The following is a 115,343-nucleotide window of genomic DNA, read 5'->3' on the forward strand; positions in this document are numbered from 1 at the left end:
GTAAGCACTCTAAAAATACACCGCGGGATGGAGCAGTAGGTAGCTCGTCGGGCTCATAACCCGAAGGTCATCGGTTCGAGTCCGGTTCCCGCTACTAAGCCAGTGCTTTCGGTAAGCACTCTAAAAATACACCGCGGGATGGAGCAGTAGGTAGCTCGTCGGGCTCATAACCCGAAGGTCATCGGTTCGAGTCCGGTTCCCGCTACTAAGCCAGTGCTTTCGGTAAGCACTCTAAAAATACACCGCGGGATGGAGCAGTAGGTAGCTCGTCGGGCTCATAACCCGAAGGTCATCGGTTCGAGTCCGGTTCCCGCTACTAAGCCAGTGCTTTCGGTAAGCACTCTAAAAATACACCGCGGGATGGAGCAGTAGGTAGCTCGTCGGGCTCATAACCCGAAGGTCATCGGTTCGAGTCCGGTTCCCGCTACTAAGCCAGTGCTTTCGGTAAGCACTCTAAAAATACACCGCGGGATGGAGCAGTAGGTAGCTCGTCGGGCTCATAACCCGAAGGTCATCGGTTCGAGTCCGGTTCCCGGTACTAAGCCAGGGTTTTCGGTAAGGACTCTAAAAATCCAACCGGGGATGGAGCCGGAGGTAGGTCGTCGGGCTCATAACCCGAAGGTCATCGGTTCGAGTCCGGTTCCCGCTACTAAGTCAGTGCTTTCGGTAAGCACTTTAAAAATACACCGCGGGGTGGAGCAGTAGGTAGCTCGTCGGGCTCATAACCCGAAGGTCGCACGTTCGAGTCGTGTCCCCGCTACTAAGCCAGTGCTTCCGGTAAGCACTCTAAAAATACACCGCGGGATGGAGCAGTAGGTAGCTCGTCGGGCTCATAACCCGAAGGTCATCGGTTCGAGTCCGGTTCCCGCTACTAAGCCAGTGCTTTCGGTAAGCACTCTAAAAATACACCGCGGGATGGAGCAGTAGGTAGCTCGTCGGGCTCATAACCCGAAGGTCATCGGTTCGAGTCCGGTTCCCGCTACTAAGTCAGTGCTTTCGGTAAGCACTCTAAAAATACACCGCGGGGTGGAGCAGTAGGTAGCTCGTCGGGCTCATAACCCGAAGGTCGCACGTTCGAGTCGTGTCCCCGCTACTAAGAAGAGAAGCATAATATGTGCTTCTCTTTTTTTATTGACTAATGATAGCAGATTGTAGCGATTCACACCTTATCCGTATGTTGCTTTTTCCATATATTGTATTCTTTTTTCATGCAGTTTCCGCAGGGACGATAGTTGTTTTGCACCGCTTCTTCTGCGGAGCCAAAGAAAACCCTGTTTTCTTTCTTCATTCTTTTACCGGAAGTACAACGGAGCAATCCGTAGATCTTTAATTTTTTATTTCCCGCAAACCGGATTTCCCGGCTGTGGATTTTACTTTTTAAAGAAAAATCCGATAGTTGGGTGTGTTGTAGCATAAAAATAAATAAGATCTGGGTTAAGATATGGCATCATGGAAAATGATTCCTAATGTACAACGGGATCCCTCTTTTACTTCACTGACTCCATGCTTCACGTTTACCCTGTAATACCCTCTGAGTCCCTTTTCGGGTTTGAAATTTGTGGTAAAAATAAGGGCATCTCCTTTTTTGGGCTGTAAGACCACTGCCTTTGACTGGGCTCTTGGAATTTGTTGCGTGAGGATAAATTCTCCGCCTGCAAAATCTTTCTCCGGTTCATCCAGCATAAGTACGACCTGAATTGGAAAGTACAGATCACCATATAAATCCTGATGAAGTGTATTAAAGCCGCCTTTACCATATTTCAGGATTAAAGCGGTTGCTTTGTGCTGGCCATTATGGTGGCATTGTTTCAGGAATTCTTCATGGCGTTCCGGAAAAATTCTGTCGATCTGTAAAGCCTTAAACCAGGAGTTGGCAATAGGAACCAGATGAGGATAAATATAGGTCCTGATGGTTTGAATAAGTTCCGGCAGAGGGTAATTGAAATATTTATATTCACCTAAACCAAAACGATGGCGGGCCATCACCACTGTTTTACGGTATATGGGCTGATGGTAGCCTGATTTTAATATTTCACATTCTTTCTCCGGCAGAAAACCCGGAATATGAGCATAGCCGTTCCGGTGCATGGCTTCGGTGATCTGATGCCAGTCGATACTGTTGATCTTTTGGATAATATCTGTCATGTCATGATTTTACAGAACAAAGGTCCTGTTTTAAATGAAAATATAAAATCCGGAACATGTGATATTTTATCTGTACTGCGGGGAGAACGTATTTCTGGACCACCTCTATAAGTTATATCTGGATGATACAAACAGTATTGCTTAAAGCTAATTTTGTGGTGTTAATAAATATATATATAACGATGGAGTATACAATCAGAAAAGCAGGTCTTGAAGATCTTAACGAAACAGCCGGATTATTTAATCTTTACCGTATTTTTTACCGTCAGGAGTCAGACATGGAAAAAGGAAAAGCCTTCTTAAAAGAACGGTTTTTAAACGGAGAATCAGATATATTTCTTGCTATAGCTGATGGAAAGGCAGTAGGGTTTGTTCAGCTATATAAACTGTTTCATTATACAAAATTACAAAAACAATGGTTATTGAGTGACTTGTTTGTTCATCCTGATTATCGGAGCAAGGGCCTTTCCATAGCTCTAATAGACCGTAGTAAACAATGGTGTGAAGAAACAGGAGCTTGTGGTCTTCTGCTTGAAACAGAAAAAACAAATGAAATCGGGAATACACTCTACCCCCGGTGCGGATTTGAATATGACGGGACACATAACTACTATCACTGGTGGAAATAATACAGAAGGAAATTAAGTAGTATTATTTCTACATAATATATTATTTAATTCTACAAATATTGCTTCACAGATAAGAGATATAAACCTATTTTTGCTTTACTCTTTATCAGAATTTAGGACAGTTGATTATAGAGTGAAATGCAAAAAGATCTCCGCCTTATTTTCTACTTTTTCCCTACAGTTTAGGATTAATACCAGAAACTGCTTTTTAGGCGGAGATTTTTGCATCAAATAAAAAAGAGAACTATTTCTTAATAGTTCTCTTTTTTGTTTTTTTTATATAAGATTATATATTATTGAGCCAGTTGGTCAAAAGGAGTTAATTTATTATCATCAGACATAGTCTGATCTAAAAACTCTCTTTTCTGATTCGCTTTCATTCTTCCGGCAGCATCATTGGCGTTGAAATAGGCTTCACTTAACTTCGTTGCAATATCTGCAGGCTTGAAATCAAATTTTGTATCCCCTTCCACTCCTAAATATCCGTTTTTTCTGGTAAGGTTTGTAATGTAATTATTGTAATTGATTAATGTATTTCTCAGGTATTGGGTATGATATTCCATACATTTCTTTGATTTTTTAGAAGAGTTGTTCAGGATACAGTTTTTCATATTATTTCTGTATAAAAACCATTCAGATTCTAAAATTTTATATTCTTTACCTACTGCAATCTTTCCGTTTGTTAAAATGGTATTGTCACTTTCCTTAGTAGCAATAGCCTGAAGATGTTGAATTACTAATGGAACGGTAGCTTCAATCTTTGATTTTGTTTCCTTTAATACGCTGAGGTCAGCCGCCGGGGATTTTTTCTTTTGTGCCGTAGTAACGTTAAAAATGAGCAGCAATAGTACAATCAGTAAATTATATCTTTTCATGAGAAATTTTTAAAGCACTAAAATAAATATAATTTCCCGGTTTAAACAAATCCATTTTAATTTTATTTAATAAAAATTAACAAATCTTAAGAATTTATATAGGAAATAGCTTCTTTTTATATTGATCATACAGGTAATGAATTCTTATTGTTGATAAGTTAATATATTTTGTTTAAAATTATTTAATTGATTATCAGTTATTTATGTTTGTTTGTCTGATTATCACTAAAAAAATAGTTGTTCAGGTCAATTTTATTTCTACATTTGTATAACTAATTTCTTAGTGATATAAGATTAAAGGATTTTACGTCACCATAATAGATAAATGAAAAGGATATGAAAATTCAGACTCTAACAAAAGCAGAAGAACAGGTAATGCAGTATTTATGGAAAATAGAAAAAGGATTTCTAAAAGATATTCTGGATCTCTTTCCTGAACCTAAACCGCATACCAATACGGTTTCTACCATTTTAAAAGTGCTCAAGGATAAAGAATTTGTAAAATATGATGTACATGGCAGACAACATGAATACTACCCGTTGATTACCAAGGAGCAGTATTCAGGAAAGACTATGAAAAGTCTGGTAAAGAATTATTTCAAAGGCTCCTATAAAAGTGCTGTTTCATTCCTCGTGGAAAAAAATGAAATGACCGTACAGGATCTTGAAATGCTGTTAGATGAACTTAAAAAGAAAAACTAACATATCATGGAAGCAATACTTCTATACTTTGCAAAAGTAATTGTATGTTCAGGTGTAATGTTTTTATATTATCAGTTGTCTTTAAAAGACAAGACATTCCATCATTATAACAGATTTTATCTGTTGTCTGCGATGTTGATCTCGTTGCTGCTGCCCCTGATCAGGATTGATGACTTTACCATAGAAGTGAATAATGATGTTTTTATGCTTCTTGATAAGATTCAGAATTTTAATACAGAAAAAAAAATAGACCATGGTTACATTTATTTTAACATTGCTTTTTCAGCTCTGGGACTGGTTTCTCTCTATTTCCTAGGGAAGCTTGTCTATGGAATTTTCAAAATCCAGCAGTTTAAGAAGCAGTTTCAGAAAGAAAGTTTTGACGGGATCAATTTTTACCGTACAGACCTTAGCGAAGCTCCGTTCTCTTATTTTAAAAACCTTTTCTGGAGGAATGCTATTACCCTGCATTCTGATATCGGAAAACAGATTTTAAAGCATGAGATGGTGCATATCGAGCAGAAACATTCTTTTGATAAGATTTTTATCGAGATTATTACTTCTGTTTTATGGTTTAATCCATTTTTTCATATCATAAAAAAAGAAATTAATCTGATCCATGAATACCTGGCTGACAAAAAAGCCGTAAAACATTCGGACACCAAAGCATTTGCGCAGATGCTTTTAGCAAGCCACTTTTCCGGAACCCAGTTGCCTGCTTCCAGTCCGTTTCTAAGTTCAAACCTTAAAAAAAGACTTAAAATGTTACAAAAACCTAAAACCAAGTTCGGATATGCGCGAAGAATTTTTGCATTGCCCGTTTTATTTTCAGTAGCTTTTGCTTATATGGTAAATGCTAAGAATAAAGAAATTGAAGAAACCAACATCAATATTCAAAAAGCAGTTTCACAAATTCAGAAAGATACGGTAAGACCTGGAAAAATACAGTATGAAGAAGTTAAAAACCCAATACCAGAATTGCCTGAACTAAAAGCAAGATCGGCAGAAATTCAGAAAGAGCTCAATAAAAAAAGCAAAGAACTGAGTAAACTGAAACCTGAAACTTCAGCTTTTGATAAGAAAATAGAAGAAATAACGCTGCTTGCCTCAGAAATGGGGAAAATAGGGGATGAAACATCCAGGCTGGTAGATGGCTATTTCAAATCTCCTGACTGGAAAAATAAAATGGAAGCTCTGGACAATCTAAAAGTTGAAGTGCCTGATCTGCCTGACCTTGATCTTGATTTACCAGATCCTCCGTCACCACCGGATGCTCCGGATACTCCTCCGGGACCGCCAAAAGCACCAAGAGCAATTTATTTTAAAAATAATAACACAGTCTATTATAAGGATCTAAGTCCTAAAGAAAAAGCTGAAGTCCGCAGAGCAATGAAAAAGGCCCGAAAAGCAATGCAGGAAAGTGAAAAAGCAAGGATTGAGGGAGAAAAAGCTAGAATAGAAGGTGAAAGGGCTTTGATAGAGAGCGACAGAATCCGAAAAGAAGGCGATAGAATCAGGATTGAAGCTGAGAAAGCAAGAACAGAGGCCCGAAAAGTTGCTTTTGAAAGTATGGGGAACTTTAAAGAAATCCATTCGTTTAAACAGGGTGATGCTCCTAAGGTAATCATTATGAAAGCAGATTATATTAAAAGAGACGGACAGGGGAATCTTGCAGCCAGGGGAATTAAGCAATATAAAACAGATGGCTATGATGTGAGATACTTTATCAACGGCAGCGAAGTCTCAAAAGAAGAGATCAATACTTTTAAAGCTGAAAATATTGCAAGCATTAATGTGATCAAAGAAAATAAAATGAGAGGAATACCGCAAGCTGAAATAAGAATTCAGACAAAGAAATAAAGTTCCATTAAGCTTTGTCAATTTAATTGGCAAAGCTTTTTATAATGTTCAATATGAAAAATACAATTCTATTCTGTATGTTACTGGGGAGTGCTGTTAGTGCCCAGGTCAACAGATTTTTTTATGATTACAGGTTCATTCCTGACTCTAATAATAAGACGGAGGTAAAAACAGAAATGATGCTTCTGGATATCGATAAAAATGGTTCAAATTATTATAGCCATGATAAATTTGTTGCAGATTCTATCGGAAGGGCAGATCTTGAAAAACAGCTGAAAGCAGGCGGGGGAAGCATCAGTGTAAACAGAAGAGAGAAGCCGGGACAGGTCTCTTATAAAGTAACCAAAGAATACCCTGATTTTAAAACCTATCTTTTCAGAAATATTTCTGTAGACAAATATAAGATAAAGGAAGATAAAAAACCTGAGTGGAATATTTTACCGGATAAACAGAAAATAGGAGAATACAATGCACAGAAAGCAACCACCAGCTTCGGAGGAAGAGAATGGACCGCTTGGTTTACAACTGAGATTCCTTTTCAGGACGGACCCTATAAATTTTATGGATTACCAGGGCTGATTGTAAAGATTGAAGACGCTACAGGATCTCACAGTATGGTATTAGCAGGAAATAAAACAGTAAAAGCTACAGAGGCTGAAAAAGAGACACAGCTTCCTGAAAATGTAAAAATACTGGGTCTATTTGGTAAAGAGATAGAAGTAACAAAAGAGCAGTTCAAAAAAGCCTGGAAAGCTTATGTAAATGATCCTACCAAGAATATGAGAGAACTGATGATGAAGAATGGAGGAGATACAAACTCTAAAGTAGCATTTAAAGTGAAAACTGCAGATGGAAGGGAATTCTCAGATCCCAATCAGGTGTTCAGGGAGATGGAAAAAAGAACAAAAGAATCTCTTCAGAAAGATAATAATCCAATTGAACCGGACCTGGTAAATTAGAACTATATCAATTCATTTTATAACCAAAACAGGATGCATTTATGTATCCTGTTTTTCTTTTGTAATTTAAAATTACTGAATTTTAAATGCCGGATTGCTTACCTTTAAGTCTTAAATTCTAACACTTCGATCATTATGACAGAAAAGGAAAAATGTGCAGCAGGACTTTTATATAATGCTAACTATGATCAGGAATTAATTAATGAACGGCTTGCCTGTAAAGATTTATGCGGACAATATAATGAGCTTAAAAATTCTGACGAAGAAAAAAGGAACAGGCTGATCAGGAAAATTATAGGAAGCACAAAGGAAAATATTTGTATAGAGCCGGCATTCTGGTGTGATTACGGATATAATATTGAAGTTGGAGAACATTTTTACTCCAATCATAATCTTGTTATTCTGGATTGTGCAAAAGTGAAATTTGGAGATCATGTTTTCATCGGGCCAAACTGTAGTTTTTATACAGCGGGTCATCCGCTTGATCCAAAACAACGAAATGAAGGACTGGAATATGCTTATCCTATTACGGTAGGAGATAATGTCTGGATAGGGGGAAACGTTGTGGTCCTTCCGGGAGTTTCCATTGGAAATAATTCAGTGATAGGAGCGGGAAGTGTAGTTACCAAAAATATTCCGGATAATGTAGTGGCAGTGGGAAATCCGTGTAAAGTGGTGAAAATAATAGAATAAGATGATCGTCAGTAAATCTGAATAAAGAAGTCCCGGATTGTTCCGGGACTTATATATTTTAAAGTGCTGTCAGTTCTTATGCTAATTTCTGGGAATCTGCAATGAACTGCGCCAATCCGTTATCTGTTAATGGATGTTTTAATAAGCTAAGGATCGGAGGAAGCGGAGAAGTGATCACATCTGCTCCGATTTTTGCACAGTCAATAATATGCATTGAGTGGCGGATAGAAGCAGCAAGGATTTCCGTTTCAAACATATAGTTGTCAAAAATAAGTCTGATTTCCTGAATAAGATTTAATCCATCCGTTGAAATGTCATCTAACCTTCCAAGGAAAGGAGAAACATAGGTAGCTCCTGCTTTAGCAGCCAAAAGAGCCTGTCCTGCTGAAAAGATCAATGTACAGTTTGTTTTGATTCCTTTATCGGAAAAATATTTTAATGCTTTGATACCGTCTTTGATCATTGGGATTTTTACAACGATATTCGGGTGAATAGCAGCCAATTCTTCTCCTTCTCTGATCATTTCCTCATAAGTTGTAGAAAGAACTTCTGCCGAAATATCACCGTCTACAAGCTCGCAGATCGTTTTGTAATGGTTTTTGATTGCTTCAGCTCCCTGAATTCCTTCTTTAGCCATTAATGAAGGATTGGTAGTAACTCCGTCCAAAATACCAAGGTCTTTAGCTTCTTTGATTTGCTCTAAATTAGCTGTGTCAATAAAAAATTTCATTTCGTTAAATTAAATAGATTTATTTAAGCAAAGATAGGAGAATTAATTGAGTTATAAATGATGAAATAGAAATTATAAACTCAGAGATAAAAGAGTGGTGGGGAAGAGTTATATACAATGTCTGATATGATACAATATCTGATTCCAAGGGCTATCTGTTCATGAGCCTTTAATATCCGGATATATATATTGTATCAATACAATACAAATTATATTGTACATTTCCGGAAACAGATTACATTTGTTATTTATGAAAGAAAGAAATTTTACAGCAATATTGGAGATTATAGGAATCAATCCCTTTGTTTTTATTCCGGAAAATGTACTGGAACAGATCTTTCACGATTCGGGAAGGACGAAGAGCCCTATTCCTGTAAAAGGAACTGTAAACGGTAAAGAATTCAAACAGAACCTGATGAAATATCTGGGCGAGTGGAGGCTCTACATTAATCTGATGATGCTGGAAAAATCTCCCAGAAGAATAGGAGAAGTTATTGAAATTGTATTGGAATATGATGGTTCTGACAGGAGTATTTCCATTCATCCCAAGCTTGAACTGGCCATAAAACAAAGTTCGGTTGCCTCTGCAAATTTTGAAAAATTAATTCCTTCAAGAAAACAGGAACTGATCCGATATATCAATAATCTGAAGACTGAAGCAGCTATTGAGCGGAATATTGAAAAGATCATCCGGCATCTGCATGGTGAAGCAGATTTTTTTGGTAAGCAGATTGATTAACCGGCTGTCGTATAAAAATAAATCCGGAACATATTCCGGATTTATTTTTCTTATGAATTTAAAGTTTTGCTAAGCTTTATTGCATCCTGATTGGTTGGATCATACTGCAGAGATTTAGCAATGTGTTCTTTTGCTTTATTAGGATCGCTCTGTTGTTCTGCAAAAGCGAGATAGAAATAGGCATACGCCAGATTTTTCTTATTTTGTTCCACTTCTTCCGGTTTTACAGTAGCAATATATTTTTCATAAGCAAGTTTTGCATTGGCATCATCTTTTGCAGATTGATATGCATATGCCTGACTGTAATAAGACGGTGCCCAATCCGGTAACAGAGCTGATATTTTTTTCCAGGTATCAATAGCATTGGTCCAGTCTGAAGCTTCCTGATAAGCAGCAGCTAGTTTTGCCAATGATTCCGTATCTTTTGGATTGGCCTCAACTTGTTTTTTAAGACCTTCGATAGTGGAGTTACCTGCCTGAGCTGCAGTTGTATTAGCCGTATTAGCTGTTGCCTTGGCACTGTCTGTTTGAGTGGTTTGTGCATTTACAAAACTTGCAGTCCCTACAAGTATTAAACCTAAAAATAGATTTTTAATATTAACTTTAGCCATTTTCATAATCTTATATTTAAAAATTCTAAGTATCGAAATTCAAGAATAATTCCATAAAAAATCAAATTTTAGAAGCTTTAAGCTTTTTTAGAAAATATTAACGGATACATGAAATTTTTTATATGAATTTTTGATTCGTTCCTGTGGGGTTTTTATCTTTGCTATAACTTATAATATAATTCTTGTATGAATATCATATTGGCCTCAACATCCACATTATTCGGTGGAGAATATCTTGAATATCTTAGAGAAGAACTTATTCAGCTGTATAGCGGGATTGACGAAATTATATTTATTCCTTTTGCAAGACCCGGAGGTATTTCACATGATGAGTATACGGAAAAAGCACGTTCTTTTTTTGAAACGATCAACATCAATGTAAAAGGTCTTCATGAATTTGATAATAAAACGGAGGCATTGAATCAGGCAAAAGGCTATTTTACCGGTGGTGGAAATACTTTTTTACTGGTTAAAACTTTACATGAAGAAGGTCTTATGTCTGTTTTGAAAGAAAATGTAGCGGGAGGAAAATCATATCTGGGCTGCAGTGCAGGGAGTAATATCGGGGGGCAGAACATGAAAACTACGAATGATATGCCTATTGTTTATCCTCCGGGCTTTGACTGTATGGGGCTGGTTCCATTCAATATCAATCCGCATTATCTGGATCCAAATCCGGATCTGAAACACAACGGGGAAACCAGGGAAACCAGAATTAAAGAATTTCTGACTCAAAATGATATCAAGGTCGTAGGATTAAGAGAAGGTAACTGGATCAGAAGAAAAGGGGATATCATTACCGTTGAAGGGAGTGAACTGACAAGAATTTTTGAAAAAGATAAAGAGCCTTACGAAATAAAACCAGGAAGCGCTGTCTGACCTGTTGTTATAATACAAAGATTAAAGGCAATACGATAAGCTTTTATTTTAACTATATTTGATCTGAATTTATGACGTGTTTCAGCATTTGTCGTAACAATAAGTATTGTTATGGTAAGAAAGTGCTGAGTATGCCAGGCAATAAATCAGATCAGATCAAATAATAAACAATGAAAAAAATATTTGTGATTCTTTCCCTTTCTGTTCAGATTGTCTCTGCACAGAACATTGAACAGAAATTAGATAAAGTAACCAAAGATCTTATGGATTCTTCAGGGGCTGTTTCCTCCAGCTTATCTTTTTATGTTTCTGATGACAATGGAAATCTTATCTATGAATACCAGGGAAGCAAAGGTCTTTCAACAGCTTCCACACAAAAGATTTTTACAGCAGGAGCCGCGTTGGAAATATTAGGGAAAAGCTATACCTATACTACCACTTCCAGTTATTCCGGGAGCATATCCAATGGTATCCTGAACGGAAATCTGTTTATCAGTTCCAACGGAGATCCTACATTGGGAAGTTGGCGCTACGATGCGTACAAACCTGAAAATTTTAAAAACAAATTTATAGAAGCTGTTAAAAATTCCGGAATTACCAAAATATCCGGAGACCTGATTATTGATGATTCTTATTTTGATCACCAGACTATTCCTGGTGGCTGGCCGTGGGATGACCTGGGAAATTATTACGGAGCCGGAGTTTGGGGGATTAACTGGAGGGAAAACCAATTTGACATTAATATTAACGGGACCCAATTTAAAAGTTTTTCATATCCGTTGGAAGGGGTAAAATGGCTGAATGATCTTAAAACAGGAGGAAGCTCAGATCAAAGCCTGATTTTTACGGCTCCCCATTCTAATGTAGCCTTAATTAACGGGATGCTGCCTGGCGGAAAGACAGTAACGGTTTCGGGGGCAGTTCCTAATCCGCCTTTGCAGTTGGGGGTAGAAGCAAAACAGTGGCTGAAAGAAGCCGGAATTGATATTTCAGGAACGGTGGTAACCCAGTCACAGCTTGAAATAGAAGGAAAACAGACTTTGGAAGTTCCTGCAAATAATATCATCCTTAAATATCAGTCTCCGACTCTGGATAAAATTGTATACTGGTTTTTAAGAAAAAGTATTAACCTCTATGGGGAAACGATAATTAAAACATTGGGAAAAGAGAAAAGAGGAAATGCCAGCTTTAAAAGTGGTGTTTCTTACCTTAAAGAATTCTGGAAATCAAAAGGAATTAATCCCAATATGATCAACTTTGCAGACGGAAGCGGGCTTTCACCTCAAAACTATGCTGCAGCAAAAGCTGAGGTACAGGCATTATTATATGCCAAAAAGCAACCATGGTTTGAAGCTTATTATGATGGATTTCCGGTGCAGGAAAATGGGATGAAAATGAAAAGCGGGACCATGAGAGATACCAAATCCTTTGCAGGCTATCATACTGCGAAAGACGGTAAAAAATATGTGTTTTCAATTATTATCAACAACTATCAGGGTAGTGGAAGTGCCGAGCTGCAGAAAATTCTGAATGTTTTAAAATAAACAACTTGAGAAAGTCTATATTAACCAGACTCAATAACTGGATTATTTTTGTGGTAATGACTGCTTTGGTGGTAGGCATAGTAGTGGCTTCCACATCCTTAATCAATTTTCTCAGAAAAGAGGAAATCAAGAGGATTAATCTTCTTTCCAAAGCAATCAGGATTCAGCAGGAAGTCAAAACTCCGGATACTGACGTTCTGGATCTTTTGCCGGAAATTCTTAACATTAATAATACCATTCCTTTCATCGTCACTGATAAGTATAAAAATCCTATTCTTGATCTTGGATACTACAGGAATATTCCCGAAAGCACAATTAAGGATCCGGAGAAATTACAGGATCTGATGAGGAATATGGAGAAAAATTATGAACCCATAGAAATCAAGGTACCGGATGGGAATAATCAGTTTGTGTATTATGATAACTCCCGTTTGCTCAATAATCTCCGGTATTCTCCCTATATTTTAGGATTGTTTATCCTGTTGTATTTTGGTTTTTCTTTCTGGTTTTTCCGAACGATTAAAAAGACGGATGAGGGCTATCTCTGGGCAGGACTGGCTAAGGAAACTGCACATCAGATCGGAACACCGTTGTCTTCTATGATCGGATGGATGGAAATCATGAAACTGGATAACCCTGATTCAGATGGGGTACATGAGATTGAAAAAGATATTGAAAGACTCAGAACTATTTCAGAACGTTTTTCAAAAATAGGTTCTGTTCCGGAGCTCAATGATATGGATTTTAATGAAACCATTCAGGAGAATTATGATTATTTAAAGACAAGAATTTCCAGAAAAGTGAATTTCACTTTACATCTGCCTGCTTACAGACTTTTAGTACCTCATAATAGGATTCTGATGAGCTGGGTTATCGAAAACCTGGTGAAAAATGCTGTAGATGCGATGAAAGGAGAAGGCTCCATCACAATGTCGGTCTTTGAAAGAAATAAGAATATTCTGATTGAGGTAAAAGATACCGGAAGTGGGATGACCAAGCAACAGGCCAGAAATGCTTTTAAACCCGGATATTCTACCAAAAAACGAGGCTGGGGATTAGGCCTTTCCCTGGCAAGAAGAGTAGTGCATGAATATCATAACGGGGATATTAAAATTTCTCAGACAGAAGTCGGAAAAGGAAGCACCTTCAGAATAACCATTAAAAAAGTATGAGTCTTAACAGGGCAAACTGATATATAGAAAGCAAAAGCGGGGAAAGTTCCCCGCTTTTTATATTTATTTTTTACCAGTCAGCCACTGATTTTGCAGTTTCAGCTCTTCCGGACTAGGATTGGCTTTGTATCGGAGCATCTCCATCGTCAGCTTATCAAGTACAGCTTTTCCTTTAAGATCTATTTTCTCTTTCTTATCTCCGTTACCCCGAAGAACGGTTACGGTCACGTTTTGTCCTTCTTTGATTGTTTTTGCATAATTAATAAAAGACTGCATATCCTGAACATTGATCGTTTTACCATCTAAAGCCAGAACTTTATCCGTGATTTTAAATCCGATACTTTTTGCAAAAGGAGAAAGTGCAGAACTTTCATCAAAGACAAAGGCATTATCTTTATCATCATATCCGGTCTGATTAGGGTCTTTAATAAACCAGAAAATAGGAGGAGTTTCCTGTTTTTGTAATTCTACGCCTACCATATTCAGGTATTCGTTATAAGGAGTGGGCTGACTTCCTGCAATATATTTATTATAAAAATCTTTCACCTGAGAATACCCTGTTACTGCTACCAGTTCATCAATCAGCTTGTCATCTTTGAACGGTTTATTTTCTCCGAATCTCTGGGATAACTTTCTGATCATATCACGATATCCCATTTCCCCGTTTGATAACTTTCTTAATTCAATATCCAGACACATCGCCAGAAGAGCACCTTTTTCGTAAACATTTCTGTATTGGTCTTTATAAGGTTCCTTTAATACATTTTTACTCATTACCGTGAACGGCATGGTATCATCATAATTTTTAGAATTTGTGATCTTCTCATTGATTCTCTGCAAAAATTCTTCTTTGGTAATCAATCCTTCCTGGATCTGGAATAAATTGGCAAAATATTCGGTTCCCCCCTCATACATCCAGAGGTGCTGGGACATTTTAGGGTCTGCATAATTGAAATAGTGAATTTCTTCAGAATGTGTTTTCAGAGGATTTACAGTATGGAAAAATTCATGGGAAACTACATCTGTAATGGTTTTATCAATCGCATCTTTCGGCATCATTTCCGGAAGTACCACACTCGTTGATTCATGATGCTCAAGAGCACCGAATCCCTTGATATTTGGTCCTTCACCACCAGATAAGTAAAGCATGATGGCATATTTTTTATTGGTGTTCATGTCTCCTAGGAATTTCTTTTGAGCAATAACCATCTTTTCAAGATTGTCTTTAAAATCGGCTGCCTTATACTTTCCTGTCGGAGAATAAACTCCCAATACCAGTTCCATTCCGCCTGCATTAAACGTAATATAATCCGGTTTGGTATACATAAGAGGAGAGTCTGTTACTTTAGCATAATTCGCAAGAGTAAATGTATCAGTAGATTCCGATTTATCCTGGTCTACCAAAGCCGTTGTTCCGTAAAAGCCGGCAGGTTTCTGAATAATCAGCTGATAAGGAACATCCTGCATATTATCAATATAGCCAATGAAACCATGGGTATTGATCATGAATATTTTTCCTTGTTCAATATCTGTTCCGGAAGGAGAAAATACAGCCTTATGTTTTGAGGTGTCCATTTCCTCATCAAAGCTGTCATTTACAAGATAGGTAACTTTACTTAAATTCTGTGCATTCTTTAATGAGTAACTGTTGTCATTCACTTTGGAATAGGAGAGTTCTCTTCCTTTATTATCATAAAATTTAATGCCTTCTATAAATCTTCCGTAGTCATCCTCAGAGTAGGTACCCGGAACTGTTTTTGGAAAATGAAATTTAACATCACCGGATTTCATTTTCGGAAATTCCATGGTAACGGCTACTTTATCATCTTTTACATTGACAAGGTCAATGGTTGTTTTTATAGACTGCGCATTTGCTAAAAAAGCGGCAAAAAGGCCTAAGCTAAGTGCTGTTTTTCTCATTAGGTTTAAAATTTTATAGTTAAATAGTTGTTTTATTTCTCACTTTGTTACGGAATGATGTATTAAACTTTTCTTAAAATTTTTAATAAAAAAGATCAGAATGATGAATTTGTATTCAATGAACCTAAATAAAAAAGCAAAACCGTTTTCTTTAACGATTTTGCCTTTTCGTATGTTGTCCCTTTACTGGACGTTTTTATAATTGATATAATAGTTGTTATTGAGCTCAACCGGACTGTGTTTTTTAAGTTTTACAGTTTGCCAGTTTTCTGTTGGAGTTATTGTCTGGTCTCCGTTAATTCTGATGGGTAGCTTCAGGTTTTTAACGACATCTGTATATCTGAACTTTAACGTTTCGCCATTCTGAGAATATTCCAAAGTAGGAATTTTGGTAGTTCTTAAATATTGGTTAAATACCGTTGAAAAATCAATTCCTGATTTTGATATGATATAATTTTCAACCTGTTGAGTAGTAACAGTCTGATGATAAAAATCTTTATTCAAGCCTCTTAAAATCTGTCTGAATTTTTCATCATTATTGATTACCTGTCTTATCGTATGAAGCATATTGGCACCTTTAGGGTACATATCTCCGCTGCCTTCATTTCTCACGCCGTACTGACCAATAATAGGAATGTCATTGTCTATCAGTTTCCTGATCCCCTGAACATAGATTTCAGCAGATTTTTTGTCCATATATTTTTCCGTGAAAAGAGTCTCGGAATAATTGGTGAAACTCTCATGGATCCACATATCAGCCTGATCTTTTGCGGTAATATTATTGGCGAACCATTCGTGGCCGCTTTCATGAATAATAATGAAGTCCCAGTTTAATCCAACTCCTGTTCCGGAAAGATCTCTGCCAAGATAGCCGTTCTGATATTTGTTTCCATAGGCAACATTACTCTGATGTTCCATGCCCAGATGAGGAGACTCTACAAGTTTGTATGAATCTTCATAGAAGGGATAAGGCCCGAACCAATACTCAAATGCGGAAAGCATCGGCTTTACCTGTTGAAACTGTTTTTTTGCCTTGTCCAGGTTATAGTCAAGTACCCAGTAATCCAGATCAAGTTTTCCCTTTTCTCCCTCAAATACATCTTTAAAATTTACATATTTTCCTATACTCGGGATAATGGAGTAGGCATTGATAGGATTTTTTACTTCCCAGGTATAAGTAGTTTTACTGCCGGTAGTTTTTTTATTAATGAGCCTGCCGTTACCCACACCCACCAGATCATTAGGAGTTATAATTTTCATGATGATTCCGTTATCAGGTTCATCACTCCAGATATCTTTGGTAGGAAGCCATATGGAAGCTCCTATTCCCTCATCAGCAGCTGTCATCCATGGGTTTCCTTTTTCATCTTTAGTGAAAACCCATCCGCCATCCCAGGGTGCCTTTTTAGCAATGGTTGGATTTCCGGAATAGATAACGTTGATGGTGTATTTTTCCCCTTTTTTGAATTTTTTATTTGTTGTAATGAAAATAAAATCTCCATCCTGCTTATAACCGGCAATAGGAAAGCTACCTTCCACCTTATCAGCTTTCATAGGCTGCTGAAGGTCAATCTGAAAAACAGGATTGGTAACATCTTTTATAATCTCAAAGCTGATTGTATTATTTCCTTTGATGCTTTTCTGTTCAAAATCCGGTTCTACAGAAAGATCATATTTTTTGACATCCCAAAAATTCCGGAATTCCGTATTGGAACCTTTTAAAGTATCCTGTTTGGTAAAAACCTTCCCTTTCTCAAAGAACTGTCCAAAAACCAATCCTGATGCAAATAACAGGGTGTATGACAATTTTTTCATTTAAACTTTATTAATAATCTTTTCAAAAATAGAAAATTTAATTTACAGCAAACTTGTAAAAGAGATAAAAAATAATTAATAGACAATAGAAAAATACATGAGTCAAATTAAAAGGGGATGCATATAAATAAAAAGGTCTGTTTTCACCGGTGAAAACAGACCTTTTTATATTATTGAAATACATTTTAGTCCTGTACTACAGGAAGGTTACCGTTACTTTTCTGAACCCTTTTGTAAGTGAAAGTACACATCATAATACTGAATTCATACAGGATAATCAGAGGGAAAGCTGCCATTAGCATACTTAAAACATCAGCAGGAGTTATAATTGCTGCAACAACCATAATTAAAACAATAGCATGACGGCGATACGTTTTCATGAAGACCGGAGTCAGAATTCCTATAGTGGTCAGGAAGTAAATCAGGATAGGAAACAGGAAAATAACCCCCATTCCCAAAATCACCTGAAGAAATAATGTTGTATAGTCACTCAGATCATACAGAGGAACAATAATATCTGAAATTTTAAAAATAACCCCGAAATTTACTGCAAAAGGAAGGATTAAAAAATAACCGCACAGAATTCCTGTCATAAAAAGAATCCAGACTGCATTAATGATATATATAGAGTTTTTCCTTTCCCTTGGATGCAATGCAGGACTTATAAAACGCCATAATTCCCATACGATATAGGGGAAAGCAGCTACAATTCCTCCAAAGATAGAAACAGCCATCATGACATTAAATTGCTGATAAAGTCTTTGTACACGTACAGGAAAATCTTTCGGAAGATGAATGCTGTCTTCTCCTAAAAGCATTCTTGAAAAGTGATTAACAACCCTGAAGGTAGGAAAATCATTTCTGGTAGGACCGAAAAAGATATGGTCCATTATCCAGTTAATATTGAATCCTACTACAAAAGCAGCAATTATAATCGCAATAATTGAACGGATAAGGTGTCCTCGTAATTCTCCAATGTGCCCAAGGAAGGACATGTCTTTACCATCACTCACGGAATAAAATTTTTAAAGTGACAAATTTATGAAAAAATTGACAGAAGTGAGTTAGATTTTCCCTTAATTAAACTTTCCGTTTCAGTGGATTTCCGGCTCAGGCTCCTGTTATCAATTCCGCTTGTTAATTGATGCCTTCGTCCAGAAGTTTATGTAAATCGATAATGCCGAAATAGGTGCCATTTTCAGTAACAATAAGCTGTCCGATATTGTTGTCTTTCAATATTTTCATGGCTTCTTTAGCCAGGGCTTCCTTTTCGATGGTTTTCGGATGGGCAGACATGATATCCTTAGCAAGAACCTTGCTGATATCTTCTCCTTTCATCAGCATTCTTCTAAGGTCTCCGTCTGTAATGACCCCGATAATCTTATCTTCATTGGTGACAACTGTAATCCCGTGGCTGGATCCGCTGATGGAGATTATGACATCCCTTATTGTAGCTTCTTCTGTAACCTGCGGTTTCTGAGAGGATAGAAACTGTTCTACCTTGGCTGTCAGGTTTTTTCCCAGGCTTCCTCCCGGATGGAATTTTGCAAAGTCATTTGCTTTAAAATCATTCAGATCCATTAAAGCTACTGCCAAAGCATCACCCAATGCCATCTGAATTGTAGTAGAACTTGTAGGAGCCAGCTTATTCGGGCAGGCCTCTACATCAACATGAGTATCCAGGATTATTTCTGAGAATTCAGCAAGTTTACTGTTTTTATTTCCGGTCATTGCAATCAAAGCAGAAGAATAATCCTTTAAATAAGGAACCAGGTTAGTTATTTCCGGTGAGTTACCTGAATTGGAAATGCACAAAACCACATCTTGTTTCTGGATGACCCCGAGATCTCCGTGAATGGCTTCGGATGCGTGAAGGAATTGAGATGGAGTACCGGTAGAATTTAAAGTAGCAACAATTTTATTTCCTACATGAGCTGATTTTCCGATTCCTACTACGATCAGTTTTCCTTTTGCTGAGTGGATGATCTCCACAGCTTGTGCAAACTGGCTGTCTATTCTGTTTTTTAATTTTTCAAGTTCTGAAATTTCGATCTCTAAAGTACTTTTAGCAATTGATATAATGTTGGTTGTGTCCATTTTTCTACGATAAGGTATACAAAAAAGTTCTTAAAAAACGTTATATTTTAAAAAGAATATTTAATATAAATTTTATTTTTTATAAATTCGTTCGCTTTTATTTTAAGCAGAATTTTTATAACTTTGGGTTAGATGCAAATTTAGCAATAGAAAATTAGATGAGCGCAAAAAAAGCCAATTTATCAGGCGAATTGAAAAAGTATTTTGGGTTTTCTACATTTAAGGGACAACAGGAACAAATTATAGAAAACCTACTGGATGGGAAAGATATATTTGTTTTGATGCCTACCGGAGGTGGAAAATCATTATGTTATCAGCTTCCGGCATTGATATCGGAAGGTACGGCAATAGTCGTTTCGCCCTTAATCGCGTTAATGAAGAATCAGGTAGATGCAGTGAATGGCCTTTCATCTGATGATGGGGTGGCCCATGTATTAAATTCATCATTAAACAAGACCCAGACAAAGCAGGTATTTGACGATATTAAAAGCGGAAAGACCAAGCTTTTGTATGTAGCTCCCGAATCATTGATCAAAGATGATTATCTGGACTTTTTGAAAGAAGTTAAAATTTCTTTCTTTGCTATTGACGAGGCACACTGTATTTCAGAATGGGGACATGACTTCAGACCTGAGTACAGAAACCTGAAACAAATCATCGATAAAATTGCCAATGTACCGGTAATTGCTCTGACGGCAACAGCAACTCCTAAAGTCCAGGATGATATTCAGAAAACTTTAGGAATGACCAATGCACTGGTTTTCAAGGAAAGTTTTAACCGTCCTAATTTATATTATGAAGTATGTCCGAAAATCAATGTAGATAAGGAAATCGTTAAATTTATTAATCAACATAAAGGAAAGTCAGGAATAGTATATTGTCTTAGCAGAAGAAAAGTAGAAGAATTTGCCCAGCTTTTACAGGTTAACGGGATTAATGCACTTCCTTATCATGCAGGACTTGATCAAAAAATAAGAGTAGCAAACCAGGATAAATTCCTGATGGAAGAAGTAGATGTAATTGTTGCTACCATTGCCTTCGGTATGGGAATTGACAAACCTGATGTACGCTTTGTTATTCATTATGACTTCCCAAAATCACTGGAAAGCTATTATCAGGAAACAGGAAGAGCAGGAAGAGATGGAGGAGAAGGACACTGCCTTGCCTTCTATGATCCTAAAGATATTGAAAAGCTGGAAAAGTTCCTGGCTCAGAAACCGGTTTCTGAAAGAGAAATCGGATTACAGCTTTTGAATGAGGTAGTGGGTTATGCCGAAACATCAATGAGCAGAAGACAGTATATTTTATACTACTTTGGTGAAAGCTTTGACCCTGTAAACGGAGACGGAGCCCGGATGTGTGACAATTCATCCAATCCTCCAAAACTTAAAGATGCTACTGCCGACCTGAAAAAAGTGATAGACCTGATTAAGGATACGGGGGAGAAGTTCAAAGCCAAAGATCTTATATCGGTAATAGCAGGAAAAGAAACAGCGGTAACAAAATCCTATAAGCTTGAACAAAGTCCACATTTTGGTTTTGGAAAAGAAGAGAAGGATAATTATTGGAAGACCATTCTGAGACAAGCTACTGTTCAGAATTTTTTACAAAAGGATATTGAAACTTACGGGGTCTTAAAAATTGCTGAGAAAGGTAAAAAAGTACTGAGCGGAAAGTCCAAAGAGGTCTTTCTAATTGCAGAAGACAGGGAATTCGACCTTACTCAGGCAAAAGCAGATAGTGATCAGATACAACAACAGGCAGGAGGTGGCCTTGATCAGAATCTTTTTAACCAGCTAAAAGAACTAAGAAAAAAAGTAGCTAAGAAGCATGGAATCCCTCCATATACCGTATTTATGGATCCGAGTCTGGAAGATATGACGGTTCAGTATCCGATCACAGTAGAAGAGATTACAAAAATTTACGGCGTAGGAGAAGGAAAAGCTAAAAAGTATGGTAAAGAGTTCGCAGATTTTATAAAGACATATGTAGAAGACCATAATATTGAACGAACTCAGGATATGGTATTGAAACAAGTGGCTAATAAATCAAGCCATAAAGTTTTCATTATCCAGAGTACAGATAAAAAAATAGATCTTGAGGACATTGCAAGAGCAAAAAATCTTTCTATGAATGAATTGTTGAAAGAGATGGAAAGTATTGTCTATCAGGGTACAAAATTGAATATTGATTATTATATTGAAGACAATTTTGATGAAGATATTGTAGATGGTTTTATGGAGTTTATGAATGAGTCTGACAGTGACAGTATGAAAGTATTGCTTGATGAATTTGGTGACGAATTGTCTGATGAAGAAGTAAGAATGTTAAGGATTAAGTTCATTAGTGATGTGGCCAACTAGGATTGTGTATTTTAAAAATAATATAAAGTTCTTCTGAAAGAAGGACTTTTTTTGTGGAGTAGTATAACATATTTCCTTTTTATTTAATACAACATGCTTAATATTGTAATAAGCTGCTGACTCATTACAGAAGCTTTCCTTACAATCTTCATTACTTCAATATTTGACATGTAATAAAACTTTTTAGTAACTTTAACTGATGAAAAAAATATCTGTCATATTTATTCTGCCGGATTTAGAAACCGGGGGTGCAGAAAGAATTGTTACCACTATTGCAAATCATCTTTCCAGGGATCGGTTTGAACCTAAGATTTTGCTTTTACGTAAACAAGGCGGATACCTTAATTTTTTAAAAAAAGATGTAGAAATTATTGACATCAATACAGAGCGGATAAGACATTCGTTAAAACCTATTCTGGGAGAAATTTACAGAAGGAAACCTGATATTGTATTTTCAGGTTTTGGTGAAGTAAATGCTTACCTGTCCCTGTTTATCAAACTATTCCCAAGGACAAAGTTTATTGCCAGAGAAACAAATGTAGTCACGCAGCATGTAACCAGAAAAGAAATTAAATTCTTCTATAATTTTTACAATAATTACCAGAAGATCATTGCACAGAGCGATGATATGATGAAGGACCTGATTGATAACTTTAATATCAAGAAAAAGAAAATCGTCAAGATCAACAATCCTGTAGACTTTGATTTCATCGAAGAGAAAATGGCCCTGTCTTTAAAACCCGATTGTTTCAAATACAATTATAAAAATGTAGTGGCTATTGGTAACTTATCCTCCAGAAAAGGGTTTGATAATTTGCTGAAGGTTTTTTCAAGGCTTAAAAATGAAAATGTTCTTCTTCATATACTGGGGGATGGCAAAGACAGAGAAGTTTTGCGACAGATGAAAGAATTTCTAGGGTTAAAGAATGTCATCTTTCACGGCAGACAGGAAAATCCTTATCAGTTCTTGAAATATGCTGATCTGTTCATCCTTTCTTCAAGGTATGAAGGATTTCCTAATGTTTTACTGGAAGCAGGAGCATGCGGAACCTATTCCCTGGCGAATAATTGTCCGGGTGGTATTAATGAAATCATCCAGAACACTGTGAATGGGGAAATTTCAAATATTGAAAACTATGAAGATTTTGCTCAGCAGATTATGAGAGTACTTCAGAACAGCTATAACAGAGATGCTGTGAAAAACTCTATAAAATCCAGATTTTCAAAGAATATTATATTGGAAAAATACGAGAAAGTGCTACTGGATCTGGTAAAGTTAAAGTAAGGTGAATAGATTTGATGAACTAAAACGGAATAGATACATAAAGAAGATGCATTCAAATGCAATTGCCATGGCCACAGGTCAGGTTAAACTTCGTGAAGGATGCGTAAAAATGGAATATCTGTATGATCAGGCAGACTATATTCAGTCTTTCGATGATCTTGATATAAAAATTTTTGAAGAATTTTCTTCGGCAACCCGTTTTTTCCCTTTTACAAATGAAAGACATCTTTATAACCAGAAATATATATCAGGCTTAGACGCTCGCTTAGATATAATTGAAACTAAATATAGACCACTGCTCATAGAGAAATGTCAGGAACTTATACATAAACTCCAGTATATCAAAACGATTGCCTGATACAGATTTTATTGCGGAATCAGGTGATGTTTTTTTATTATTTTTACATTCCAAAATTAAGTAAGGATAAAAATGAAGAAAATTCCCAAATTAGGATGCGCTTGTGAAAAACCTGACTTCCATTATACAGAATTCAGAAGTTCGGAATTAGGTATAGATCATACTAACGGAAGGTACGGAGAAGTAACGATTCAGCAGTGCAAGCTGTGTCAGAGAATATGGATTCATTATCTTGTGGAATATGAGCATTATTCCAAATCGGGGAGATGGTATAAAGGAATTGTTTCCAAAAAAGACCGCCCTCATATCACTCCGGAAAATGCTGTGGAATATCTGGAAAGCCTTGAATGGTATGTTTACGGAGGATCATTTTTTGAAAGTACGGGAACTATCGGACAAGGAACGTTGAAAGTATAATTTTCTGTGCTGACTTCTTAAAATTAAATACCAGATTTATGAAGCCATTTATAATTGCTGCTGTAATGCTTAACTCTGTTGCAATGATAGCTCAGCAGAAGTCAATCTCCAGAAAAGAACTGTTAAAAACTGCTATTGGTCAGAAAGTAAAATCTACAGAGATCCAGGAAATCACAATGGCTGCAGGACAAAGAGCACCAGAACATCTGCACCCTTGTCCCGTTGTAGGGATAATCAATTCCGGTAGTGCTGTTTTTCAGATAGAAGGACAGGAAAAAGTGGTACTGAACAAAGGAGATGCATTTTATGAGCCTAAAAATGTGAAAATCCTTCATTTTGATAATGCATCTGCTGAACAACCACTTGTCTTTACCGCAATTTACCTGAAGGAGGGAAGTGAGGAAAATATAAAGTTCATAAAATAATACTTTTCATCAAACTAAAACATATAATTATCATTTTTAAAATTGATAAAACTCACTTTGGTGCTTGGTAATTTATATGTAAATTTGTGAGAATTAAGATAGATAATAATAAACAAATTCATACAATAACATGAGTCAATTCGATGTTACCGTAATAGGTTCCGGTCCCGGTGGTTATGTTGCAGCGATCCGTGCAGCACAATTAGGTTTCAAAACAGCAATTATTGAAAAATATTCAACTTTAGGCGGAACTTGTCTTAACGTTGGATGTATTCCGTCAAAAGCGCTTCTTGACAGCTCTGAGCATTTCGAAAATGCAAAACATAACTTTGCAGGTCACGGAATCATTATCAATGAGCCGCAAGCGGATATCGCCAGAATGATTGAGCGTAAAAACGAAGTGATCAAGCAAAATACAGATGGGATCAGCTATCTGATGAACAAAAATCAGATTACTGTTTTTGAAGGAGTAGGAAGCTTCGAATCTGCTACTCAGATTAAAGTGACTAAAAACGATGGTTCTTCTGAAACAATCGAGTCTAAATATACAATCATTGCAACAGGTTCTAAACCATCTACATTGCCTTTCATTACTTTAGATAAAGAAAGAGTGATTACTTCTACGGAAGCTTTGAACCTAAAAGAAATTCCTAAGCATTTAGTAGTAATCGGAGGTGGTGTTATCGGTCTTGAACTAGGTTCTGTATACCTGAGATTAGGAGCTCAGGTAACGGTTGTTGAATTTATGGATAAAATCATCCCTGGAATGGATGGAGCTTTAAGTAAAGAATTGACTAAAGTTCTTAAAAAGCAAGGAATGAAGTTTATGCTTTCTACTGCGGTTTCTGCGGTGGAAAGAAACGGAGATACTGTAAAAATTACAGCTAAAGATAAAAAAGGAGAAGAGGTAGTAGTAGAAGGAGATTACTGTTTGGTTTCTGTAGGTAGAAAACCTTACACGGACGGTCTTGGACTTGAAAAAGCAGGTGTTGAGCTTGATGAAAGAGGAAGAGTAAAGGTAAATGATCACTTACAGACTAACGTAGCCAATATCTATGCAATCGGTGACGTTATCAAAGGAGCAATGCTTGCTCATAAAGCTGAAGAAGAGGGCGTTTTTGTTGCAGAAACATTAGCAGGACAGAAGCCGCATATTAACTATAACCTGATTCCTGGTGTGGTTTATACATGGCCGGAAGTTGCGGGAGTAGGTAAAACTGAAGAGCAGCTTAAAGAAGAAGGAGTAGCTTATAAAGTAGGATCTTTCCCTATGAGAGCTTTAGGAAGAAGCCGTGCAAGTGGTGATGTAGATGGTCTCGTGAAAATCATTGCTGATGAGAAAACAGATGAGGTCTTAGGAATGCACATCGTAGGAGCAAGAGCAGCTGATCTTATTGCAGAAGGTGTAATTGCCATGGAATTCCGTGCAAGCGCTGAAGATATTGCAAGAAGTTCCCATGCTCACCCAACATATGCTGAAGCGATTAAAGAAGCAGCATTGGATGCTACCGCAAAAAGACCTATCCATATGTAATATTTGATTAACGATTAATCATTTTAATATAAAGCGGAATCAAAAATATTTTGATTCCGCTTTTTTTAGATATATAGGAGTGAGTATATCAATCATCTTCCTGATTTATGAATAAAGATAAGATCTGTTCTGACTTTACATCACTTTCATTTTATCATAAAATTTTGAACCACCTGTAGGGGCAATATTAAATTGTATTCCAAAAGTTATTCCTTTAAAGTATTTTTCTTTATGGATTGGAAAGGCATAGCCGGTATTTAAAAATATCACATTGAATAATGAAATACCAATTCTTGGCTCCAGTGAATATGGGTTTCCTGATATCCCAAAAAGCAGTCCGTTATCGATATAGTTAATATTCGCTTCCGGTATAAATTTATCCGTTTGGTTAATGCGGGTATAGAGAAGAGAAGGACCTGCAATTATCGACTTGTGGTCACTATCTCCCAGTCTGTATTCTAATCCCGCCTGAAGAACATTTTTTCCGGTATAACGGTACGAAATATTCAGTGCCGTTTTATCCAGCAACTGAGCTTGGGAAAAAAAAGCTGAAAGAAGTAGTGGGAGGAAATATTTTTTCATCATTGTTTTTGTTCAAATGTAAGTGTTTTAAAGTCTTTATAAAAATGAAAAGGAGTCTTTAAAGAATTATAATCGTATTGACTAGGATGGCATCTTCAAATTTCCGTAACTTTGTCAGCTAATTTTATCATCAATGCAACTCGGAAAAACTCAAACTTTAACAATTTCAGAAAAAATTAATTCAGGATGGATCCTCGTAGACGAATCAGGCGAGAAAGCTTTTCTGCCTAAAATTTTCATTCAGGACGAAAAAGAAACAGGTGAGGAGGTTGAAGTGTTTGTATATCAGGATGACGATAAATTAAAGGCAACAACTGAGATTCCGCTGGCGGAAGTAGGTGAATTTGCAGTAATGAGCTGTGTACAGAGTCTCCCAAGTGGAGCTTTTATGGATTGGGGAATTATTAAAGACCTCTTTATTCCTTACAAACAGCAGAAAACCAAAATTATTGAAGGAAAAAGATATCTTGTATATATATATGTAGAGGATGATTTGGGGCTGATCACCGGAACCACTAAGTTCAAAAGGAATCCGAAGTATCAGGATCTGCCTTTCAAGAAAGGAGACAAGGTAGATCTGATCATGATGAATGAAAGTGAACTCGGCTGGAATGTGGTAATCAATAAAAAATATATCGGTTTAATCTATACCTCTGATGTTTTCAAAAAACTATATCCCTTATCAGAGGAAACGGGTTATATCAAGGCCATTCGTGAAGACGGGAAAATTGATGTATCCCTTCAGCCGGAAGGATTTCAAAATATTGATGAATTTAAACAAAAGATCCTGAATAAGCTGGAAGAAAATTATGGACTTCTGTATGTTTCGGATAAATCTACTCCTGAAGAAATCAAAGAAGAACTTCAGATGAGTAAGAAGAATTTTAAAAAGGCAATCGGAGGATTGTATAAAGATAAAATCATTGATATTTCAGAAGATAAAATAAGATTGTTATAAAATAAAAAGAGCAGAATTTACTGCTCTTTTTTTGTTGTTATCTGTTTTTGATCAAAAGCCATCCATTATATATTCTTCCGTCTGAAACCTTTATCGTATACCAGTAATTTCCGGTAGCTAAAGGTTGTGAATTATATTTTCCGTCCCATTGGAAAGGTTTTTTACTGACAGTTTCTTTAAAGACTATAAAGCCTTTTCTGTCATATAGATAAACTTCAGTTCCCGGATAGTTTTCTAGTCCTGCTATTCTCCATACATCATTGGTCCCGTCACCATTGGGAGTAATTGCATTTGGGATGTTAAAAATGGAGAAATTTTTCTGTCCGATAATACAGCCTGATTTTGTTCTTACATATACCGTATAGTCTCCCATGCTTAAGCTGGTGAAAATATTAGAATCCTGCCAGGTCAAATTATCTAAAGAGTATTCATAATTTCCCGGCTGAGACATGACAACGGTTGCTGTATTATTGATCATATTCACAGATACAATTTGTGCTAAAACAGAATAGGTGATTAGTACGGAATCTGTATTTTCACAGCCGAAACTGTTTGTTACCTTTACAGAATACATTCCGGGAGCGGATACAGTAATAGTTTGTGTTGTTGCACCGGTACTCCATAAGTAGTTAAGACCCGGACCTGCATCCAGAGTAATGGATTTACCCTCACAGAAATCTGTTTTTTCAGGAAGATCAATAAAAGGTTTGGGATTGATTGTTATATTCAGCCTGACAACTGTAAAACATCCGTCAACTGTTGAAACCTTTACATGAACCAGTGTTGTTCCTGTATTCATAATATAAGCAGAGGGGTTAGAGATAACATTTCCGTTAATATCTGTATAAGTAAATATATAACCGGCGGGATTATTAATCATATTACTTTCAAATGAATGAAGGTTGACTATCATTGAGTTTCCGGTAGTATCATTACACAATATTGGTGAGTAATCGTTGGCAGGAACATTATTAGCAGAAAGTGTTACAGAAACAGCAGACTTTTCAGATTCACAGTTGTTTAATGTTTGGGTAACATAATATGTTTGTCCATGTACAAGGGGCGTATTAGCAGGTAATATACTTCCAGCAGCATTATAGAATACAAGGGATGTTCCGTTTACTGCCAGATTTGCTATTGTTGGATTTGATGAAGCACAGAAATCCTGATTCATATTGGCTGCCGGTTTGGGGGTATTGTTTATAGTGACTTGAATTGTGGTTTTATCGCTTTCGCAGCCATTGATGGTTTGAGAGGCATAATAAGATTGTCCGTTTACAAGTGGGGTGGTATCGGGCAAAATAGTTCCGGCTGCATCATACCATTGAATATTCTGACCTGAAATCTGAAGATCAGATATTTTTGGGTTGTTAACCGCACAGAAAGTTTGGTTCGGGGTTGTGGTTGCCGGTAAGGCGGGAGAGGTTATTATTACATTTTGATTCTGGGCAGCTGTATTTCCATTCCCATCATGATACGTCCAGTGAATGGTGTAATTTCCCGGTATTGGATAAGACAATGGATCTGTTGTTGTTGCGGTAAGTGTTCCGGTGCAGTTATCTGTAGCAGTAGGGAAGCTGGTAATTGTTGTATGACAGTCTCCTGTAATATCTGGCAGGCTGGTAGTATTGGGAACCGGTGCGATATTATCTGCAACAATAACATTTACGGTAAAGCTGCCATCACACATTCCTGATCCGGAAACCTGGCAAGTATATGTTCCTGCATGAGCAGCCGTTGCATTTGGAATGATTGGATTTTGCTGTGCAGAAGTGAAGCCATTAGGGCCTGTCCAGTTGTATGTCGTTCCTCCTGTAGCATTGAGCAGGATCGTACTATTGGGACATACCGGGGAATTTGAAGTAATAACTGCAGCTGAGGTACAGTCCTGGAATTTGGCAATGAAAATATCGTTCCCCCCTCCGGGTGATTGTTGAAATGTGCCTGGTGTTGCAATGCCTGATGTATTTCCACTTGACATTCCTGTCAGGTAAATCGCTCCGTCGTTATCTTTTATCACTTCCCCATGTTGTGTAGCTCCGTTCCCTTTATAGTATGTTCCCCATTGTTTTACATCATTTTGATCATATTTGATTAAAAATGTAGAAATATACATTGCGGGCATTCCCATATAGGCTCCGGGAGTAGATATATCAGGTTGGCCGCCTGAATGTAATCCTGTGAAAAAAACATTTCCGGAAGTATCAGGATACGCTAACAGCTGGGGTTCACCCGAAAAATTAAAATAATTTTTTGAAATGGCATTGGTTGCTAAATTTACCCTCCAGATGCCCGGTTGACCGGCTGGAAAATTTGCAGTAGAATATTTTCCCGGAAGAATGAGCGTGTTATTTACAATTCTGGCCTTCCATACAACTTCAGATCCCGTGTTACCATAATAACTTGACCTGAGAATACTATTTCCTGATTTGGAAAGTTTAATGTATATCCCGTCCGATTCTCCTCCTTTTACAGGTTGAAAAGCATTAACCATAGGAATTGTTGAAGATTGTGTGGCACCAATCATTTCAAGATTATCACCGGAAGAGAAAATATGAAAAATAGAAGTGGAACCGTCATTTTTTCCAAAATACGTTGCCCAGTCAACATTACCTGTTACTGAATTTAAAGATGCTAAAATACCGTCTGTATATCCCGAAGGAGTAGACTTTGTGGGCTGCATTGCATTGACAGTAGGAAAGTCAGGGCTGAAAGTATCTCCACCAATGTATACATGATTTTGATTGTAGGAAACAGTATAAAGTTTGTTATACATGCTGGAAACAAACTCTTTTTGAAAAACCAGACCACCATTCATATTAAATTTTATCAGAACAATATTTTCATTGTAGGGTCCCCTTTGAACTGTTCCTCCGGCATAGATATTAAAGCTTTCATCAAAATCAGCATCCATAAATACATCAGTTAATCCAAAACCATAATAAGTTCCCCAAAGTTTTTGGCCTGTTGTTGTTAATTTTAACAGGAATGCATCATAGGTGCCGGCAACATTTTGCTGATAAGTTCCGGAAGTAGCAAAATTAGTGGTACTATTTGTCGCTCCAAATAAATATCCGGTACTCTGTAGATCCGTTTTAATCCTTCCGTTATCTTCGCCATACCCACCTGCATAGCTTCCCCAGGCTCTTGTAGGAACGGGATCTATAACAATAGTCTTTCCGGAAGTATCCAAAGGAGCGGTAAAACCAAAAGTCTGATCACCAAGATCTGTAAATGAAACCTCAATGTTTTTCTTTATATTTCCTTCAATCCAGCTGTTAGGAATATTCTCATAGATTTCCCCGAAGCGTACATTCATGGTAAGTTTTTCGTCTTTAATGTGGGTAGGGGCACCATTAAATTTCATTTTTATATCTGAAATTTTTCCGCCTGGATTGATGATGAAATTATATTCAACCGGCTTTAGGCTGTCATTGGGCTTGAAGAAAATAAGGTCTATATGAGGATAGATGTCTTTATATCGGATTTTCTGGTAGCGGTAAACATTTGTGATTCCTCCGGGGCGGCCGGGAAGATTATAATAGTTATCATAATCCTTAGATTTTCCCTCTGCCGAAATGGTTGCTTTTTTATTGGAATTCACCAGTTCAATATCTATTCTGTGAATAAGTTTTTCGTAGCGATATTCATCAATATTGTAATGTTCCGGGCGTGGAAGGGTGGTTTCTGTGCTTTTTGGAAAATCAGGATTTATCATTTTTCTGATTTCGTAAATGTCATAAGAAAAGCCGTTAGGACGCAATTGTACATTTAATCCGTTAGCATGGAGCAGATATTTTACATTGCTGTTCTCTTTTCCTTCCTGATCAATGATCTGACCTTTATTTTCGTAAAAATAATATGAATTGTTTTCCTGGATTTTTTTTTGTGAGAGCAGAGTGATCCCACTCAATATTGAGAACAGAAATAAAAGTTTTTGCATCGGTTATTAATTTTTGCGGCAAAGATATAAAAATGAAAGCCCTTTTAAATATTAAATTACAGAAACCGGCTTCAAAAAATATGATGTAAATCATAACAATTTTGTTTAATATTTTTGTTTAACAATTTTGTCAAAAACAAAATTTGATTAATTTTGCACAAATTTGTTTAACAAAAATGTCAAATCAAGCAAAAAAAGACCAAACACAGGAATTGATCAAGGAGACAGCGAAGAATTTATTCTTTGTGAAAGGTAAATTTGATGCTACTACGCAGGAAATTGCCGATGAAGCCGGGGTAAACAGAACACTTATCAACTACTATTTTCGTTCAAGGGATAATCTGATTCAGATTATTTTCGATGAAGCCCAAAAAGTAGAGCAGGAAAAATCAAAGATTATCCAGAATTCAGACCTTGCCTTTAAAGAGAAGATCAGCAAATTTATAGAAAGCAGCCTTTCTACGAGTCTTCAGTATCCTTACCTGGAAACTTATATTGTCTCACAGATCAATAAGGGAACGTGTCATCAGAGAGAAATTGAAGAAGATATTCTGAATGATATGTACAGGGATATTGAAAAAGAAATGGAGCTGGGAAATATTGAAAAGATGGCTCCGGTTCAGTTTATTCTGAACATGGTTTCACTATTGGTTTTTCCAAGCGCTATAAGGCCTTTGTTCATGGAAAATCTGATGATCAATGATGAGGAATATGATAAGATTATTTCAGCAAGAAAAGAGATCATTATCAATATGTTATTTAAAAATTAAAAAAAACTAAAGTATTTCTTAAAATGATTCGTCATTTAGGAATAAAATGAGAGAAAACAAATAAAAAAATAAACGAAGTATAAAATTATGGAAAGAAAACGTATAACTGCTAGAAAGCTAAAAATTGGGATAGCTGCAGCATTTATGATTTTCGGTTTTTCATCGGTGTCTGCCCAACAGCAGGTTTCTCTGCAGGAGGCAATCAAACAGGCACTTCAGAATAAGGCAGAAGCTAAAAAAGCTGCTTTACAGGTTAAGAAAGCCGAATATAAGATTGATGAGGCCAGAGCCGGTGCTTTACCGCAGATAAGTGCTACGGCAGGATTAACATATAATCCTGTTATTCAGGAATCTTTGCTTGAATTTGGTGGAGAAAGGATTAAAGCACAGTTAGGACAGCCATGGAGCTCAAGTGCTGTTGTTCAACTTCAGCAGGCTATATTTGATCAGCGGGTTTTCACAGGGCTTAAGGCTGCAAAATCAACAAGAGAGTTCTATATTCTTAATGCTCAGTTAACCAATGAACAAATCATTGAAAATGTAGCAACAGCTTATTACCAGGTATTTGTGCAGGAAGAAAACCTTAAGACTGTAGAAGCAAGCTATGCAAATACTGAAAAAGTAAGAAATGTAATCAAAAGTCTGGTTGATAATGGCTTAGCAAAATCTATTGATTTGGATCGTACTAATGTACAGCTTACAAATATAGGTTCAAACAAGCAGCAGTTAATTAACTCTGTTGAACTTTCGAAAAATGCTTTGAAATTTTATATGGGAGTTCCTATCAGTACAGATATTGAGCTTGAAGAGAAAACAATAGAACCTAAACCGGAGCTTATTGCAAGTAATGTGAACTTAGAAAACCGTACAGAGCTTAAAGTATTAAATAAAAACAGAGAACTTCTGCAGTTTAACAAAAAAGCTACGGAAGCCTATCTTTATCCTACAGTGAACCTTACGGCAAATTACGGATGGGCAGGTATGGGTAAAAAGTTTCCTTTAACCAACGGACTTAATAACGGGGTTCTTTGGAGTGATTATTCCGCGATTGGATTGAATGTGAATATTCCGATTTTTACCGGAGGCGCTACAAAAGCTAAGATTCAGCAGGCGGAAATTGATATTCAGGACATAGATCAGGATATTCAAAAAACACAGCTGAGCCTGGATCTGGATTATAAAAATGCGATTACCAATATGGAAAATGCAATTATCAATATCCAGAGCATGAAAGACAATGTAGATTTAGCAGAAAGAGTACAGAAAAATACCCAGTCAAACTACCAGTATGGTCTTGCAACGCTTACGGAAGTATTGGATTCTGAAAATGCTTTAACGCAGGCAAAACAGAATTATTCAAATGCATTGCTGGATTACAAACAGGCTGAGATCAAACTAATTAAAGCTAAAGGAGAACTAAACACATTACAAAACCCATAATAAACTAAAATGAAAAAAACTTTAATATATATCATCGTAGCAGCTGTACTGGTAGGTCTGGCAGCTTACAAGATTGCAGGTAATAAAGAAAAACAGACACAGGAGGTAAAAGAAGTTGCCAAGCAGGTAGATAAAATCAACGTAAATGTTGTTACTGTAACCAGAGAAAATATTGATACAGATTATTCTGCTAACGGAACTTTTCTTTCTAAACAGGAAATGAACCAATCTTCTGAAATTTCCGGGCGTATTGTGAATGTTTTGGTGAAAGAAGGTTCAAGAGTTAATGCCGGGCAGGTGCTGGCAACCATAAAAAGAGATGCCATCGAAGTTGATGTTACACAGGCTCAGAACAACCTGCAGAATGCAATTATAGATAACCAGCGTTACGAAAACGCATATAAAACAGGGGGTGTTACCAAACAACAGCTGGATAATTCAAGATTACAGCTTAAAAATGCTCAGGCAGCTGTGAGAGCACAGGGAGTAAAAGTAAATGATACAAGTATCCGTGCAGGAATCAGTGGTATGATTAACAAGAAAATGGTAGAGCCGGGAACTGTGGTTTCTCCGGGAACATCTATGTTTGAAATTGTGAATATCAACAGCCTGAAACTTTCTGTATTGGTAGATGAAAGCCAGATCGGAAGAATTCAGTTAGGACAGGAGGTACCGATTAAGGTTAATGTTTTACCGGAAGATTCTTTCAGTGGCAGAATTACATTTATTGCTCCGAAAAGTGATGCTTCCCTGAATTTCCCTGTTGAAATTGAAGTTCAGAATAAAGGAAACTTAAAAGCCGGGATGTACGCAACGGCTACATTTAAAACAAATTATGGAGCAGAGACACAGAATATGCTGACTGTTCCTGCAGAAGCATTTGTGAATGGAGTTAGCTCCGGACAATTATTTGTTGTTCAGAATGGAGTTGCTAAGATGATTAAGGTAACTGTTGGTAAAGTTTACGGAGATAAAGTTCAGGTGCTGAGTGGGCTGAATGGTGGTGAGCAGGTAGTGACCAGCGGGCAGATTAACCTTGACAACGGTTCCAAAGTAAACATTATAAAGTAGAAGGTTTATGAAGTTAGCAGAAATATCGATTAAAAGACCCTCGCTGGTTATTGTATTATTTACAATTCTGACGTTGGGAGGTATCCTGAGTTATACACTCATGGGATACGAATTGATTCCGAAATTTGAAACCAATATGGTTACCATTTCCACGGTGTACCCGGGAGCTTCACCATCAGAGGTAGAAACGTCCGTAACCCGGAAGATTGAGGATGCCGTGGGTTCATTGGAAAATGTGAAAAAAGTAGAATCATCATCTTACGAAAGTTTATCTGTAATCATGGTTCAGCTGAATGACGGTGCAGATGTGGATTATGCTTTGAATGATGCGCAGAGAAAGGTAAATGCTATTCTGGCAGACCTTCCGGATGATGTGGATGCCCCTTCACTGAACAAGTTCTCATTGGATGATCTACCAATCATTACCATGAGTATTTCATCTGATAAACTAAACAGTAAGGACCTTTACGACTTATTGGATAAAAAGATAGAACCTATTTTCTCCCGTGTAAACGGTGTAGCACAGGTAGATCTTGTAGGTGGACAGGAAAGAGAGATCCAGGTGAATCTGGATGAGAAAAAATTACAAGGTTATGGACTTTCAATAGGAGATGTGCAGCAGGCTATTCTTTCTTCCAACCTTGATTTCCCTACAGGTAGTTTGAAAACAAGAGCTACAAAATCTACAATCAGATTGTCTGGAAAATATAAGTCTACAGAAGAAATGAACAACCTGGTAGTTTCCAATAAAAATGGAGCTCAGGTGCGTTTATCCGATATTGCAACGGTCTTTGACTCTCAGAAAGATGTTGAGAAAGTAGCAAGATTTAACCAGTTCCCAACGATTTTAATGCAGGTTAAGAAGCAATCTGATGCCAATGCGGTAGCGGTATCTGAAAGTGTTCAGAAAACCATTGAAACGGTAGAGGCAGCTTATAAAGTTCAGGGAGTGAAAGTAAAAGTTGTAAATGATACTACTGATTTTACCCTGGAATCTGCAAACCACGTTATCTTTGACTTGTTCCTTGCAATTATTCTCGTGGCAATTGTGATGTTATTATTCCTTCACAGTATCAGAAATGCATTTATTGTAATGGTTTCTATCCCGGCTTCATTAGTAGCAACATTTATTGGGATGAACCTGATGGGATATACCCTGAACCTGATGAGCTTACTGGGACTATCGCTTGTGGTAGGTATTCTTGTTGATGACGCGATTGTAGTACTGGAGAACATCTACCGCCACATGGAGATGGGTAAAAGTAAGATCAGGGCTGCCTATGACGGAGCATCAGAGATCGGGTTTACGGTTGCTGCGATTACGTTGGTAATTGTGGTGGTATTCTTACCGATTGCCATGAGTTCAGGACTTGTTGCAAATATCCTTGCTCAGTTCTGCGTCACGGTGGTTATTGCGACCATGCTATCATTGCTGGCCTCATTTACGATTATTCCATGGTTATCATCAAGATTCGGAAAACTGGAACATTTGACCGGTAAAAACTGGTTTGAGAAATTCATCCTTTGGTTTGAGGGGTTAATTGACAAGTTCACACACTGGATTACAGGTATTCTTGAATGGTGCTTAAAAACAACATTAAGAAGAATATCTACAGTTATCATAACGTTTGTAGTTCTGATCAGTTCATTCATGCTGGTAGCATTCGGATTTATCGGAGGTGAATTCTTCCCGCCGATCGACCGTGGCCAGTTCCTGGTTCAGATGGAGCTTTCAAAAGATGCAACCGTTGAAAAAACAAACCAGCTGACATTAGAAGTCGAAAAGTTCTTAAGAAATGATAAAGATGTTGTAGACCTTATTACCACCGTTGGTCAGCAGTCAACAGGTTTTGGAGGTGCTCAGGCAACGACATATCAGTCAGAGGTACAGGTTAATCTAACAGATAAATCTGAACGTTCCGAAAGTACCAATATTAAAGCTGCAAAAGTAAAAAGAGCATTAGAAGAGAAATTTACCGGAGTAGAGTTTAAAACAGCTCCAATCGGTATTATGGGAGCTGAAAATGCTCCGATCGAAATGGTGGTAACAGCTCCTGATAATGCAACTGCAGTAAAAGAAGCAACAAGAATTTTAGAATTGCTTAAAAAAGTTCCGGGAGCAGTGGATGCAGAGTTATCAACAGATACAGGTAATCCGGAAGTTCAGGTAAATATAGACAGAGATAAAATGGCTTCTTTAGGGCTGAATCTTTCAAGTGTAGGACAAACGATGCAGACGGCATTTAACGGGAATACAGACGGGAAATTCAGAGCAGGAGAATATGAATATGACATTAACATCCGTTTTGGTGATGCCAACAGACAATCTATTGATGATGTTAAAAATCTGATGTTTACAAATCCTCAGGGTCAACAGGTACGTCTAAGCCAGTTTGCTGATGTGAAAATGGGATCAGGGCCAAGTTTGCTTGAACGTAGAGACAAATCTCCTTCTGTAAAAGTAAGAGCTAAAGCAGTAGGTAGACCGGTAGGGGACGTTGCAAATGAATGGGCTAACCAGTTTATGAATAATAAAAATAAACCTATCGGAGTAGATTATATCTGGAGTGGTGATATGGAAAACCAGCAGGAGGGGTTCGGTACTTTAGGAATTGCTTTATTAGCTGCTATCGTATTGGTATATCTGGTAATGGTCTCCCTGTATGACAGTTTTGTATATCCTTTCGTAGTATTGTTCTCTATTCCGTTGGCAATGATCGGGGTAATGGTTATCCTTGCCTTAACAGCCAATTCCCTGAATATCTTTACGATGTTGGGTATGATCATGTTGATTGGTCTTGTTGCGAAGAATGCTATCCTTATCGTTGACTTTACGAATGCAAGAAAAGCAACGGGAGCCACCACTCACGATGCATTGATCCAGGCTAACCATGCGCGTCTTCGTCCGATCCTGATGACAACAATTGCGATGATCTTCGGTATGTTACCGATCGCATTGGCAACAGGTGCCGGAGCAGAAATGAACAAAGGTCTTGCATGGGTAGTAATCGGTGGTCTGACATCGTCTCTATTCCTGACATTGATTATTGTGCCGGTTGTATATTCATTGTTTGACTCTATCCTGAGAAGAATGGGTAAACATGAAAAAGTAGATTATGAAGCTGAAATGAAGGCCGATTATGTTCACAGAGAATTAAGTGAAGATGGATATACGCCTAAACACTTAGATTAATACATTAAACCTTAATTAACCAAAAGCGCCCCGGATTTTTCCGGGGCGCTTTTTAGTCGTATGGGTTATACAGATATGGTATTTCACGATACAGCTGATTTTAGCATTAGTTAAAATGGAGATAATGTTAATATGAAATCTCAAGGTATAATGAATATGGATAATAATGTTTTATGTTTTACAAATAAAAAACAGCACCAATTCGGTGCTGTATATTAAAATTAAATATTTTTAAAATAGAAAGCCTCAGAGCTCTTCACAATTTTTCTTCAGCTTTGTGAATATTTTATCAAAATCTTTATAGGCTGTTCCTTCATCATCACGCTTTTGCCTGAAGCTGCTGTTGGCACAATTGTGAAAGCTGAGGCCGATCAGATCTATCAGGGCGTAATCTTCCTTTTGAGGATCATTCATCTTGGCATCAAATCTTGCCATTACTCCTTTAGGATCTGCGTTATTTTTACTTTTCAGCTCAATATAGTTTTTCCATGCAGCAAACATTTTTTCTTTATCCGGAGAAGAAATAGCATCAATAGGCTCTTTGCAGGTACTATAAAATCTACTGGTTTTAAGTGTTGACGGATCAGAGAAAGCCATTATTTCTTCTTTGTTCAGTTCATATTCATTTTCAAAGATCTGAATGGTATTCTCATAAAGGTTTTTCCAGACCGGAAGATCAATAACTTTCAGACTGTATAATTCCTGTTTTTTTTCCTGATATTGTTTTTCCAGATTCTCCAGATGAATTTCCTTGTTTTTGCGCACTTCTTCAAGACTGGAAAGTTTAAAAACGGGATTAGTATCAAAATGAACTCCGTTAAATTTATATAAAAGTTTGTTAACGCCGTCTATTTCTTCTTTTTCATATTTTGAAGCATCATAGTATCCTTGGTTATCACAGTTGAATGTCTGATAGCTGTACAGTGTCAGATTAGTGTTTTTTATAGGCTTTTTTTGTCCCCAAACAGTAACAGATAAGGCCAGAGAAAGCCCAATCATCATTTTTTCCATGTGCATAGTTGTAGAAAGAATCCGGATTTCTAAAAATTCAGTGCAAAATTAAGGCTTTAAATTTGAAAATTAAAGAATTAGACCAATTTTATACAATCATTTTTTAAGGCTTAATGAGAATTTTAATTTTATAGTCTCAACCAGATTGGTTTTATAAAAATTAAGGTTCATCACAATCCCTTTTCAGTTTGGTAAAAATCTTTTCAAAAGTCTGAAAAAGAGCGTCATCATCAGTAGTGGGCCTGAAACTATGATTTGCACAATTATGGAAAGCATTCATAAGATCAATAAGTGCATAATCATCTTTTTGCTGGTCATTCCATTTAGCATTAAAAGTGTCTCTTGTACCAGTGCTTTGGGACTCAGCTAAACTTTTCCACACTGAATACATCTTCTGCTTATCACTGGTGGTCATTGCATCAATATATCCTGCACAGGTATTGTAAAATTTACTGTTCCGAAGTGATTGAGGGTCAGAATAGCCCATCAGAAGTTCTTTTCTAAGCTGATATTCGCTTTCCAAAAGCCTTATGGACTCTTCGTACTGTTGTTTCCAGATTGGCAGATCTATAAATTTGAGTCCGTTAAGTTCTTTCTTCCTATCCACATATTCTTTTTCAGCCTGTTGTAAAAGCTGGGTGTAATTGCTGCGGATCAGATCTAATTTTTTAGGATTAAAAACAGTAAGCGTTGAAAACGGAGATGAAGCCAAAGGATATAAAAGTTTATAAGTACCGTCTATTTCCTCTTTTTTATATTGCGCAGGATCAAAGTATCCCCGAACATCACATCCAAATGTCTGATAATCATATACCGGTTGATTTATTTTTGCAGGAGCTTTTTGAGCGGTTAAAATACATGATAAAGCCAATAAAAGTCCTGTAAATAATTTTTTCATGTTTTTTTTAATTCCGCTCAAAATTAAAATTTAAAACTTAAAATCCGGTCATAAACAACATTTATTTACTCTTGTTTTTCCTTATACATAAAGATTCTCATTTGTTTTTTATTTTGTTTTTTATATTTGCATACCTTATTAGAATCCTGTTTTGTTCTTATGCAAGCAGGAAATGTAACGATTGAATTATAGAACAAATATTAATATGTACGACAATTTAGAACAACTGTTTTATCAGGGAAACCTGGAACAGTGTATTGCAGAAGGAGAACAATACTTATTATCCCATCCGGAAGATCAGGAAGTTTTATTTTTAATGGCGGTGGCTTATCATGATCTTGTTTATTATGATGGGCATGAAGCTGTTTATGAGGCTATAAAACACCATGTAATTCCCTATTTACGCAGAATCCTGCAATTGAATCCAAACAATCAGAAAGCGCTATATAATATTTTAGATTACCCATTAGGGAATGAATATACTCTGATGCAGATAGGCATAGCTAAAAAGCATATTACCCGGGAAAATAAGGATGAGTTTACAGGATATGCGGAACGCATGCTGGAAGATCCGGATTATGCAGGACACGGTTATGATTTTTTAGTGAAAATATATGAATCTCTGAGAGAGAATAAAGCCCTTCTGAATTGTCTTGAAGCAGGAATGTATTATTTCCGGAAAGCAGATGCCGGCAACCGTGAAGTAAGGGATAAAAATATCTCCCTGTTCTGGATTAAGAAGATTTATCTGCTGGACCGTGAAAAAATGGTGTCCGGTCAGGAACTCACAGCGATGATAGAGCAGGAGTATTCTTCTTTTGTCACAAGAAACGAATATGACTTTATCAATCTTGCAGATATTGCTTATGAAAATAATGCCACTGATCTTTCTCTTAAAATGATGCTGAAGGTAATTCAAGGAGAAAATTCAGCAGCATACATCCATGAAAAGCTTGTTGAATGGCACCATCGTTTTGCAGAACTGATTGAAAACGGCTACAGCAATCCCGATGTTTTTTATTATCAGCTGATTATTGAAAGAAACTATGCTGGAATGCTGAATGTTAGTGAAGACTTTTATTATACACACGCTCTGGAAGTCATAGATACTCATCCGGAAGTTTTCTCCGGATACCATTTTGCCGGAACTTATTTATATGAAGACCAACGCTATGCCGAGGCTATCCCTTTATTGGAAAAAGCAGTGGCGCTATCATCCAATGCGACAGCCTGGAGGAGAAAAGCTGAGGCAGAATATCATTTGTATAAAACAGTATCAGCCGAAATTCCTGAATTTTATGATTACCCGACAGATATTTACAATGAAGGTGTCTATATAAACGAATTTATAGATGAGCTGGAGGATGAAAATGATAAACGTCAATGGACTGAAGCAAGCTGTGAAGTATATAAACAGGCGCATGAAGCATTCCGGAAATATTTTGAGGAAGACCAGTTTGACAGTGATTATCATAATGACCTGCATACCAGGGCAATGTGCTGCAATAATTTAGCAATTAAATATTCGTTACTGGGAGATCATCAAAAAGCGGCAGAAACGGCTTTGGAGGGGCTTAAGTATTCAGAGTTTATAGAGCTTCACCTGGTATTGATTGATGCTTTACTGGATGGAGAGAACTACGAAGAGACAGAGAAAGCCCTTGATCATTATTTCAGTCTTTACGGAGAATCCGAGGATTATTTTTATAAAAACCTGTACTATAGGGCGCGCCAGGTTCAGCTTCATGAGTTGATGGGGGACGATAATGCCTTTGAAGAGGCAGAAGAAGTCCTCACATACGCTTATCAGCATACCATGGAAAATCCCGAAATTGATGATTACGATTACAGGGATCTGGAAGCCGGTAAAAATGTACTGGAAGGTATTTTATTCCATCATCTGGACAGTAAGGACCCGGAGACAAAAAAATCTTACTATGAAGGAATGGCAGAGCGTTTCCCACAAGAGCCCAATCCTCAGTTTGCACTGATGCAGATATATAATGAACAGGAAAACTATGGAAAAGTTGCCCTGGCAGCAAAAAAATACCTTGAAAATAAAAAAGAATTCCTTCTGGATGCTTTTGATAAAGCCAAAACAATTTATATGATTGTTAAAAGTGATTTTCTTCAGGATAATTATCATGAGGCGGCATCTGTATTCAGTCAATATGATGCTGAATGCGAAGAGGCTATGGATCCTGAAGAATATGTAGTCTGGCTGAGCTATGGAGTCCGCATCTATGAAAAGCTGAATAATAAAGAGCAGACCCTAGTCTTTGCTGAAAAGTTCAATGATATCTACAATACTGAAGAATGGGGATATGATGACCTTGTTGAAAGCGTTGAACTGGCAAAAGCAGTGGTTTTATACCATGCTGGAAACTTAAAAGAAGCGCATGCCATATTGGAACAGGTGCGTTCAGTTCAGAATTATGATCCTATCGCTGATGAATACAAGACTACATGGAAAAAGCCGGGACTGTTTTCCAAATTCGGATTTTAATGCTTAAAGAATAATAATATGGCACACCGTATTTACGTATATAATGTTGATTCTAAAACCGGAGAACAATATTCACATTATCTGGGAGAATGGAATTACGAAATCCCTGAGTTATTTCTTCCCTTATTCTCGTGTAATCCAAGATCAAAAGGAAAACTGCTGTATTTTGATAAAGAAAACGGGGTTGCAAGGCTGAAATCATTCTATCAGTTGCTGGGCGAGCATTATCAATTGCTTTATAAAAAGGTATACTATGAGCCTGTCAATAAAATGTTTGAAACCTTAGACGCTCTTCCTTACGATACCTTTATGATAGATGCCTGGGATGTTTTCAATATGAATGAAGAGAAACATGCTGATCAGGCGAAAGACTGGGTACTGGAAATTAAGGAGAAAAGCAGGCTGTATGATAAAGCTATGTCCAATCAGAATCTGGGATGGCTTGAAAAGGAAATTTTTGCCGGAAGAGGATATGATACCTTTTTAAACATGCTGGAAACAGACTGGATCAATTACGGCTTGGGATATTGGAATGACGACTTGTATAAAAATCCTTCGGAAACCTTTGAAGACAATGGTTTTTGGGGCCTGAAGGACAGAAAAGGAAATGTTATAACTTTACCTGTTTATGATGAAATATTTGCCTTTAATGATGAAGGAATTGCCGTAGCACAGAAAAACGGTAAATTCGGATATCTGCGAAATGATGGTAGAGTGCTTATTGAATGTGTATATGAAGAAGCCTTTGATCCCCTGTTTATAGAAAATAAGAGTTATGGGACTATAGAAGTGGACAAAAAAGCAGGGTTAATTGATATTGCTACCGGAGAAATTGCTATCCCCTGTGAATATGATGAGTTGGAACTTTTATGGTATTCCGGGCTTTTTAATGCAAAAAAGGAAGGGAAGTATCGTGTTATTGATATATCCGGTCAACAGATTATAGCAGATTATTCAGAAGACCCTTTTGATTATGATTATTCTGAACTGCTTTATCGTAAACAGGCTGGAACTTCCAAAAGAGCATATTATACATTTGGCGGCGTTTTCCTTGGAGAATATCCGGAAGATGTACTGACGCATATTTCAGAGGGATATTATTTTGCCAAACCGAATAAGTTTCAGAAAAAAATAAATATTATAAAATCTGATGGCAGCCTGCTGGACTCTGAAGTAGACAGTATGATGGTCATGGGAGATTATGGCTATACTTCTTTTGCTTACAAAAAAGCTAAAGAATGGCATATTTATAATACAAAGTCCGGTGAGTTCAGGCTAAAAGGACACAGGATTGAAAATATTCACAGAGACTGGTACACCCAGTTCATGAGAGATATATTTTTAATTTCTGATGAAAATGGCTGGGGAGTATACAATGCTGCAGATGACCGCTGGCTGTTACCTTCCTCTGCAGAATATAAAAAAATAGAGTCCTGCAGAGAGGAAATCTTTCGTGTTATCCTATCGAAGGGAATGTTTTATTATGATCAGAAAACAGAAACCCAGAGCAGTGTCTATGATTATATTGGGGAAGGAATAGATTATCATGAACAGATGCTTTGCCTTTATAAGGGAGATGAAATGTTTATTCTGGATACCGAAAGAAAACTCCACCAGATCTCCGATCATCAATTGGGGGATTTATATGGGAAAAGATATAACCTCCGCGGAAAAGATCAAAAGTATTTTCTTGATTTTTATAAAGCATGGACGGAGAGAAAAGGTTCCGGTTATGAAGAATACTTTGATGATGAAACCCTGAAATCAAGAGCAGAAGAATATTTTAAAGAAGGGAATGTTAAAGATGCTGTGAGGCTGTATACAATAGGGGTAGAACGCGGCAATGCAGATATGATGGTAGAGTTAGGTTTTATATATACCGATGATGAATACCCTGAATTTTATGATGTGAAGAAAGGCATAGCCCTATATGAAAAAGCAAGTCTCCAGGATCAGTCTTTTGCCTGGAATAACTTAGGATATCATTATCAGAATGGAATTGGATATCCTCAGGATATTAAAAAAGCTTTAAAATGTTTCAGAAAATCAGCAGAACTGGGAAATGGGTTGGCAATGCAGAATCTGGCACTCCTTTATTTTTATGGTGATTATGTATTACAAGACTATGATCTTGCACTGGAATACTATAAACAGGCAGAAAAGAGATTTTATTTCAATGAAGAAAAGATTGCTGAGATTTATTATCAAAAAAATGATTATGCCAATCTACAACGTTATTTAAAAAAAGATGCCGGGAATACTTATTCCAATATCTATTATGGAATTATGTATGATGAAGGACTGGGAGTAAAAATAAGCACAAAAAAGGCAATTAAATATTATGAAAAAGCCCTGGAGTATGGATATTATACCACGGCTTTGAAAAGACTTTTATACTTTTATAATGAAGACCCATCCTTTGCTGACCCGGAGAAATACCAATACTGGAAAGCTTTTGGTGAAGAGAATGGAATGGATGTGTAATTGCAGATTTTAAACCATCAGCTCGAGTAGCTTTTAAGAGAGGTTTATTAAAAATCATCAGGCTTATTTTATTTATCATAATAACCTATGTGTTTGTATGTTGGTGATACATAGGTTTTTATGATACGTGGGAAATTCATTTATCTATTAAAATATAAATCTTAAGATTATATTATATATTGTTTTTAATTTTAAAATAATAGTTTTACATTAAATTAGTGCATATGAGCTGGGAACTACTTTTTTTGATCTTTTGCCTTGTTGTTTTTGCAGGGATGTCTTACTTAACGATGCGTTTTGCTAACAGATGGACCCAAAAAAGTAAATATGCAGTACTTTTCAATACTTTAATACTGATTGGCTCGTTTTTTCTGATACTATTTATTGCCTTTTATATTTTCATTTCGAATGTTTCTTTTGAGCGGTAAAAAATGAGCTTGTTTTCTTAATGATAAAATAGGCAACAGACAGGTTGATAAAAAGGGAAAGCCATACATTAATACCATAAAAAAGTTCATAGTCATGATATTGTTCATTATAAAACAAATTTTTGATTATTCTGAAGGTAATAGCGGTTGTGGTGATAGCATAGCTTAAGATCATTGCATTTTTATGAATAACAGTATTACCTTTTCTGATAGACAGAACGGCTGTTATGGTAAAACAGGCCCAGAGAATATCTTGTATAATAAATCCTGTAATCCCGGTTATACCACCATTTGAAAATAACCCAAGTACAAAGCAGGCCGGAACATTAACGATCAGAATGTTGTAAACATATACTTTACCGATAATCTTATGAAGCTTTCTGTTTTCAGTTAAAAACCGGTTTGAAAACTGTGTTAAACCAGCTAAAAGACAAATCGTGATTGAAAAAATATGGATATAGAAGAAAGTCAGCCAGTACGGATTATTGACAACCTGCTGTTTGAACATCAGAAATCCTGTGTTTTTTTCAAAAGTAGTATACTGGGAAATTGTTTTCAGCATCAGGATACTGAAAATAAAAACCGAAAATACGGCCGTACCTTTAATAATCTTTATTCCCAACGAGTTTGTCATATATCTGTTTAGCTCTATAATTCTGTCAACAAAGCTTTTATAAAACGGAAAACGTTACAAAATATGTTTAATCCTCAAATGCTGTAGTAGCATAATCGTTTTGGCATCCCTGATTTCTCCGGAATCAATCATCTGAAGGGCTTTCTCAAAAGGAAGTTCAAGCACTTCAATATTTTCTCCTTCTTCTTCAAGACCGCCGCCATCCGTTATTTTCATGTCATCGGAATATTCAGCGATGAAAAAGTGAAGAATTTCTGTTACGGATCCTGGAGACATATAAGCTTCAAGTATTTTTTCAACCCTGGATATTTTATATCCGGTTTCTTCCTCAGTTTCTCTTTTGATACATTCTTCCGGCTGATCATTGTCTAAAAGGCCTGCGCAGGCTTCAATCATCATTCCTGTGGTATTCCCGTTAATATAAGTTGGTAAACGGAATTGCCTTGTCAGAATCACATTTCCTGAAGAGAGATTGTACAAAAGAATAACGGCTCCATTGCCTCTGTCATAGGCTTCCCTGCTTTGGGTTTCTATGGTTCCGTCTTTTTTGCGAACTGTAAATGTGACTTTATTTAATGTATACCAGTTGTCCGATAGAACTTCTGTCTTGAGAATATTGATATTAGGGTTTTGCATACGGTATATTTTCTATATTATAATAAATGGTAAATCCTTTTTCGGTGGCAATTCTACATCTTGGATATTGTACTGAAAGAAAATAAGATATTCCCTATTGTCAAGTGAAATATGCTTTGATATATTTTGTGAAATTGAAGTGTTTTCCCATTATTGGAGTATCATTAATGACTATCATTTTTTTTTAACAGGTCGTTCAATGCCTCACTCAGATCTGCAAACTTAAAATGAAATCCTGCATCCTGGATTTTCTGTGAAGAAGCTCTTGAGCCTTCCAAAACTGCTGTTGCCAGTTCCCCAAACATCAGTTTTAATATAAACGCGGGAACACGGGGCATAAATAATGGTTTTTTTAATATTTGAGCAATTTTTTTAGTAAGACCAGCATTGGTTGTATGTTGAGGAGAAACTGCGTTATAAGCGCCTTCTGTTTCCGGATTTTTCAGGACAAATTCATACATAGAGCAAATGTCTTCAATGTGGATCCATGGCATATACTGTTTTCCGCTTCCTAACGGAGAGCCGATATAATATTGGATAGGAAGTAGCATTTTCTTTAAAGCTCCTTCTTTTGTGGAAAGAACAACAGCTGTTCTTATTTTGACAACTCTTTCTGCGAGTTTCTGCTCTTTAAAATCATCCGCAGCTCTTTCCCATAAAACAACAACCTCGCTTAGAAAATCATTTCCAGGCTGATCATCTTCGGTATAAATTTTTTCAGTCGTCCGGGTCCCGTAAAGATTGATGCCAGATGCAGATATAAAAGATTTCAGCCTGATACTTTTCTTCCTTACAGTTTTTAAAAGAAGAGCGGCAGAATCAATTCTGCTGGATATAAGCTCTGCTTTTCTTTCATTTGTCCAGCGTTTTTCTGATATGTTGGCACCCGCCAGATGTATAATATGAGAAACATTTTCCAATGCTTCTTCATCAATATAGCCTTTTTTAATATCCCATTCAAATTCATTTTCACGTTCTTTTTTTCGGGTGAGAAATCGTATAGTGTATACTTTTTCCAATTTTTTCTCCAGCTCTTGGGCTATCATACCACCGGCTCCTGTGATCAGAACAATTTCTTTCATAATGTAATAGTTTGATGGTAAGAGGAAGATTATGACTGATTTTTTACAATTAATACAAAATCATCTTCCAGAAGTTTATAGCCATAATCATAAACAAATTTATATTCAGATCCGTTTTTATAAACTTTTAAATTGGTAAAATAATCAAAATCAAAACCCAGGCTGTCCAGTTTGGATTTAGCAATTTTTGTTTTACCATCTGTATTAATTTCCACAAGGATCCGGTAATTTTTACGGAGTTTATTATTTATATTCCGCATCAGATTATTGGAATCTTTATTTTGCTTATTATTATAGGCATTGCGGCAGGCATCATTGCAAAATTTCTTATCAGACCTTCCGATAATATTTTCGCCACATTCCAGGCAGTTCATAGATTTTATTTTGTGTGGTGTATATGTCTTTTCTTTAGCAATCTTTTGAACCTGCTGTGAGAAGGATAACTTCTGTTAGGAGTTATGTTATTGAAGAATAAAGCTACAATCAACAGGATAATACACCCCGATAAAACAGGGGAGATGACGTACCAATATCCCAATTCAGGGATTTTTCCGGTAGAGCTTACGGCAATCAGCGCTGTTGCACCCCCCGGTGGGTGCAATGTTTTTGTGTATTGCATCAATACTATAGAGAAAGCTACAGCAAGAGGAGCTGAAAGCCAGATAATATCAGGAATAATTTTAAATACTGTAACACCCACAAGCGCAGAAAGTACATGCCCTCCGACCAGATTTCTTGGTTGTGCCAGTGGGCTCTGAATTGCTCCATAAATAAGAACACTTGATGCACCAAAAGACCCGATCAGGAATATATTTTCAGTTTCTGCTAAAGAGTGGGACTGAATAAACGCAATGATTCCAATTCCGAAAAAAGCTCCAAGAAATGACCAGAAATGCTCTTTATAATCAACAAGCGTTTCTTTATAAATCACATATTTTGAAACTCTGAATGTTCTTTTTATAGTCTTCTTCATTTAATCTTCTTTATTTCTTATAATTTGAATTAAATTTTCTACAAAGGGTCGGGTGTATGTCCCATTTTTATCATAATCGGGATCTAAGATAGTGATTTCTATTCCCATACATTCAGGATGATGGATTAATGGTGTCAATATCTCTTTAAGGTCTCTATAACTGAGTCCATCTGCCATTCTGCTGTCTACAGCCGGCATTATTTCATCTTTCAGAGCATCTACATCAAAATGAATAAAGAAACCATCCAGCTCCCTTTCACTGATCATGTCCAGAAAATTTTCAGCAGTCTTCCTGAAACCATTTTTCCGAAGGCCTTCAAGATCATAATAATGAATGCTGGAATTGATGATCTGATGAACATATTCTTCATCATCTGTTTCAGCATTACCGCAGCAGAAAATATTTTCTTCTGAAAAATAAGGTTTAAGTCCATCAATATTCGTCAATGCCTCAGGTCCAATTCCGGAAACTATAGCAAGATCCATCCCTGCAATGCCTCCGCTTTCAGATAATTGTGGCGGAATAAAGTCAGTGTGTCCGTCCAGATAAAAAAGTCCGAACTTTCCCAGCTTTTTTAGTGCAACAGCATTTCCAATCAGGATACTGCAGTCTCCGCCAAGAATTATATTGAATGTATTTTTATTGTAGTTCCTCAGAATGAATTCGGCCTGTTTTCTGGCATATCCGGCAATCCCATCTGCGTTTCTGACCCTTGTTTCTTCATCAAAATCCATTGTATACGGAGGAGCTTCAAGCGTAAAAATATTTTTAGGATCAATCTGTTTATGAAAATCAAATTTTCTGAGCCAGTCAGGTAGTTTTCTGACTCCGGGTTCAATCTCATGCTCCTTTTTTGTAAGTCCCAGGTTGAGAGGAAACTCAAAAATATTGATATCCCTGTTCATAATGAATTTTGACAAAGATACGGAATTATCCGTTTGTAAATGGATTATAGTAAGGACTGTAACTTTTGGTAATACTTTCTGTAAATTATGGAATATTTAAATGTAAATATTTAAATTCACGAATTATTGAATTAAACTTAATAATAAAAGCAAAAAATAAAATTACTATGGAAAAATTTAAAATTAAACCTGAAACGACACTTAAAATGTTTGAAATTCTGGGAGGAATGTGGATTGCCGGATGTGTTAAAGCAGCAGCGGAACTGAATATTGCGGATTTCCTGGCAGAAGGACCAAAAACGATATCCCAACTGGCAAAAGTGACGTATTCTAATGAAAACCAGTTGTATAGAATTATGAGGGCTTTGAGCAGTGTCGGAATTTTTACAGAGACCGGAAATAAAACTTTTATACTTAATGAGCTGGGTGCAACTATGCAAAGCGGAGTCCCCGGAACGGTGAAAGATTTTATACTGGCTAATTTAACTGAACATTTTCCGGGATTTATGGAACTTACATATAGTGTTCAGACAGGGAAAGTACCTTTTGAGTATGTACATGGAATGAATCTTTGGGAGTATTATAAGAAGAATCCGGAGCTGGGGAATAACTTTGGAAGGGGAATGACCGGGCTATCCAATATGGAACTGGATGGAATTATTAAAAACTATAACTTCAGTCCTTACAAAACGATTGTAGATGTTGGCGGCGGAAATGGAATCATGATGTATACTATATTAAACTCAGCTCCTGAAAGCTCGGGGATTATTTTTGATGAATCTTATGTAACGGAAACCACTGCCGGATGTATTCCTGAAAATTTAAAAAACAGGTGCTCGGTAGCAGTTGGAAGTTTTTTTGAAAAAGTACCGGAAGGAGCAGATCTGTATACAATGAAATGGATAATTCATGATTGGAATGACGATGAATGCATCCGGATTTTAAAAGTCTGTTATAATGCAATGCCTAAAGGAGCAAAGCTATTGATTATTGATGCGATGATTCCTGATGATTCTCAAAACAAACCTCATATAGGCAAACTTTTGGATATTGTGATGATGGCTTGTATCACGGGAAGAGAAAGAACATTAAGTGAATTTAGAGAGATTATAGAAAAATCAGGATTGACATTTAACCGGCTTATTGATATTGGTACAGAGGCTAAAAGTATAATTGAATGCGAGAAAATATAGGGAGTAAAATGATTTATCCGACAACAAACGACTACAAATGAATTTAAATAATTTATAACCGACTGTGTTGTGGTTGTCTTACCATCTTTGCAACAGAGATTTGAGAAAACAGTGAACGTCTCCTATCTGAAATATTAATCTTTAAAATTAAAAGTTATGTCACTAAGAAACAAAGTAACATTGATTGGTTACACAGGTAAAGAAGTTGAAATGGTAAACTTCGATAATGGCAACATAAAAGCAAGTGTATCCTTAGCTACAAGTGATCATTATACCAATGCCAAAGGAGAAAAAGTAGAAGAAACACAATGGCACAATCTGATTGCATTTGGAAAGGTTGCGGAAATTATGGAAAAATATGTTCCGAAAGGAAAAGAAATCGCCGTTGAAGGAAAGCTTACGTACAGGTCATATGATGATAAAGATGGCGTAAAGCGTTATATCACGGAAGTTCGTGTAGATGAGATTCTGTTATTGGGAGGTAAATAATTCTAAAAGCACAAATGATGAAAGTAAAAGTTTTTAAAGTAAGGCTTCCTGAAAAATTTCTCTACAGAGATCAGAAAATGCTTGATGATTTTCTTGAAGCCAATGAGATTATAAAAGTGGAAACCGCTTTTGTAAGTGATGAGTGTTATTGGTCCGTAATATTGTATTTTGAAGAACTGAAACCAGCCAGAAGTACAGTAAAAGAGCCAAAAGCTGTTAAATATTCACTGGAAAATGATACTTTGAACGCGGATGAGGAGAAAATTCTTGATGCATTAAAACTCTGGAGATCAGAAAAAGCCAGAGAGCAGAGTCTTCCCACTTATTTTATTGCAAGTAATAAAGAGCTGATGTCGGTAGCCAAATATAAACCGGTCAGAAAAGAAGAACTGTTAGAGATCAAAGGATTCGGTAAGCATAAGATTGAAAATTATGGTGAGGAAATACTGGAGATCATTGAAAGTGTCTGATTTTTCACAATAATTGATTGGTTACATAAAAAGCAGGGAAAGATTACTTCTCAGCTTTTTATGCTATGTAAAAGTCCTTGCAATTCCGTACTTTTGCGTTTATCAAAATGACATACTAGAAATGAAGCCAAGTTTAGCAAAAGGAACGAGAGATTTTACAGCACAGGAAGTTTCCAGAAGAAAATATATTATTAATATTTTACAGACTAATTTTGAGTTATTCGGATTTCAGCCTCTGGAAACACCAAGCTTTGAAAATCTTTCTACGTTAACAGGAAAATATGGGGAAGAAGGAGATCGCTTAATATTTAAAATCCTAAACTCAGGAGATTATACTTCAAAAGTTAATCAGGAAGATTGGGATAACAAAACCCATCAAAAGCTTACCCCTCAAATTTCTGATAAAGCACTTCGCTATGACTTAACCGTACCTTTTGCAAGATTTGTAGCTATGAATCATGGAAAATTGACATTTCCTTTCAAGCGTTATCAGATTCAACCTGTATGGAGAGCAGACAGACCTCAGAAAGGTAGATTCAGGGAATTTTATCAGTGTGATGCAGATGTGGTAGGTAGTGAAAGTTTATTGCAGGAAGTGGATCTTGTACAGTTATATCTGAAATCATTCTCTGATCTGGGAGTGCCTGTTACCATTCATATAAATAATAGAAAAATCCTTTCAGGATTGGCAGAATATGCAGGTATTACTGATAAACTTATTGACTTTACAGTTGCTTTGGACAAGCTGGATAAAATAGGAAAGGATGGGGTGGTAAAAGAACTATTGGAAAGAGAAATAACTCAGGATTCCATAGATAAACTTGATTTCTTATTCAGTCAGTCTGATGATGCTCTTGAAAATCTTCTTCAGCTTAAAGAAAAATTTGTTGGAAACGAAATTGGTCTGAAGGGCGTAGAAGAACTTGAATTTGTTCTTACAGAGTCATTGAATCTCGGTGTAGATATACAGAATCTGGTATTCAATATTACCCTTGCAAGAGGTCTGGATTATTATACAGGAGCTATTTTTGAAGTAAAGGCTGATGAGGTGGCTATGGGATCTATCGGAGGAGGAGGAAGGTATGATAACCTTACTGAAGTTTTCGGGGTTAAAAATATTCCCGGAATTGGTATCTCGTTTGGTTTGGACAGGATTTATCTTGTGATGGAAGAACTTGATCTCTTCCCCGAAGAAGCATCTTCCAAGATAGAATATCTGTTTGCCAATTTTGGGAGCAGGGAAATAAGAGAGGCTCTGAAACTCATTATGAAATTGAGAGAAAAAGGTATTTCTGCGGAACTGTATCCTGAAAATGCAAAACTTAATAAGCAATTTACTTATGCCGAAAAGAAAGGAATTAAAAATCTTGTTTTTTTAGGAGAAGAAGAAATTAAAAATAATACAATTACCTTTAAAAACCTTGAAACCGGAGAGCAAAAAACTGTTTCTCTGGAAGAGTTTTTAGGGTAAAAGGTTTTAAACTACATAATAACGGCTTAAGGTATTCCTTAAGCTGTTTTTTTTATCTAAAATTCAAACTAAGAAATACTGGCTGATATTTAGAAAGAAATGGTAATTTTAGACCAAAACTTTTAAACATAGAACTTGATGAATATTATTTGTGCTATTTGTGGAACTTCACTGACTGCTACAGATTTTTCGATAGAAAAAAACAAGCTTGCAGATGGGGGGTACTTGTGTGCTGAATGCTTTGTCAAAGCGATCCGTATTAATAAGAATCTTTTTAATACTTTGGATCAGTTTTATTTTGCAGAAATAACAGGGATGTTCCTTAAAAATAAAATTGAAGAAGGGAACAATCAAAATATCTCCGGAAATAGTTATGCATATGAGGCGCCAGGCAGGCTTGATGAAATCAAAGATCAGATTGTATCTCTTAATGCAAGACTAAGTATATTTGTTAATGAAGAAGTGAAAGAACTGGAAAATGTACTGGATATAGGCGAAAACCTTCTGGCTATTGCAGAGTGTATCTACCTGCAAAATAACAGAGAAGGGATTATTTTTGCCACACCCCGACGTGTAGTTTTTATAGACAAAAAAATATTGGGAGGTGTTGTCAGGAATGAATTTCCTTTATATGATATTATTTCCGTTGAGCATACTGAAAACCTTCTGTATTCTATCCTAAAAATAAATATTAAAGGAGCTTCTGCAGAATTTAAACTTCATAATAAAAGTGATGGAAGAACATTTACCAATGTTGTAAATGGTAATATTCAATATCCGGAAAGATATCAGCAGGCACAACGCAGGGATGTACAGGCATTTCGACATGATATTCCTGGTTTGGTGCAGGAAAGCGTTTACAATGCAGATAAAGAAACTTCACAAACTGTTTTTGAACAATTAGAGAAGTTGGGAAAATTAAGAGAAACTGGGGTTTTGACTGAAGAAGAGTTTACAGAACAAAAGAAAAAACTTCTTGAAAGATTGTAAAAAACAAAAAAATGAGTAAGAATTGTTCGCTTTGTGACGCAGAATTAACGTCTATAGATACACTTTTAGGAGAGAATAAACTTTCAGATAATACTGTTTTGTGTAATAAGTGTCTGGACAAAGCAAGTACTGTCAATCAGGAATTGTTATATAACCTGAATAATTTCAGTATTGATGATATTAAAGGCATGTTGGAACCAAAAGCAGCCTTAGTAAAAAAAGAGCGATATCTGCCATCTATTCCGGTTGTAGAGTCGAATATGATATCAAAAGAGATTTATAAGCGGAGAAAAAGAAAAATAAAACATGACCTTGAACAATTAAATGCCAGTCTTTCTGTATTTACCAAAGGAGAAATGAAAGAGCTTCCTTTCCTTATTCCGGAAGACGAAAAAATACTTGCTATTACAGATGCACAGTACATTAATACATTAGATGCAGGAATATTGGTAGCCACTCCGACGAGGATGCTTTCAGTTTCAAAATCGATGTTTGGAGCTCCAAAGATCAATGTTTACCTTAATGAAGCCATACAATCAGTACGGTTTGTTACAGACCCGAGATCACCTGTTATCCAGCTGCATTTAAGTGACAGGATTGTTGAATTTGAGTGTTATATGGATAAGGAAGATGCGGAGAAATTTTATGACCGGATAAAAGGATTATATAACAATGATCAGGTGTCGCCTCAAAAACAAGCGAACTACTCTGTAACAGAACATTCACCACAGATTATTTTTGACCAATTGGAAAAACTGGGTAAACTGAGAGAAAACGGTATCCTTACTGATATAGAGTTTACAGAACAAAAAAGAAAATTACTGGAAAAGTTAAAATAAACATATAGTTACTCAGACATGAAGAATAAAGTATCCGCTGAAATGGTGGAAAATTGGCTTAAAGGGTGGTGTTTATCAAGAGAAGTTGCTTTTCCTGTTCAGTATAGATCCGGATTTAAGGTCCATGTAGGAGATGAAAGGCAAAAAGAACGTTTTGTATTTCCTGAACTTAATGATGATTTTTTTCAACTCGCATACTCAATTGATGAGCCCTGGATTTATCTGAAAGTATCTGCAGCTTCTGAAGAATTCATGGATAAGATTCCTGAAAGATGGGTACTGCAGCCACAAGGCTATATGATGACCTGTTTTCAGCCGATGAAATTCAGGGAAATCAATCTTGCAGAGGGCTATCGTCTGGAGTTTTCTGAATACAATTCAACTTTTGTTGTCAAAATTGTGGCAGAAAATGGTGAACAGGCTTCTATAGGCCGTGTCTCTCTTATAGATAACCTGGCTGTGTATGACAGGATCGTTACGGAAAAAGATCATCAGAGGAAAGGGCTTGCTACTTTTTTATTGAAAGAACTAGAGAAAATTGCTTTGTCAAGAGGATTCTCAAATAATCTTTTAGTAGCAACAGAAGAAGGAAAGCAATTATACGAAACCCTGGGCTGGCAAATGTATAGCCTTCATACTTCTATTGTGATTCCATCTGATAATTAATATTTTGAACCCAGGTTTCTGATATTACATAGAATTTTAAAACAAACAATAAAACTGAAATAAGGAATGGAAAATTACCTGGAAATCAATAAAAAGTCATGGAATGGGAAAGTGGAATCTCACCTTAAGTCGGATTTTTATTTTGTAGATGAGTTTTTACAGGGCAGAACTTCTCTTAATTCAATAGAGCTTGAACTTTTAGGCGATGTAAAAGGAAAAAGTATTTTGCATCTGCAATGTCATTTCGGGCAGGATTCCATTTCACTGTCGAGAATGGGAGCAAAAGTTACCGGAATTGACTTATCAGATAAGGCAATAGAAGCGGGAAGAGACCTGATAAAAAAATGTGATACAGATACAGAACTTATTTGTTCTGATGTTTATGACCTTCCCAATATACTGGATCGAAAATTTGATATTGTTTATACAAGTTATGGAACGATAGGATGGCTTCCTGATCTGGAAAGATGGGCAAAGGTGATTCACCATTTTTTGAAACCCGAAGGCCGGTTTATTATGGCAGAGTTTCATCCTGTAGTTTGGATGTTTGATGATGATTTTACTAAGGTTGCATATAATTATTTTAATGAAAAACCGATTATAGAAACCTATGCAGGTACTTATGCAGATCAGTCAGCACCTATTGTACAGGAATATGTTATGTGGAACCATTCTATTGCAGAAGTGGTTGATAATTTGATTAAAAAAGACATGGAGTTGAAAACTTTTAAGGAATTTAACTGGTCCCCGTATCCATGCTTCAGACATGTTGAAGAATTTGAGAAAGGAAAATGGAGAATTCCGCAGTTCGGTAACAAAATACCATTAGTGTATGCTTTAACAGCCCAGAAAAAATAGGGTTTTGTGCTAAAAGAAAGAATTGATATCAATAAAAAAGTCACCGAATTAATTACGATGACTTTTTTCTATATATGAATGTTAAAACTACTCTCTGTTTTTTAGTTTAAAGAGTCCTCAGCCTTTGTTTTTGCTTCGTCTACTTTATTCTGTACCTGGGAAGCAACATCATTGGCTTTATTTTTCAGGTCATTTCCCCATTTGTTAAGATTATCTTTTGCTGTATTAATTTTATCTTTTACAGCCTGCTGATCTTCCGGGCTTGAATTTTTATATTTCCAATAAGCTAAAGCACCTAATCCTAGTAAAGCTAATAAGCCTTTTGTTTTGTTTCCCATGATTTCTATTTTTTTAAGACATTAATATTAAAATTTGTTATTAATAATCATGTAAAATACGTGCCAAAAAAATAAATAGAATTATAAAAAAATGTTAAAATTAAGAGAAGGTTTCAAATTTTTCTCCGTCAAAACTTGCAAAAACCATAGTAGGATAGGAGTCCTGGTGATACATATTTCCATTTTTATCAATTGCAATGGCCCCTGCAAACCCCTGAATGACTTTAAGTTCGTCAAAAGTTTTGTGAAAAGCATTTTCCAGACTCATTCCGTCTGTTACTCTCGTTACAATTTTAGCGGCAGTAGCATTGCTTACAATATCTTCACCTACTCCTGTACAACTTACTGCACAAAAAGAATTGGCATAGTTTCCCGCTACAGTGGCAGAATCTGAAATTCTTCCCGGAATTTCAAAGCCTTTTCCTCCTGTAGAAGTAGCAACAGCCAGTTTTCCGCTTTTATCAATGGCTACACAGCCTACTGTGCCTTTACCTCCACTACTCAGCTTTGCTTCATATTCTTTTCTTCTCTGTGGGATTTCAGTAGAAAAATCCTCAAATCCATGTTCAGCAGCATATTTTTTTGCACCGTTTCCTCCTAAAACCCTGTCATCTTCACTTATAAGACTTTTTGCAACAAAAATAGGGTTCCTGACATCCTGAATATTGATCACTCCGCTTAATTTCTGTGTTTCACCATCCATAATTGCGGCGCTCATACGGATAATACCATCACTTTGAATCTGCGAGCCTGTTCCCGCATTATACAGCGGATCGTCTTCCAAAAGAGAAACGGCATAGGCCACCGTATCGAAAGCTGAATGGGTTTGAAGGTATTCAAAAGCTTTTTGAGCGATACTTTTTAAGGAGTTCTGTTTGGCCGTTTTTACTTTGTGGCTTTGGTCACTTTCAGAGAAAAAGCCACCATGGATGATAATTTTCATAAATATAGTTTGATAAATGATATTCTTCTACGAAGTTAATTTATAAATTTCAAAAACTCTAACACTAAAACACAACCTAAAAACAAAAAAATGAAACCGAAGTCTCATTTTTATATTTATAGTCATATTTTATCAGCTATTTATCCTGCGGGATAGGGTTGAACTGAGAGTTTTCTATTGTCAGTGTTTTGGTGGTAAGGTCATAATGATCATTCATAGACATCACATGAACTGTTAAATTATCAATAGAAATTGGCTCTCCAAGATTGATATTTGTAAGGTTAGTATCTTTAATGAATCTTCCGTCTACCAGAATAACAAGGCCTGAACCCACTGCTGTCATAACGTCATTATGGATGAAGAGTCCGGTATCTTCTCCCAGCCCGATTCCCAGTGTTCTTGGATTATTAACTACTGCCTGAAAAAGTCTTCCGATCCTTCCCCGTTGTACAAAATGGGTATCAATAATCACATTGTCTATTAAGCCCAGCCCCTGTGTCGTTTTGATTTCTCCTTTTAAAAGGGCTTCGGAGCTGCTTCCCTGGTAGATCATATTTTCAGAGGCGGCGGCGGCTCCCGCAGAAGTTCCCGAATAAATAAAATCCTGTTCCTGATATTTTAATAAAACGGTATCGTGAAATCTTGTACCTCCAAGAATAGACGTTAATCTCAGCTGATCACCTCCAGTGAACATCATAACGTCTGCAGCATTAGCTCTGGCAACCATAGCATCAGAATTAGCTTCTTCACGGTTATGAATATCGAGGATATTAACATTCCTGGCTCCAAGGAATTCAAATGCTTTTTTATATTCGGTACCTACGATCTGTGGAATTTGAGAAGCCGTTGTTACAATTTCGATGACAGAATTTTCTTTATGCTTTGATTCATTAATGATCTTTCTTAAAATTCCGCGTTCAAAAAAATTAAGGTTCTTTTCGATATTCTGATCATAATCGGTTTCCGCAAAGCTGCCTTTATTTACAGCTCCCCCAATAACTATTAATTTTCCAACAGGTTTCGTCATGGTACAAAATTAAAAAATAATTAACATTCCCTGGCTAAATTCGTGCCATCTTTAGTTGATTTTTAATGTTTTAGAAATGTTAATTAAAATTAATATTTTTTTAATAAATCTTTAAATGTGGTATAGTTTTGTTTGGGGTTTTACATTATCTTTGATTTGAAAACGAGTTATTGTTAACTGTAAAAATGCCAACAGACTATGAAAATTGAAAAGATTCAGGCACTACGTGGTCCTAACATCTGGAGCATCAGAAGAAAAAAACTGATACAGATGAGATTAGACCTTGAGGACATGGAGAATTATCCTACCAATAAAATAGATGGGTTCAGGGAGAGGATTGAAAAGCTCCTTCCATCATTGATTACGCACCGATGCTCGGAGGGGGTAGAAGGTGGTTTTTTCCATAGGGTAGAAACAGGAACCTGGATGGGACACGTCATTGAGCATATTGCATTGGAAATCCAGACATTAGCCGGTATGGATGTAGGTTTTGGAAGAACTCGCGAAACAAAAACTCCGGGAGTATATAATGTTGTATTCAATTACATTGAAGAAAATGCCGGGATCTATGCAGCTGAAGAAGCAGTGAAAATTGCTGAAGCTCTTATCGAAGGTAAAGAATATGATTTGAATGCCTGTATTCTAAAATTAAAAGAGATCAGGGAACGTGTCCGCCTCGGGCCTTCTACAGGAAGTATTGTGGAAGAAGCGGCCTCTCGTAAAATTCCGTGGATCAGATTGGGTACCAATTCTCTGGTACAATTAGGTTATGGAGTGAATCAGCAAAGGTTTCAGGCTACGATTACCGGGAAAACAAGTTCTATTGCCGTTGATATCGCCTGTAATAAAGAATTAACCAAAAGAATGCTTCATGATGCCGCTATTCCGGTTCCGATTGGTGATCTGGTAGTAGATGAGGAAGGTTTAAACGATGTGATCAGGAAAATAGGTTATCCTATTGTGTTGAAACCTTTGGATGGTAACCATGGAAAAGGCTCTTCCATTAACGTGAACGATTGGGATGCTGCTAAAATAGGGTTGGAACATGCTCAGAAATATTCAAGAAAAGTAATTGTTGAAAAATATATCACCGGGTATGATTTCCGTATACTGGTAATTGATAATAAAATGGTGGCAGCTGCAAGAAGAGTTCCTGCCCATGTTGTTGGAGACGGGGAATTAAGCCTGCAACAGCTTATCGAAAAAGAAAATAAAGATCCAAGAAGAGGTTATGGGCATGAAAATGTCCTTACGGAAATTGAGATAGATAAAGATACCCTGGAGTTGCTTGATAAACTTCATTATACTTTAGAAACAATCCCTCAAAAGGGAGAAGTGGTGTATCTGAAATCAACAGCCAATCTTTCAACAGGCGGAACATCCATTGATGTAACAGATATGGTGCACCCGGAAAATATCACGATGGCGGAAAGAATTTCCAAAATTATAGGACTTGATGTCTGTGGTATTGATGTAATGGCAGAGAATTTAACCCAGCCTTTAAAAGAAAGCGGAGGTGCAATTATTGAAGTCAATGCCGCACCGGGTTTCAGAATGCACCTGGCACCCAGTGAAGGGTTACCAAGAAACGTGGCTGCACCGGTGGTTGACATGCTTTATCCTCAAGGAAAACCTTTTACCATCCCAATTATTGCAGTCACAGGAACCAATGGGAAAACAACAACGACAAGGCTTATTTCACATATTGTAAAAAGTAACGGTTACAGAGTCGGTTTCACAACATCGGATGGAATCTATATTCAAAATACCATGCTGTCTAAAGGTGATACTACCGGTCCGCTTTCAGCAGAATTTATACTGAAAGACCCTACTGTTGAATTTGCTGTACTGGAAACAGCCAGAGGTGGAATCCTGCGTTCAGGACTGGGTTTTTCACAATGTGATATCGGAGTTCTTACCAATATTGAAGAAGATCATCTGGGAATGAATGATATTCATAATTTAAGAGATCTTACCAAAGTAAAACGGGTGGTGCTGGACAGTGTGAAGAAGAATGGATGGAGTGTGCTGAATGCTGACAATGAATACTCCATGAAGATCGTTAATGATCTGGATTGTAATGTGGCTATTTTCAGTATGGATGAAAAGAACCCTCATATTGTAAAATTTGCCAGAGAAGGAAGGATCACTTGCGTTTATGAAGAGGGTTTTGTAACCATTAAAAAAGGTGATTGGAAAATCAGAATCGGAAAAGCAAAGGATTTCCCGATTACGATGGAAGGAAAGGCCAGGTTTATGATTGAGAACGTATTGGCGGCCAGTTTGGCAAGTTATCTGTATGGATTCGGCATTGAGGACATTTCCAATTCTTTGAGAACCTTTATTCCAAGTGCCCAGCTTACTCCTGGAAGATTGAATGTTTTTAAATTCAAAAACTTTAAAGTGCTGATCGACTTTGCCCACAATCCTGCAGGATATGAAGCTATTGAAGATTATTTGAAAAATGTTGAATCTGTAAAGAAAATCGGAATTATTTCCGGTGTTGGAGACAGGAGAGACAACGATATCAGAGAATGTGGTAAAATTGCAGGGAGAATGTTTGATCACATCATCATCCGAAACGAAAAGCACCTTCGTGGAAGAACTGAAGAAGAAATTAATGGATTGATTATCGAAGGAATGCAATCTTCAGGGAAAGATGTCAGTTATGAAATTATTCCAAAAGAAATAGAAGCATTGAAACATGCTATAGGAATGGCAGAAGAGGGAACTTTTATCACGGCTTTAAGTGATGTTATTTCCAATGCTATTGATCTGGTTCAGGAATATCAGGCGCGGGAGCTTCTGGAAGATGATAAAAATATATAGAAAACCTCCGGAATTTCCGGAGGTTTTGTTTTTATAAGTTTTCCCTGGTTGTTTTGATACTCTGCATTTTTTAAGATAAAAATACAGCGGGATAAGTTCTAATCTAAGTGTTAAGATGTTGTTGTCAAATTCAGCGAAACGTGTTGATGTTTCTTCCATGTATTATTAGTTTTTTATAATTTATTTATCCAAAAAAAGCATTTGAACTCCCGATCCAGATAGCATCTTTTTTATTGAAATCTACATTTACCATTGCGGCTTTTGTCATTCTTCCCAGGTTCTCCAATAGGATAGGGTACTCATCATTTTCCCGCCAAATATATAGCAATCGGATCTCTGCTTTTGAGAATTCCCTGTTGATATCTTCAAAAAGCGGCTCATAGTTTACTTTTCTCTGGAGAATATAGTTTTCCTTATCTTTAATAGCACTTGTAATTTCTATTGTCGGATTCAGATTGACTCCGCTTCCAGCAAATGAAAACAATGGTTTTAATACAAAATTTTCAAGGCTTTCATGCTCCGGGAATTCATGCAGAAAGTAACTCTTTGGAACAAATTGATGCTTCAGTAAAGGTAACAGGAATTTTGAGATTTTAAAGAACCAGTTCGGGTGCGTGATCCACTTGACATCCACTTCCTCTCGGAAATCAAATTCTGTTTTCAGATCAGGAATATTATCCAGTTCATCAAAGATGACACGGTTATAGATTCTCTTGATTTCTGTATGCTTTTCATCATTTTCATAATACAGCTTTAGGCCTTCTTTCTTTACTTTCGTCAGGCATACGGTTTTTATGCCCAGTAATTTCTCTGTTAGGGAAAAATCAATAGCTGTTTTTTGTTTTTCCGGAAAGATTTCAAGAAGGATGACATTTTCAGGATTTTCATCTCCTACAATGAGTTCCTTTAAATGGTTTTTAAATGTTTCATGAGACATTGGATTGCGGATCTCGGAAAGAAAAGGGTAAACTTCACAGTATGTCTCTTCATACACTTTTTGAAAGGCATACAAAGAAGGAAATGCCTGAAGCTCGATCAGTTGGGGTTCTATTGCTCCGTTTTCACTTCTGCATATACCAAAATCTATTGTAAAAAAATGTGGTTTATCCGTATCATTGGGGACCCGGCAGTTATCAGGAATAGCTTTTTGAAGTATTTCTGCCGGCAATGTCTTAATCTGACTGATAATACTCTCACTGGCATCTATGAGTTTACTCTCAAATTCCTTGGTCAAAAAAATAGGACTTTCTGAGATTCTGAAAGTAGGTTCTATTCCTCCTTTCTTTGCCAATATACCTTTTAGTTGACTGTATTTTTCATCCGAAAACTCTTTGTTGAACTGTTTTCTATATTTTGGGATCATATTTTTTCTTTTGTGATATTGAAAATCGGACAAAATGCTCAATTCAAAATAATGTAACGTAAAAGTTATAAAGCTTTTTTAAAAAACTTTAAGTATACTTCTGAAACAGTTAGTAGTAGCTTAAAAACCAACTTGAATGTTAAAATACTTTTGTGACTTTTGTGGTTTGTTTTTATTTAAACTAAAGATTCAATTTCCTTCAAAATGTTTTTTTTTGCAAACTGAAGGAATCTCGGTAGAATCTGGTTTCTTGTCAGAATAATCTTATCTTCATCATCTATTCTGTCCATCGTTTCAAGATATTTTTCCATTCCGAAGTTTTCAATCATAGCTCCTCTGTTCTTATCGTCTTTAAGATTTTCGATTAAAGCCTGAGGGCTGGCTTCGGGATGAAACTGTGTTCCAAATATTTCATCAGAAAAACGGATTGCCATTACGGCTCTCTCCAGATTAATATGGGGACGGAATTTTTCAATAGCAGTAATTTTCATGCCCAATTTTTCAAAGCGATCATGATCTGGTTCAATAAACTGGTATGCTCTGGAGTCTACGGCATAAAACGGATCCTGAAGGTTTGCGAATAAGAATTCATTCGTGCCTTCTTCTGTTTTATGAACAGGCATTACTCCAAAAGAATATGATTTTCTTTTACAGATATTCCCCAATTTCCAATGAATACTTGCTAATTGAAAAGAATGGCAGATCAGGAAAAGGTACTTTTTGTCTTTATTATTTTTATTATACTCAAAAATAGTATCCAGAAAATCAGCAAATTTGCCTTCCCATTCGAAACCTTCCCTGTGCGGAGTGCCGGGACCTCCCGAAGAAATGAAAATATCAAAATCACCGATTTCGGGTATCTCATTTTTGAATCTTACATCAAAAGTCTTAATGTCTACATGTTCTTCAGAGTTCTGCCGGAATGCTTCAGAAATTTCTTTAATGTTTCTAAAGCCTTGATTTACATGATTGTTGTTCATGTCCAGCAGGGCAATTCGAATATCTTTCATTACATCATATTTTTTGTAAAGTTACCAAAAATATTATGAAGCCGGTTCTCCGTGTGTTATGCCATATTCTGTTTCTGAAATCATATAATCTACCACCTTTGTAAGGTCCCCTGTTTCTTTGAATATCTGAAGCTGACGGTCAGCTCCCGTTCCGTTTTCCAGAATTTTCCAGGCATATTCAACTTCTTTTCTGCATCCCAGATCATCTACCACATCATCAATAAATTCCAAAAGTTCTTTTAACAAGTGTGGATATGGAACAGATTCCTCTTTTCCGAAGTCAATCAGATGGGCCTCAATACCACTTTTGGAGGCACGCCATTTATTTTCGTTCAGCAACAATCTTCGGTAACTCCTGAAGCTTAAATTCTGCTGATGCAATTTATAAATCTTGGCTACCAGACTCTGCATGATGGCGGCAAGGCAAACCGTTTCATCAATTCTTAACGGCATATCACAGATCCTGAATTCGATCGTAGGATAAAAAGGATGTACTCTCAGGTCCCACCATATTTTTTTAGCATTGTCAATGGTCCCGGTTTTTATCAGGAGATCTACATAACTGTCAAATTCAGCAAGAGAATTGAAATAACTTGGAATTCCTGTTCTTGGAAATTTTACAAAAATTTCCTGTCTGTAGGATTTAAAGCCTGTATATCTTCCGATCCAAAATGGAGAGTTGGTAGAAAGGGCATAAACATGCGGAAGGAAATAACGCATAACGTTTTGTATTCTTACTCCTTCTTCACGGTTAGGTATTCCGATATGTACATGCAGCCCGAAAATAAGATTCTCCCTGGCAACATCTCCCATATCATCAACAATTTTTATATACCTTTCTCCCTGTGTAATGTTATTTGCGGACCAATGGGAAAAAGGATGGGTTCCTCCACCGGAAACACGGAGCCCCTGATCATGAGCAATATTGATCAGGTGTCGTCTTAAGTTGGTGAGTTCGGTCCTCGCTTCCTGAATGTTCTGGCATATGCCGGTTTCCATCTCGATCATGGATTCGTGCATTTCATGTTTTAAATTTTCACTTAAAACCGCCTTGCCTCCCTCAATGATTTTGGAAACATGTGAAATAAGATCCCTGCTTTCAACATCAATGATCTGATATTCTTCTTCGATTCCAATGGTAAATTGATGCATTATATTGTGTTTTTTTTCTTTTCAATATTATTTGATTATTTGACTGAATCTTTCACAAAAGTTCCCCAGGTGATATTAGGTTTCCCCGGAGCATATTCTTTAGCCTTTTCAACAGCCAGCTTTGCTGCATGCTCTACAATCCATGCAAAATTTTCCTCTCCTACAGAGTTTCTGTCTGCATCCGGAGCCGGATTGCAAAAATCTATTGCATAAGGAATACCGTCTCTTACAGCGAATTCTACTGTATTGAAATCATATCCCAGCGCCTCATTCATCTTAATAGTATAGTCATGAATAGTCTTTAACAGCTTTTCCAATTCTTCTCCTTGTGTCTGATGAGTTGTTGCGTACCTCAGATGGGGAGCATTTCTTGGCTCATAAGGCATAATATGAACATATTTTCTTCCAAGACAGTATACTCTGTAGTAATCATCAAATATAATTTCCTCCTGAACCATCATGACAAGCTGTTCTGTTTCACCCAGTTTATTCCATAGATCTTCAGGGTTTTCTACCCGGTATACGTTTTTCCATCCTCCGCCATCATGAGGTTTCATATATGCAGGAAATCCTATATAACTAAATATGTATTCCCAGTCATGGGGGAATTTCAGGTTCCTGAATGAAGTTTCTGAGGTGTTTGACGGTCTTTCATGTGAAGGAAGCAGAACTGTTTTTGGAAGAGGAATTCCAAGCTTGGTCATTAATGCATTGTTGAAAAACTTTTCATCCGCACTCCACCAGAACGGATTGTTTATGACATAAGTTCCGTTAAGTGCTGCATTTTTTAAATAGGCTCTGTAAAAAGGAACGTCTTGCGAAATTCTGTCGATGATGACTGCATAGCCATAGTCAGCACCCTGCTCTAATTTATCAATAGTTACAGGTTCTGCCACAATTTCACCACCTCCCAGCTCATTTACTTTGTCTATAAATGCCCAGGGAAATGTATCTTCCATACCAAATAGAATTCCTACTTTTTTAATCATAATTTTTGTTTTTAATTGGCGTATATTCTTGCTTTTATCTTTTTTGAGTTGTTCCGGATATTCCTTTTATTTGTAATACTGAGAGTAAAAGCCGTTATTAAGAGAAATAAGCTCCTATAAATATAGGAAATACCATTCTCCATAAGGGCCAGTCGTGACCTATCCATTTTCTTTCATCATACCAGAAATCAATACCTTTTGCGTTTAAAATTTCTGCCATTTCAATATTTTTGTTTTTACATATATCCTGATCAGAAGTGCTTAGCACGATATGCATGTGCTTGTATTTCCAGGCTTCATCATTGGCTACAAATTCTTTTGGACAATTGAAATATACCAGATCATCAGAGTAGCCATCCATAAAATTCCTTATACTGAATGCTCCGGAAAGACAAAACAGGTGGGAAACTAAATCGGGAAATCTGAATGCAAAATTGGCGGCGTGATATCCCCCAAAACTGGCTCCTGCAACAGCTACACGATGAGTTTTATGAATTTTCTGGATATAAGGCACAAATTCTTTGACCAGAAATTGTACATATCTCTCATAATTCCTTATTCTTTGTTGTGGTGAAATTTTTTCATCATAAAAGCTCCAGCTGTCAATGGTCTGGATGTTATAAAGTTTTACCTTTCCTTGTTCTATAAACCAGTTGATACTTCCGTTCAGATGGAAATCATGGTTCTGGGTATATTGTCCCTGGGAAGTAGGGAACATAATAATAGGATATCCGTAATGTCCGGTTACCTCTACATTAAGGCTTACTCCCAAAATATTGGAATAATATTCTGTATGTTCTATATGAGGCATCGATTGTTTTCTTTAATTTTGGTTCTAACTGCTCAGCCTGGTATTTTTAGGGGGTAAAATATTCAGCATTTCTATATGGATTTTCTCTGCAGTACTATCTAGTTTTTTCTGTATCACTTCAGCATCTGTGGATTTATAGACAATCCCGATATGGTAATCTATCGGAAGGAACTTAACCACTTCTGCAGATTCAAAATTGCTGTAGTCCGGTTCCTTATCTTTAATCAGAGCAATAATTAACCCTGAATAATAGCCTGTTGGAGGTGATGTTGTATAATCTTTACCTCTTAAAAGGGAATCTTCAATTTTAGCCCATTCTCTCCATATATTGATACTGCTTGAAGCTTCTACCAGATCAGGAATGTGTGCTCCACCTACTCTGGAAGATGTTTCAAGGAAATACCATCTGTTGTCTTCCTTTCCTCTGATAAATTCAGTATGTGTGGCTCCGTTAACCAGTCCGAAGCTGGAAAGAACTTTGGCGTTGAGCTCTTCAAGGGCCTTAAATTCATCGGAATATCTTCCCAGTGTTTTAGAACGGAATACACCTCCTTCATGGGAAACCTGCATGGGAGGTGCCAGATATTTTGATGCTGAGGTGAATACAAGTTTTCTATTAAAAGTGAGGCTGTCTACATGATATACATCTCCGGGTTTGAAACTTTCCAGCAAAAAAAGATGGCGTTCTTCTCCAAGTGCATTCAGAGCATCATAAAGCTGTTCTTCAGATGTAATTTTACTAATACCGGAAGCTGAAGCTTCTGAGCGGGGCTTCAGTACCCATGGAGCGGGCACTTTTTTTATAAAATCATTGACTTCATTATCATTGAAAACAGCAGTGAATTCAGGAACATGGATGCCGGAATCTTTAGCTTTCTGACGCATCGCCAGTTTATCCCTGAAATATCGGTGGGTGGTCTGACCCATTCCTGGGATACGGAACGTTTCCCTGATTAAAGCTGCTTTTTCTACATCATAATCATCAAGAGCAACTACTGCATCTACCTTTCTGGTTTTCATCAGGTGAGAAAATCCCTGAATCATATGCTCCAGGTTCCAGACGGAAGGCTTTAACTCAGGCATATAGAATACCTCATCAATCGCATGCCACGGCCAGTTTTTTTCTTTGAGGTTTTCAGATGTAACCAGGATTATCCTATTACCGAGTTTCTTCATTTCGTCCATGAAATCATAACCCTTGTAATAGCACGAAATACATACAATAGTTTTTTCCTCCATATAATGTTTTTTTATGTTTAGTGGTTTTTCAAAAATAAATGCTTTTCTTTATTATCTGATTAATATAAAAAAATGAAATATGATGAATTTTTGGAAAAACACTAATCAAGTATACAGAGATTTTTTGTAAAAAACTAATTTTTAATGATAATTTTCGATTAAATCCACTAACAATTGTACCCCGAAACCGGTGGCTGCTCTTTCCTTTGCATATCCTGTGTTTCCAAATACTACTCCGGCAATATCCAGATGTGCCCATTTAGGATGATTTTCAATAAATTGCTCTAAGAATTTGGCTGCAACAATACAATCTCCAACAGGCTTTAGTGAAATGTTTTTGAGGTCGGCAACATCGGATTGTATATCATCTTTCCATACATCCCAAAGGGGAAGGTTCCATAATCTTTGATTGGTACGATCTCCTGATTTTATTAAAAGATTTTTTAATTCTTCATTGTTGGAAAACATAGCGCCACAGGTATCCCCGAACATTCTTACCGAACTTCCGGTGAGGGTGGCCAGATCTATAAGAAAATCAGTTTTGTAATTTTTTGAGAGATAAGAGAGCCCGTCTGCTAGAATGAGTCTTCCTTCTGCATCTGTATCCAGAACTTCAATCGTCTTGCCATTGTATGCGGTAATGACATCACTTGGCAGCAGTGCTTTTTCTGAAACAGCATTGTCAGTAATTGGAAGAATTGCAATAATATTCACAGGAAGCTTCATTTCTGCTGCATAGATCAATGTTCCGAGAACAGCAGTTGCCCCACCCATATCAGATTTCATATAATGTAAATTGACAGAACTTTTTATAGAGACTCCGCCAGTATCAAACAACACACATTTTCCAACCAGACCAAATGTTTTGGCATTTTTTATATTGGATTTATACTCGAGAATGGTAAAAGCGGCATCATAAGCACTTCCCTGGTTAACAGAAAGATAAGCTCCAAGGCCTAGTTCTTCACATTTTTTCCGGTTGAAAACCGTATATTTCAGCTCATATTTCTTAGCCATATTTTTAAGATATGAACTGAAAACGTCCGGTCTTTTAAGATTAGCCGGTTTATTGAGCCACTCCTGACACGCGGTCTGTCCGTTGCTTAAAGCCAATGTTTTTTCATTGATATGATCCAGTTTTTTCTGGCTTAAATTTTCAAAATGCAATTCAAATTTTGGGTTCCAGAAGCTATGAGTCTTTTCAAAAGGATAATTATATGTACCGGTTAACAGCCCTTTTGCAAACTCTTCAAATTGTTTTTCATTCATGAAATCTGCCAGAATTAATGTAGGAACAGCCTGTAGTTTTTCTTTTTGAGTTTGTGTAAATTTCACAGCAATCTGCAGGACTTCAAAATTTTGCAGTGTGGATTTTCCCAAACCAATAAAATAGGTGACACCTTCTTCGTGTGCATTTACAAAAACCTCATATTTTTTTCCGGTGAAAAACGTGGAAATATTTTTATTAAAATTTTTACTTGTTCTGGTCCATTCTTCTTCTGTGAATACGTGGAAAATCTGTGTGTAATTTTTATTTCTCTTATTGATTAATTTCATAGGCTTATTTCTTAATGCTTTGTTGCTGGGGTTTTACTTCCACCGGATTTTCTGTATTATTGTAAAACAGCCATTCGATAGCTCTTGGAAACTCCTGTGACCAATAAAATTCGTTATGGGTGCCTTCGGGATTGATGCTTGTGCGGAATTCAAAATCAAAAAGGTTTTTCTTTTCCCATCTTTTTAAATATTCTTCAAAAATCCGTATTCTTTTGACCATTTTTGAGCCTTCCATGCCTCCGCCATACAAATAGATTTTTGTTTTAAAAGGGACTCTGAAGCTCATCATAGGAAAATTATTATCAGGTTCTACCCAGAGAGAAGGAGAAAATATCAGCAGTTTGGAGTATACTTCCGGATACAGGAACCCACTGTAAATACTGATCAATGCACCTAGTGAACTGCCTCCGATTCCGGTATTTTCACGATCTTTTTTGGTACGGTAATTTTTATCCACAAAAGGTTTCAAAGTATCTGTAATAAAACGGATGTATTTTTTTCCTTCTGAACCATTGGCTACATTGTCATTGTCAAAAATGTACTCTTTAATCCTGTCTTCGCTTCCATGTTCTATTGCAATGATGATGATGTCTCCCCGGCCATATTCGGCAAGGACAGACAGCTTCTTGTCAATCTCCCAGTTTCCGAAGCCGCTTCCTTCATTAAACAGATTTTGGGCATCCTGAAGATACAGAACCGGATAGTTTTTGCCGGACGTATGATAGTCGTAAGGCAAAAGTGCCCATACTTTACGGTAGCGGTCAAGCTGGGGAATATAAAACTTTTCAGAAATAACTTCTGCAGTTGGAAAGAATTCATCTTTAAAAGGACCCCAGTTCAACCGCCATTTTCTTACTGTATCAGAAATTTTTTCTGCAGACTTTTTTACTTTTCGGTTAGGGGTAATACTACCATATTGATCAAGTTCGACATTTTCCCAACCTCCTTTCGTAAATTTATATTCAATTTCTTCCGGAAGAAGAGAATCTTCGATTTCTATAAAGTAACTGGAGGGATCCAGCTGTTTTAGCCGGAAAGCCTGATCCCTGGGATCCCAATTGTTGAAATTGCCGGTAATGAATACCGTTCTTTCATCTTTTTCTTCAGTATACAGTTCAAACCTCATCACAAGCGTTTAATAAATAATTGAATGCTAAATTTATAAAAAAGATTGTTTTAAAATCATAAAATAAATGAGGAGAAAAATGATATATTTGATTGATAGGCTGATGAAGAAATTAACCTGACAATTATTTGAATAATAATTAACTGCTGTTGTCAGTATTTTTCGTAGTTTCAGAGAAAATATTAAAATACAAACAGACCTTGATGAATTCTGTTGGAACCTATACACTTTTCACGGATCATGATGTGTATCTTTTTAAAGAAGGTAGACATTATAAACTGTATAGTAAATTTGGATCGCATTCTGTGGAAAAAGATGGTGTAAAAGGGGTCTATTTTTCTGTCTGGGCTCCCAATGCCAAAAAAGTTTCTGTAATCGGGAACTTTAATAACTGGAATCATACAGATCATATTTTATATCCCAGATGGGATGAATCAGGAATATGGGAAGGTTTTATTGCAGGACTGACATGGGGAACCTTATACAAATATGCTGTAGAAACGCAAAGAGGGGAAATACTGGAGAAAAGTGATCCTTATGCCTTAAGCTGGGAACAGAATAAGCAGGCCGCTTCACTGGTGTCTACCACCTGGTACGAATGGAATGACAGGGAATGGATGGAAAGCCGCTGGCAAAATAACAGATTACGGGCTCCTTTGTCTGTCTATGAAATGCACCTGGGATCATGGGCAAGGGAAGAAAGTGCTCCTGGCCGGTTTTTAAATTATCGAGAAATTGCTGAGAAGCTGGTCCCTTATATAAAGGAAATGGGGTTTACTCATGTGGAGTTTATGCCGGTAATGGAATATCCTTATGATCCCAGCTGGGGTTATCAGGTTACAGGATTTTATGCAGCTACATCCCGGTTTGGTTCTCCTCAGGATCTTATGTATCTGATTGATGAGCTTCACCGCAACGGAATTGGTGTTATCCTGGATTGGGTACCTGCACATTTTCCGGGAGATGCCAATGGTCTTCACCGTTTTGACGGCACTTATCTGTATGAGCATGAGGATCCGAGAAAAGGATTCCATCCTGACTGGAAATCGTATATCTTTAATTATGGAAGAAATGAAGTTAAATCTTTTTTGATTTCCAATGCTATGTTTTGGCTGGAACGGTATCATGCTGACGGTTTAAGGGTGGATGCAGTGACTTCAATGCTCCATCTGGACTATTCAAGAAATGAAGGGGAATGGGAACCCAATATATATGGTGGAAATGTTAATCTTGAGGCAATGGCTTTTCTTCAGGAATTTAATACTGCTGTTTATGGAGAATTTGGTGACCAGATTATTACCATTGCAGAAGAAAGCTCTGATTTTCCTAGGCTTACAAAACCCGTTCATGATGGAGGGATTGGTTTCGGAATGAAATGGATGATGGGCTGGATGCATGATACACTGGATTATTTCAAAGAAGATTTTGTTAACAGGAAATTTCACCATCATAAGCTTACATTTGCTTCTATGTATATGTATAATGAGAATTATATGATGCCTTTATCCCATGATGAAGTGGTGCATGGCAAAGCTAGCTTAATTTATAAAATGAAAGGTGATGAGTGGCAGAAGTTCGCAAATCTTCGTACCTTGTATGTATATATGTATACCCATCCGGGAGCTAAATTGCTTTTTATGGGAGATGAATTCGGACAGACCGGAGAATGGAATTTTACACAAAGCCTGGATTGGCATTTATTAAAATATCCTGTCCATAAAGGATTGCAGGAACTGGTAAAGGAACTTAATCATATCTACAGATCTGAGCCTGCCTTTTATGAAAACCAATTTGAAAAAAGCGGTTTTGAATGGATAGAAGCTGATGATCTGGAAAATTCAGTATATGTATATCTGAGGAAAGGAAAAATAAAGGGTGATGTTTTTATGGTAGTTCTGAATCTGATTCCTCAGGTGATGGATTATAAGATTGGAATTCCTCCGGGAACCCATTGGGAAGTGGTTTTTAACTCAGACCAGGAAACGTACAGTGGAAGCGGAGTGGAAGCGGAAATCCTGGAAGAGCGCAATGAGGAATGGCAGAATCATGGAAAGTCAATGACTGTAAAGCTTCCGCCGTTAGCGGGAATTATATTAAAGCAGAAGAAAGATAAAAAATATAAATTACACAGAATTAAACATAAAAGATAAAATGGTTATATATCATTTAAGTACAGAATGTTATCCTGTAGCAAAGGTTGGAGGTCTGGCTGATGTAGTTGGTGCATTGCCAAAATACCAGAATAAAATAAAAGGAGTAGAGGCCAAGGTTGTAATGCCGTGGTATAACAAATCTTTTATTTATGATCATGAGTTTGATATAGTTTTTGATGGTTTTATTCATCAGGGACCAAATATGCTTCAGGTTCAGGTAATGAAGGAGAAGACCAATGTGTTGGGATTTGAACTTTATATGGTAAAAATACCCGGGCTTTTGGATAGGGACAACCCTTATGGATATCAGGATGAAAGTTTTCAGTTCCTGGCTTTTCAGCAAGGTATTTTGCACTGGCTGTGTGCAATGGAGCTGAAACCGGATATTCTGCATTGTCATGATTACCATACCGGACTAGTGCCTTTTATGACAGAACATTGTCCGGAATTTAACTTTTTAAAAGGAGTGAAAACCATCGGGACCATTCATAACGGAGAATATCAGGGAATGATGAGTTGGGATATGGCGAATTATATGCCTTCATTTGATGCTTACAAATGGGGACTGCTGGACTGGAATGGTCTCATAAACCCTTTAGCAGGTATGATTAAATGTTCTCACGCCTTTACTACTGTTTCTGAAGGTTATCTGGAAGAATTGTTTATTAGCTTCCATGGGCTTGAAAGTCTGGTACGCCAGGAATTTGGAAAAGCATACGGAATTATTAACGGGATTGACATGGAAGTATGGAACCCTGAAACTGATCCAATGCTGGATTTTAATTTCAACAGCCAAAATGCTGTGGAAGAAAAGAAAAAAAATAAAGAAAAACTGTGCAAGGAATATGGACTTAAGCCTGAACTTCCATTATTTGCTTTTATTGGCAGGTTTGCTACGGAAAAAGGTGCTGATCTGCTGCCTGATGTGGTATGGAAAAGCATCAAGCAGAGTTACGGGACTTTGAATATTATGATCCTGGGCTCCGGTAATACCTATATTGAAAATAAACTGAAAGAATACGATTATACCTATACCAATTTTGCTTTGGATCTGGGATATAAAGAGTATCTTTCCCATAAGATTTATGCATCGGCAGATTTTCTGCTAATGCCGTCACGGGTAGAACCATGTGGGTTAAACCAGATGTATTCCATGAGATATGGTACGGTTCCTGTAGTAAGATATACAGGCGGGCTTAAAGACACGGTAGAAGATATTTCAACCGGCGGAGCCGGACTGAATTTTACCTATCCGGGAACAGATGATATCGTACATGCAATGAACAGGGCGCTGGAGCTTTATAATCATAAAGATATTATGGAGAAACTTATCCATGCCAATATGAAGTTTGACTTTGCATGGGAGAAATCTGCAGAAAAATATATAGCTTTATATAGCAACTGAAGCAGATCTTTATAAGAGTATAGTGTATGGCTGTGATAATTTCCGTTGTAAAAAAATATTGCTGTATATTGCATATAAACACCAGAGAAGAATAATTAATACAATAAAAACGCAAGATATCTATGAATCGAAATGTAATCTCCATTGTTTTGGGAGGCGGAAGAGGGACAAGATTATTCCCGTTAACCTATACAAGATCAAAACCGGCGGTACCTATTGCAGGAAAATACAGGCTTGTTGACATTCCTATTTCGAACTGCCTGAATTCGGGGTTGAATAAAATCCTGGTTTTAACTCAATTTAATTCAGCCTCTTTAAATTCACATATCAAAAACTCATATCACTTTGATATTTTCAGCAAAGGGTTTGTAGATATTCTGGCTGCTGAACAAAATGTAGAAAATGACAGCTGGTATCAGGGAACAGCAGATGCAGTTCGCCAGTCTATGAAACATCTTGAGAAATATGATTATGACTATATTTTAATTCTTTCCGGGGATCAGCTTTATCAGATGGACTTCAGGGAAATGCTGGATTTTCATATTGGAAACGGCGGAGATCTGACTATTGCAACCATTCCGGTGAATGCTAAAGATGCAACAGGATTTGGAATTCTGAAGTCAGACGATGAAGGAAATATTACCTCCTTTTATGAAAAACCGGATTATGCAATGCTGGACGGGCTGAAGTCTGAGGTTTCGGATGAAAACAAGCATAAAGGAAAAGAATTCCTTGCATCCATGGGAATTTATATTTTTACCAAAAATATTCTCAAGAAAATGTTTGAAGAGGGGGCAGGAGATGACTTCGGAAAGGATATCATCCCCAGTTCAATAGGAAAATATAAAACACTGAGCTATCAATACGAAGGTTACTGGACAGATATAGGAACTATTGAGTCTTTTTACGAGGCTAACCTTGACCTTTGTCAGGATTTCCCACAGTTCAACCTTTTCTCATCTTCTCCGATCTATACAAGAGCAAGAATGCTTCCTCCATCAAAAATCAATGGTTCCTATGTAAGTAAAGCGGTATTTGGAGATGGCTGCATTATCATGGCGGATAAAATAGAAAACTCAGTGATTGGTAACAGAACCAGGATTGATAAAGGAAGTACCATTGTAAATTCTTATGTCATGGGGGCTGACTTTTATCAGAATACCACTGAAATAGTCCTGAATGACAGGGCCGGACGTCCGAATATGGGAATTGGAAAGTATTGCTATATTGAAAAGGCGATTTTAGATAAAAACTGCTATATAGGAGACAATGTAAAGATCATTGGAGGAAAACATATTCCGGATGGTGATTATGGTACCCATTCTGTGCAGGATGGAATTGTAGTGGTAAAAAAAGGAGCTGTACTGCCAGCGGGAACGCATATAGGATAGTCTGCTTACTATCGATGAAAACAAAAAGTATCTCACTGTGTGAGGTACTTTTTTGTTTTTAACCATATCAATTCATTTTTCAAGAATATAGAGCAAGGAATCTGGTCCGGAATGGTTATTCAAGTGACGTTTACCTGGTATTTCAGGCGTTTATATGACCAGTTTTTAATTTTTCTATATTTTCTTACTTTATTTCCATATTGATTTTGGTAATATTTTTCTATAAAACAGTTTTATTCTTTTATAATTTGTATCATATTGTATAACTTGATGAAATATAATATGTTACAGTAGTTTTTATATCCCTTGTGTTTGAAAAAATTCTATATTTGACAATCTGAATAACTTAAAAAAACATGTTTATGATGAAAAAATTATTTCTCCGGCGGGCTTTGCTGGTTATGTCTTCTTTTCTTTTTCTGTATTCCTGCCGTATGGAAGATAATAGCATTACTTCTCAGGAGCAGACGGAGTTTCGTGTTCCAATAGAAATGTTTGTGAATTTTGATGAAAAAATACAGTCTGATGCAGGGTTCAGGAAAGAACATACAGAAAAGGAAGTCAGACGTGGTATAAGCCCTGACAATACACCTTACATTTCTACCGTGAATATTCCCATTTCTCCGGTAAGTTATAAAGTCCCTTTCAGGGAGACTATAAAAGCATTTCTTGCGAATAATGCAGTTTTCAGTCAGGAGTTCTACAGCAAATTCGGTCATCCTTTCTATGCTGTTTCTACCTATACTTATGGAAACAATTCTAAAGCAATTGCTTTTCCAATCCTTAAAGGGGATCAGGTGACTGCTTTTATTCATGGAATCACTACTCCAAACAGAGATTATGTACAGTTTACTATTGTCCAGAATAATGATCCAACAACCTTACTTGTACTTGGCAGGCTTCAGGATGCTGTGGATAATCTTTATGATTCCGGACCGGTACTTGCCAGAGGTTTCGGTACTACTGAGGAACATATCCGGATAAATGAAATAGAGGAAATAACCATTACTATGCTCCATCATATGGACCAAAGCGGAGGTTTTATACTCCATCAGCCTGGTAAAGACTGGTGGAAGGATGCCTCATGGGAAGATCCCTTGTATGGCCCCAGGGGTGGAAGCGGACAGGCGATGTCCGGTGATGGTTCCAAACATAAGTTTCCGGATTACCTTGACCCCAAGGATGACCCCTGCGATAAAACAAAAAAAATGCTGGAAAGTCAAAAAAATAAGAATATAACGGATGACCTGAAACAGCATATGGCTAATGGAGCTCAAGCTGGAGAAAAAGGCTGGCGGGATAATAAAACAGGTGCTCCTACATCCTCTATGCAAGATGGAGACCATAGTATTAACTTTGGAGATCCTTCCGGTATGAATGGTGGATATCATAACCATACAGGGACCGGAGTAAATATATTTTCTGCAGATGATATATCTACATTAATAGAAATAGCGAGATACCAAAATATAGGAAGTACAGGTAATGCCTATATGGGGATAATGGCCCCCGGTGGTATACATTATGTGATGTATTTTAATGGAACTCATCATGAGATTCCCATATATGGGAGTTATACTGAAGGACAATTGAAGGCTTGGGATAAAAATCAATGGGACGATTATATAGAAAATTTTTCTAATAATAGTTTTTCTAATAATGAAAAGCTGGAACGAATATTCTTTTCTACCATAGAAAATATGAGTTTAAAAAATAAAATTATTCTACATAGAGTTGAAGAAAATAAAATTTTAACAATAAGTCAAAATTCAGATGGTACCACTGCGGCAGCTTTATGTAATAACTAAAAAAAATATCATGAAACAAATTATTTATATACTTACATTATTCTTTTTTTCCTGTAAAGCACAAGAACAAGTATTACCCTTAAATACTTCAGCATTGGGTGCTGTTCCAAATTCATATTTTAAGGATTCTAACAATGAATTAGATTATTATACCGGAACTTGGAGAGCCACTTTTCAGGATAAAATAATCACTTTGAAAATTTCAAAACAAATAAAAGTACTGATCAGGAGATTTAATAAAAGCTTTTATAGAGATCAGATATTTGTAAGATATGAGATAAAAAAGGATAGCGTAATATTAGAAAGTACATTAAATAATGACTTTACTAATGATGTTACACTTTCAATAGATGGTTCAAAAATCCAAGATAATGGAAATCGTATTACTTTAGTTTTTGCAGGAGGAAATTGTAGTGTTGGCATAGGAACCATTACTTTAAAGAAAATAAATGCTTCTCAATTTTCCTGGGGATATTATCCGGGTACAACAACAAGAAATGATATTAACTGTCCTCCTGACAGAGAATATAAAATACACCTTCCTGAGACAGAAAATCTGATCTTTACAAAACAGTGATGAGAAAAGGTTTGATTATACTATGGATATTTGTTGTGTTTTCTTGTAAAGCACAGCAAATATATCCATTAAATACATCTGTACGAGGTGTTTCTGAAAATTCCTACTTTAAAGATCTGGATGAAGAATTAGATTATTACATAGGAACATGGAATGCTAGTTTCCAAGATAAAGGTATTACCTTACAAATTTTAAAACAAATAAAAGTACCTACTAAATATTTTAATAAAAATTATTATACTGATCAGTTATTTATTCGATATGAAGTTAAAAAAAATGATGTAATATTAGAAAGTACATTGAATAAAGATTTTACAAATGATATAGGACTTTCTATAAAGAGTGTACTCACTCAAGATAATGGGAAAAGTGTTATACTACTTTTTTCAGGAGGAAACTGCAGTGTTGGCATAGGAACCATTACTTTAAAGAAAATAAATGCTTCTCAATTTTCCTGGGGATATTATCCGGGTACAACAACAAGAAATGATATTAACTGTCCTCCTGACAGAGAATATAAAATACATCTTCCTGAGACAGAAAATCTAATCTTTACAAAACAATGATGAGAAATGGTGTAATTATACTGGGAATTTTTGTCGTGTCTTTTTGGAAAGCACAAGAACAAGCATTACCATTAAATACTTCAGTATTGGGTGCTGTTCCAAATTCATATTTTAAGGATTCTAACAATGAATTAGATTATTATACCGGAACTTGGAGAGCCACTTTTCAAGATAAGATAATTATTTTGAGTATAGATAAAGAGACAAAGGTCCCTTTTGAAATGTTTGATAAAAATTTTTTTAGAGATCAGATTAGAGTCAGATACGAAGTCAAAAGTAGTAATGGATTTATATTAGAAAGCTCCTTAAATAAGAATTTTACAAATGACATTCGTTTATCAATCAGAGGATTTAAAACCCAATCAAGCGGGAATGAGCTTAATTTAATTTTTTCTGGTGGAAATTGTAGCGTAGGAATTGGTAAAATTGTTTTTAAAAAAATAAATAATGGCCAATTCTCTTGGAATTATTATCCGGGTACAACAACAAGAAATGATATTAACTGTCCTCCTGACCGGGATTATACGATATATCTTCCGGAAACAGAGGGGCTTGTATTTACCAGGCAGTAAAAATAGCAATGGATTATTACTGTAATAGATATTCAAAATGAAATCTTTTATATTTGTTACACAACTGGTGATTTAACTATTTTGCTCTGTCAAAAATTATAATTAAAAATAAGCATCAATGTGATCAGTATATTGGTCACTTTTTTTATTTGTATTACTTTTGCGTGATGCGTATTTTTAAAATATTAACTTTAATGATCATTTTTCTGGGAGGAGTATATGCTGCTTCTATGTATTATTTCGTAGATGAAAGCAAGAATTTCACCATTGAAAAAGAGATCGATTACCCTGTAGATAAAGTTTTTGCACAATTTAATAATCTTCAGCATTTTACAAGATGGAATAACTTTTTCAGCAGTTCACAATCTATGGATATAGATTATTACAGGCCTTATGAAGGACAGGGCAGTGCGATCAGTTATGTAGACTCTAAAAATGATACGGACGGGGAAATGTTTATCCGCTACGAAAACCCTAATAAAACTTTAAAATATCAGCTTTTCGAAGATGAGAACGAAAATCCGACCCTGGTTGATGTAAAGTTCAAGCCTGTTTCCGCAGAAAAAACAAAAATTACGTGGTATGTTCATACGCCCAAGCTATCGGTATGGAGAAGGGTTGAAAATTTCTGGACAGAAGACAGGTTTGCTGAAAATATTACCAAAAGTATGGTTAATCTGAAAAATGTTTTAGGGAATAAGGTAGAGAAAGACAATCAGATGGCCGCGATAAAGTATGACAGTCTGATGGTGGAAAATGAAGAGGATAAGCTGTTACTTGGGATTAATGTAAGCACATCCAATAAAAAAGATGCACTTTACAAAAATATCGTCATGAATTATAACAAGATTTATACGTTTGTAACCATGGATCTTGGAAAAAAAGACGATGAATTCGGTTATCCTGTTTTAATCACGGATGCTGATAATTATAAAGACAAAGAAGTTTCTTACTTTCTGGGAATTCCGCTTTCTAAAAAAATAGGGGTTACAGACAATAATTTTAATTTCAGAACGGTAAATCCATCTCAAAACTATGTGATGTATTATAAGGGAAGCTATGAAGGAAGAATTAAGGCAATTCAGCAGCTGATTCAGAAAGCAAAGAAGGATGAGATGCGTTTTGGGGACATCCGCCAGACTTTTATTGAACGTCCGGTGGAAGGTCAGGAAGTGAACATGAAACTCTCATTATCAGTGTTTAAGTAATTTTTTTTTTCTTAATTTTTTTTAACGGTTTGAGACTGTTCTAAGTCGGTTTTTTTTATTAAATTTGAAGATTAATTCTACAAATAAATTTTAATAAATAGATAAACTGTAATAATGGACAGATTTTCATTCCTAAACGCAGCTCATTCTCAGTTAATTGAGGATTTATACCAACAGTACTTAAAATTCCCGGATTCTTTAGAACCATCATGGAAAGCTTTCTTTCAAGGCTTTGATTTTGCTTTAGAGAATTACGGAGATGACGATAACATTCAATATATCCAGGCTTCGGCCAGCACTGCTCCTGCAGTACAGCAGATTTCTCAGGCGGTATCAAACGGAGAGGTTCCTGAGCATATCAAAAAGGAATTTAAAGTAGTAAACCTTATTGAGGCTTACAGAACAAGAGGCCATTTGTTTACAAAAACAAATCCGGTAAGAGAAAGAAGACATTATACGCCTACTTTAGATATCGAAAATTTCGGTCTTTCTAAAGAAGATTTAAATACAAAATTCAATTGTGCTGTTGAAACAGGAATGAAAGAACCTGCTACTCTGGCAGACCTGATTAAGCACCTGGAAAATATCTACTGTGATTCTATCGGGGTAGAGTATATGCACATCAACAATGTTGAAGAAAAAGATTTCATCAAAAGGTGGCTTCAGGTAAATGAAAACCATCCAAACCTTTCTGCGAATGAAAAAACAGAAATTTTATTAAAATTAAATCAGGCTGTTGCCTTTGAAAACTACCTTCATACAAAATTTGTAGGGCAAAAGAGATTCTCTCTGGAAGGAGGAGAAACATTAATTCCGGCTTTGGATCAGCTGATCTCAAGATCTTCTCAGCTAGGAGTAGATGAGGTGGTGCTGGGAATGGCCCACAGAGGTAGATTAAATGTATTAACAAATATCTTCGGAAAATCTTATAAGCAAATTTTCTCAGAATTTGAAGGTAAGGAATTCGAAGAAGATGTATTTTCAGGTGATGTTAAATATCACTTAGGCTCATCTAAAAAGATCAAAACAGCTTCAGGCGAGGAAGTTTGTATTAACCTGACTCCGAACCCGTCTCACCTTGAAACGGTTGCAGCCCTTGTAGAAGGAATCTGCCGTGCAAAAGTGGACGATAAGTATAAAGATTTCTCTAAAGTTTTACCAATTATCATTCATGGTGATGGTGCCATTGCCGGACAAGGGATTGCTTATGAAGTGGCTCAGATGATGACGCTGGAAGGGTACAGAACAGGAGGAACAGTGCATATTGTTGTAAATAATCAGGTTTCATTTACAACAAATTATATGGATGCAAGATCTTCAACGTATTGTACGGATATTGCAAAAGTTACAGAATCTCCTGTAATGCATGTAAATGCCGATGATGCAGAGGCGGTTGTTCATGCTATTCACTTCGCTGCTGATTTCAGGGCGAAATTTGGAAAAGATGTTTATATCGATTTATTAGGATATAGAAAATATGGTCATAATGAAGGAGACGAGCCTAGATTTACACAGCCTAACCTGTATAAGACCATTTCAAAACACCCGAATCCAAGAGAAATTTATAAGGAGAAATTACTTAAAGACAGTGTTACTTCAAATGATGTGATCGCTAAAATGGAAACGGAATTCAAAGCTCTTTTAGATAAAGATTTTGATGCTTCCAAAGAGATCGAAAAAAATGTAATGGATGTCTTTATGGCTGAAGATTGGGTAAACTATCCGATCGGAAAAAGAGGAGCTCTTCAGTTACCGGTTGATACAAAATATGACCTGGAGAAACTAAAAGAACTGGCGCTTAAAATGTCAACTCTTCCGGCTGATAAAAAGTTCATCAATAAAATTACAAGACTTTTCGAAAACCGTATTAAAGCGATTGAAGGAAATTCATTAGACTGGGCGTTAGGAGAATGGTTGGCATATGCTACCCTTCTTGTGGAAGGCCACAATGTGAGAATTTCCGGAGAAGATGTTGAAAGAGGAACATTCTCTCACAGACACGCTGTAGTAAAAACAGAAGATACAGAAGAAGAATATATCCCGTTGAGACATGTATCAGAAAGCAGATTTGATGTATACAACTCCCATCTTTCAGAATACGGTGTTTTAGGCTTTGATTATGGATATGCTATGGCTTCTCCGAATACGTTAACCATCTGGGAAGCTCAGTTTGGAGATTTTGTGAACGGTGCACAGATTATTGTTGACCAGTATCTGGCTGCTGCAGAAGAAAAATGGAAAATTCAGGACGGATTGGTAATGCTATTGCCTCATGGTTCAGAAGGCCAGGGGGCAGAACACTCTTCAGCAAGACTGGAAAGATTCCTTACCCTTTGTGCAAATGAAAATATGGTAGTGGCAAATATTACTTCACCTGCCAATTACTTCCACTTATTGAGAAGACAGCTGAAATGGGCTTTCAGAAAACCATTGATCGTAATGAGCCCTAAATCTTTATTGAGACACCCTAAAGTGGTTTCTCCACTTGAAGATTTTGCAAACGGCGCATTCCAGCCAGTATTGGATGACCCAACTGCAGATCCTAAAAAAGTAGAAAAATTAGTTCTTTGTTCAGGTAAACTGTACTTCGAATTATTGGCGAAGAAAGAAGAGCTTAACTGTGAAAATATTGCTTTGGTAAGATTCGAGCAGTTATATCCGCTTCAGACAGATGCTATTGAAGAAATCTTCAATAAATATGAGAACAGAAAACAACTTGTGTGGGCTCAGGAAGAGCCTGAAAATATGGGCGCCTGGTCTTATATCCTGAGAAACTTCAGAGATACAGGAATTCAGGTAGTTGCTCCGGTACCGAGCGGTGCTCCTGCTCCAGGTAGCCACAAGATGTTTGAAAAAAATCAAAATGCAGTGATCAATAAAGTTTTCGACAGAGATGATGCTCCTGCAAAAAGACCCGTTACAGCTTAATACAATAATAATCAATTAAAAAAATAAAAAATACTCGATATGTCAGTTTTAGAAATGAAAGTTCCTTCACCGGGCGAATCAATTACAGAAGTTGAAATTGCAACTTGGCTTGTAAAAGATGGTGATTATGTAGAAAAAGATCAACCTATCGCTGAAGTAGACTCAGACAAAGCAACTCTTGAATTGCCGGCAGAACAAAGTGGTGTAATTACTTTGAAAGCAGAAGAAGGTGATGTGGTACAAGTAGGTCAGGTAGTTTGTTTAATTGATATGGATGCTGCTAAGCCGGAAGGTAGTACACCTGCTGCTGAAGCTCCAAAAAAAGAAGAAGCTCCGAAAGCTGCTGAACCGGCTAAACAGGAAGCTCCGAAGCCAGCAACTCCGGCACCTGCTGTACAAACTTATGCAACAGGGGCTCCGTCTCCTGCAGCTAAAAAGATTCTTGATGAAAAAGGAATTGAAGCCGGACAGGTTTCAGGAAGCGGAAGAGACGGAAGAATCACTAAAACTGATGCTGAACTGGCTGCAGTTCCTGCATTAGGAGGAAACCCTCTTACTGCAACAGGTTCAAGATCTACAACCACTACGAAGCTTTCAGTTCTAAGAAGAAAAATAGCGCAGAGATTGGTTTCTGTGAAGAATGAAACAGCAATGTTGACTACTTTCAATGAAGTTGACATGTCTGAAATCTTCAGATTAAGAAAGCAATACAAAGAAGAGTTCGCTCAAAAACACGGAGTTGGGCTTGGATTTATGTCTTTCTTTACAAAAGCAGTTACCAGAGCATTACAAATGTATCCGGATGTAAACGCATCTATTGACGGAGATTTCAAAGTAAACTATGACTTCTGTGATATTTCAATTGCAGTATCAGGTCCTAAAGGATTAATGGTTCCTGTATTGAGAAATGCAGAAAACATGTCTTTCAGTGCTATTGAAGCCAATATTAAAGATCTTGCTACAAAAGTAAGAGATGGAAAAATTACAGTTGATGAAATGACCGGAGGTACATTCACTATTACAAATGGTGGTACTTTCGGATCTATGATGTCTACACCGATCATCAATCCTCCGCAATCTGCAATCTTGGGAATGCATAACATCATCCAGAGACCGGTAGCTGTTGACGGACAGGTAGTAATCAGACCAATGATGTATGTAGCAATGTCTTACGACCACAGGATCATTGACGGAAAAGAATCTGTAGGATTCCTTGTCGCAGTGAAAGAAGGAATTGATAATCCTGTTGAGATATTAATGGGAGGAGACGAAAGAAAAGGTCTTGGATTATAATATTTTAATAAAATTATAATGTGAATATACAATCTCGCCTTAAAAAAGGCGAGATTTTTGTATCTATTAAGAAAATACTACAATGATGTTTTCAAAAATGACTTCCAATATCAAAGTTTCAGTAATACCTGAATATGATAGTAAGAACAGTTATCCATCTGAGAACCGTTATGTTTTTAAGTATAATATTACCATAGAAAATGACGGAAGTTTTCCTGTGAAGGTACTTAAAAGAAAGTGGTTGATTTTTGATGTAGGTTTTGGATATACTGAAATTATAGGTGACGGAGTGATTGGTTTGACTCCGGAGATAAAAACAGGTGAAAATTTTGCTTATTTCTCAAATGTAATGCTTCGGTCCGGGGTAGGGAATATGAGTGGAAAATACCTGGTTAAAAACATGCAGACACAGGAGACTTTTGAGATCGACATTCCAAAATTCAATCTGCTGTCTGAGGTTTTAAGCAATTAAAGATTTATACACATAGTAACCGGATAAGAACCCGCGTTCAGTACCTGTTCTATTAAAGTCTTTTAATCTTTGCTTTCATATATTCCTGTACTTCATCATTACTGGTGAGGAAGAGTTTCTCAAATGCCAGTAAAGAAATTTTAGCACATACTTCAGCATCAGCTCCAGCTCTGTGATGATTGAAACTGATCTGGTGATATTCAGCAAGCGGTTTCAGTCCGTATTTAGGAAGATAATTCCACGATTTTTTTGCCAGCTGTATGCTGCAGAGGTAATTTAAACTAGGAGGAAACATTCCGTAATACTCAAAACAACCCCTGAGAACAGAAGCATCGAAACTTGCATTATGTGCAATCATTAATGTTCCGTACATCAGCTCCTGAGCTTCATACCATACTTCATCAAAAGTAGGGGCATCTTTAACATCTTCCGGCTGTATTCCGTGCACGGCAATATTAAATTTATTGAAATAGGGAAAACTGGGAGGTTTGATCAGCCAGGTCCTGGTTTCTACAATTTTGGAGTCCTGAACCACGCAGATTCCCATCTCACAAGCCGAGCTTTTCTCATGAGTTGCTGTTTCAAAATCTATAGCACAGAAGTCCATTGTTTTTATTATTATTGATTCAGGTTCCTGATTTACGGTTCAAATGTATCACTTTGAAATTACAAATTTTCTATGGTCCAATTACTTATTGCGCCCCAGAAAATGCCTGAAAATTAACCATTTTGACTGATAGTATTGGTCTTTTTGACATTTCTGACGTAGTTTCCATGTTCCGGGGATTTGTCTGTAAAATCCGAAATGGGCTCTTACCACCGCCCAAAGATGTGGAAAACCTTGTTTAATTCCAAAATAAATTCCGGCAATACCATCCAGGCACAACCTGAAAAAGATGAGCCAGATCAGCCTTGGAAAAGGCAGGTTTTTCAGCATCATCGAAAGATTGTTTCTGAAATTTAAGTAGGTCTTTTGAGCACTTTGTTTATTTAATGTTCCTCCACCTACATGATATACTACAGACTTTCCTGTATAAAATATTTTTTTTCCGGAATTGATCAGTCTCCAGCATAAGTCAATTTCTTCCTGGTGGGCAAAAAACCTTTCATCAAAACCATTCTGTTCCCAAAAATCTTTTGACCGGATAAAAAAACAACATCCTGAAGCCCAGAAAATTTCTGTTTCATCATTATATTGTCCGTGATCTTCTTCCAGATCATCAAAAATTCTTCCCCGGCAATAGGGGTATCCCAGATTATCAATTAAGCCACCTCCGGCACCAGCAAATTCAAAGTAATTTTTATTATCGTAAGACAAAATTTTAGGTTGTACTGCTGATACATCAGAATTTTTTTCCAGTATTTCCAATACCGGTTCTATCCAGTTTTCTGTAACTTCCACATCGGAATTAAGAAGACAATAATATTCATTCTTGATTTCTTTTAATCCTTCATTATAACCTCCTGCAAAACCAAGGTTTTTTTGATTTTTAATAACTTTTACAGAGGGAAAATGCTGAGCCAGAAACTCTATAGAATCATCTGTAGATAAATTATCAATCACAAAAATATCTGCACTTTGAGAAAATTGAACCACATCAGGCAGGAATTTCTCAAGCCAGTTTTTACCATTCCAGTTTAAGATGGCAACAGCCAGTTTTTTCTGCATGTACATTTATTATTTTTCAGAATCAAAAGTTTTAATAGAATCCTGGTATTTCCACTTTCTATGAGACCAAAGATAATTGTCCGGATATTTATGTAAAGTATTTTCCAGTAACTTATGAAATTTTTTAACGACCTCATATTCTGTAAACTTTTCGTCATCCGGATAGATCCTGTGGTAGTTGACCTGATAATAGCCACGCTTTACTTTTTTCATCTCACAGTAAATAAATGCAAGATCCATTCTTGTCGCCAGCTTGTCATAGCCGATAAAAGCGGGAGTACGCTGATTTAGAAATTCCAGACCATACGTTACATGAGAGAAATGGGGCGTCTGATCGGCAACAAACATATAAGCGGAATTACCATCGTTTTTGGACCGGAAGATATTCAGGATTACTTCATTTGCTTCCAGGGCTTCATTTCCGAATTTGTTGCGGACCTTTTTCATCTGGTTTTCCCAGAAATCACTGTTTACCTTTCTGTAAACAGGATGACAATGATCCTGAGGAATTATTCGTGCCAGAGCATTAATCCATTCCCAGTTGAAGACATGGCCGGCCAGCAGTATAATATTTTTACCTTCTTCTTTAGCCTCATGAAATAGATCCTGGTTAATGTGTTGCATCCGCACTCTGGATTCTGTTTCAGAGATGCTGAAAGATTTTATTGTTTCTACCAGATAATCTGAGAAATTCAGGTAAAACTTCTTACGTATTTTTCTGATCTCCTCTTCAGATTTATCCGGGAAGGAGTTTCTTAAATTTTGGGTGATTACTTTTTTTCTGTAACCTATAAGGTAATAGTTCAGGAAGAAAATAACATCCGAAAAAATATATAATACCTTAAGCGGAAGTTTAGAAATGAAATATAATATTTTGATCAGGAAATTCATAAAACAGGCAAATTTAGTGATAATAAAATTATGGTTCTATTTTTGCTGGGGGATATATAGTATTTTTTTATTTTTATGGTATGAAAAAATTGACATTGTTAGCTTTTCTGGGACTAAGTACAGTAGCTATTTCTCAAAATACAAAGAGCGAACCTGATAACGGAAAACAGAAAACAGCTTTATTGGCTCCTGCTGACCAGGCGGGGCTTGACGCTAAGAAAAAAGCAGCTGAAGAAAAAGCAAAGCTGCCTAAACCCTATGATCCAAAAGCGGATGCTCAGGCCGATATTAACAGATTAGTCGCTCAGGCTAAGAAAGAAGGTAAAAATATTATGATCCAGGCTGGGGGTAACTGGTGTATCTGGTGCCTGCGTTTTAATAATTTTGTACAGACAACTCCTGAACTGAAGGAAATTGTAGACAAAAATTATCTGTACTATCACCTGAATTATTCTCCGGATAATAAGAATGAAAAGGTCTTTGCACAGTATATCAATATTAACGAACAACAATTTTATCCATTCTTTATTATTTTGGATAAAAATGGAAAAAAACTTTATGTCCAGCAAAGTGAAATTTTAGAAGACGGAAAAGGGTATAGTAAAACAAAAGTGAAAGAATTTTTACAGACTGGAAAAGTTTTGTAGCGGATAGTATTCAAGAGCTTTTGAAAGTACCTTAAATATATAAAAGCCATATCATAACTTCCATATGATATGGCTTTTAATTAACAATTTTCAACATAAATGCTCTGCTCATGAGAATTATGACAAGCAGCCCCTCCTGAATAACTGATACATGATGTACATGAGCTTACATAAACCATAGAGCCATCTGAGCAAGAAGCTGCACATGACTTACCTCCTGAAATTGATCTTAACTTTTCTCTTGATAATTTTTTTAAATTTTTCATATTGTTTTATTTATGATTAACAAAAATAAAACTACAATATTATTTTTAAAATTCTCCAATTCGGGAATAATTACAGTAATTTCTTGATCCAGTTTAATTTTTTCTCAGAATAGGGGGGATATTTGATATTGGGTTCACCCCATGTTGCTTTTTCAAGAATTGCTTTTTGATGGGAGAAGGCTTCAAAACCATATTTCCCGTGGTAATTTCCTATACCGGAACCTCCCACTCCTCCAAATGGAAGATTGTCATTGCTTAAATGCATCACTGTATCATTGATGCATCCTCCTCCGAAAGAAAGTTTCCGGGTAAAAGTTTCTTTTTCTTCAGAATTATTGGTAAAAAGGTATGCTGCCAGTGGTTTTTCAAGTTCTGAAACATTATTAAGAGCCGCATTGTAGCTTTGAAAACTGATGACGGGCAGGAGTGGTCCGAAAATTTCTTCCTGCATGATTTCGCTATTCCAGTCAATATGATGCAGGATAGTAGGTTCGATGTACAGCTCTTCTTCATCGAAATTTCCTCCGGAATAGATTTTTTCTTTATCAATAAGGTGTATAAGGCGCTGGAAATTTCTTTGGTTAATGATTCTTGTATATTGCTCAGATCCCGGTTCATATTTAAACTCTTTGATATATTTTCTGAGCATTTCCAGAAACTGCTCCTGAATGGTTTCTTCAACCAATAAGTAATCCGGAGCTACACAGGTTTGACCTGCGTTGAGAAATTTTCCCCATACAATTCTTTTGGCAGCTATTTCCAGATTAGCATTTTTAGTAACAATAGCCGGAGATTTTCCGCCCAATTCAAGCGTTACAGGAGTGAGGTGCTCTGCTGCAGCTTTGTAAACAATCTTTCCTACTTTTGTGCTTCCTGTAAAGAATATTTTGTCAAATTTTAATTGTAAAAGAACTGTTGTTTCCTCAATACCTCCTTCATACACATAAAGATACTCAGACGGAAAGTTTTCATTGATAATGAAGGTCATGGCGTTCATGGTGTTTTCTGCTATTTCACTGGGTTTCAGAATACAGCAGTTTCCTGCAGCCATTGCCGCAATAACAGGAGAGAGTGACAGCTGGTAAGGGTAATTCCATGCTCCTATAACCAATACACAACCCAGTGGTTCAGTATAAATTTTACTGCTTCCGGGTTGGTTGACAAGATTAGTTCTTACTTTCTTTGGTTTTGCAAGGGCTTTAAGATTTTTTAAATAGTAATCAATATCATTCAGAATGAAGGAAATCTCTGTACTAAAGGTATCAAATCCGGATTTTCCAAAATCTTTGTTAATGGCTTCAAATAAGACATTTTCGTTGGTGATAATCAGATCACGAAGTTTTTCAAGATACATTTTTCTGAATGAAAGACTTTTTGTCTGATGTGTCTTAAAAAAATCCTTTTGTTTCAGTAAAATCTTTTCAATTTCCATATCAAGGTTGTATTTTTGTATTTCTCAGTTTTAAAAAAACGAACAATAAACTGGCCAAAGTCAGATACAAGGTATATAAGAATAGTTTTTCTACATAATATTTCTTATTGCAATCTTCACAGGATGATACAGTAATAAAAGAAGTGCAGTAACCAATGCTAACCAGAATAATCCTGTAAATATCTCCATATTGGAAAGCAGAATGGATTGTGCGGTTATTTTTGATTTAAAAGTGCCCATTGTTACTGATATGGATTCGTTAACAGGAAGCTTTGTAATATGTGTTCCTAAAATATGATTCCACTGGTTGTAAAAAACAGGATTGGTGTCCGTGAGATTAAAACTTAAGGTATCAGAATGTTTTAAGGTAAGGAAAAGCATTGTATTCTGCATTAATGCATATCCTATGGCTGTTGTCCAGAACCTTGTGGTTGTACCCAGGGCGGTAGCATTGGATACATACTCTTCCGGCACCCCTGAAATCAGGAAAAAAACCAGGGGGGTAAATAATAATCCCTGTGCTGCTCCCTGCAGGAATAATGGAGGGCATATGGTAGCAAGTGTAGTATCCGGATAAAAAGTATAAGTAAACCATGCACAATCTACAGCCAGTAAAAGAAATCCTGAAAAAAACACAATTCTTGAGGAAATACCCCGCATCAGACATACTCCTGATAGGAAAACTCCAAGTAATGTTCCGGCAACATTCCAGTACTGAATATTGACAATATAATCCCACGGCCATTTCCACACGGTAGCCATAATACTGTAAACGTTATTCAAACCTGATCGGATGAGATAAAAGATGAAAAATAAAATCATTCCTGCAACAACATTTTTTGAGCTGAACACTTCAAAATGGAAAAGAGGTCTTTTTGAGTTTCTCTGCTTGAGCATGAATAACCCTCCGGAAAGAAGAAACAGAAATAAACAGAAGATAATGGTATCCGATTCAAACCACATAAGTCTTTTTCCATAAATGATAGCATAGCTTCCGGACTGAAGACAGACCCAAAGCAGGAACCAGCTTGGTATATCCAGCTGATACAATGGCTTTTTTGGGAAAAATCTGTTTTTATTGAAAATTGTTATTCCGATTATCAAAACAAAAATGTGAAAATAAACCATCATTAAAACCATATGCTGAAAGTCATAATCTTCAATACTTGATTTCAATAGAGTAGTGGTAACGGTTCCACCCGTAAGCATGATGGCATACATAACAAGATAAGCCAGCACTTTTGCATGTTTTGTTTTTAGTTCAGCAATAATAAGGGGAAGAAAAATAGCTCCTTCCAGAAGACCAAAAATTCCTTCCAGAAAACGGATCACCAGAATCACATGGTAATCATTTGTAACTGATAAAATATAAAGAATAATCACAGAAATGGAAGACATCAGCAGAACGTAATATTTCACACTGAAATAGGACATAAATCGCTGTAAAACCAAAAGGGTAACCACAAATGTCCCATACATCAAAATCATTAAGTATTGGATGTCATCTGAATCTGCATCCATAAAAGAAGAAGTGAAGGCGCTGTTGGAATGCAAGAGCGACAACAACATCAGGTGGGGAAACAATGCCAGGATAAGAAGTGGCAGTTTCAGCCATTGTGGTACCCATTTATGATAAACTGTATTGTGTTGCATGCTTAGAAAATTAAATAATGTTTAAGAACATATAAAGACGCTTTACATCATTTTACCGGATCGTAATATTATTGATGAATATGTTTTCTTGGCAGATTAAAAAGTGCGAAAAGACAAAAGAGCAAAGGTGTAAAAAAAGTAAAAGGTAAAATGACAAATATGCTCGAGAAAAAATTAGCAGATCTGCGATTTTTTGCAATTTTGCCTTTTCGCTGAAATAAATCAAATCAATAATTCATTTTCTAACATCTAAAAATTCCATATTCAGACTTATATTTTTTTTGCGCTGACCAGAACGTTCATTCCCGAAAGAAGCTTTTCATTTTCTTTATTGTTTTCAAGAATAATCTTTACAGGGAATCTCTGTTCAATTTTTACGAAGTTTCCGGTTGCATTATCCGGTTTTACCAATGAAAACTGTGAACCTGATGCAGGGGAAACCGAAACAATCCTCCCTTTAAATTCAATATCCGGATAAGCATCAGCGGTAATGATAACTTCTTTTTTCTGATCAATTTGCCCAAGCTGGGTTTCTTTATAATTGGCAATGATCCATTTTTCTTTGCTTACCATCTGTACTAAAGCCTGCCCTTCTTTAATCAGCTGTCCTTCCTGAATAGTTTTCTTTCCAACCCAGCCGTCATAAGGAGCAGTGATCACGGTATAAGAAAGGAACAGCCTGGCGTTATTAAGATTAGCCGAGCTTTGCTGAATCTGGCTCCTGGCCGGTGCAACCTTTGTTTTCTGTTCATTGGCCCCTGCTCTGATGGCATTTTTTTGTTGGTCCAATGCCACCAGATTTGCTTTTGCCTGTTCATAAGAAGCCTTTACATTTTCAAATTCCTGTTCCGTCGCTGCATCTTCTGCCAGCAGGTTTTTATATCTTTTGTAATCCTGTTCCGTTTTCCAGATATCAATTTTTGCGGAAGCTATTTTGGCATCTATGATCCTGGTATCGCTAACCCTGGTATTTACACCGCTTTCAATTGTTGTAATATTTTCCGCAGTGGCATGAAGGTTTGCTTCAGCAGCTTTTACCTGATTTACAAATTCCCTGTTGTCTATAATGATCAGCGTATCCCCTTTATGTACAAATTGATTTTCATTAAACCTGATCGTTTTGATAAAACCTGAAACTTTGCTGGACACAGGGGTTATGTATTGTTCGATCTGTGCGTCATTTGTGGTTACATTTTTTCTTGAAAACAAGTAAAAGCTTATCATTCCTGTAATTCCACTGATGATAAGGATCCAGGCCAGTAAAGTGATTGTTTTATTGATTCTTTTTTCCTTTTGTGTCAGTTGTTTCTTTGCCATAGTTTTTATAAGTTTCCAATTGCATATTGGAGTTGATAATATTTTAGTTGACGGTTAATTTTTACAGAGATAAGGTTAGATTGAGCTTCCAGATAGGCATTGTCGGCATCAATAAGCTCAGTAATAAGACTTAATTTATTGGCATACTTTGTTCTTACAATACGGTAATTTTCTTTGGCCTGCTCAATAGCTTCTTCAGCAATTTTCACTTTCTGCTCTGTTTCTTCAAATTTTTTATAAGCTTCATATACGCTGTGTCTTATTTTTTCTTCATTTTCCTCAATCTGAAGCTTTGCCATATCAATATTTTCTTTGGCTTCCTGCATTTTATATTTATTTTTGTACAGGTTCTCAATAGGATAGGTGAGATTTATTCCGATCATTCCCAAACGGTATGCATATGGCTCAGGAGGGAAAAACATCATATTGGGATATTTAAGAAAATATTCTCCACCCGCCGTAATCTTAGGCAGATAATTGGCTTTTATAATCTTCTGCTCCAGCTCCTTCAGTGAAAGATTCTTATGGGTAATCTCAACAGATTCATTTTTATGTAATGCTGTCTCGGTTACTTCATTAATGTAGGGAATATCTGCTTTATCAGAGATCAGATCTTCCGTATCTACGTGCATTTCCAGATTTTCAGGAAGTGAAAGAATGGTTTTCAGCTTATGTTCCGCAATCTGAATGTCATTGTCCAGCTCAGTCCAGCTCATTTTATGATTAGAAAGCTGTAACGAGGTTCTCAGTACCTCATTTACCGTTACAACACCATTTGATTTAAGGACTTTAACCTGCCTGATATTCACAGAGTCCTCTTTCATTTTATCATTGATAAGGCTTTGTTGTTCTTTTAAATGATGGATCTGCAAAAAAGCGGTAATGATCTCCATTTTAAGCTGTCTTTGATCTGCATGGGTTCTCAAAGATGAGATTTCAGTATCAATAGACGCCTTTTTTTCACTGTTTTTTATTTTACCTCCCATATAAACAGGAATAGATGCAGACAGGGTAAAATCATACATCCCATTGATAACATCATATTTTGTAGCTTTATTAAATAAGCCATCCTGATGCTGAAAAAGATTCGTTACCTGGTTGTAGCTGGTATGGAATTCAATGTCAGGCAGCTTTTCCATTTTGAGATCTTTCTCCTTTGTTACAGCCATTTCCTGTTGTAAATGGCTCATCCGGATCTTCTTATTGTTTTTTAATCCGGTTTCTAAAGCCTGTTGTAAGCTGAGATGCTGATAATCGGCCATCTGTGAATGTAAAAGGCTGCTTACCAATAATAAGCACAACGCAATGCACTGATATTTGCATGCGTTAAATATCATATTCATAATTTAATTAAAGGATTTTTGCTAAAATGATTTTGATGCAGCAAAGTTACGATCAGTACGTTAAGACTCTATTTGTGAAAACAGAAAAATATTTGCTCATTTACGCCAAATTAAAAAATATTCTTACCTTTATTTCATGAACAACAGTCATTTTAAAGCGGTAGAAGAAGAAGATGCTGAGTTTTACATCTATCATGTGCTTACCGGAAATATAACCACTGACATTCATTATCATAGTTCTGCTCAATTAGTATATGCAGAAGGAGGTATAGTGCATGTTTTTACAGATTTGAAACACTGGTATCTTCCTGCCAGATGTTTTATGTGGATTCCTGCAGGAACCCCTCACTATATTTTTTCAACAAGCCCTAAAGTTGATCTGTATAACTTTTATTTCAAAAAAGAAGAAAATGAAAATGGCTTTTTTGATGAAATTAATATTTATTCGGTAAACAATTTACTCAGAGAGATGATTTTGTATACCAAAGACTGGGATGGAAAAATCACAAAAAATGATGGATCTAAATATTATTTTCTCAAAGCCTTAAAAGGAGTTTTGCCTGAAAAACGGGACAGAAAGCTGGCATTTCCGGTTCAACATCCTTTTCCTAAGGACGAGGCCCTGCTGAAAATTGCAAAATATATTCATGCTAACCTGGAAAAGCCTCTCACCATAGAATCTACAGCGAAAGAATTCGGAATGAGTACCAGAACACTTTCCAGAAAGTTTAAGGAGATTTTAGGCATGAATTACGTCCGTTTTTTGCGGGCCTTAAGAATTACCCGCTCTCTTGAACTGATGCTGGAAGGAAAGTATAATATGTATGAGATAGCGATGATGGTAGGATACAATAGCCTGTCTTCTTTCAGTAATATTTTCAAAAAGGTAATTGGAGTAGCTCCAACTGAATATCAGCAAAAACTGAGAGGGGACAGATAATGGTATTCTGGGAAAGCCAGTGAGTTCATGAGCATCTTAAATGCTGATCAATTCACTAACCCGTTATTTCATAAGTTTTTAAATAAAAAAAACCACTCCAAAGTTTGAAGTGGTTTATAATTTTGAGAAATTCTCAGTTGCTTATTAAGCTTCTTCAGTTTTTGCTTCTTCTTTTTTAGGAGCAGCTTCAACCGGAGCGTCAGAAACGATATCAAACTCATAGTTGTACTCAACATTTCTGTGAAGTCTGATAAGAGCAGAGAATTTACCTGTTCTTTTGATTGTACTTCCAGGGATTTTGATATATTTTTTGTCTACAGAAACACCAGCTTTTTCTAAAGCAGCAGCTAAATCAGCATTGTTGATAGATCCGAATAATTTATCACCAGAACCTACTTTTGCAGGAATAGTAACAGCTGTTTTCTTTAATTGATCAACTACAGCGTTAGCAGCAGCGATTAATTTAGCTTCTTCTTCTTTTCTAGCTTCTAATGTAGCTTCTAAAGCAGCTTTGTTTTTAGGAGTAGCTAAAAGTGCAAATCCTTGAGGGATTAAGAAGTTTCTAGCATAACCTGGTTTTACGTTTACTGTATCAAACTCAAGTCCTAAGTTTTCTACGTCTTTTTTTAGGATAATTTCCATTGTTGTTGTCCGTTTTAGTGTTCCGAGTCCGGGGTTTTATACTCCGGGTTTCTCTTCACATCGTTAGAATTTATTAATGAATTCAGCAACTGTTTTAGCTATATGCAGTAGGCTTAAAGCTTATGGCTTATAGCATATTGCAATTTATTTCAATAAGTCAGCTACGTATGGTAGTAATGCAAGGTGTCTTGCTCTTTTGATCGCAGCAGAAACTTTTCTTTGGTATTTTAAAGAAGTTCCTGTGTATCTTCTTGGTAAGATTTTACCTTGTTCGTTCACAAACTGTAATAAGAAATCAGCATCTTTGTAGTCAACGTGCTTAATTCCGTATTTTTTGAATCTACAATATTTCTTTTCAGATTTTGTATTGATATCAAGTGGAGTAAGGAATTTTACTTCTGATTCTCCTCCTGCTGAGGCTTGTTTAGCCATTTCATCTATTGCCATGTCTTGTCTTTTTTAAAAAATAGGGTTAATAATTAAGCTTTAGCTGCTTTTACTTTAGCTCTTCTAGTTACAGCGTACTCAACAGCGTGTTTGTCAAGTTTTGTAGTTAGGTAACGGATTACTCTTTCGTCACGCTTGAATGCTAATTCTAAATCAGCAACTACAGTACCTTCACCTTTAAACTCGATTAAAGTGTAGAATCCGTTCTTTTTCAATTGGATCGGATAAGCTAATTTTTTTAATCCCCAGTTTTCTTTAGCAACGATTTCGCAGTTCTTTTCTTTTAAAAGATCCTCAAATTTTTTCACTGCTTCCTCCACCTGCGCGTCAGATAGAACGGGAGTTAAAATGAAAACAGTTTCGTAATTGTTCATAATGTTAAATAAATTTGTTAATTATTTCGAGGTGCAAAAGTAGAAAATATATTTTTTATATGCAAGAGAACTACGGAAATAGTTGGTGATATGGATTTGACGAAATAAAATCGGGGTCTATTTTTTTGTATTTTTGTGATCTGAAAAACTTTTATTATGAAAACTAAATTGTATTTCTTGCCATTTTTATTAATGGGCATTACCTGCTATTCTCAGGACAAAATTTCCATGAAAAATGGTTCCTCACTTGACGTTAAGCTTATAGAAATTGGGACCTCAAATATTACCTATAAGGAATTGGATAATTTGGACGGACCTATTCATTCTTTAGACAAGTCTAAAATATATAAAGTGACTTACAATAATGGTAAAACAGATATTTTAGGTAAATTTCAAAGCATCGATGAAATTAAGAGTTTTATAATAAATAAAATTAATGAATATGGAGTGGATCGTGATAATGGTATGCTCAAACTTGCAGCTGAATTTGAAGGCAATAATATTAGAATAAATTCTGTGAACAATAAAGGTCGTGTCTATTATGAAGATAAATATTGGTGGGATATAAGCAGAGTAGTAGAATTTCATAATATTTCAAGAAGAAATAATGGTACTGTATTTTTGAATATAGTGACGTATAAGAGTCGAAAATCGAAAACAGAATTGGATAAGCTAGTTATAAAGCTAGTTGATTATGAGACCGCCATAGCATTATTAGATGCATTTAAAGATTTAAATCTCATGCTAAAAAAAGATTAAATTAAATAACTAATCTTTTCCTCTCAATTCCGTCAGAAAATTCACCTTCAAAACATCATACAATGAATGTCTGCTTACTAATATAGAAGCAATAGACGAAACCATCCCGGCAAGCATCAGATGGAATATTAATGAATGTCTGTCGGTCATTTCCAGAACGATAATGGCTGATGTAAACGGAGCCCGGGTGATTCCTGTGAGAAAAGCAACCATCCCGCCAAGAACTACAACATTGGTTTCATTAGGTGTCAGGTTAATTGCTCCTGAAATCACAGAACCTATGCTGGCTCCGGCAGTCAATGCAGGTGCAAAAATACCACCCGCACCTCCGGAAGTAAAAGACAGGGCAGGACCCAGCATCCTTAAAACAGGAACATACCAGTCTTCATGTTTATTTTTTGTAAAAAGCACACGTTCCATAATCTCCTTACCTGAACCCAGAATTTCGCGGTTGACAAAATACGCAAGGGAAGCAATAATTAAGGCGCATGCAATCAGGAACAAGATATTGGCTTTATCTGTTTTCAATGTTTTCTTTTTCCATGCATTAATTTTAAGCATGATAACGGATAACTGGCTTGCAAGAATACCTGCTGTGGCAGCGACAAGAATAATGGGGAACATTACCATTAAAGATACGTCATTGGTTTTCGGATATCCCAGATATAAATAAGACCCGGCCAGAGTCTGGGCTGTTAATCCTGCAATAATTACGGCTGTAAATAAAGCGGTTTTAAAATAGTTGATGTGTGTTTTTGATAATTCCTCTACGGCAAACACAATTCCACCCAGAGGGGTATTGAATGCTGCTGCCAATCCTGCCGCCGCTCCGGTCATGATCATATTCTTCTTAGAGATTTTCGGCCACCATTCAGGAAGGTATTCATTGACTTTCCTGAAAACGGAACCTGCAATCTGAATTGTTGGCCCTTCACGACCTACTGCGCCCCCTCCGATTACCAGAATAACGGAAGACAATATTTTGAAAAAGATGATCTTGATGCTCAGAAGGTTTCTTATCTTTTTATGTTCCTTTGGATTTGCAAGCTCTACAGCTGCCATCACTTGAGGAATACCACTTCCTTTAGCATTGGGAGCGAATTCCTTGACCAGCCACCAGGAAAGTACAAAACCTACTGGAGCAATGATGAAGATCATCCAGGCATGCCAGTCAAAAATGAAATTCATGAGGTTTTCTCCCCATGCAAATATCTGAGCATACAACACCGCAAAAAAACCGGTAATAACGGACCCTATCCAAAAGGGAATTGCCTGAAGCAGGTTATACTTCAGCTGTTCGTTTCGGATGTTGTCGAAGGAATTTTTGAGGGACTTCCGTATCAGGATGAAAATTTTCAGCATTTGCAGGTTTTGAGGGATGAATTTACGGTAAAATTTTGGAAATTATATTTCGTTTAAAAATTTTGAAATCATTTCAGCATTTTCAACCGTAAGAATATCAGGTATACCAAAGCTTAAAATGCTGTTTCTGACTTCAAGCTTAAAGCCTTCATCAGGGAAGCTTTTTATTGCTTCTTTTCTTTTTTGGGTTAAAAAACTCATGGTTTTAAATGCATCACTTCCCACGACATAAAAATCTTTAAAATCAGGATCTTTAAAATTAACGGAGAAACTGCTGAAAATTCCTGCAATCTTATCCATTAGCTTCTTTTTATTAATGGAAATATATCCAAAGTCTTCTTTTAAGCTTTTTAGTCCCCAAAGCTGGATGGTGTCATATTTACGATCTAAACGTCCGCCTTTGAAATTTATTCCCACTTTACTGATGATAAAAAGATAGAAAGGGTTATTGTTCACATCCTTTACCAGGTAACAGATGCGTGGAATAAATAACGGATACATATCAAAAGAACTGAACTGTTCGTAAGGAGACTCTTTAATGTCAATAACTGAAATATCATAAGAGAGAGAAAGCAGATCATAGATTTCAGTAATGAGCTTTTCATCCTGTTCGGTGAAATCAAAAAAACTTGTGACATCATATTTCCTGTAATCCGGATCCATTTTCTTGTATATTATTTGTTTAAAAATAATGCTAATAAATCTAATTTACAAAAACTTATTATAATATAAAATTGGATTTAAATAATTATTGTTTTTATAAATTTAAGCATATTTAATTAATTATTTAATAACGATTTTGGCTATTGTTTGTTTTTTTTTGAAATCGAGTGAACTTAACCATATAAAAAACAAAAAAACCTCCGATTAAATCGAAGGTTTAGTATTTAAAATCAACAAAATTACTTATTGCTGATTACTCATTACTTATATTTCTGTGTTCAGATCCCAGTTTTCAAGGTAGTCGTGAACATGCTTCAGCATCATTCCCCCTAAAGATCCATCCACTACCCTGTGGTCATAAGAGTGAGACATAAACATCAGGTTTCTGATTGCGATTACATCCCCATCAGCGGTTTCAAGAACTGCAGGTTTTTTAACAATAGCTCCGATTGCTAAAATAGCTACCTGAGGCTGTGGAATGATCGGTGTTCCCATAAGGTTTCCAAAGCTTCCTACGTTAGAAATGGTATATGTTGCACCCTGAGTATCCTCTGGTCTTAATTTCTTGTTTCTTGCTCTGTAGGCCAGGTCATTGATCGCTTTTGCAAGACCTGAAAGAGATAACTGGTCAGCATTTTTGATGACAGGGACAATAAGGTTTCCGTCCGGAAGGGCAGTAGCCATACCGATGTTGATATTTTTCTTTTTAATGATGTTGTCACCATTTACAGAAACATTGATCATCGGGAAATCCTGGATTGCTTTCACAACAGCTTTTACGAAAATAGGCATGAAAGTAAGTTTCTCGCCTTCACGTTTTTCGAATACTGCTTTGTTTTTATTTCTCCATTTTACAACGTTGGTAACATCTGTTTCGATGAAAGAAGTTACGTGTGGAGCAATTTGTTTTGCTTTTACCATGTTCTCAGCGATGATCTTTCTCATTCTGTCCATTGGAATGATCTCATCACCTGCACTTACCGGGATGGTAGCTGCCGGAGCAGATACTGTCGGTTGTGGTGTAGAAGCGGCCTGTACAGGGGCTGCCTGCTGAACGGGCTGGCTTCCTCTGCTAGCAACATAGGCTAATATATCTTCTTTTGTAATTCTTCCTTCCAAACCGCTTCCTTTAATAGATTTCAGTTCGGTTTCAGAAATGTTTTCCTGTTGTGCAATAGATTTTACAAGTGGAGACAGGTATAGGTCTCCTGAAAATTCTACATTTGAAGAAGCAGCTGTTTTTAAAGGCTCTTCAATTGTCTTTAAAGTTTCAGTATCCGGAGCAGATGCCGGAGCTTCTGTTTTTACTTCTTCTGAAACTGTATTTCCGCCTTCTCCTTCAATTTCTAAAATAGCTATGGCTTCACCTACTTTTGCAACTTCGTCCTTTTGCTTTAAAATTTTCACAATTTTCCCCGAAACTGGTGTCGGTACATCGGAATCTACTTTATCTGTTGCAATTTCTACTACGGAGTCATCCTCCTTTACGTTATCACCTTCATTGAATAACCAAGTGATAATTGTCGCTTCCATAACACCTTCTCCCATGGAAGGAAGCAATAATTTGTATTCTGCCATTTTTGATTTTTAGATTTTGACAAATATATAAAAAAAATCGGTTTTTTTATGAAATATATAATTTTAGGAAAATTCAATATAGATATTCTCACCTACATTCAATCCAAACAAGCTTTTAGCACCGTTTTTCTTGCTTCCTTTGTAGATGGTAAGCTCCAAGAGCTGACTGTCATTGAAAATCGCAGCAGACTGTCCGTGAAATTCGGTTTCCCTTTCCCAATCCGAAACTACCTCGGTATGGCTTGAGAATATTCTTGAAAGCGTAAGGTTTCTGAATTTTATGGTAAAGCTATTGTATCCTTTCCCTGTGCTTTCAAAAAAGTCTTTGCTGATATTTGAGATTATATTTCCGAAATTATCAATATAAGTAACTTCCCCGATGATCATTTTTTCTGATTCGTTGAAGACCGGTCTCGGGAACATCAGCTGTTTTACTGTATTTATTTTCCTTCCGATTACTTCCGGCAGCCCTCCGTTAGCAAGATGAACTGCTGCAGGAACAAATATATCAGTAGAAGTAAAGTTGATAATATCATCGAAACGGTTATTCAATGTGATTTCATAGATCGCTTCAGGCTTGATGTCAAAAAACACAAGGCTTAAAAGACCATTATCAGCGGCCAGAAAATAAGAACCGTCTGCTTTATAAAGGATATTTTTTCTTGATTTATTGTAAAAACTGTCCACAGAAAGGATATGAATAGTGCCTTTTGGGAAATACTTGTATGCATTTCTTACAATATAGGATGTTTGTACAAGGTTGAATGCCTGGATATCGTGGGTTATATCAATAATATTAACCTCAGGATTTAGAGACAGAATTTTGCCTTTCACAGCGGCAACTCTGTAATCTAAATTTCCGAAATCCGAAGTAAGGGTAATAATTGACATGAGCAATGTTAGAATAGTGTAGTATTGCAAAGTTATTTAAATAAACAGAAAGCCCGAAAGATTGTTGAAAAGAATTTGATATAAATTTGAAAAAAAGCTTTAATTTTAAAATCTAAAAATAAAAATACTGCATGTTTGAATTAACATATGATCTGGAAGAAATAGACGCGAAAATTTTCTATGGGGTTAATAACCAATATTTCAACTTAATAAAATCCACCTTTCCAACTCTTAAAATTACAGGACGGGACCATTTTATCTTTGCCATGGGAAATCAGGAGGCTTTGGATATATTGAAACAAAAACTGGATGACATTGTCCGGTTTATATCTAAAAACAACTCAATAGGGCTAAAGGATGTTGAAAATATTCTGAATATTAAAGATGAAAATGAAAAACAGCTGATCTTTGATCAGGATATCATTGTAAAAGGAGTTAACGGGAAAATTATTAAAGCCAAAACAACCAATCTTAAAAAACTGGTTAAGGAGACTGAGAAAAAAGATATGGTTTTTGCAATTGGCCCTGCAGGAACAGGAAAAACATATACCAGTGTAGCTTTGGCAGCAAAAGCTTTACGAGATAAAGAGGTAAAAAGAATTATACTGACAAGACCAGCTGTAGAAGCAGGAGAGAGCCTTGGATTTTTACCCGGGGATCTTAAAGAAAAGCTTGATCCTTATTTACAACCGTTATATGATGCCCTTCGTGATATGATTCCACATGAAAAACTGGAGGGTTTTATGGAGAAAAAAGTAATTGAGGTTGCTCCTCTGGCCTTTATGAGAGGACGTACCCTTGATGATGCTTTTGTTATTCTGGATGAAGCTCAAAATACAACACATGCCCAGATGAAAATGTTTCTGACCAGAATGGGGATGAATGCCAAGTTTATTATTACGGGAGACCCCAGCCAGATTGACCTTCCTAAAAATCAGCAATCCGGGCTGAAAGAAGCGATGAGAATATTAAAAGGGGTTAATGAAATCGGTTTTGTACATCTTACGGAAGAAGATGTTGTAAGGCACCCTGTGGTGAAAAAGATTATTTTGGCTTATAATGATGAAGAAAAAAGATTAAGAAATGATTGATTAAGCTAAATAAAGGAAGTTTGATGGGAAAGTAACTGCTAAAAAGACCTGTAAAACGTTATAATTTAGCGAAAGATCAAGGGGAAAACTGATCAACAGCTTTTAAAAGGTTAGTGTCGGTTTTAAGTTCGGGGGAAATTAATACTTCAAGTCTGTAACAGAGTAGTATCTATAGACATAAAACAGGGCAATAGTCCTGTTTTTTCTTTATTAATCAGTATCAATTTATGCATTTTTGCTTTAGTGATGAAAATTATTAGTATTTTTGGACGATAATTCAAAAGCTACTAAAAAAATGAAAAAACTATTATTAATCGGTGCTTTCGCACTTTTAGGTGGTGCTGCTCAAGCACAGGAAGGTTTTAAACTAGGTGGGCATATTGGTGTTCCTGTATCTGATGCAAGTGATATTTCTTCATTTACATTAGGAATAGATGCTGCTTATATGTGGAACATTACAAAAGGATTAGATCTTGGGGTGACAACAGGATATTCTCACTTCTTCGGAAAAGATAATTTTGATGACTTCGGATTTATTCCTGTAGCTGTTTCAGGTAAATACAAATTTTCAGGAGCTCCTATTTTTGTAGGATTAGACCTTGGATATGGTATTTCTACAAAAGATGGTATGGACGGAGGTTTCTACGCGCAGCCGAAATTCGGATACCAGATGTCTAAAGGAGAGCTGTACATCGGATATCAGTCAATCAGTAACAGACGTGACTATGGTTGGTATAAGCATAGCTGGAATGTAGGAGCTGTTAACATAGGTTATAATTTCTTCCTGAAATAAATAATATTTAACAAAACATAGTAAACTCCGGCTTTTTAGCCGGAGTTTGTTTTTTATGGAGTTAAACTGATATAATTGAAAAATGTTAACTAAATAAGATAGTTGTTGAAATTTTTAACTATTAAATTTATTGTTTTTTAAACTTTATTAGCATTTTTCGGTTTTAAGATTTAACAGCTTAAATGTTAACGTTTTATATATATGATTTCTATTATACCGGGAAAAAACTACTCTTTTGTATAAAAATAACAAATCGCAAACAGCAACCAAATAAAGATCTTGTTGAGAATTTGTGATTTTTTTATTCATAATATTGTGAAAAATATAACAAGTCTTAATTTATATGATTTATTTTTATAAAATATCAATATTTAACAATGATATTAATCACATTAACAAATTTTAATATTAGAGGGTACCACTGTAAATTTGCCCTCAGAAAGTATTAAAATTTTTTAAAATGAAAAAAATATTATTAGCGGGTGCTGTTGCACTTTTCGGTTTATCAAACGCTCAGATTGCTAAAGGTACTACATATCTTTCAGGACAAGTAGGTTATTCTCAGAAAGAAGATAACAATACAGATATTAAAAAAGAGAAATTCAATATTCTTCCAACTGTAGGGTATTTCGTAGATACTAACCTAGCTGTTGGTTTAGGTGTAGGATACAGAAATGAAAATGAAAAAGGAACAAAAACTACAGGAAGCAATCCTCTATTTGTTAGTGAAGGTAAAGTAACTGAATCTGCATTTGTTGTAGCTCCATTCGTAAGAAAATACTGGACTTTAGCTGATAAATTATATATCTTCGGTCAGTTAGAAGTTCCAATGGCATTTGGTCAGAATAAAGTTGAAGGAACAACAACTACTACAACTACAACAGGAGCAGGTACAACTGTAACTACAACATCTACATCTGACAAATCTAACTTTACTTCTATCGGAGTTAACGTTAAGCCAGGTTTAGATTATTTCTTAAACAAAAACTGGACTATCGAAGCTACTATCGGTGAATTCGGATACAATACTTACAAGCAGGATATTGACGGAGCTAAGAGAGTAAACGATTATAAATTCGGATTGAATTTATCTTCTGTAACTTTCGGAGTTAAATATGTATTTGCAAAATAATAAACAAAACATATAGTAATAAAGCCCTGAGAAATATCTTAGGGCTTTTTCTATAAACATTATAACAACCATGAAAAAACTAGTATTAACAGGGGGTATAGTACTTTTTAGCCTCTCACATGCACAGATTAAGAGAGGTTCCGTATATCTTTCAGGACAGATGGAGTACCAGCACAATGAAAATAATGTATTAAATGGCAGCAGAAGAAAGGATGATATTGTAGAAATTATTCCAACAGCGGGCTATTTTGTTGGCTCAAATCTGGCAATAGGGCTGGGGGCTGGCTATAAAAGTGCAGTTTCAAAATATGAAATAGGGTATGGCGGAGCCAGTAATTCACATCAGATTAAGGTTGCAGATAATGCATTTGTTGTCACTCCTTTTATAAGAAAATACTGGACTTTATCTGCTCATTTGTACATTTTTGGTCAATTACAGGTTCCTTTGGAATTTGGCAGGGAAAAGCTGAATTCAAACAACGATATTCAGGATGGGGACCCGCTGCTTTCTTCTTCCTTTAACACAAAAAATAATTATACAAGTATTGGGATTAATATTAAACCCGGCTTAGATTATTTCTTAAGTAAAAACTGGTCTGTTGAAGCTGTTATCGGTGAGTTTGGATACAATACTTACAAGAAGGATGTTGACGGAGCTAAGAGAGTTAATGATTATAAATTCGGATTGAATTTATCTTCTGTAACTTTCGGAATTAAGTATCTATTTACAAATTAACGTATGGATAAGCTTTGAGGGCTTAGAATTAATTAAACAAACTATTTTTAAATTAATAATCATGAAAAAAATTTTATTAGCTTCTGCAATGGCTTTATTTGCAGGTTTACATGCACAAACTACTTTCGGAGTAAAAGCAGGTTATGCTTTGTCGACATTAAATTCTGATACTAACAGTGTTGATTTTGGAGGGATAGGAGCAAGCCTTGAATCTAAATCCGGTTTTTATATCGGAGGATTGGTTGAACATAAACTCAGCAATAAATTTGCATTACAGGGAGAAGTAGAATATGCTAATCTGGGAGGTAAGGCAGTGGTCAAAGTTTCTGGAGTTACGGTAACTGAAAAGCTACACTTTAACAGAATAGTTATTCCTGTATCTGCAAGATATTACGCAACTCCGGAATTGGGACTTTATGCAGGTCCATATGTTAGCTTCAAAACCAATACAAAAGCTAAAATTGAAGTGAGTGGTGCACAGTCGAATCCGGGTGCAATCAACGAAGGTGAAAAATATCTTGAAAATTACTTTGATAATGGGCTGAAGTCTACAGAGTTTGGTTTGTTTTTAGGTGCTGATTATAATGTGTACAAAGGGTTGTTTTTTGATGCACGTTATAGCTTTGGTCTTACGAATATGATCAAAGACCCTGTAAATGGAGAGAAGTTAAAAATGAATTTCTTCCAGTTAGGACTAGGGTACAGGTTTAAATAAACAAGATCTGTAAAAAATAAAAACTCTCAGAATTTCTGAGAGTTTTTTTATGAATAATTTGGACTTTCTTATTTTCCGAACATTCCACCCATTCCAGGCATATTCGGCATTTTGCTCATCATCTGCATCATCTGTTTTCCCTGAGGACCCTGCATCATCTTCATCATTTTACCCATTTGGTCAAACTGTTTCATCAATTGATTTACATCTTCAATTTTTCTTCCGGCACCTTTAGCAATTCTGTTTTTTCTCTGCGTGTTAATGATAGAAGGTTTTCTTCTTTCTTCAGGAGTCATAGAATAGATGATTGCCTCAATGTGTTTGAAGGCGTCATCGCTGATTTCTACGTCTTTGATCGCTTTTCCTACCCCAGGAATCATTCCCATAAGATCCTTCATATTACCCATCTTCTTGATCTGGTTGATCTGCTTAAGGAAATCATCAAAACCAAACTCGTTTTTAGCAATTTTCTTGTGAAGTTTTTTAGCTTCTTCTTCATCAAACTGTTCCTGAGCTCTTTCTACTAAGGATACTACGTCTCCCATTCCAAGAATTCTGTCTGCCATCCTTTCCGGGTAGAAAAGATCCAGAGCTTCCATTTTTTCTCCTGTAGAAATAAACTTGATTGGCTTTTCAACTACAGAACGGATTGTTAATGCAGCACCCCCTCTTGTGTCACCGTCTAGTTTAGTTAAAACCACTCCATCGAAATTTAAGGCATCATTGAATGCTTTAGCGGTGTTTACAGCATCCTGACCTGTCATAGAGTCTACCACGAAAAGAGTTTCCTGTGGTTTAATGAAATAATGTACGGATTTGATCTCGTTCATCATTTGCTCATCAATTGCCAAACGCCCGGCGGTATCCACAATGACTACATCATGGTTGTTGGCTTTTGCAAAATTAATCGCGTTCTCAGCAATCGTAGAAGGGTTGGTAGAACCTTCTTCAGTATAAACAGGAACTTTAATCTGTCCTCCCAATACCTTTAGCTGATCAATTGCAGCGGGACGGTAAACGTCACATGCTACCAATAGAGGTTTTTTATTTCTTTTTGTTTGTAAATAATTAGCAAGTTTTCCGGAGAATGTGGTTTTACCGGAACCCTGAAGACCTGCAATAAGGATAACCGTTGGCTTTCCTGAAAGATTGATCCCCTCCTGGGAACCTCCCATAAGATCCACCAGCTCATCATGAACAATTTTTGTCATGAGCTGCCCCGGTGTAAGGGAAGTAAGAACATTTTGTCCTAATGCTTTATCCTGGACTCTCTTAGTAAGGTCTTTTGCAACTTTATAGTTAACGTCGGCATCTACCAATGCTCTGCGGATTTCCTTTACGGTTTCTGCTACATTGATTTCAGTAATTTTTCCTCTTCCGGAAATATTGTGTAATGCCTTGTCTAATTTATCCTGTAAACTATTAAACATATTTATTGTAAATTATAGGTTTGCAAAAATAAGGAATTTTTAGGATATCCAAATGGTCCGGACACGTAATATTATATATATGAAAAATGATATATATCAAATCATGGTGTAATACGATAGAAAAAGTCTATTTTTGCGATCAATTAATCTGAGCAGGTATTTGATACAAAAATAAATAAAATGAAACTTAGTCCTAATGTTCTTATAGTAGTCTTGTTTTTTCTGACTTTCCTGATTCACTTTTCCCTTTGGAAATTTGTTTTTCATCTGGATGAGATTTTAATTATTAAATTTTACCTTTTCCTGAGTGTTATGTTTATGATGATGGTTACTCTTGTTGTCTTGATCAACAGAATAGCACCGGAGTTTCTGGGATTGTCCGTGATCGGGTTGATCCTTTTGAAATTCGGATTAATGTACTTAATCAGAAAAAAACTGAACTTTGAAGAGGTTCCCGGATATAAATTTCATTTTATTCTCCCGTATTTTGTCCTGACAGCGCTGCTTACATACTATGCAATTAAGCTAATTAATCATGATAAAAAACAGTAAAATTATTTATTGAAACTAGAAAAAATATTATATTTTTGCACAACGAAAAAAACCTATCAATGTTTAAGAAATTCGCAGTTTTATTCTACAGTATTTTTGTATTAAACTTAGTGTCTGCACAGCACGGTGAGGCGACTGCTGGGGCAGCTCCTACCCAAGAGCTTTCAGAGAAAGACAAAGTAAGTAAAGAAAACAAGGAATTCATCGATCATCACTTACTGGATGCTCATGATTTCACATTGATGGTTGATAAAGAAGGTCACCACATCGGTTTCCCTCTTCCTGTTATTTTCTATGATAATGGTTTTCATGCCTTCATGAGTAACAAAGAAGGATTCATGCACGGAGAACCAACTGAAGTAGATGGTGCTCATTATGTATTGCATCATGAAAAGATTTACAAAACGGATGCAGCAGGAACTCTTACACTGGGAGAAGATGGACATCCTACTAATGAAAAGCCTTTAGATCTTTCTATTACAAAGAGTGTTCTTATTATCTTATTAGTAGCCATTTTTATGTTGGTATTGTTTGGTGGAATGGCTAAATCATATAAAAAATCTGTTGTTCCTTCCGGTGCAGCAAGATTCCTGGAGCCTTTGATTATTTTTGTAAGAGATGAAGTGGCTATTCCGAATATCGGACATAAGTATAAAAGATTTATGGGGTACTTATTAACTGTATTCTTCTTCATTCTTTTCCTTAACGTTTTAGGATTAATGCCTTTCGGAATCAATGTTACCGGTAATATTACGATGACATTCTTCCTGGCTATCCTTACTTACCTGATTACAACATTCTCTGCAAATAAGGATTATTGGAAACATATTTTCTGGATGCCGGGAGTGCCTGTGCCAATGAAGCTGATTATGCTTCCTATTGAATTGTTAGGAACAATCACTAAGCCGTTCGCATTGATGATCCGACTTTTTGCAAACATGACTGCAGGGCACATCGTGGTAATGAGTTTGATCGGTTTGATCTATGTATTTAAGAATGTTATTGCCGGAGTAGCATTTCCGTTCTTAACATTGGTGATTTATTTACTTGAAGTGTTAGTAGCATTCCTGCAGGCTTATATCTTTACAATGTTATCTGCTCTGTTTATCGGAATGGCTGTACAGGAGCATGAGCATGAACACCATGCTGCTCATTAATTAAAAGAAATAACACAGTATTATTTAAAAACAAATTTTTTAAAATTATATATTATGGAAATCCCTAAAATTGTAGGTGCTGGTATCGTAGTATTAGGTGTTGGTATTGGTCTTGGTAAAATCGGAGCTGCTGCTCTTGAGGCTATCGCTAGACAACCAGAACAAGCTGGTAAAATTCAAACAGCTATGCTTATTGCAGCTGCACTTGTAGAAGGTGTTGCGTTTGCTGCTCTATTCGCAGTAAACTAATTAAAATCAAATCATTATCTGTAACGGTTGGTTGCAGATAATGATTCTTTAAAAAAGTAATAATTATTTATACATTTATATAATGGAATTAATTCATCAGTTTTCATCAGGGTTATTTATTATCCAGTCTGTTATTTTTCTAGCATTATTGTTTTTGTTAGGTAAATTCGCATGGAAACCTATTTTAAAGTCTATCAATGACAGAGAAACTTCTATTGTTGACGCTCTTAATCAGGCTAAATTAGCCAGAAAAGAGATGGAAACTCTAAAAGAGGATAACGAAAGAATCATTCGTGAAGCTAAAATCGAAAGAGATGCTATCCTTAAAGAAGCCAGAGAAATTAAAGACAGAATCGTAGGAGAGGCTAAAGATGCTGCAAAAGCTGAAGGAGACAAATTGATCGAATCTGCTAAGCAAACTATCCAGGCTGAGAAAAATGCTGCTATGGCAGATATTAAAACTCAGATCGGAACTCTATCTGTAAACATTGCTGAGTCTATTCTGAAACAAAAATTAGACAATAGCGAGGCTCAAAACGAATTAGTTCAAAATTATTTAAACAAATCAAACCTTAACTAAGAATGCTTACATCTAAAGTAGCTAAAAGATACGCACAAGGTTTGCTTGATTTTACAAATGAATCAGGTCAGACGGCTACTGTATTTTCTGAAATGAAAGATGTAGTAAAGGTAATGTCTGAATCTAAAGATTTAAACAAGTTTTTCCTTACTCCTTACATCGATTCTAAAAAGAAAACAGAAGTAGCAAACGAAATATTCAAAGGTTTATCTGTTTCATCTCAGAATCTGATCAGACTGGTTATTAAGCAAGGGCGTGAAAGCCAGCTGAAAAATATAGCTCAGGAGTTCATCAATAAAGTTGAAGACATCAGTGGAGTACAAAGAGTAACACTTACTACTGCAACTCCTCTTTCAAAAGAGAATATTGATCAGATTTTAAGATCTACCAATCTCGTAAATGCCAATTCAAACTTCGATTTGAAAATAGATGTAAAACCTGAGATCCTTGGGGGATATATTTTAAGAGTAGGAGACCAGCAGGTAGACGCGTCTGTAAAGACAAAACTTAATCAAGTTAAAAAAGATTTCCAATTAAATTAAGAAAAACAACCATACAATGGCAGAAATAAATCCGGCAGAAGTATCTGCGATCTTAAAACAGCAATTGGCCAACTTCGATACTCAATCAAATGTTGAGGAAGTAGGTACAGTTTTAACCATCGGTGATGGTATTGCTCGTGTATACGGGTTAGAAAACGTACAATACGGAGAGTTGGTGAAATTTTCTAGTGATGTAGAAGGTATTGTACTTAACCTTGAAGAAGACAACGTAGGTGTTGCTTTATTAGGTGAAAGTAAATTAGTAAAAGAAGGTGATACAGTAAGAAGAACAAACAGAATTTCTTCAATCAAAGTAGGAGAAGGAATGTTAGGAAGAGTAGTAGATACTCTTGGTAACCCAATCGATGGTAAAGGTCCTATTACTGGGGAATTATATGAAATGCCATTAGAAAGAAAAGCTCCTGGAGTTATTTACAGACAGCCGGTAACTGAGCCATTACAGTCAGGTATCGTTGCTATTGACTCTATGATCCCTGTAGGAAGAGGACAAAGAGAGCTTATCATCGGTGACAGACAGACAGGTAAAACTACTGTTGCGATCGATACGATCATTAACCAAAAAGAATTCTTTGATGCTGGTAAACCAGTATATTGTATATATGTTGCTATCGGTCAGAAAGCTTCTACTGTAGCACAAATCGTTAAAACTCTTTCTGATAAAGGAGCTTTAGCTTATACGGTAATTGTTGCGGCTAACGCATCAGATCCGGTTCCGATGCAGGTATATTCTGCAATGGCAGGTGCTGCTATCGGAGAGTACTTCAGAGACACAGGTAGACCAGCTCTTATTGTTTATGATGATCTTTCTAAACAAGCTGTTGCTTACCGTGAGCTTTCTCTGCTTTTAAGAAGACCACCGGGTCGTGAGGCTTATCCTGGAGACGTTTTCTATCTTCACTCAAGATTATTGGAAAGAGCAGCAAAAGTAATTGCTGATGATGATATCGCTAAGCAAATGAATGATTTGCCTGAATCTCTTAAGCCTATCGTAAAAGGAGGTGGTTCATTAACAGCCCTTCCGATTATTGAAACTCAGGCTGGTGACGTTTCTGCGTATATCCCTACAAACGTAATCTCTATTACAGACGGACAGATCTTCTTAGAGTCTGATCTATTTAACTCAGGGGTTCGTCCTGCAATCAACGTAGGTATCTCTGTATCAAGGGTTGGAGGTAATGCTCAGATCAAATCAATGAAAAAAGTTTCCGGTACTCTTAAACTTGACCAGGCTCAATACAAAGAACTTGAAGCGTTTGCTAAGTTCGGTTCTGACCTTGATGCTGCTACACTAGCGGTAATCTCTAAAGGAGAAAGAAACGTGGAAATCCTTAAGCAGCCGGTAAATTCTCCGCTTCCGGTAGACAGCCAGGTTGCTATTATCTACGCAGGTACTGAGAACTTATTGAGAAACGTTCCATTGAACAAAGTAAAAGAATTCCAACACGAATACATCGAGTTCTTAAGATCTAAGCATCCTGATACAATGGCTGCGATCAAGTCCGGGAAAATTGATGATTCAATTACAGGTGTTCTTAAGCAGGCAGCTAACGATTTAGCTTCTAAATACAACTAAAAAAATTCAATGTTTAAGGTTTAGAATGTAAAGTTTTAAACCTTAAACTTCAGACCTTAAACTTTGAACCCAAATTAATGGCAAACTTAAAAGAAATACGAGGCAGAATTACGTCAATTTCATCTACGATGCAGATTACACGTGCTATGAAAATGGTTTCCGCAGCGAAACTTAAAAAAGCACAGGATGCAATCGTAATGCTAAGACCTTATTCTGAAAAATTACAGGAGCTTATCCAGAATGTAAATTCTAGCTCTGATCCTGACCAGATTTCTGTATATGCTCAGAAGAGAGAGGTTAAAAGAATACTTTTCATCGCTGTTACTTCAAACAGAGGTCTTGCGGGAGCTTTTAACTCATCCATCGTAAAAGAACTTAATATTCAGTTTCAAAACAATTCTCAATATGAAATTGAAGTTCTTCCTGTAGGTAAAAAAGCATTTGATGCGGTAAGAAAAAGCCGTACAGTATATACCAATGGAAGTTCTGTTTATGATAACCTGAACTTCGACATGGTTGCTAATGTTACAGAAGGAGTAATGGCGAGTTTCAGAGAAGGTAAATTTGATGAAGTTTATCTTATCTATAACAAATTTATTAACGCAGCGACTCAGGAAGTAACTACAGAACAACTTCTTCCGATCTCAATGCCTGAAACTAAAGAAGGAGAAGTAGAAACAGATTATATCTTTGAACCTAACAGAGCAGAGATTCTGGATAATCTTATTCCTAAATCTATCAAAACTCAGGTATTCAAAGCAATCCTTGATTCAGTAGCATCTGAGCATGGAGCGAGAATGACAGCAATGCACAAAGCTACCGATAACGCACAGGCTTTAAAGAATGATCTTGTAATCTTCTATAACAAAGCAAGACAGGCAGCAATTACCAATGAAATCCTGGAAATTGTATCCGGAGCAGAAGCGCTGAAAAATTCATAAGAATTAACTTAACATACTATTAAAGCATCGATATCATCGGTGCTTTTTTTATGACTGCCAGTTTAAAACTAACAGTTTCCCCCTTAAAACCTTTAATAAAAATAAATTTGAATATAGAGTCCTGTTATTTTTTTTATGGCAAAAGAGAGGTATTGTAGAGCCTGGAATTTTTAATCAGAAAGACTTCATTGAAATAAGTTATCTGTAGCAGATTCAGGTTATTTTTATTTTACATATCTTTGTACTTAATAAAATATATACAACTTCTAAATGGACTCGGACATAGTCAGGCTTTTGCTGGCCTTATTTCTTGTTTTACTAAATGGCTTCTTCGTAGCCGCAGAATTTTCAATTGTTAAAGTTCGTTACTCACAAATTCAACTTAAAGCCGCAGAAGGAAATTCTATGGCAAAGCAGGCAGAGCATATCATCAAACATCTGGATGAATACCTTTCTGCCACACAGTTAGGAATTACATTGGCATCTCTTGCCCTGGGATGGGTGGGAGAGAGTGCCCTGCATCATATCGTGGAAAATATTTTCCATTCACTTAATATAACTATGAGTCAGGCTTCCATTACTTCGGTATCCCTGATTATCAGCTTCGTATTAATTACCATTATGCATATTGTATTTGGTGAACTTATTCCTAAATCAATTGCTATCAGAAAATCAGAAGCCACCACAATGGCAACTGCGGTTCCATTAAGGGTCTTTTATACCATATTTAAACCATTCATCTGGCTGATGAACTCAATGTCAAATGGATTTTTAAGACTTATAAAGATTCATCCGGCTTCAGAGCAGGAGATTCACTCCACGGAAGAACTTCAGCTTCTTGTAAAACAGAGTGCGGATAGCGGAGAGATTGAAGAAGAGAATTATGAGATTATAAAAAACGCATTTGATTTTACAGATCATTCTGCAAAACAGATCATGGTTCCCAGACAAAATATTACTTCCATTGATTTTGAAGAAGACGTAAATGATATTATCAATAAGATCATGGAAAGCGGTTATTCCCGTATTCCTGTATATGTTGATTCTATTGATAATGTAATTGGAATTTTTTATACAAAAGAGATCATCAGGGAATTTGTTAAAAGAAAAGGAGACCTGGATCATGAAGATCTTAAAGATCTGATGCGTGACGCATTTTTTGTGGTGGAAAGCAAGAAAGTTTCAGACTTACTGAAAATATTCCAGCAGAAAAAACAACACCTTGCTATTGTTATTGATGAATTCGGGGGAACAGAAGGGATTATTACGTTAGAGGATATCCTGGAAGAGCTTGTCGGTGAAATTCAGGATGAAGAAGACGATGAAGAAAAAATAGTTGATAAAATAGGAGATAATACGTATTGGGTACAGGCTACTCAGCCTTTGGATGAAATCAACGAATTTTTGCCTAAAAAATTGCCATTATCTGAGGAGAGTGAATACAACTCCCTTGCAGGATTCATTCTTCATGCATTAGAAGAGATTCCTGAGGAAAACCAGGAGTTTGATCTTGAAAATTATCATTTCAAAATTTTGAAAATGAACAATAAAAGTGTCGAACTTGTAGAGCTGGTCTACCACGAGCCTAATGCCATAGACCATCTGGCAGATAAAATCGGAGAAGTTTAAAAAAAACCGGAAATGAATTTTTATAATAGCATAAAAGACTACGAAAACCCGAAACGGGAATATGAAGAAGAAGTTCTTGTTCTGGATGATACGGATGATGTCTATAAGCTGGTACTGCATAATGATGATGTCCATACTTTTGATTATGTGATAGACTGCCTGATAGAAATATGCAAGCATACTCTGGAACAGGCTGAGCAATGTACCATTTTAGTTCATTACAAAGGCAAATGTACAGTAAAAACAGGCTCCATGGATATTTTGAAGCCTATGCATGAAAAATTACTTTCAAGAGAATTAACAAGCGAAATTGTATAAAAAAATCCGG

105 protein-coding genes and 9 tRNA genes are annotated in these 115,343 nt (G+C 36.3%); 68 read left to right on the top strand and 46 right to left on the bottom strand.

Translation table 11 applies throughout. The features are described from left to right. Nucleotides 1–21: 21 nt before the first annotated feature. The 9 genes from DRF59_RS13705 to DRF59_RS13750 all read left to right on the top strand — a co-directional run bounded on the left by DRF59_RS13705 (nucleotide 22) and on the right by DRF59_RS13750 (nucleotide 1,093). Nucleotides 22–94 (top strand) — tRNA-Met (locus DRF59_RS13705). A 38-nt stretch (nucleotides 95–132) separates the two neighbouring features. Then, nucleotides 133–205: transfer RNA gene (locus DRF59_RS13710), tRNA-Met, on the top strand. Nucleotides 206–243: 38 nt separating this feature from the next. Continuing rightward, a tRNA-Met gene (locus DRF59_RS13715) sits at nucleotides 244–316 on the top strand. 38 nt (nucleotides 317–354) lie between these two features. Continuing rightward, nucleotides 355–427 (top strand) — tRNA-Met (locus DRF59_RS13720). 38 nt (nucleotides 428–465) lie between these two features. Next, nucleotides 466–538: transfer RNA gene (locus DRF59_RS13725), tRNA-Met, on the top strand. Nucleotides 539–687: 149 nt separating this feature from the next. After that, nucleotides 688–760, top strand: a tRNA-Met gene (locus DRF59_RS13735). A 38-nt stretch (nucleotides 761–798) separates the two neighbouring features. Further along, nucleotides 799–871, top strand: a tRNA-Met gene (locus DRF59_RS13740). 38 nt (nucleotides 872–909) lie between these two features. Next, nucleotides 910–982, top strand: a tRNA-Met gene (locus tag DRF59_RS13745). A gap of 38 nt (nucleotides 983–1,020) precedes the next feature. Continuing rightward, a tRNA-Met gene (locus DRF59_RS13750) sits at nucleotides 1,021–1,093 on the top strand. Nucleotides 1,094–1,159: 66 nt separating this feature from the next. On the opposite strand, the gene DRF59_RS13755 is transcribed toward DRF59_RS13750, so the two are convergent. Together DRF59_RS13755 and DRF59_RS13760 are read right to left on the bottom strand one after the other, a co-directional pair. Further along, on the bottom strand, nucleotides 1,160–1,414 hold the full coding sequence (locus tag DRF59_RS13755) for an Ada metal-binding domain-containing protein (protein ID WP_115961148.1): 255 nt from the start codon (nucleotides 1,412–1,414) through the stop codon (nucleotides 1,160–1,162). A gap of 20 nt (nucleotides 1,415–1,434) precedes the next feature. Beyond that, nucleotides 1,435–2,145 carry a 2OG-Fe(II) oxygenase gene (locus DRF59_RS13760; protein ID WP_115961151.1) on the bottom strand — a complete coding sequence of 237 codons (711 nt, stop codon included), beginning with the start codon at nucleotides 2,143–2,145 and terminating at the stop codon, nucleotides 1,435–1,437. Nucleotides 2,146–2,327: 182 nt separating this feature from the next. Here DRF59_RS13760 and DRF59_RS13765 point away from each other — a divergent pair, with 182 nt between their 5' ends. Then, nucleotides 2,328–2,774: a GNAT family N-acetyltransferase gene (locus DRF59_RS13765; protein WP_115961154.1), complete on the top strand. Its 447-nt coding sequence runs from the start codon at nucleotides 2,328–2,330 to the stop codon at nucleotides 2,772–2,774. A 293-nt stretch (nucleotides 2,775–3,067) separates the two neighbouring features. Here DRF59_RS13765 and DRF59_RS13770 read toward each other — a convergent pair whose 3' ends face one another. Beyond that, nucleotides 3,068–3,649, bottom strand: a complete 582-nt coding sequence (locus DRF59_RS13770) for a hypothetical protein (protein WP_115961157.1) — start codon at nucleotides 3,647–3,649, stop codon at nucleotides 3,068–3,070. A gap of 336 nt (nucleotides 3,650–3,985) precedes the next feature. Here DRF59_RS13770 and DRF59_RS13775 point away from each other — a divergent pair, with 336 nt between their 5' ends. From DRF59_RS13775 to DRF59_RS13790, 4 genes are all read left to right on the top strand, one after another. Then, complete coding sequence (locus DRF59_RS13775; protein WP_115961160.1) at nucleotides 3,986–4,351, top strand: BlaI/MecI/CopY family transcriptional regulator; 366 nt, start codon at nucleotides 3,986–3,988, stop codon at nucleotides 4,349–4,351. 6 nt (nucleotides 4,352–4,357) lie between these two features. Next, nucleotides 4,358–6,211, top strand: coding sequence for a M56 family metallopeptidase (locus tag DRF59_RS13780; protein WP_115961163.1), 1,854 nt, complete (start codon nucleotides 4,358–4,360; stop codon nucleotides 6,209–6,211). Between the two features lie 53 nt (nucleotides 6,212–6,264). Next, nucleotides 6,265–7,170 (top strand): GLPGLI family protein, encoded by a 906-nt coding sequence (locus tag DRF59_RS13785; protein WP_115961521.1) that lies wholly within the window; start codon nucleotides 6,265–6,267, stop codon nucleotides 7,168–7,170. Between the two features lie 135 nt (nucleotides 7,171–7,305). After that, nucleotides 7,306–7,863, top strand: a complete 558-nt coding sequence (locus tag DRF59_RS13790) for a sugar O-acetyltransferase (protein WP_115961166.1) — start codon at nucleotides 7,306–7,308, stop codon at nucleotides 7,861–7,863. 76 nt (nucleotides 7,864–7,939) lie between these two features. On the opposite strand, the gene fsa is transcribed toward DRF59_RS13790, so the two are convergent. Next, complete coding sequence (gene fsa, locus DRF59_RS13795) at nucleotides 7,940–8,593, bottom strand: fructose-6-phosphate aldolase (protein ID WP_115961169.1); 654 nt, start codon at nucleotides 8,591–8,593, stop codon at nucleotides 7,940–7,942. A gap of 250 nt (nucleotides 8,594–8,843) precedes the next feature. Between fsa and DRF59_RS13800 the strand changes: the two genes are divergently transcribed. After that, on the top strand, nucleotides 8,844–9,332 hold the full coding sequence (locus DRF59_RS13800; RefSeq protein ID WP_115961172.1) for a YdeI/OmpD-associated family protein: 489 nt from the start codon (nucleotides 8,844–8,846) through the stop codon (nucleotides 9,330–9,332). Between the two features lie 50 nt (nucleotides 9,333–9,382). Here DRF59_RS13800 and DRF59_RS13805 read toward each other — a convergent pair whose 3' ends face one another. After that, nucleotides 9,383–9,949, bottom strand: a complete 567-nt coding sequence (locus tag DRF59_RS13805) for a tetratricopeptide repeat protein (protein WP_115961175.1) — start codon at nucleotides 9,947–9,949, stop codon at nucleotides 9,383–9,385. 180 nt (nucleotides 9,950–10,129) lie between these two features. Between DRF59_RS13805 and pepE the strand changes: the two genes are divergently transcribed. The 3 genes from pepE (at nucleotide 10,130) to DRF59_RS13820 (ending at nucleotide 13,538) form a co-directional block, all read left to right on the top strand. Next, nucleotides 10,130–10,822: a dipeptidase PepE gene (gene pepE / locus DRF59_RS13810; protein ID WP_115961178.1), complete on the top strand. Its 693-nt coding sequence runs from the start codon at nucleotides 10,130–10,132 to the stop codon at nucleotides 10,820–10,822. A gap of 170 nt (nucleotides 10,823–10,992) precedes the next feature. Further along, on the top strand, nucleotides 10,993–12,366 hold the full coding sequence (gene dacB / locus DRF59_RS13815) for a D-alanyl-D-alanine carboxypeptidase/D-alanyl-D-alanine endopeptidase (RefSeq protein ID WP_115961181.1): 1,374 nt from the start codon (nucleotides 10,993–10,995) through the stop codon (nucleotides 12,364–12,366). Between the two features lie 5 nt (nucleotides 12,367–12,371). Beyond that, the gene (locus DRF59_RS13820; protein ID WP_115961184.1) at nucleotides 12,372–13,538 is read left to right on the top strand and encodes a sensor histidine kinase; all 1,167 of its coding nucleotides are present in this window, start codon (nucleotides 12,372–12,374) and stop codon (nucleotides 13,536–13,538) included. Nucleotides 13,539–13,601: 63 nt separating this feature from the next. On the opposite strand, the gene DRF59_RS13825 is transcribed toward DRF59_RS13820, so the two are convergent. The 4 genes from DRF59_RS13825 to DRF59_RS13840 form a co-directional block, all read right to left on the bottom strand. Further along, nucleotides 13,602–15,458 carry a M61 family metallopeptidase gene (locus DRF59_RS13825; protein WP_115961186.1) on the bottom strand — a complete coding sequence of 619 codons (1,857 nt, stop codon included), beginning with the start codon at nucleotides 15,456–15,458 and terminating at the stop codon, nucleotides 13,602–13,604. A gap of 183 nt (nucleotides 15,459–15,641) precedes the next feature. Further along, nucleotides 15,642–17,273 (bottom strand): M1 family metallopeptidase, encoded by a 1,632-nt coding sequence (locus DRF59_RS13830; protein WP_115961189.1) that lies wholly within the window; start codon nucleotides 17,271–17,273, stop codon nucleotides 15,642–15,644. A 185-nt stretch (nucleotides 17,274–17,458) separates the two neighbouring features. Continuing rightward, nucleotides 17,459–18,286, bottom strand: coding sequence for a twin-arginine translocase subunit TatC (gene tatC, locus DRF59_RS13835; RefSeq protein ID WP_185144922.1), 828 nt, complete (start codon nucleotides 18,284–18,286; stop codon nucleotides 17,459–17,461). A gap of 124 nt (nucleotides 18,287–18,410) precedes the next feature. Then, entirely contained in the window at nucleotides 18,411–19,370 is a 960-nt protein-coding gene (locus DRF59_RS13840) for a KpsF/GutQ family sugar-phosphate isomerase (RefSeq protein ID WP_115961195.1), read from the bottom strand. 158 nt (nucleotides 19,371–19,528) lie between these two features. Here DRF59_RS13840 and recQ point away from each other — a divergent pair, with 158 nt between their 5' ends. The 6 genes from recQ to lpdA all read left to right on the top strand — a co-directional run bounded on the left by recQ (nucleotide 19,529) and on the right by lpdA (nucleotide 25,752). Beyond that, nucleotides 19,529–21,733 carry a DNA helicase RecQ gene (recQ, locus tag DRF59_RS13845; protein ID WP_115961198.1) on the top strand — a complete coding sequence of 735 codons (2,205 nt, stop codon included), beginning with the start codon at nucleotides 19,529–19,531 and terminating at the stop codon, nucleotides 21,731–21,733. A gap of 199 nt (nucleotides 21,734–21,932) precedes the next feature. Next, nucleotides 21,933–23,018, top strand: coding sequence for a glycosyltransferase (locus DRF59_RS13850; RefSeq protein ID WP_115961201.1), 1,086 nt, complete (start codon nucleotides 21,933–21,935; stop codon nucleotides 23,016–23,018). A gap of 1 nt (nucleotide 23,019) precedes the next feature. After that, a complete protein-coding gene (locus tag DRF59_RS13855) occupies nucleotides 23,020–23,376 on the top strand; it encodes a DUF2489 domain-containing protein (RefSeq protein WP_262510636.1) in 357 nt (118 codons plus the stop codon). A 72-nt stretch (nucleotides 23,377–23,448) separates the two neighbouring features. Continuing rightward, nucleotides 23,449–23,793 carry a hypothetical protein gene (locus tag DRF59_RS13860; protein WP_115961207.1) on the top strand — a complete coding sequence of 115 codons (345 nt, stop codon included), beginning with the start codon at nucleotides 23,449–23,451 and terminating at the stop codon, nucleotides 23,791–23,793. Nucleotides 23,794–23,831: 38 nt separating this feature from the next. Beyond that, nucleotides 23,832–24,218: a cupin domain-containing protein gene (locus DRF59_RS13865; RefSeq protein ID WP_115961209.1), complete on the top strand. Its 387-nt coding sequence runs from the start codon at nucleotides 23,832–23,834 to the stop codon at nucleotides 24,216–24,218. A 130-nt stretch (nucleotides 24,219–24,348) separates the two neighbouring features. Then, nucleotides 24,349–25,752, top strand: a complete 1,404-nt coding sequence (lpdA, locus tag DRF59_RS13870; RefSeq protein WP_115961212.1) for a dihydrolipoyl dehydrogenase — start codon at nucleotides 24,349–24,351, stop codon at nucleotides 25,750–25,752. Between the two features lie 135 nt (nucleotides 25,753–25,887). On the opposite strand, the gene DRF59_RS13875 is transcribed toward lpdA, so the two are convergent. Continuing rightward, a complete protein-coding gene (locus tag DRF59_RS13875) occupies nucleotides 25,888–26,337 on the bottom strand; it encodes a hypothetical protein (RefSeq protein ID WP_241505596.1) in 450 nt (149 codons plus the stop codon). A gap of 130 nt (nucleotides 26,338–26,467) precedes the next feature. Between DRF59_RS13875 and DRF59_RS13880 the strand changes: the two genes are divergently transcribed. Next, nucleotides 26,468–27,292: a CvfB family protein gene (locus DRF59_RS13880; protein ID WP_115961218.1), complete on the top strand. Its 825-nt coding sequence runs from the start codon at nucleotides 26,468–26,470 to the stop codon at nucleotides 27,290–27,292. 37 nt (nucleotides 27,293–27,329) lie between these two features. On the opposite strand, the gene DRF59_RS13885 is transcribed toward DRF59_RS13880, so the two are convergent. After that, nucleotides 27,330–31,235: a DUF7948 domain-containing protein gene (locus tag DRF59_RS13885; RefSeq protein WP_115961221.1), complete on the bottom strand. Its 3,906-nt coding sequence runs from the start codon at nucleotides 31,233–31,235 to the stop codon at nucleotides 27,330–27,332. Between the two features lie 176 nt (nucleotides 31,236–31,411). Here DRF59_RS13885 and DRF59_RS13890 point away from each other — a divergent pair, with 176 nt between their 5' ends. The 4 genes from DRF59_RS13890 to DRF59_RS13905 all read left to right on the top strand — a co-directional run bounded on the left by DRF59_RS13890 (nucleotide 31,412) and on the right by DRF59_RS13905 (nucleotide 37,709). Continuing rightward, nucleotides 31,412–32,005, top strand: a complete 594-nt coding sequence (locus DRF59_RS13890; RefSeq protein ID WP_115961224.1) for a TetR/AcrR family transcriptional regulator — start codon at nucleotides 31,412–31,414, stop codon at nucleotides 32,003–32,005. Between the two features lie 87 nt (nucleotides 32,006–32,092). Next, nucleotides 32,093–33,445: a TolC family protein gene (locus tag DRF59_RS13895; protein ID WP_115961227.1), complete on the top strand. Its 1,353-nt coding sequence runs from the start codon at nucleotides 32,093–32,095 to the stop codon at nucleotides 33,443–33,445. A 9-nt stretch (nucleotides 33,446–33,454) separates the two neighbouring features. Continuing rightward, entirely contained in the window at nucleotides 33,455–34,516 is a 1,062-nt protein-coding gene (locus DRF59_RS13900) for an efflux RND transporter periplasmic adaptor subunit (protein WP_115961230.1), read from the top strand. A gap of 7 nt (nucleotides 34,517–34,523) precedes the next feature. Further along, nucleotides 34,524–37,709 (top strand): efflux RND transporter permease subunit, encoded by a 3,186-nt coding sequence (locus tag DRF59_RS13905; protein WP_115961232.1) that lies wholly within the window; start codon nucleotides 34,524–34,526, stop codon nucleotides 37,707–37,709. A gap of 246 nt (nucleotides 37,710–37,955) precedes the next feature. Here the strand turns inward: DRF59_RS13905 and DRF59_RS13910 are convergent, their stop codons facing one another. Together DRF59_RS13910 and DRF59_RS13915 are read right to left on the bottom strand one after the other, a co-directional pair. After that, a complete protein-coding gene (locus DRF59_RS13910) occupies nucleotides 37,956–38,726 on the bottom strand; it encodes a hypothetical protein (RefSeq protein WP_241505597.1) in 771 nt (256 codons plus the stop codon). 154 nt (nucleotides 38,727–38,880) lie between these two features. Then, nucleotides 38,881–39,618 (bottom strand): hypothetical protein, encoded by a 738-nt coding sequence (locus tag DRF59_RS13915; protein ID WP_115961524.1) that lies wholly within the window; start codon nucleotides 39,616–39,618, stop codon nucleotides 38,881–38,883. Nucleotides 39,619–39,823: 205 nt separating this feature from the next. Between DRF59_RS13915 and DRF59_RS13920 the strand changes: the two genes are divergently transcribed. Then, the gene (locus tag DRF59_RS13920; protein WP_115961237.1) at nucleotides 39,824–42,124 is read left to right on the top strand and encodes a tetratricopeptide repeat protein; all 2,301 of its coding nucleotides are present in this window, start codon (nucleotides 39,824–39,826) and stop codon (nucleotides 42,122–42,124) included. An 18-nt stretch (nucleotides 42,125–42,142) separates the two neighbouring features. Further along, nucleotides 42,143–44,608 (top strand): SEL1-like repeat protein, encoded by a 2,466-nt coding sequence (locus DRF59_RS13925; RefSeq protein ID WP_115961240.1) that lies wholly within the window; start codon nucleotides 42,143–42,145, stop codon nucleotides 44,606–44,608. A 399-nt stretch (nucleotides 44,609–45,007) separates the two neighbouring features. Here the strand turns inward: DRF59_RS13925 and DRF59_RS13930 are convergent, their stop codons facing one another. From DRF59_RS13930 to DRF59_RS13955, 6 genes are all read right to left on the bottom strand, one after another. After that, the gene (locus tag DRF59_RS13930; RefSeq protein ID WP_115961243.1) at nucleotides 45,008–45,670 is read right to left on the bottom strand and encodes a DUF2306 domain-containing protein; all 663 of its coding nucleotides are present in this window, start codon (nucleotides 45,668–45,670) and stop codon (nucleotides 45,008–45,010) included. Between the two features lie 54 nt (nucleotides 45,671–45,724). Next, nucleotides 45,725–46,306, bottom strand: coding sequence for a GDP-mannose pyrophosphatase NudK (gene nudK / locus DRF59_RS13935; protein WP_115961246.1), 582 nt, complete (start codon nucleotides 46,304–46,306; stop codon nucleotides 45,725–45,727). A 164-nt stretch (nucleotides 46,307–46,470) separates the two neighbouring features. Then, the gene (locus DRF59_RS13940; protein WP_115961249.1) at nucleotides 46,471–47,388 is read right to left on the bottom strand and encodes a TIGR01777 family oxidoreductase; all 918 of its coding nucleotides are present in this window, start codon (nucleotides 47,386–47,388) and stop codon (nucleotides 46,471–46,473) included. 29 nt (nucleotides 47,389–47,417) lie between these two features. Further along, nucleotides 47,418–47,762, bottom strand: coding sequence for a hypothetical protein (locus DRF59_RS13945; RefSeq protein ID WP_115961252.1), 345 nt, complete (start codon nucleotides 47,760–47,762; stop codon nucleotides 47,418–47,420). A gap of 5 nt (nucleotides 47,763–47,767) precedes the next feature. Next, nucleotides 47,768–48,361: an HPP family protein gene (locus tag DRF59_RS13950; RefSeq protein ID WP_115961255.1), complete on the bottom strand. Its 594-nt coding sequence runs from the start codon at nucleotides 48,359–48,361 to the stop codon at nucleotides 47,768–47,770. Beyond that, nucleotides 48,362–49,282, bottom strand: coding sequence for an arginase family protein (locus tag DRF59_RS13955; RefSeq protein WP_241505598.1), 921 nt, complete (start codon nucleotides 49,280–49,282; stop codon nucleotides 48,362–48,364). It abuts the gene before it with no gap. A gap of 152 nt (nucleotides 49,283–49,434) precedes the next feature. Between DRF59_RS13955 and DRF59_RS13960 the strand changes: the two genes are divergently transcribed. The 8 genes from DRF59_RS13960 (at nucleotide 49,435) to DRF59_RS13995 (ending at nucleotide 56,243) form a co-directional block, all read left to right on the top strand. After that, nucleotides 49,435–50,460, top strand: a complete 1,026-nt coding sequence (locus DRF59_RS13960; RefSeq protein WP_123873693.1) for a methyltransferase — start codon at nucleotides 49,435–49,437, stop codon at nucleotides 50,458–50,460. A gap of 156 nt (nucleotides 50,461–50,616) precedes the next feature. Next, nucleotides 50,617–50,949: a single-stranded DNA-binding protein gene (locus DRF59_RS13965; RefSeq protein ID WP_115961264.1), complete on the top strand. Its 333-nt coding sequence runs from the start codon at nucleotides 50,617–50,619 to the stop codon at nucleotides 50,947–50,949. Nucleotides 50,950–50,963: 14 nt separating this feature from the next. After that, the gene (locus DRF59_RS13970) at nucleotides 50,964–51,419 is read left to right on the top strand and encodes an HRDC domain-containing protein (RefSeq protein ID WP_241505599.1); all 456 of its coding nucleotides are present in this window, start codon (nucleotides 50,964–50,966) and stop codon (nucleotides 51,417–51,419) included. 121 nt (nucleotides 51,420–51,540) lie between these two features. Next, a complete protein-coding gene (gene hisS, locus DRF59_RS13975; RefSeq protein WP_115961269.1) occupies nucleotides 51,541–52,890 on the top strand; it encodes a histidine--tRNA ligase in 1,350 nt (449 codons plus the stop codon). A 138-nt stretch (nucleotides 52,891–53,028) separates the two neighbouring features. Beyond that, complete coding sequence (locus tag DRF59_RS13980) at nucleotides 53,029–53,880, top strand: PH domain-containing protein (RefSeq protein WP_115961272.1); 852 nt, start codon at nucleotides 53,029–53,031, stop codon at nucleotides 53,878–53,880. A gap of 11 nt (nucleotides 53,881–53,891) precedes the next feature. Next, entirely contained in the window at nucleotides 53,892–54,719 is an 828-nt protein-coding gene (locus tag DRF59_RS21010; protein ID WP_206606749.1) for a PH domain-containing protein, read from the top strand. Nucleotides 54,720–54,737: 18 nt separating this feature from the next. After that, nucleotides 54,738–55,385 (top strand): GNAT family N-acetyltransferase, encoded by a 648-nt coding sequence (locus DRF59_RS13990; protein ID WP_115961275.1) that lies wholly within the window; start codon nucleotides 54,738–54,740, stop codon nucleotides 55,383–55,385. A 66-nt stretch (nucleotides 55,386–55,451) separates the two neighbouring features. Further along, nucleotides 55,452–56,243, top strand: coding sequence for a class I SAM-dependent methyltransferase (locus DRF59_RS13995; RefSeq protein ID WP_115961277.1), 792 nt, complete (start codon nucleotides 55,452–55,454; stop codon nucleotides 56,241–56,243). Nucleotides 56,244–56,344: 101 nt separating this feature from the next. Here DRF59_RS13995 and DRF59_RS14000 read toward each other — a convergent pair whose 3' ends face one another. The 3 genes from DRF59_RS14000 to DRF59_RS14010 all read right to left on the bottom strand — a co-directional run bounded on the left by DRF59_RS14000 (nucleotide 56,345) and on the right by DRF59_RS14010 (nucleotide 58,551). Then, entirely contained in the window at nucleotides 56,345–56,581 is a 237-nt protein-coding gene (locus tag DRF59_RS14000) for a YtxH domain-containing protein (protein ID WP_115961280.1), read from the bottom strand. A 100-nt stretch (nucleotides 56,582–56,681) separates the two neighbouring features. Next, the gene (locus tag DRF59_RS14005) at nucleotides 56,682–57,524 is read right to left on the bottom strand and encodes an isoaspartyl peptidase/L-asparaginase (RefSeq protein WP_115961282.1); all 843 of its coding nucleotides are present in this window, start codon (nucleotides 57,522–57,524) and stop codon (nucleotides 56,682–56,684) included. Nucleotides 57,525–57,660: 136 nt separating this feature from the next. Beyond that, a complete protein-coding gene (locus DRF59_RS14010) occupies nucleotides 57,661–58,551 on the bottom strand; it encodes a cyanophycinase (protein WP_115961285.1) in 891 nt (296 codons plus the stop codon). Nucleotides 58,552–58,749: 198 nt separating this feature from the next. Between DRF59_RS14010 and cphA the strand changes: the two genes are divergently transcribed. After that, the gene (gene cphA / locus DRF59_RS14015) at nucleotides 58,750–61,380 is read left to right on the top strand and encodes a cyanophycin synthetase (protein WP_115961288.1); all 2,631 of its coding nucleotides are present in this window, start codon (nucleotides 58,750–58,752) and stop codon (nucleotides 61,378–61,380) included. A gap of 184 nt (nucleotides 61,381–61,564) precedes the next feature. On the opposite strand, the gene DRF59_RS14020 is transcribed toward cphA, so the two are convergent. The 8 genes from DRF59_RS14020 to DRF59_RS14055 form a co-directional block, all read right to left on the bottom strand. Then, nucleotides 61,565–62,743 carry a hypothetical protein gene (locus DRF59_RS14020; RefSeq protein ID WP_115961291.1) on the bottom strand — a complete coding sequence of 393 codons (1,179 nt, stop codon included), beginning with the start codon at nucleotides 62,741–62,743 and terminating at the stop codon, nucleotides 61,565–61,567. Nucleotides 62,744–62,919: 176 nt separating this feature from the next. Further along, on the bottom strand, nucleotides 62,920–63,753 hold the full coding sequence (locus tag DRF59_RS14025) for a type 1 glutamine amidotransferase (RefSeq protein ID WP_115961294.1): 834 nt from the start codon (nucleotides 63,751–63,753) through the stop codon (nucleotides 62,920–62,922). Nucleotides 63,754–63,786: 33 nt separating this feature from the next. After that, on the bottom strand, nucleotides 63,787–64,905 hold the full coding sequence (locus tag DRF59_RS14030) for a carboxylate-amine ligase (RefSeq protein ID WP_115961297.1): 1,119 nt from the start codon (nucleotides 64,903–64,905) through the stop codon (nucleotides 63,787–63,789). Nucleotides 64,906–64,940: 35 nt separating this feature from the next. Beyond that, complete coding sequence (locus DRF59_RS14035; protein WP_115961300.1) at nucleotides 64,941–65,894, bottom strand: ATP-grasp domain-containing protein; 954 nt, start codon at nucleotides 65,892–65,894, stop codon at nucleotides 64,941–64,943. 97 nt (nucleotides 65,895–65,991) lie between these two features. Beyond that, entirely contained in the window at nucleotides 65,992–66,705 is a 714-nt protein-coding gene (locus tag DRF59_RS14040) for an alpha/beta hydrolase-fold protein (protein ID WP_115961302.1), read from the bottom strand. A 24-nt stretch (nucleotides 66,706–66,729) separates the two neighbouring features. Then, on the bottom strand, nucleotides 66,730–67,944 hold the full coding sequence (locus tag DRF59_RS14045) for an ATP-grasp domain-containing protein (protein ID WP_115961305.1): 1,215 nt from the start codon (nucleotides 67,942–67,944) through the stop codon (nucleotides 66,730–66,732). A gap of 141 nt (nucleotides 67,945–68,085) precedes the next feature. After that, complete coding sequence (locus DRF59_RS14050) at nucleotides 68,086–69,501, bottom strand: M17 family metallopeptidase (protein ID WP_115961308.1); 1,416 nt, start codon at nucleotides 69,499–69,501, stop codon at nucleotides 68,086–68,088. A gap of 4 nt (nucleotides 69,502–69,505) precedes the next feature. After that, nucleotides 69,506–70,627, bottom strand: coding sequence for an alpha/beta hydrolase (locus DRF59_RS14055; protein WP_115961311.1), 1,122 nt, complete (start codon nucleotides 70,625–70,627; stop codon nucleotides 69,506–69,508). Between the two features lie 203 nt (nucleotides 70,628–70,830). Between DRF59_RS14055 and glgB the strand changes: the two genes are divergently transcribed. The 11 genes from glgB (at nucleotide 70,831) to apaG (ending at nucleotide 85,000) form a co-directional block, all read left to right on the top strand. Then, entirely contained in the window at nucleotides 70,831–72,777 is a 1,947-nt protein-coding gene (gene glgB / locus DRF59_RS14060) for a 1,4-alpha-glucan branching protein GlgB (protein ID WP_115961530.1), read from the top strand. A 1-nt stretch (nucleotide 72,778) separates the two neighbouring features. Continuing rightward, on the top strand, nucleotides 72,779–74,185 hold the full coding sequence (locus tag DRF59_RS14065) for a glycogen synthase (protein ID WP_115961314.1): 1,407 nt from the start codon (nucleotides 72,779–72,781) through the stop codon (nucleotides 74,183–74,185). 122 nt (nucleotides 74,186–74,307) lie between these two features. Continuing rightward, the gene (locus DRF59_RS14070; RefSeq protein WP_115961317.1) at nucleotides 74,308–75,576 is read left to right on the top strand and encodes a glucose-1-phosphate adenylyltransferase; all 1,269 of its coding nucleotides are present in this window, start codon (nucleotides 74,308–74,310) and stop codon (nucleotides 75,574–75,576) included. A 362-nt stretch (nucleotides 75,577–75,938) separates the two neighbouring features. Next, on the top strand, nucleotides 75,939–77,384 hold the full coding sequence (locus DRF59_RS14075; protein ID WP_123873694.1) for a hypothetical protein: 1,446 nt from the start codon (nucleotides 75,939–75,941) through the stop codon (nucleotides 77,382–77,384). A gap of 10 nt (nucleotides 77,385–77,394) precedes the next feature. Then, a complete protein-coding gene (locus DRF59_RS14080; RefSeq protein WP_123873695.1) occupies nucleotides 77,395–77,961 on the top strand; it encodes a DUF6705 family protein in 567 nt (188 codons plus the stop codon). Next, nucleotides 77,961–78,527, top strand: a complete 567-nt coding sequence (locus DRF59_RS14085; RefSeq protein WP_115961326.1) for a DUF6705 family protein — start codon at nucleotides 77,961–77,963, stop codon at nucleotides 78,525–78,527. The genes DRF59_RS14080 and DRF59_RS14085 overlap by 1 nt, the downstream gene beginning before the upstream one ends. Continuing rightward, nucleotides 78,524–79,099 carry a DUF6705 family protein gene (locus DRF59_RS14090; RefSeq protein WP_123873696.1) on the top strand — a complete coding sequence of 192 codons (576 nt, stop codon included), beginning with the start codon at nucleotides 78,524–78,526 and terminating at the stop codon, nucleotides 79,097–79,099. The genes DRF59_RS14085 and DRF59_RS14090 overlap by 4 nt, the downstream gene beginning before the upstream one ends. Nucleotides 79,100–79,293: 194 nt before the next feature. Continuing rightward, complete coding sequence (locus tag DRF59_RS14095) at nucleotides 79,294–80,307, top strand: SRPBCC domain-containing protein (protein ID WP_241505600.1); 1,014 nt, start codon at nucleotides 79,294–79,296, stop codon at nucleotides 80,305–80,307. A gap of 114 nt (nucleotides 80,308–80,421) precedes the next feature. After that, complete coding sequence (locus tag DRF59_RS14100; RefSeq protein ID WP_115961335.1) at nucleotides 80,422–83,235, top strand: 2-oxoglutarate dehydrogenase E1 component; 2,814 nt, start codon at nucleotides 80,422–80,424, stop codon at nucleotides 83,233–83,235. A 39-nt stretch (nucleotides 83,236–83,274) separates the two neighbouring features. Beyond that, nucleotides 83,275–84,528: a 2-oxoglutarate dehydrogenase complex dihydrolipoyllysine-residue succinyltransferase gene (odhB, locus tag DRF59_RS14105; protein ID WP_115961338.1), complete on the top strand. Its 1,254-nt coding sequence runs from the start codon at nucleotides 83,275–83,277 to the stop codon at nucleotides 84,526–84,528. An 82-nt stretch (nucleotides 84,529–84,610) separates the two neighbouring features. After that, complete coding sequence (gene apaG, locus DRF59_RS14110; RefSeq protein WP_115961341.1) at nucleotides 84,611–85,000, top strand: Co2+/Mg2+ efflux protein ApaG; 390 nt, start codon at nucleotides 84,611–84,613, stop codon at nucleotides 84,998–85,000. Nucleotides 85,001–85,052: 52 nt separating this feature from the next. Here apaG and DRF59_RS14115 read toward each other — a convergent pair whose 3' ends face one another. The 3 genes from DRF59_RS14115 to DRF59_RS14125 all read right to left on the bottom strand — a co-directional run bounded on the left by DRF59_RS14115 (nucleotide 85,053) and on the right by DRF59_RS14125 (nucleotide 87,560). Further along, nucleotides 85,053–85,607 (bottom strand): 3'-5' exonuclease, encoded by a 555-nt coding sequence (locus tag DRF59_RS14115; RefSeq protein ID WP_115961344.1) that lies wholly within the window; start codon nucleotides 85,605–85,607, stop codon nucleotides 85,053–85,055. 81 nt (nucleotides 85,608–85,688) lie between these two features. Beyond that, entirely contained in the window at nucleotides 85,689–86,669 is a 981-nt protein-coding gene (locus DRF59_RS14120) for a glycosyltransferase family 2 protein (protein WP_115961347.1), read from the bottom strand. Nucleotides 86,670–86,678: 9 nt separating this feature from the next. Further along, on the bottom strand, nucleotides 86,679–87,560 hold the full coding sequence (locus tag DRF59_RS14125; RefSeq protein WP_115961350.1) for a lysophospholipid acyltransferase family protein: 882 nt from the start codon (nucleotides 87,558–87,560) through the stop codon (nucleotides 86,679–86,681). Nucleotides 87,561–87,640: 80 nt separating this feature from the next. Here DRF59_RS14125 and DRF59_RS14130 point away from each other — a divergent pair, with 80 nt between their 5' ends. Then, nucleotides 87,641–88,207, top strand: coding sequence for a thioredoxin family protein (locus DRF59_RS14130; RefSeq protein WP_115961353.1), 567 nt, complete (start codon nucleotides 87,641–87,643; stop codon nucleotides 88,205–88,207). 80 nt (nucleotides 88,208–88,287) lie between these two features. Here the strand turns inward: DRF59_RS14130 and DRF59_RS21295 are convergent, their stop codons facing one another. The 5 genes from DRF59_RS21295 to DRF59_RS14155 form a co-directional block, all read right to left on the bottom strand. Then, nucleotides 88,288–88,473: a bacteriocin-like protein gene (locus tag DRF59_RS21295; protein WP_115961356.1), complete on the bottom strand. Its 186-nt coding sequence runs from the start codon at nucleotides 88,471–88,473 to the stop codon at nucleotides 88,288–88,290. 70 nt (nucleotides 88,474–88,543) lie between these two features. Next, entirely contained in the window at nucleotides 88,544–89,905 is a 1,362-nt protein-coding gene (locus DRF59_RS14140) for an aldehyde dehydrogenase (protein WP_115961359.1), read from the bottom strand. Between the two features lie 90 nt (nucleotides 89,906–89,995). After that, nucleotides 89,996–91,558: an MFS transporter gene (locus tag DRF59_RS14145; protein ID WP_115961362.1), complete on the bottom strand. Its 1,563-nt coding sequence runs from the start codon at nucleotides 91,556–91,558 to the stop codon at nucleotides 89,996–89,998. Nucleotides 91,559–91,828: 270 nt separating this feature from the next. Next, complete coding sequence (locus DRF59_RS14150; RefSeq protein ID WP_115961365.1) at nucleotides 91,829–92,875, bottom strand: HlyD family secretion protein; 1,047 nt, start codon at nucleotides 92,873–92,875, stop codon at nucleotides 91,829–91,831. A gap of 5 nt (nucleotides 92,876–92,880) precedes the next feature. Further along, complete coding sequence (locus tag DRF59_RS14155) at nucleotides 92,881–94,218, bottom strand: TolC family protein (protein ID WP_241505601.1); 1,338 nt, start codon at nucleotides 94,216–94,218, stop codon at nucleotides 92,881–92,883. Nucleotides 94,219–94,354: 136 nt separating this feature from the next. Between DRF59_RS14155 and DRF59_RS14160 the strand changes: the two genes are divergently transcribed. After that, nucleotides 94,355–95,158 carry a helix-turn-helix domain-containing protein gene (locus DRF59_RS14160; protein WP_115961371.1) on the top strand — a complete coding sequence of 268 codons (804 nt, stop codon included), beginning with the start codon at nucleotides 94,355–94,357 and terminating at the stop codon, nucleotides 95,156–95,158. A 144-nt stretch (nucleotides 95,159–95,302) separates the two neighbouring features. Here DRF59_RS14160 and rplI read toward each other — a convergent pair whose 3' ends face one another. From rplI to rpsF, 3 genes are all read right to left on the bottom strand, one after another. Beyond that, nucleotides 95,303–95,800: a 50S ribosomal protein L9 gene (rplI, locus tag DRF59_RS14165; RefSeq protein WP_115961374.1), complete on the bottom strand. Its 498-nt coding sequence runs from the start codon at nucleotides 95,798–95,800 to the stop codon at nucleotides 95,303–95,305. Nucleotides 95,801–95,944: 144 nt separating this feature from the next. Then, nucleotides 95,945–96,247 (bottom strand): 30S ribosomal protein S18, encoded by a 303-nt coding sequence (rpsR, locus tag DRF59_RS14170; protein WP_002979091.1) that lies wholly within the window; start codon nucleotides 96,245–96,247, stop codon nucleotides 95,945–95,947. Between the two features lie 32 nt (nucleotides 96,248–96,279). Next, nucleotides 96,280–96,621: a 30S ribosomal protein S6 gene (rpsF, locus tag DRF59_RS14175; protein ID WP_115961377.1), complete on the bottom strand. Its 342-nt coding sequence runs from the start codon at nucleotides 96,619–96,621 to the stop codon at nucleotides 96,280–96,282. A 156-nt stretch (nucleotides 96,622–96,777) separates the two neighbouring features. On the opposite strand from rpsF, the gene DRF59_RS14180 reads away from it, so the two are divergent. Next, nucleotides 96,778–97,380 (top strand): hypothetical protein, encoded by a 603-nt coding sequence (locus DRF59_RS14180; RefSeq protein ID WP_115961380.1) that lies wholly within the window; start codon nucleotides 96,778–96,780, stop codon nucleotides 97,378–97,380. Nucleotides 97,381–97,389: 9 nt separating this feature from the next. Here the strand turns inward: DRF59_RS14180 and DRF59_RS14185 are convergent, their stop codons facing one another. The 4 genes from DRF59_RS14185 to DRF59_RS14200 all read right to left on the bottom strand — a co-directional run bounded on the left by DRF59_RS14185 (nucleotide 97,390) and on the right by DRF59_RS14200 (nucleotide 101,874). Continuing rightward, entirely contained in the window at nucleotides 97,390–98,742 is a 1,353-nt protein-coding gene (locus DRF59_RS14185) for a chloride channel protein (protein WP_115961383.1), read from the bottom strand. Between the two features lie 42 nt (nucleotides 98,743–98,784). Beyond that, nucleotides 98,785–99,405: a hypothetical protein gene (locus tag DRF59_RS14190; protein WP_115961385.1), complete on the bottom strand. Its 621-nt coding sequence runs from the start codon at nucleotides 99,403–99,405 to the stop codon at nucleotides 98,785–98,787. Between the two features lie 264 nt (nucleotides 99,406–99,669). Then, nucleotides 99,670–100,983, bottom strand: a complete 1,314-nt coding sequence (locus DRF59_RS14195; protein WP_115961388.1) for a dihydrolipoamide acetyltransferase family protein — start codon at nucleotides 100,981–100,983, stop codon at nucleotides 99,670–99,672. 63 nt (nucleotides 100,984–101,046) lie between these two features. Then, on the bottom strand, nucleotides 101,047–101,874 hold the full coding sequence (locus tag DRF59_RS14200) for an SAM hydrolase/SAM-dependent halogenase family protein (RefSeq protein WP_115961391.1): 828 nt from the start codon (nucleotides 101,872–101,874) through the stop codon (nucleotides 101,047–101,049). 131 nt (nucleotides 101,875–102,005) lie between these two features. Here DRF59_RS14200 and DRF59_RS14205 point away from each other — a divergent pair, with 131 nt between their 5' ends. The 5 genes from DRF59_RS14205 (at nucleotide 102,006) to DRF59_RS14225 (ending at nucleotide 106,341) form a co-directional block, all read left to right on the top strand. Then, the gene (locus DRF59_RS14205) at nucleotides 102,006–102,965 is read left to right on the top strand and encodes a PhoH family protein (RefSeq protein WP_115961394.1); all 960 of its coding nucleotides are present in this window, start codon (nucleotides 102,006–102,008) and stop codon (nucleotides 102,963–102,965) included. A gap of 295 nt (nucleotides 102,966–103,260) precedes the next feature. Then, entirely contained in the window at nucleotides 103,261–103,758 is a 498-nt protein-coding gene (locus DRF59_RS14210) for a hypothetical protein (protein ID WP_115961533.1), read from the top strand. 460 nt (nucleotides 103,759–104,218) lie between these two features. After that, nucleotides 104,219–104,890 (top strand): outer membrane beta-barrel protein, encoded by a 672-nt coding sequence (locus DRF59_RS14215; RefSeq protein WP_115961396.1) that lies wholly within the window; start codon nucleotides 104,219–104,221, stop codon nucleotides 104,888–104,890. A gap of 70 nt (nucleotides 104,891–104,960) precedes the next feature. Beyond that, nucleotides 104,961–105,626, top strand: coding sequence for an outer membrane beta-barrel protein (locus DRF59_RS14220; RefSeq protein WP_115961399.1), 666 nt, complete (start codon nucleotides 104,961–104,963; stop codon nucleotides 105,624–105,626). 61 nt (nucleotides 105,627–105,687) lie between these two features. Beyond that, on the top strand, nucleotides 105,688–106,341 hold the full coding sequence (locus tag DRF59_RS14225; RefSeq protein WP_115961402.1) for a porin family protein: 654 nt from the start codon (nucleotides 105,688–105,690) through the stop codon (nucleotides 106,339–106,341). Nucleotides 106,342–106,409: 68 nt separating this feature from the next. Here the strand turns inward: DRF59_RS14225 and ffh are convergent, their stop codons facing one another. Continuing rightward, nucleotides 106,410–107,771, bottom strand: a complete 1,362-nt coding sequence (gene ffh, locus DRF59_RS14230) for a signal recognition particle protein (RefSeq protein WP_115961405.1) — start codon at nucleotides 107,769–107,771, stop codon at nucleotides 106,410–106,412. A gap of 180 nt (nucleotides 107,772–107,951) precedes the next feature. On the opposite strand from ffh, the gene DRF59_RS14235 reads away from it, so the two are divergent. The 9 genes from DRF59_RS14235 (at nucleotide 107,952) to DRF59_RS14275 (ending at nucleotide 115,333) form a co-directional block, all read left to right on the top strand. Beyond that, the gene (locus DRF59_RS14235; RefSeq protein WP_115961408.1) at nucleotides 107,952–108,323 is read left to right on the top strand and encodes a hypothetical protein; all 372 of its coding nucleotides are present in this window, start codon (nucleotides 107,952–107,954) and stop codon (nucleotides 108,321–108,323) included. A gap of 59 nt (nucleotides 108,324–108,382) precedes the next feature. Continuing rightward, nucleotides 108,383–109,480: a F0F1 ATP synthase subunit A gene (atpB, locus tag DRF59_RS14240; RefSeq protein ID WP_115961411.1), complete on the top strand. Its 1,098-nt coding sequence runs from the start codon at nucleotides 108,383–108,385 to the stop codon at nucleotides 109,478–109,480. A 54-nt stretch (nucleotides 109,481–109,534) separates the two neighbouring features. Beyond that, on the top strand, nucleotides 109,535–109,729 hold the full coding sequence (gene atpE, locus DRF59_RS14245; protein WP_048511689.1) for an ATP synthase F0 subunit C: 195 nt from the start codon (nucleotides 109,535–109,537) through the stop codon (nucleotides 109,727–109,729). 82 nt (nucleotides 109,730–109,811) lie between these two features. Continuing rightward, nucleotides 109,812–110,309 carry a F0F1 ATP synthase subunit B gene (locus DRF59_RS14250; protein WP_115961414.1) on the top strand — a complete coding sequence of 166 codons (498 nt, stop codon included), beginning with the start codon at nucleotides 109,812–109,814 and terminating at the stop codon, nucleotides 110,307–110,309. A 2-nt stretch (nucleotides 110,310–110,311) separates the two neighbouring features. Continuing rightward, a complete protein-coding gene (gene atpH, locus DRF59_RS14255; protein WP_115961417.1) occupies nucleotides 110,312–110,851 on the top strand; it encodes an ATP synthase F1 subunit delta in 540 nt (179 codons plus the stop codon). A gap of 16 nt (nucleotides 110,852–110,867) precedes the next feature. Further along, on the top strand, nucleotides 110,868–112,445 hold the full coding sequence (gene atpA, locus DRF59_RS14260) for a F0F1 ATP synthase subunit alpha (protein WP_115961420.1): 1,578 nt from the start codon (nucleotides 110,868–110,870) through the stop codon (nucleotides 112,443–112,445). A gap of 77 nt (nucleotides 112,446–112,522) precedes the next feature. Next, complete coding sequence (atpG, locus tag DRF59_RS14265) at nucleotides 112,523–113,386, top strand: ATP synthase F1 subunit gamma (protein WP_115961423.1); 864 nt, start codon at nucleotides 112,523–112,525, stop codon at nucleotides 113,384–113,386. 270 nt (nucleotides 113,387–113,656) lie between these two features. Continuing rightward, nucleotides 113,657–115,015, top strand: coding sequence for a hemolysin family protein (locus DRF59_RS14270; RefSeq protein ID WP_115961426.1), 1,359 nt, complete (start codon nucleotides 113,657–113,659; stop codon nucleotides 115,013–115,015). Nucleotides 115,016–115,027: 12 nt separating this feature from the next. Then, nucleotides 115,028–115,333: an ATP-dependent Clp protease adaptor ClpS gene (locus DRF59_RS14275; RefSeq protein WP_115961429.1), complete on the top strand. Its 306-nt coding sequence runs from the start codon at nucleotides 115,028–115,030 to the stop codon at nucleotides 115,331–115,333. The last annotated feature ends 10 nt before the right edge of the window (nucleotides 115,334–115,343 follow it).

Origin of the sequence: Chryseobacterium flavum, from assembly GCF_003385595.1 — a bacterium.
Classification (GTDB): Bacteria; Bacteroidota; Bacteroidia; order Flavobacteriales; family Weeksellaceae; genus Chryseobacterium; species Chryseobacterium flavum.

What these genes read in the sequence shown, in the direction of transcription:
- DRF59_RS13755 (WP_115961148.1), bottom strand. Translation starts at nt 1,414, where the DNA reads ATGCTACAACACACCCAACTATCGGATTTTTCTTTAAAAAGTAAAATC.
- DRF59_RS13760 (WP_115961151.1), bottom strand. Translation starts at nt 2,145, where the DNA reads ATGACAGATATTATCCAAAAGATCAACAGTATCGACTGGCATCAGATC.
- DRF59_RS13765 (WP_115961154.1), top strand. Translation starts at nt 2,328, where the DNA reads ATGGAGTATACAATCAGAAAAGCAGGTCTTGAAGATCTTAACGAAACA.
- DRF59_RS13770 (WP_115961157.1), bottom strand. Translation starts at nt 3,649, where the DNA reads ATGAAAAGATATAATTTACTGATTGTACTATTGCTGCTCATTTTTAAC.
- DRF59_RS13775 (WP_115961160.1), top strand. Translation starts at nt 3,986, where the DNA reads ATGAAAATTCAGACTCTAACAAAAGCAGAAGAACAGGTAATGCAGTAT.
- DRF59_RS13780 (WP_115961163.1), top strand. Translation starts at nt 4,358, where the DNA reads ATGGAAGCAATACTTCTATACTTTGCAAAAGTAATTGTATGTTCAGGT.
- DRF59_RS13785 (WP_115961521.1), top strand. Translation starts at nt 6,265, where the DNA reads ATGAAAAATACAATTCTATTCTGTATGTTACTGGGGAGTGCTGTTAGT.
- DRF59_RS13790 (WP_115961166.1), top strand. Translation starts at nt 7,306, where the DNA reads ATGACAGAAAAGGAAAAATGTGCAGCAGGACTTTTATATAATGCTAAC.
- fsa (WP_115961169.1), bottom strand. Translation starts at nt 8,593, where the DNA reads ATGAAATTTTTTATTGACACAGCTAATTTAGAGCAAATCAAAGAAGCT.
- DRF59_RS13800 (WP_115961172.1), top strand. Translation starts at nt 8,844, where the DNA reads ATGAAAGAAAGAAATTTTACAGCAATATTGGAGATTATAGGAATCAAT.
- DRF59_RS13805 (WP_115961175.1), bottom strand. Translation starts at nt 9,949, where the DNA reads ATGAAAATGGCTAAAGTTAATATTAAAAATCTATTTTTAGGTTTAATA.
- pepE (WP_115961178.1), top strand. Translation starts at nt 10,130, where the DNA reads ATGAATATCATATTGGCCTCAACATCCACATTATTCGGTGGAGAATAT.
- dacB (WP_115961181.1), top strand. Translation starts at nt 10,993, where the DNA reads ATGAAAAAAATATTTGTGATTCTTTCCCTTTCTGTTCAGATTGTCTCT.
- DRF59_RS13825 (WP_115961186.1), bottom strand. Translation starts at nt 15,458, where the DNA reads ATGAGAAAAACAGCACTTAGCTTAGGCCTTTTTGCCGCTTTTTTAGCA.
- DRF59_RS13830 (WP_115961189.1), bottom strand. Translation starts at nt 17,273, where the DNA reads ATGAAAAAATTGTCATACACCCTGTTATTTGCATCAGGATTGGTTTTT.
- DRF59_RS13840 (WP_115961195.1), bottom strand. Translation starts at nt 19,370, where the DNA reads ATGGACACAACCAACATTATATCAATTGCTAAAAGTACTTTAGAGATC.
- recQ (WP_115961198.1), top strand. Translation starts at nt 19,529, where the DNA reads ATGAGCGCAAAAAAAGCCAATTTATCAGGCGAATTGAAAAAGTATTTT.
- DRF59_RS13850 (WP_115961201.1), top strand. Translation starts at nt 21,933, where the DNA reads ATGAAAAAAATATCTGTCATATTTATTCTGCCGGATTTAGAAACCGGG.
- DRF59_RS13860 (WP_115961207.1), top strand. Translation starts at nt 23,449, where the DNA reads ATGAAGAAAATTCCCAAATTAGGATGCGCTTGTGAAAAACCTGACTTC.
- DRF59_RS13865 (WP_115961209.1), top strand. Translation starts at nt 23,832, where the DNA reads ATGAAGCCATTTATAATTGCTGCTGTAATGCTTAACTCTGTTGCAATG.
- lpdA (WP_115961212.1), top strand. Translation starts at nt 24,349, where the DNA reads ATGAGTCAATTCGATGTTACCGTAATAGGTTCCGGTCCCGGTGGTTAT.
- DRF59_RS13875 (WP_241505596.1), bottom strand. Translation starts at nt 26,337, where the DNA reads ATGATGAAAAAATATTTCCTCCCACTACTTCTTTCAGCTTTTTTTTCC.
- DRF59_RS13880 (WP_115961218.1), top strand. Translation starts at nt 26,468, where the DNA reads ATGCAACTCGGAAAAACTCAAACTTTAACAATTTCAGAAAAAATTAAT.
- DRF59_RS13885 (WP_115961221.1), bottom strand. Translation starts at nt 31,235, where the DNA reads ATGCAAAAACTTTTATTTCTGTTCTCAATATTGAGTGGGATCACTCTG.
- DRF59_RS13890 (WP_115961224.1), top strand. Translation starts at nt 31,412, where the DNA reads ATGTCAAATCAAGCAAAAAAAGACCAAACACAGGAATTGATCAAGGAG.
- DRF59_RS13895 (WP_115961227.1), top strand. Translation starts at nt 32,093, where the DNA reads ATGGAAAGAAAACGTATAACTGCTAGAAAGCTAAAAATTGGGATAGCT.
- DRF59_RS13900 (WP_115961230.1), top strand. Translation starts at nt 33,455, where the DNA reads ATGAAAAAAACTTTAATATATATCATCGTAGCAGCTGTACTGGTAGGT.
- DRF59_RS13905 (WP_115961232.1), top strand. Translation starts at nt 34,524, where the DNA reads ATGAAGTTAGCAGAAATATCGATTAAAAGACCCTCGCTGGTTATTGTA.
- DRF59_RS13910 (WP_241505597.1), bottom strand. Translation starts at nt 38,726, where the DNA reads ATGCACATGGAAAAAATGATGATTGGGCTTTCTCTGGCCTTATCTGTT.
- DRF59_RS13915 (WP_115961524.1), bottom strand. Translation starts at nt 39,618, where the DNA reads ATGAAAAAATTATTTACAGGACTTTTATTGGCTTTATCATGTATTTTA.
- DRF59_RS13920 (WP_115961237.1), top strand. Translation starts at nt 39,824, where the DNA reads ATGTACGACAATTTAGAACAACTGTTTTATCAGGGAAACCTGGAACAG.
- DRF59_RS13925 (WP_115961240.1), top strand. Translation starts at nt 42,143, where the DNA reads ATGGCACACCGTATTTACGTATATAATGTTGATTCTAAAACCGGAGAA.
- DRF59_RS13930 (WP_115961243.1), bottom strand. Translation starts at nt 45,670, where the DNA reads ATGACAAACTCGTTGGGAATAAAGATTATTAAAGGTACGGCCGTATTT.
- nudK (WP_115961246.1), bottom strand. Translation starts at nt 46,306, where the DNA reads ATGCAAAACCCTAATATCAATATTCTCAAGACAGAAGTTCTATCGGAC.
- DRF59_RS13940 (WP_115961249.1), bottom strand. Translation starts at nt 47,388, where the DNA reads ATGAAAGAAATTGTTCTGATCACAGGAGCCGGTGGTATGATAGCCCAA.
- DRF59_RS13945 (WP_115961252.1), bottom strand. Translation starts at nt 47,762, where the DNA reads ATGAACTGCCTGGAATGTGGCGAAAATATTATCGGAAGGTCTGATAAG.
- DRF59_RS13950 (WP_115961255.1), bottom strand. Translation starts at nt 48,361, where the DNA reads ATGAAGAAGACTATAAAAAGAACATTCAGAGTTTCAAAATATGTGATT.
- DRF59_RS13960 (WP_123873693.1), top strand. Translation starts at nt 49,435, where the DNA reads ATGGAAAAATTTAAAATTAAACCTGAAACGACACTTAAAATGTTTGAA.
- DRF59_RS13965 (WP_115961264.1), top strand. Translation starts at nt 50,617, where the DNA reads ATGTCACTAAGAAACAAAGTAACATTGATTGGTTACACAGGTAAAGAA.
- DRF59_RS13970 (WP_241505599.1), top strand. Translation starts at nt 50,964, where the DNA reads ATGATGAAAGTAAAAGTTTTTAAAGTAAGGCTTCCTGAAAAATTTCTC.
- hisS (WP_115961269.1), top strand. Translation starts at nt 51,541, where the DNA reads ATGAAGCCAAGTTTAGCAAAAGGAACGAGAGATTTTACAGCACAGGAA.
- DRF59_RS13980 (WP_115961272.1), top strand. Translation starts at nt 53,029, where the DNA reads ATGAATATTATTTGTGCTATTTGTGGAACTTCACTGACTGCTACAGAT.
- DRF59_RS21010 (WP_206606749.1), top strand. Translation starts at nt 53,892, where the DNA reads ATGAGTAAGAATTGTTCGCTTTGTGACGCAGAATTAACGTCTATAGAT.
- DRF59_RS13990 (WP_115961275.1), top strand. Translation starts at nt 54,738, where the DNA reads ATGAAGAATAAAGTATCCGCTGAAATGGTGGAAAATTGGCTTAAAGGG.
- DRF59_RS13995 (WP_115961277.1), top strand. Translation starts at nt 55,452, where the DNA reads ATGGAAAATTACCTGGAAATCAATAAAAAGTCATGGAATGGGAAAGTG.
- DRF59_RS14000 (WP_115961280.1), bottom strand. Translation starts at nt 56,581, where the DNA reads ATGGGAAACAAAACAAAAGGCTTATTAGCTTTACTAGGATTAGGTGCT.
- DRF59_RS14005 (WP_115961282.1), bottom strand. Translation starts at nt 57,524, where the DNA reads ATGAAAATTATCATCCATGGTGGCTTTTTCTCTGAAAGTGACCAAAGC.
- DRF59_RS14010 (WP_115961285.1), bottom strand. Translation starts at nt 58,551, where the DNA reads ATGACGAAACCTGTTGGAAAATTAATAGTTATTGGGGGAGCTGTAAAT.
- cphA (WP_115961288.1), top strand. Translation starts at nt 58,750, where the DNA reads ATGAAAATTGAAAAGATTCAGGCACTACGTGGTCCTAACATCTGGAGC.
- DRF59_RS14020 (WP_115961291.1), bottom strand. Translation starts at nt 62,743, where the DNA reads ATGATCCCAAAATATAGAAAACAGTTCAACAAAGAGTTTTCGGATGAA.
- DRF59_RS14025 (WP_115961294.1), bottom strand. Translation starts at nt 63,753, where the DNA reads ATGAAAGATATTCGAATTGCCCTGCTGGACATGAACAACAATCATGTA.
- DRF59_RS14030 (WP_115961297.1), bottom strand. Translation starts at nt 64,905, where the DNA reads ATGCATCAATTTACCATTGGAATCGAAGAAGAATATCAGATCATTGAT.
- DRF59_RS14035 (WP_115961300.1), bottom strand. Translation starts at nt 65,894, where the DNA reads ATGATTAAAAAAGTAGGAATTCTATTTGGTATGGAAGATACATTTCCC.
- DRF59_RS14040 (WP_115961302.1), bottom strand. Translation starts at nt 66,705, where the DNA reads ATGCCTCATATAGAACATACAGAATATTATTCCAATATTTTGGGAGTA.
- DRF59_RS14045 (WP_115961305.1), bottom strand. Translation starts at nt 67,944, where the DNA reads ATGGAGGAAAAAACTATTGTATGTATTTCGTGCTATTACAAGGGTTAT.
- DRF59_RS14050 (WP_115961308.1), bottom strand. Translation starts at nt 69,501, where the DNA reads ATGAAATTAATCAATAAGAGAAATAAAAATTACACACAGATTTTCCAC.
- DRF59_RS14055 (WP_115961311.1), bottom strand. Translation starts at nt 70,627, where the DNA reads ATGAGGTTTGAACTGTATACTGAAGAAAAAGATGAAAGAACGGTATTC.
- glgB (WP_115961530.1), top strand. Translation starts at nt 70,831, where the DNA reads ATGAATTCTGTTGGAACCTATACACTTTTCACGGATCATGATGTGTAT.
- DRF59_RS14065 (WP_115961314.1), top strand. Translation starts at nt 72,779, where the DNA reads ATGGTTATATATCATTTAAGTACAGAATGTTATCCTGTAGCAAAGGTT.
- DRF59_RS14070 (WP_115961317.1), top strand. Translation starts at nt 74,308, where the DNA reads ATGAATCGAAATGTAATCTCCATTGTTTTGGGAGGCGGAAGAGGGACA.
- DRF59_RS14075 (WP_123873694.1), top strand. Translation starts at nt 75,939, where the DNA reads ATGATGAAAAAATTATTTCTCCGGCGGGCTTTGCTGGTTATGTCTTCT.
- DRF59_RS14080 (WP_123873695.1), top strand. Translation starts at nt 77,395, where the DNA reads ATGAAACAAATTATTTATATACTTACATTATTCTTTTTTTCCTGTAAA.
- DRF59_RS14085 (WP_115961326.1), top strand. Translation starts at nt 77,961, where the DNA reads ATGAGAAAAGGTTTGATTATACTATGGATATTTGTTGTGTTTTCTTGT.
- DRF59_RS14090 (WP_123873696.1), top strand. Translation starts at nt 78,524, where the DNA reads ATGATGAGAAATGGTGTAATTATACTGGGAATTTTTGTCGTGTCTTTT.
- DRF59_RS14095 (WP_241505600.1), top strand. Translation starts at nt 79,294, where the DNA reads ATGATCATTTTTCTGGGAGGAGTATATGCTGCTTCTATGTATTATTTC.
- DRF59_RS14100 (WP_115961335.1), top strand. Translation starts at nt 80,422, where the DNA reads ATGGACAGATTTTCATTCCTAAACGCAGCTCATTCTCAGTTAATTGAG.
- odhB (WP_115961338.1), top strand. Translation starts at nt 83,275, where the DNA reads ATGTCAGTTTTAGAAATGAAAGTTCCTTCACCGGGCGAATCAATTACA.
- apaG (WP_115961341.1), top strand. Translation starts at nt 84,611, where the DNA reads ATGATGTTTTCAAAAATGACTTCCAATATCAAAGTTTCAGTAATACCT.
- DRF59_RS14115 (WP_115961344.1), bottom strand. Translation starts at nt 85,607, where the DNA reads ATGGACTTCTGTGCTATAGATTTTGAAACAGCAACTCATGAGAAAAGC.
- DRF59_RS14120 (WP_115961347.1), bottom strand. Translation starts at nt 86,669, where the DNA reads ATGCAGAAAAAACTGGCTGTTGCCATCTTAAACTGGAATGGTAAAAAC.
- DRF59_RS14125 (WP_115961350.1), bottom strand. Translation starts at nt 87,560, where the DNA reads ATGAATTTCCTGATCAAAATATTATATTTCATTTCTAAACTTCCGCTT.
- DRF59_RS14130 (WP_115961353.1), top strand. Translation starts at nt 87,641, where the DNA reads ATGAAAAAATTGACATTGTTAGCTTTTCTGGGACTAAGTACAGTAGCT.
- DRF59_RS21295 (WP_115961356.1), bottom strand. Translation starts at nt 88,473, where the DNA reads ATGAAAAATTTAAAAAAATTATCAAGAGAAAAGTTAAGATCAATTTCA.
- DRF59_RS14140 (WP_115961359.1), bottom strand. Translation starts at nt 89,905, where the DNA reads ATGGAAATTGAAAAGATTTTACTGAAACAAAAGGATTTTTTTAAGACA.
- DRF59_RS14145 (WP_115961362.1), bottom strand. Translation starts at nt 91,558, where the DNA reads ATGCAACACAATACAGTTTATCATAAATGGGTACCACAATGGCTGAAA.
- DRF59_RS14150 (WP_115961365.1), bottom strand. Translation starts at nt 92,875, where the DNA reads ATGGCAAAGAAACAACTGACACAAAAGGAAAAAAGAATCAATAAAACA.
- DRF59_RS14155 (WP_241505601.1), bottom strand. Translation starts at nt 94,218, where the DNA reads ATGAATATGATATTTAACGCATGCAAATATCAGTGCATTGCGTTGTGC.
- DRF59_RS14160 (WP_115961371.1), top strand. Translation starts at nt 94,355, where the DNA reads ATGAACAACAGTCATTTTAAAGCGGTAGAAGAAGAAGATGCTGAGTTT.
- rplI (WP_115961374.1), bottom strand. Translation starts at nt 95,800, where the DNA reads ATGGAAATTATCCTAAAAAAAGACGTAGAAAACTTAGGACTTGAGTTT.
- rpsR (WP_002979091.1), bottom strand. Translation starts at nt 96,247, where the DNA reads ATGGCAATAGATGAAATGGCTAAACAAGCCTCAGCAGGAGGAGAATCA.
- rpsF (WP_115961377.1), bottom strand. Translation starts at nt 96,621, where the DNA reads ATGAACAATTACGAAACTGTTTTCATTTTAACTCCCGTTCTATCTGAC.
- DRF59_RS14180 (WP_115961380.1), top strand. Translation starts at nt 96,778, where the DNA reads ATGAAAACTAAATTGTATTTCTTGCCATTTTTATTAATGGGCATTACC.
- DRF59_RS14185 (WP_115961383.1), bottom strand. Translation starts at nt 98,742, where the DNA reads ATGCTGAAAATTTTCATCCTGATACGGAAGTCCCTCAAAAATTCCTTC.
- DRF59_RS14190 (WP_115961385.1), bottom strand. Translation starts at nt 99,405, where the DNA reads ATGGATCCGGATTACAGGAAATATGATGTCACAAGTTTTTTTGATTTC.
- DRF59_RS14195 (WP_115961388.1), bottom strand. Translation starts at nt 100,983, where the DNA reads ATGGCAGAATACAAATTATTGCTTCCTTCCATGGGAGAAGGTGTTATG.
- DRF59_RS14200 (WP_115961391.1), bottom strand. Translation starts at nt 101,874, where the DNA reads ATGTCAATTATTACCCTTACTTCGGATTTCGGAAATTTAGATTACAGA.
- DRF59_RS14205 (WP_115961394.1), top strand. Translation starts at nt 102,006, where the DNA reads ATGTTTGAATTAACATATGATCTGGAAGAAATAGACGCGAAAATTTTC.
- DRF59_RS14210 (WP_115961533.1), top strand. Translation starts at nt 103,261, where the DNA reads ATGAAAAAACTATTATTAATCGGTGCTTTCGCACTTTTAGGTGGTGCT.
- DRF59_RS14215 (WP_115961396.1), top strand. Translation starts at nt 104,219, where the DNA reads ATGAAAAAAATATTATTAGCGGGTGCTGTTGCACTTTTCGGTTTATCA.
- DRF59_RS14220 (WP_115961399.1), top strand. Translation starts at nt 104,961, where the DNA reads ATGAAAAAACTAGTATTAACAGGGGGTATAGTACTTTTTAGCCTCTCA.
- DRF59_RS14225 (WP_115961402.1), top strand. Translation starts at nt 105,688, where the DNA reads ATGAAAAAAATTTTATTAGCTTCTGCAATGGCTTTATTTGCAGGTTTA.
- ffh (WP_115961405.1), bottom strand. Translation starts at nt 107,771, where the DNA reads ATGTTTAATAGTTTACAGGATAAATTAGACAAGGCATTACACAATATT.
- DRF59_RS14235 (WP_115961408.1), top strand. Translation starts at nt 107,952, where the DNA reads ATGAAACTTAGTCCTAATGTTCTTATAGTAGTCTTGTTTTTTCTGACT.
- atpB (WP_115961411.1), top strand. Translation starts at nt 108,383, where the DNA reads ATGTTTAAGAAATTCGCAGTTTTATTCTACAGTATTTTTGTATTAAAC.
- atpE (WP_048511689.1), top strand. Translation starts at nt 109,535, where the DNA reads ATGGAAATCCCTAAAATTGTAGGTGCTGGTATCGTAGTATTAGGTGTT.
- DRF59_RS14250 (WP_115961414.1), top strand. Translation starts at nt 109,812, where the DNA reads ATGGAATTAATTCATCAGTTTTCATCAGGGTTATTTATTATCCAGTCT.
- atpH (WP_115961417.1), top strand. Translation starts at nt 110,312, where the DNA reads ATGCTTACATCTAAAGTAGCTAAAAGATACGCACAAGGTTTGCTTGAT.
- atpA (WP_115961420.1), top strand. Translation starts at nt 110,868, where the DNA reads ATGGCAGAAATAAATCCGGCAGAAGTATCTGCGATCTTAAAACAGCAA.
- atpG (WP_115961423.1), top strand. Translation starts at nt 112,523, where the DNA reads ATGGCAAACTTAAAAGAAATACGAGGCAGAATTACGTCAATTTCATCT.
- DRF59_RS14270 (WP_115961426.1), top strand. Translation starts at nt 113,657, where the DNA reads ATGGACTCGGACATAGTCAGGCTTTTGCTGGCCTTATTTCTTGTTTTA.
- DRF59_RS14275 (WP_115961429.1), top strand. Translation starts at nt 115,028, where the DNA reads ATGAATTTTTATAATAGCATAAAAGACTACGAAAACCCGAAACGGGAA.